The sequence below is a fragment of the Erwinia aeris genome (assembly GCF_041224955.1).
Classification (GTDB): Bacteria; Pseudomonadota; Gammaproteobacteria; order Enterobacterales; family Enterobacteriaceae; genus Erwinia; species Erwinia aeris.
Genome location: NZ_JBGFFX010000003.1, coordinates 397,319 through 506,123, shown reverse-complemented (window position 1 = coordinate 506,123; position 108,805 = coordinate 397,319). Strand labels below are relative to the sequence as shown.

93 protein-coding genes and 1 other annotated feature (1 of these 94 only partly in view) are annotated in these 108,805 nt (G+C 57.5%); of the genes, 35 read left to right on the top strand and 58 right to left on the bottom strand.

Annotated features, from left to right (window positions below):
• Positions 1-116: 116 nt before the first annotated feature.
• Positions 117-677 (bottom strand): D-glycero-beta-D-manno-heptose 1,7-bisphosphate 7-phosphatase, encoded by a 561-nt coding sequence (gmhB, locus tag AB6T85_RS08600; protein ID WP_253455360.1) that lies wholly within the window; start codon positions 675-677, stop codon positions 117-119.
• A gap of 180 nt (positions 678-857) precedes the next feature.
• Between gmhB and metN the strand changes: the two genes are divergently transcribed.
• The 6 genes from metN to proS all read left to right on the top strand — a co-directional run bounded on the left by metN (position 858) and on the right by proS (position 6,460).
• A complete protein-coding gene (metN, locus tag AB6T85_RS08595) occupies positions 858-1,889 on the top strand; it encodes a methionine ABC transporter ATP-binding protein MetN (protein ID WP_253455361.1) in 1,032 nt (343 codons plus the stop codon).
• Complete coding sequence (locus AB6T85_RS08590; protein WP_125290540.1) at positions 1,882-2,535, top strand: methionine ABC transporter permease MetI; 654 nt, start codon at positions 1,882-1,884, stop codon at positions 2,533-2,535. Before metN ends, AB6T85_RS08590 begins: the two co-directional genes overlap by 8 nt.
• A 30-nt stretch (positions 2,536-2,565) precedes the next feature.
• Entirely contained in the window at positions 2,566-3,378 is an 813-nt protein-coding gene (locus AB6T85_RS08585) for a MetQ/NlpA family lipoprotein (protein WP_253455363.1), read from the top strand.
• Between the two features lie 151 nt (positions 3,379-3,529).
• Positions 3,530-3,934: an envelope stress sensor lipoprotein RcsF gene (rcsF, locus tag AB6T85_RS08580; RefSeq protein WP_253455364.1), complete on the top strand. Its 405-nt coding sequence runs from the start codon at positions 3,530-3,532 to the stop codon at positions 3,932-3,934.
• A complete protein-coding gene (tsaA, locus tag AB6T85_RS08575) occupies positions 3,931-4,635 on the top strand; it encodes a tRNA (N6-threonylcarbamoyladenosine(37)-N6)-methyltransferase TrmO (RefSeq protein ID WP_301252449.1) in 705 nt (234 codons plus the stop codon). Before rcsF ends, tsaA begins: the two co-directional genes overlap by 4 nt.
• Before the next feature lie 106 nt (positions 4,636-4,741).
• Entirely contained in the window at positions 4,742-6,460 is a 1,719-nt protein-coding gene (gene proS / locus AB6T85_RS08570; RefSeq protein ID WP_369895285.1) for a proline--tRNA ligase, read from the top strand.
• A gap of 31 nt (positions 6,461-6,491) precedes the next feature.
• Here proS and AB6T85_RS08565 read toward each other — a convergent pair whose 3' ends face one another.
• The 3 genes from AB6T85_RS08565 to AB6T85_RS08555 are packed head-to-tail and all read right to left on the bottom strand — an operon-like array spanning position 6,492 to position 7,888.
• Positions 6,492-6,896, bottom strand: coding sequence for a copper resistance protein NlpE N-terminal domain-containing protein (locus AB6T85_RS08565; RefSeq protein ID WP_369895284.1), 405 nt, complete (start codon positions 6,894-6,896; stop codon positions 6,492-6,494).
• Positions 6,897-6,917: 21 nt separating this feature from the next.
• Positions 6,918-7,340 (bottom strand): alternative ribosome rescue aminoacyl-tRNA hydrolase ArfB, encoded by a 423-nt coding sequence (gene arfB, locus AB6T85_RS08560; protein WP_253455368.1) that lies wholly within the window; start codon positions 7,338-7,340, stop codon positions 6,918-6,920.
• Positions 7,337-7,888, bottom strand: a complete 552-nt coding sequence (locus AB6T85_RS08555; protein ID WP_253455369.1) for a YaeQ family protein — start codon at positions 7,886-7,888, stop codon at positions 7,337-7,339. Before AB6T85_RS08555 ends, arfB begins: the two co-directional genes overlap by 4 nt.
• Positions 7,889-8,017: 129 nt before the next feature.
• On the opposite strand from AB6T85_RS08555, the gene AB6T85_RS08550 reads away from it, so the two are divergent.
• Together AB6T85_RS08550 and rof are read left to right on the top strand one after the other, a co-directional pair.
• Positions 8,018-8,218, top strand: a complete 201-nt coding sequence (locus tag AB6T85_RS08550) for a YaeP family protein (protein ID WP_125290532.1) — start codon at positions 8,018-8,020, stop codon at positions 8,216-8,218.
• Complete coding sequence (gene rof / locus AB6T85_RS08545) at positions 8,205-8,465, top strand: Rho-binding antiterminator (RefSeq protein WP_301289610.1); 261 nt, start codon at positions 8,205-8,207, stop codon at positions 8,463-8,465. Before AB6T85_RS08550 ends, rof begins: the two co-directional genes overlap by 14 nt.
• Before the next feature lie 36 nt (positions 8,466-8,501).
• Here rof and AB6T85_RS08540 read toward each other — a convergent pair whose 3' ends face one another.
• From AB6T85_RS08540 to ribF, 10 genes are all read right to left on the bottom strand, one after another.
• Positions 8,502-8,810, bottom strand: coding sequence for a c-type cytochrome (locus AB6T85_RS08540; protein ID WP_253455370.1), 309 nt, complete (start codon positions 8,808-8,810; stop codon positions 8,502-8,504).
• Complete coding sequence (gene tilS, locus AB6T85_RS08535) at positions 8,807-10,108, bottom strand: tRNA lysidine(34) synthetase TilS (protein ID WP_253455371.1); 1,302 nt, start codon at positions 10,106-10,108, stop codon at positions 8,807-8,809. Before tilS ends, AB6T85_RS08540 begins: the two co-directional genes overlap by 4 nt.
• 49 nt (positions 10,109-10,157) lie before the next feature.
• Positions 10,158-10,544: a VOC family protein gene (locus AB6T85_RS08530; protein ID WP_125290528.1), complete on the bottom strand. Its 387-nt coding sequence runs from the start codon at positions 10,542-10,544 to the stop codon at positions 10,158-10,160.
• A gap of 74 nt (positions 10,545-10,618) precedes the next feature.
• Positions 10,619-12,757: a lysine decarboxylase LdcC gene (locus tag AB6T85_RS08525; RefSeq protein ID WP_253455372.1), complete on the bottom strand. Its 2,139-nt coding sequence runs from the start codon at positions 12,755-12,757 to the stop codon at positions 10,619-10,621.
• Between the two features lie 80 nt (positions 12,758-12,837).
• The gene (locus AB6T85_RS08520; protein WP_125290526.1) at positions 12,838-13,023 is read right to left on the bottom strand and encodes a YegP family protein; all 186 of its coding nucleotides are present in this window, start codon (positions 13,021-13,023) and stop codon (positions 12,838-12,840) included.
• A 214-nt stretch (positions 13,024-13,237) separates the two neighbouring features.
• On the bottom strand, positions 13,238-14,191 hold the full coding sequence (gene ispH / locus AB6T85_RS08515; RefSeq protein WP_253455373.1) for a 4-hydroxy-3-methylbut-2-enyl diphosphate reductase: 954 nt from the start codon (positions 14,189-14,191) through the stop codon (positions 13,238-13,240).
• Positions 14,172-14,642 (bottom strand): FKBP-type peptidyl-prolyl cis-trans isomerase, encoded by a 471-nt coding sequence (gene fkpB, locus AB6T85_RS08510; RefSeq protein WP_253455374.1) that lies wholly within the window; start codon positions 14,640-14,642, stop codon positions 14,172-14,174. Before fkpB ends, ispH begins: the two co-directional genes overlap by 20 nt.
• Positions 14,635-15,144 (bottom strand): signal peptidase II, encoded by a 510-nt coding sequence (gene lspA, locus AB6T85_RS08505; protein WP_253455375.1) that lies wholly within the window; start codon positions 15,142-15,144, stop codon positions 14,635-14,637. Before lspA ends, fkpB begins: the two co-directional genes overlap by 8 nt.
• Complete coding sequence (ileS, locus tag AB6T85_RS08500; RefSeq protein WP_301252443.1) at positions 15,144-17,951, bottom strand: isoleucine--tRNA ligase; 2,808 nt, start codon at positions 17,949-17,951, stop codon at positions 15,144-15,146. The genes lspA and ileS overlap by 1 nt, the downstream gene beginning before the upstream one ends.
• A 30-nt stretch (positions 17,952-17,981) precedes the next feature.
• Entirely contained in the window at positions 17,982-18,920 is a 939-nt protein-coding gene (gene ribF, locus AB6T85_RS08495) for a bifunctional riboflavin kinase/FAD synthetase (protein ID WP_253455377.1), read from the bottom strand.
• Positions 18,921-19,226: 306 nt separating this feature from the next.
• Here ribF and rpsT point away from each other — a divergent pair, with 306 nt between their 5' ends.
• Complete coding sequence (gene rpsT, locus AB6T85_RS08490; protein ID WP_125290520.1) at positions 19,227-19,490, top strand: 30S ribosomal protein S20; 264 nt, start codon at positions 19,227-19,229, stop codon at positions 19,488-19,490.
• 182 nt (positions 19,491-19,672) lie between these two features.
• On the opposite strand, the gene nhaA is transcribed toward rpsT, so the two are convergent.
• The gene (nhaA, locus tag AB6T85_RS08485) at positions 19,673-20,833 is read right to left on the bottom strand and encodes a Na+/H+ antiporter NhaA (protein WP_253455378.1); all 1,161 of its coding nucleotides are present in this window, start codon (positions 20,831-20,833) and stop codon (positions 19,673-19,675) included.
• 204 nt (positions 20,834-21,037) lie between these two features.
• Between nhaA and AB6T85_RS08480 the strand changes: the two genes are divergently transcribed.
• Positions 21,038-21,967, top strand: a complete 930-nt coding sequence (locus AB6T85_RS08480; protein ID WP_301252440.1) for an Rpn family recombination-promoting nuclease/putative transposase — start codon at positions 21,038-21,040, stop codon at positions 21,965-21,967.
• 79 nt (positions 21,968-22,046) lie between these two features.
• Here AB6T85_RS08480 and dnaJ read toward each other — a convergent pair whose 3' ends face one another.
• Together dnaJ and dnaK are read right to left on the bottom strand one after the other, a co-directional pair.
• On the bottom strand, positions 22,047-23,186 hold the full coding sequence (gene dnaJ, locus AB6T85_RS08475; RefSeq protein ID WP_125290517.1) for a molecular chaperone DnaJ: 1,140 nt from the start codon (positions 23,184-23,186) through the stop codon (positions 22,047-22,049).
• Positions 23,187-23,291: 105 nt separating this feature from the next.
• The gene (gene dnaK, locus AB6T85_RS08470) at positions 23,292-25,205 is read right to left on the bottom strand and encodes a molecular chaperone DnaK (protein ID WP_253455380.1); all 1,914 of its coding nucleotides are present in this window, start codon (positions 25,203-25,205) and stop codon (positions 23,292-23,294) included.
• A gap of 301 nt (positions 25,206-25,506) precedes the next feature.
• On the opposite strand from dnaK, the gene satP reads away from it, so the two are divergent.
• The gene (gene satP / locus AB6T85_RS08465; RefSeq protein ID WP_369895278.1) at positions 25,507-26,079 is read left to right on the top strand and encodes an acetate uptake transporter; all 573 of its coding nucleotides are present in this window, start codon (positions 25,507-25,509) and stop codon (positions 26,077-26,079) included.
• A gap of 36 nt (positions 26,080-26,115) precedes the next feature.
• Here satP and AB6T85_RS08460 read toward each other — a convergent pair whose 3' ends face one another.
• From AB6T85_RS08460 to tal, 3 genes are all read right to left on the bottom strand, one after another.
• Positions 26,116-27,417, bottom strand: a complete 1,302-nt coding sequence (locus tag AB6T85_RS08460) for an MFS transporter (RefSeq protein ID WP_369895277.1) — start codon at positions 27,415-27,417, stop codon at positions 26,116-26,118.
• Positions 27,418-27,531: 114 nt separating this feature from the next.
• Positions 27,532-28,119, bottom strand: a complete 588-nt coding sequence (mog, locus tag AB6T85_RS08455; protein WP_125290515.1) for a molybdopterin adenylyltransferase — start codon at positions 28,117-28,119, stop codon at positions 27,532-27,534.
• Between the two features lie 121 nt (positions 28,120-28,240).
• A complete protein-coding gene (tal, locus tag AB6T85_RS08450) occupies positions 28,241-29,194 on the bottom strand; it encodes a transaldolase (protein WP_253455383.1) in 954 nt (317 codons plus the stop codon).
• 239 nt (positions 29,195-29,433) lie between these two features.
• Between tal and yaaA the strand changes: the two genes are divergently transcribed.
• From yaaA to AB6T85_RS08435, 3 genes are all read left to right on the top strand, one after another.
• Complete coding sequence (yaaA, locus tag AB6T85_RS08445; protein WP_301730176.1) at positions 29,434-30,210, top strand: peroxide stress protein YaaA; 777 nt, start codon at positions 29,434-29,436, stop codon at positions 30,208-30,210.
• A gap of 117 nt (positions 30,211-30,327) precedes the next feature.
• Positions 30,328-31,326: a type III secretion system chaperone gene (locus AB6T85_RS08440; protein WP_369895275.1), complete on the top strand. Its 999-nt coding sequence runs from the start codon at positions 30,328-30,330 to the stop codon at positions 31,324-31,326.
• Positions 31,323-32,996 (top strand): hypothetical protein, encoded by a 1,674-nt coding sequence (locus AB6T85_RS08435; protein WP_369895273.1) that lies wholly within the window; start codon positions 31,323-31,325, stop codon positions 32,994-32,996. Before AB6T85_RS08440 ends, AB6T85_RS08435 begins: the two co-directional genes overlap by 4 nt.
• 295 nt (positions 32,997-33,291) lie before the next feature.
• Here the strand turns inward: AB6T85_RS08435 and thrC are convergent, their stop codons facing one another.
• From thrC to AB6T85_RS08410, 5 genes are all read right to left on the bottom strand, one after another.
• On the bottom strand, positions 33,292-34,578 hold the full coding sequence (gene thrC, locus AB6T85_RS08430) for a threonine synthase (RefSeq protein ID WP_301252432.1): 1,287 nt from the start codon (positions 34,576-34,578) through the stop codon (positions 33,292-33,294).
• 3 nt (positions 34,579-34,581) lie between these two features.
• A complete protein-coding gene (gene thrB, locus AB6T85_RS08425) occupies positions 34,582-35,511 on the bottom strand; it encodes a homoserine kinase (RefSeq protein WP_253455389.1) in 930 nt (309 codons plus the stop codon).
• Between the two features lie 2 nt (positions 35,512-35,513).
• Positions 35,514-37,973: a bifunctional aspartate kinase/homoserine dehydrogenase I gene (thrA, locus tag AB6T85_RS08420; RefSeq protein WP_253455391.1), complete on the bottom strand. Its 2,460-nt coding sequence runs from the start codon at positions 37,971-37,973 to the stop codon at positions 35,514-35,516.
• A gap of 22 nt (positions 37,974-37,995) precedes the next feature.
• Positions 37,996-38,117, bottom strand: a sequence feature (Thr leader region).
• A complete protein-coding gene (thrL, locus tag AB6T85_RS08415) occupies positions 38,053-38,124 on the bottom strand; it encodes a thr operon leader peptide (RefSeq protein ID WP_124232041.1) in 72 nt (23 codons plus the stop codon). Its footprint overlaps the feature before it by 65 nt.
• A gap of 188 nt (positions 38,125-38,312) precedes the next feature.
• Positions 38,313-39,011: a tRNA/rRNA methyltransferase gene (locus tag AB6T85_RS08410; RefSeq protein ID WP_253455393.1), complete on the bottom strand. Its 699-nt coding sequence runs from the start codon at positions 39,009-39,011 to the stop codon at positions 38,313-38,315.
• A gap of 605 nt (positions 39,012-39,616) precedes the next feature.
• Between AB6T85_RS08410 and arcA the strand changes: the two genes are divergently transcribed.
• Positions 39,617-40,333: a two-component system response regulator ArcA gene (gene arcA / locus AB6T85_RS08405; protein ID WP_125290506.1), complete on the top strand. Its 717-nt coding sequence runs from the start codon at positions 39,617-39,619 to the stop codon at positions 40,331-40,333.
• 49 nt (positions 40,334-40,382) lie between these two features.
• Here arcA and creA read toward each other — a convergent pair whose 3' ends face one another.
• Positions 40,383-40,856 (bottom strand): protein CreA, encoded by a 474-nt coding sequence (gene creA, locus AB6T85_RS08400; RefSeq protein ID WP_253455395.1) that lies wholly within the window; start codon positions 40,854-40,856, stop codon positions 40,383-40,385.
• 174 nt (positions 40,857-41,030) lie between these two features.
• Between creA and robA the strand changes: the two genes are divergently transcribed.
• A complete protein-coding gene (robA, locus tag AB6T85_RS08395) occupies positions 41,031-41,912 on the top strand; it encodes an MDR efflux pump AcrAB transcriptional activator RobA (RefSeq protein ID WP_253455397.1) in 882 nt (293 codons plus the stop codon).
• Between the two features lie 28 nt (positions 41,913-41,940).
• On the opposite strand, the gene gpmB is transcribed toward robA, so the two are convergent.
• Entirely contained in the window at positions 41,941-42,588 is a 648-nt protein-coding gene (gene gpmB, locus AB6T85_RS08390) for a 2,3-diphosphoglycerate-dependent phosphoglycerate mutase GpmB (RefSeq protein WP_253455399.1), read from the bottom strand.
• A gap of 51 nt (positions 42,589-42,639) precedes the next feature.
• Here gpmB and yjjX point away from each other — a divergent pair, with 51 nt between their 5' ends.
• Positions 42,640-43,182, top strand: coding sequence for an inosine/xanthosine triphosphatase (yjjX, locus tag AB6T85_RS08385; protein WP_253455401.1), 543 nt, complete (start codon positions 42,640-42,642; stop codon positions 43,180-43,182).
• Here the strand turns inward: yjjX and trpR are convergent.
• Together trpR and sltY are read right to left on the bottom strand one after the other, a co-directional pair.
• Entirely contained in the window at positions 43,168-43,497 is a 330-nt protein-coding gene (gene trpR, locus AB6T85_RS08380) for a trp operon repressor (RefSeq protein ID WP_125290501.1), read from the bottom strand. The two genes, yjjX and trpR, sit on opposite strands and share 15 nt — an antisense overlap.
• A 53-nt stretch (positions 43,498-43,550) precedes the next feature.
• Positions 43,551-45,473: a murein transglycosylase gene (sltY, locus tag AB6T85_RS08375; RefSeq protein WP_369895297.1), complete on the bottom strand. Its 1,923-nt coding sequence runs from the start codon at positions 45,471-45,473 to the stop codon at positions 43,551-43,553.
• A gap of 340 nt (positions 45,474-45,813) precedes the next feature.
• Here sltY and AB6T85_RS08370 point away from each other — a divergent pair, with 340 nt between their 5' ends.
• The 12 genes from AB6T85_RS08370 to ettA all read left to right on the top strand — a co-directional run bounded on the left by AB6T85_RS08370 (position 45,814) and on the right by ettA (position 67,390).
• On the top strand, positions 45,814-48,510 hold the full coding sequence (locus AB6T85_RS08370) for a P-type ATPase actuator domain-containing protein (protein ID WP_369895269.1): 2,697 nt from the start codon (positions 45,814-45,816) through the stop codon (positions 48,508-48,510).
• Between the two features lie 217 nt (positions 48,511-48,727).
• Positions 48,728-50,524 (top strand): allophanate hydrolase, encoded by a 1,797-nt coding sequence (gene atzF / locus AB6T85_RS08365; RefSeq protein WP_253455405.1) that lies wholly within the window; start codon positions 48,728-48,730, stop codon positions 50,522-50,524.
• The gene (gene uca, locus AB6T85_RS08360) at positions 50,517-54,131 is read left to right on the top strand and encodes an urea carboxylase (RefSeq protein WP_369895268.1); all 3,615 of its coding nucleotides are present in this window, start codon (positions 50,517-50,519) and stop codon (positions 54,129-54,131) included. The genes atzF and uca overlap by 8 nt, the downstream gene beginning before the upstream one ends.
• Positions 54,132-54,142: 11 nt before the next feature.
• The gene (locus tag AB6T85_RS08355) at positions 54,143-54,841 is read left to right on the top strand and encodes a GntR family transcriptional regulator (RefSeq protein ID WP_253455409.1); all 699 of its coding nucleotides are present in this window, start codon (positions 54,143-54,145) and stop codon (positions 54,839-54,841) included.
• A 10-nt stretch (positions 54,842-54,851) separates the two neighbouring features.
• Positions 54,852-56,120 (top strand): urea ABC transporter substrate-binding protein, encoded by a 1,269-nt coding sequence (gene urtA, locus AB6T85_RS08350; RefSeq protein ID WP_253455411.1) that lies wholly within the window; start codon positions 54,852-54,854, stop codon positions 56,118-56,120.
• A 61-nt stretch (positions 56,121-56,181) separates the two neighbouring features.
• Positions 56,182-57,744, top strand: a complete 1,563-nt coding sequence (urtB, locus tag AB6T85_RS08345; protein ID WP_369895266.1) for an urea ABC transporter permease subunit UrtB — start codon at positions 56,182-56,184, stop codon at positions 57,742-57,744.
• Positions 57,744-58,820, top strand: coding sequence for an urea ABC transporter permease subunit UrtC (gene urtC / locus AB6T85_RS08340; protein ID WP_253455415.1), 1,077 nt, complete (start codon positions 57,744-57,746; stop codon positions 58,818-58,820). The genes urtB and urtC overlap by 1 nt, the downstream gene beginning before the upstream one ends.
• Positions 58,813-59,604: an urea ABC transporter ATP-binding protein UrtD gene (urtD, locus tag AB6T85_RS08335; protein ID WP_253455417.1), complete on the top strand. Its 792-nt coding sequence runs from the start codon at positions 58,813-58,815 to the stop codon at positions 59,602-59,604. The genes urtC and urtD overlap by 8 nt, the downstream gene beginning before the upstream one ends.
• Position 59,605: 1 nt before the next feature.
• Complete coding sequence (gene urtE, locus AB6T85_RS08330; RefSeq protein WP_253461124.1) at positions 59,606-60,304, top strand: urea ABC transporter ATP-binding subunit UrtE; 699 nt, start codon at positions 59,606-59,608, stop codon at positions 60,302-60,304.
• 453 nt (positions 60,305-60,757) lie between these two features.
• Positions 60,758-64,696 carry a non-ribosomal peptide synthetase gene (locus AB6T85_RS08325; protein WP_369895263.1) on the top strand — a complete coding sequence of 1,313 codons (3,939 nt, stop codon included), beginning with the start codon at positions 60,758-60,760 and terminating at the stop codon, positions 64,694-64,696.
• 154 nt (positions 64,697-64,850) lie between these two features.
• Positions 64,851-65,615 carry a DNA-binding transcriptional repressor DeoR gene (gene deoR, locus AB6T85_RS08320; RefSeq protein WP_301252421.1) on the top strand — a complete coding sequence of 255 codons (765 nt, stop codon included), beginning with the start codon at positions 64,851-64,853 and terminating at the stop codon, positions 65,613-65,615.
• Positions 65,616-65,722: 107 nt separating this feature from the next.
• Positions 65,723-67,390, top strand: coding sequence for an energy-dependent translational throttle protein EttA (gene ettA / locus AB6T85_RS08315; RefSeq protein WP_125290490.1), 1,668 nt, complete (start codon positions 65,723-65,725; stop codon positions 67,388-67,390).
• A gap of 33 nt (positions 67,391-67,423) precedes the next feature.
• Here ettA and AB6T85_RS08310 read toward each other — a convergent pair whose 3' ends face one another.
• Positions 67,424-67,819 carry a type II restriction endonuclease gene (locus tag AB6T85_RS08310; protein ID WP_369895261.1) on the bottom strand — a complete coding sequence of 132 codons (396 nt, stop codon included), beginning with the start codon at positions 67,817-67,819 and terminating at the stop codon, positions 67,424-67,426.
• 235 nt (positions 67,820-68,054) lie between these two features.
• Positions 68,055-68,951, bottom strand: coding sequence for a LysR family transcriptional regulator (locus tag AB6T85_RS08305; protein WP_253461126.1), 897 nt, complete (start codon positions 68,949-68,951; stop codon positions 68,055-68,057).
• A gap of 97 nt (positions 68,952-69,048) precedes the next feature.
• Between AB6T85_RS08305 and AB6T85_RS08300 the strand changes: the two genes are divergently transcribed.
• The 4 genes from AB6T85_RS08300 (at position 69,049) to AB6T85_RS08285 (ending at position 73,165) form a co-directional block, all read left to right on the top strand.
• The gene (locus tag AB6T85_RS08300; protein ID WP_253455423.1) at positions 69,049-70,050 is read left to right on the top strand and encodes a zinc-binding alcohol dehydrogenase family protein; all 1,002 of its coding nucleotides are present in this window, start codon (positions 69,049-69,051) and stop codon (positions 70,048-70,050) included.
• A gap of 224 nt (positions 70,051-70,274) precedes the next feature.
• Positions 70,275-70,433, top strand: coding sequence for a type I toxin-antitoxin system Hok/Gef family toxin (locus AB6T85_RS08295; RefSeq protein WP_253461128.1), 159 nt, complete (start codon positions 70,275-70,277; stop codon positions 70,431-70,433).
• A 310-nt stretch (positions 70,434-70,743) separates the two neighbouring features.
• Complete coding sequence (locus AB6T85_RS08290; protein ID WP_369895259.1) at positions 70,744-71,895, top strand: mandelate racemase/muconate lactonizing enzyme family protein; 1,152 nt, start codon at positions 70,744-70,746, stop codon at positions 71,893-71,895.
• Entirely contained in the window at positions 71,888-73,165 is a 1,278-nt protein-coding gene (locus AB6T85_RS08285; RefSeq protein WP_253455427.1) for an MFS transporter, read from the top strand. Before AB6T85_RS08290 ends, AB6T85_RS08285 begins: the two co-directional genes overlap by 8 nt.
• Before the next feature lie 43 nt (positions 73,166-73,208).
• On the opposite strand, the gene nadR is transcribed toward AB6T85_RS08285, so the two are convergent.
• The 3 genes from nadR to serB form a co-directional block, all read right to left on the bottom strand.
• Positions 73,209-74,450: a multifunctional transcriptional regulator/nicotinamide-nucleotide adenylyltransferase/ribosylnicotinamide kinase NadR gene (gene nadR / locus AB6T85_RS08280; protein WP_125290485.1), complete on the bottom strand. Its 1,242-nt coding sequence runs from the start codon at positions 74,448-74,450 to the stop codon at positions 73,209-73,211.
• 75 nt (positions 74,451-74,525) lie between these two features.
• Positions 74,526-75,908, bottom strand: coding sequence for a DNA repair protein RadA (radA, locus tag AB6T85_RS08275; protein WP_369895258.1), 1,383 nt, complete (start codon positions 75,906-75,908; stop codon positions 74,526-74,528).
• A gap of 9 nt (positions 75,909-75,917) precedes the next feature.
• Positions 75,918-76,895, bottom strand: coding sequence for a phosphoserine phosphatase (gene serB, locus AB6T85_RS08270; RefSeq protein ID WP_369895256.1), 978 nt, complete (start codon positions 76,893-76,895; stop codon positions 75,918-75,920).
• A gap of 108 nt (positions 76,896-77,003) precedes the next feature.
• On the opposite strand from serB, the gene AB6T85_RS08265 reads away from it, so the two are divergent.
• Positions 77,004-77,657, top strand: coding sequence for a YtjB family periplasmic protein (locus tag AB6T85_RS08265; protein ID WP_253455437.1), 654 nt, complete (start codon positions 77,004-77,006; stop codon positions 77,655-77,657).
• Between the two features lie 31 nt (positions 77,658-77,688).
• Here the strand turns inward: AB6T85_RS08265 and yjjJ are convergent, their stop codons facing one another.
• The 12 genes from yjjJ to AB6T85_RS08205 form a co-directional block, all read right to left on the bottom strand.
• Positions 77,689-79,020 carry a type II toxin-antitoxin system HipA family toxin YjjJ gene (gene yjjJ, locus AB6T85_RS08260; protein ID WP_369895255.1) on the bottom strand — a complete coding sequence of 444 codons (1,332 nt, stop codon included), beginning with the start codon at positions 79,018-79,020 and terminating at the stop codon, positions 77,689-77,691.
• A 172-nt stretch (positions 79,021-79,192) separates the two neighbouring features.
• Complete coding sequence (gene deoD, locus AB6T85_RS08255; RefSeq protein ID WP_125290481.1) at positions 79,193-79,912, bottom strand: purine-nucleoside phosphorylase; 720 nt, start codon at positions 79,910-79,912, stop codon at positions 79,193-79,195.
• A gap of 55 nt (positions 79,913-79,967) precedes the next feature.
• Complete coding sequence (gene deoB, locus AB6T85_RS08250; protein WP_369895253.1) at positions 79,968-81,191, bottom strand: phosphopentomutase; 1,224 nt, start codon at positions 81,189-81,191, stop codon at positions 79,968-79,970.
• Between the two features lie 61 nt (positions 81,192-81,252).
• Complete coding sequence (gene deoA / locus AB6T85_RS08245; RefSeq protein WP_253455443.1) at positions 81,253-82,575, bottom strand: thymidine phosphorylase; 1,323 nt, start codon at positions 82,573-82,575, stop codon at positions 81,253-81,255.
• Positions 82,576-82,678: 103 nt separating this feature from the next.
• Positions 82,679-83,458 (bottom strand): deoxyribose-phosphate aldolase, encoded by a 780-nt coding sequence (gene deoC / locus AB6T85_RS08240; RefSeq protein WP_369895252.1) that lies wholly within the window; start codon positions 83,456-83,458, stop codon positions 82,679-82,681.
• A gap of 901 nt (positions 83,459-84,359) precedes the next feature.
• Positions 84,360-84,491 (bottom strand): hypothetical protein, encoded by a 132-nt coding sequence (locus tag AB6T85_RS08235; RefSeq protein ID WP_369895250.1) that lies wholly within the window; start codon positions 84,489-84,491, stop codon positions 84,360-84,362.
• Between the two features lie 356 nt (positions 84,492-84,847).
• Positions 84,848-85,618 carry a TatD family hydrolase gene (locus AB6T85_RS08230; protein ID WP_369895248.1) on the bottom strand — a complete coding sequence of 257 codons (771 nt, stop codon included), beginning with the start codon at positions 85,616-85,618 and terminating at the stop codon, positions 84,848-84,850.
• Entirely contained in the window at positions 85,615-86,646 is a 1,032-nt protein-coding gene (locus AB6T85_RS08225) for a patatin-like phospholipase family protein (RefSeq protein WP_253455449.1), read from the bottom strand. The genes AB6T85_RS08230 and AB6T85_RS08225 overlap by 4 nt, the downstream gene beginning before the upstream one ends.
• 340 nt (positions 86,647-86,986) lie before the next feature.
• Positions 86,987-87,148, bottom strand: coding sequence for a DUF1328 domain-containing protein (locus AB6T85_RS08220; RefSeq protein ID WP_071995405.1), 162 nt, complete (start codon positions 87,146-87,148; stop codon positions 86,987-86,989).
• 105 nt (positions 87,149-87,253) lie between these two features.
• A complete protein-coding gene (gene osmY / locus AB6T85_RS08215) occupies positions 87,254-87,868 on the bottom strand; it encodes a molecular chaperone OsmY (protein ID WP_369895246.1) in 615 nt (204 codons plus the stop codon).
• Positions 87,869-88,159: 291 nt separating this feature from the next.
• Entirely contained in the window at positions 88,160-89,749 is a 1,590-nt protein-coding gene (gene prfC, locus AB6T85_RS08210; protein WP_253455451.1) for a peptide chain release factor 3, read from the bottom strand.
• A 280-nt stretch (positions 89,750-90,029) separates the two neighbouring features.
• The gene (locus AB6T85_RS08205) at positions 90,030-90,713 is read right to left on the bottom strand and encodes a DNA-3-methyladenine glycosylase I (protein WP_369895245.1); all 684 of its coding nucleotides are present in this window, start codon (positions 90,711-90,713) and stop codon (positions 90,030-90,032) included.
• Positions 90,714-90,912: 199 nt separating this feature from the next.
• On the opposite strand from AB6T85_RS08205, the gene yghU reads away from it, so the two are divergent.
• Positions 90,913-91,779 (top strand): glutathione-dependent disulfide-bond oxidoreductase, encoded by an 867-nt coding sequence (yghU, locus tag AB6T85_RS08200; RefSeq protein WP_253455456.1) that lies wholly within the window; start codon positions 90,913-90,915, stop codon positions 91,777-91,779.
• A 410-nt stretch (positions 91,780-92,189) separates the two neighbouring features.
• On the opposite strand, the gene AB6T85_RS08195 is transcribed toward yghU, so the two are convergent.
• From AB6T85_RS08195 to tssH, 12 genes are all read right to left on the bottom strand, one after another.
• Complete coding sequence (locus tag AB6T85_RS08195) at positions 92,190-92,477, bottom strand: HigA family addiction module antitoxin (protein ID WP_253455458.1); 288 nt, start codon at positions 92,475-92,477, stop codon at positions 92,190-92,192.
• A gap of 193 nt (positions 92,478-92,670) precedes the next feature.
• Positions 92,671-93,057 carry an RHS repeat-associated core domain-containing protein gene (locus tag AB6T85_RS08190; RefSeq protein WP_253455460.1) on the bottom strand — a complete coding sequence of 129 codons (387 nt, stop codon included), beginning with the start codon at positions 93,055-93,057 and terminating at the stop codon, positions 92,671-92,673.
• Positions 93,058-93,344: 287 nt separating this feature from the next.
• Positions 93,345-93,890, bottom strand: a complete 546-nt coding sequence (locus AB6T85_RS08185) for a hypothetical protein (protein ID WP_369895242.1) — start codon at positions 93,888-93,890, stop codon at positions 93,345-93,347.
• Between the two features lie 4 nt (positions 93,891-93,894).
• Positions 93,895-98,520: an RHS repeat-associated core domain-containing protein gene (locus AB6T85_RS08180; protein WP_369895240.1), complete on the bottom strand. Its 4,626-nt coding sequence runs from the start codon at positions 98,518-98,520 to the stop codon at positions 93,895-93,897.
• A 3-nt stretch (positions 98,521-98,523) separates the two neighbouring features.
• A complete protein-coding gene (locus AB6T85_RS08175; protein ID WP_301253541.1) occupies positions 98,524-98,946 on the bottom strand; it encodes a DcrB-related protein in 423 nt (140 codons plus the stop codon).
• Positions 98,943-100,865, bottom strand: a complete 1,923-nt coding sequence (locus tag AB6T85_RS08170) for a type VI secretion system Vgr family protein (protein WP_369895238.1) — start codon at positions 100,863-100,865, stop codon at positions 98,943-98,945. Before AB6T85_RS08170 ends, AB6T85_RS08175 begins: the two co-directional genes overlap by 4 nt.
• A 121-nt stretch (positions 100,866-100,986) precedes the next feature.
• Positions 100,987-102,054 (bottom strand): hypothetical protein, encoded by a 1,068-nt coding sequence (locus AB6T85_RS08165; protein WP_369895236.1) that lies wholly within the window; start codon positions 102,052-102,054, stop codon positions 100,987-100,989.
• Positions 102,055-102,067: 13 nt separating this feature from the next.
• A complete protein-coding gene (locus AB6T85_RS08160) occupies positions 102,068-102,505 on the bottom strand; it encodes a hypothetical protein (protein ID WP_301253562.1) in 438 nt (145 codons plus the stop codon).
• Between the two features lie 22 nt (positions 102,506-102,527).
• Entirely contained in the window at positions 102,528-103,580 is a 1,053-nt protein-coding gene (locus AB6T85_RS08155; protein ID WP_301253563.1) for a PAAR domain-containing protein, read from the bottom strand.
• A gap of 19 nt (positions 103,581-103,599) precedes the next feature.
• Positions 103,600-105,534, bottom strand: coding sequence for a type VI secretion system Vgr family protein (locus AB6T85_RS08150; protein ID WP_369895235.1), 1,935 nt, complete (start codon positions 105,532-105,534; stop codon positions 103,600-103,602).
• 79 nt (positions 105,535-105,613) lie between these two features.
• The gene (locus AB6T85_RS08145) at positions 105,614-107,050 is read right to left on the bottom strand and encodes a serine/threonine protein kinase (protein WP_369895234.1); all 1,437 of its coding nucleotides are present in this window, start codon (positions 107,048-107,050) and stop codon (positions 105,614-105,616) included.
• A 25-nt stretch (positions 107,051-107,075) separates the two neighbouring features.
• Positions 107,076-108,805: the 3' portion of a type VI secretion system ATPase TssH gene (gene tssH / locus AB6T85_RS08140; protein ID WP_369895233.1), read on the bottom strand. It continues 880 nt past the right edge of the window; 1,730 of the gene's 2,610 nt are visible here — the last part of the coding sequence; its start codon lies beyond the right edge, outside the window; its stop codon occupies positions 107,076-107,078.

Below are 108,805 nucleotides of genomic sequence, written 5' to 3'. Positions count from 1 at the left end.
CTGTAAGCCGTTGTGCCGTCTCAGTGGTTGCGCATTATAGGGAGGCGCCGCGGAAAGGCAAGCGTAAAAATGAACTTTTTTATCGTTCGCTCTATTTTTGCTCGCAACGCTGCTTTTTAGCGCTTTTTGATGCGCGAAGGCAGGTCAGCAAGGCTATCTATCACCCAATCTGCTGCATTTTCGCCCTCTTCCGTTACCGGCTTGCCGCTGCGCACTAATACCTTTGTGCCTACACCTGCCGCTTTACCTGCCAGCAGGTCATCAATTTTGTCGCCTACTATATAAGAAGCCGCCATATCGATATTCAGCTCTTTTTGGGCAGAGAGCAGCATGCCCGGCTGCGGCTTACGGCAGTCGCATTCCTGACGATACTCTTCCACTACGCCTTCCGGATGGTGAGGACAATAATAGATGCCGTCCAGGTCGACTTCGCGATCGGCCAGCGACCAGTCCATCCACTCCGTTAACTGCATAAAGGTATCTTCCGTAAAGAGGCCGCGAGCGATACCAGATTGGTTGGTGACCACCACCAGCGCGAAACCCATTTTTTTCAGTTCCTGCATCGCTTCGATAACACCGTCGATAAACTGAAAGTTGTCGATCTCATGGACATAGCCGCGATCGATATTCATGGTACCGTCACGGTCGAGAAATATTGCGGGGACTTTGTTCGTCACGTGGAAACTCCTGCTACTAATGTTAAGACAGAGTATCGCACGTTTGTATCCGCAGAGAGAATGCCCCTTAAGCGCGCATTGATTGATTCAGACGTCTGGATGCCTTACCATCCACTCGCAGCTCTCTGCAGGAAAGTGCAGACGAATATTTGCCACGGCCCACTCTATTACGATAATAAAATGATAAAACTTCAAAATATCAGCAAAGTGTTCCGACAGGGCACCCGCACTATTACCGCGCTGACGGATGTCAGCCTGGAAGTGCCCGCCGGACAAATTTATGGCGTAATCGGCTCGTCCGGCGCCGGGAAAAGCACGCTTATCCGCTGCGTGAATCTGCTTGAGCGTCCTACCTCAGGCACCGTGTTAGTGGATAGCCAGGATTTAACCGCCTTTTCAGAAAGCCAGCTGACCCAGGCGCGCCGCCAAATCGGTATGATCTTCCAGCACTTTAACCTGCTGAACTCCCGTACCGTTGCGGGCAATGTCGCGCTGCCGCTGGAGCTGGGCAAGCTTTCCCGCAGCGAGATCGACTCGCGGGTTAACGAGCTGCTGGAACTGGTTGGTCTGGCGGATAAAAAGGACGCCTGGCCTGCCAATCTTTCCGGCGGACAAAAGCAGCGCGTCGCTATCGCCCGCGCGCTGGCCACCAATCCTAAAGTGCTGCTGTGCGACGAAGCCACCAGCGCCCTCGATCCGGCGACGACCAGAGCGATTCTGGAGCTGCTGAAAGATATCAACCGTCGCCTGGGGATCACTATCCTGCTAATCACCCATGAAATGGACGTGGTGAAACGCATCTGCGATCGCGTCGCCGTGATCAGCAACGGCAAGCTGATTGAACAGGACACGGTCAGCGAAGTCTTTTCTCATCCCAAGACGCCGCTGGCACAGCAGTTTATTCAGTCCACGCTGCATCTGGATATTCCGGAGGATTATGCCGCGCGGCTGTCGGCAACGGCGAAACCGGAAAGCGTCCCTTTATTACGTCTGGAATTTACCGGCAAGTCCGTAGATGCTCCGCTGCTGTCGGAAGCAGCCCGCCGTTTTAACGTTAACAACAATATTATCAGCGCGCAGATGGATTACGCGGGCGGCGTTAAGTTCGGCATTATGCTGACGGAAATGCACGGCGCAGCGGCTGATACGCAGACAGCAATCGCTTTTCTGCAGGAACACCATGTAAAGGTAGAGGTATTAGGTTATGTCTGAGGCAATGATTCTGCTGCTCTGCCGTGGCGTATGGGAAACGCTGGTCATGACTTTTGTTTCCGGTTTCTTTGGCTTCGTGCTCGGCCTGCCGCTTGGCGTGCTGCTGTACGTAACGCGTCCGGGCCAGATTATCGAAAACCGCGGGCTGTATCGCTTTTTATCCGCGCTGGTGAATATTTTCCGCGCCATTCCTTTTATTATCCTGCTGGTCTGGATGATCCCGTTTACCCGCATGATCGTCGGCACCTCGATTGGCTTACAGGCGGCTATCGTACCGTTAACCATCGGCGCCGCGCCTTTTATCGCGCGCATGGTAGAGAACACGCTGCTGGAGCTGCCGCATGGCCTGATTGAGGCCTCGCGGGCGATGGGCGCGACGCCGTTGCAGATCGTGAAAAAAGTGCTGCTGCCGGAAGCCCTTCCCGGCCTGATTAATGCGGCGACCATTACGCTTATTACCCTGGTCGGCTATTCGGCCATGGGCGGCGCCGTCGGCGCGGGCGGTCTGGGACAAATCGGTATTCAGTATGGTTATATCGGCTACAACGCCACCGTGATGAATACCGTATTGGTGCTGTTAGTGGTTCTGGTTTATTTGATTCAGTTCTGTGGCGACCGCATTGTTCGTGCTGTCACCCACAAGTAAATAACGCTTCTTACAGATTAAGGAAAGGATATGTTTAATTTTAAAACGATTGCCGCTGTGGGTGCGCTGATTGGTTCGCTGGCGCTGGTCGGGTGCGATCAGAAAGAGAAGGATCCTAACCATATTAAGGTCGGCGTGATTGTAGGTTCCGAGCAGCAGGTTGCCGAAGTCGCCAAAAAGGTCGCCAAAGATAAATATGGTCTGGATGTAGAGCTGGTCACCTTTAATGATTATGTCCTGCCGAACGAAGCGTTGAGCAAGGGCGATATCGACGTTAATGCTTTCCAGCACAAGCCTTATCTGGATCAGCAGATCAAAGATCGCAACTATAAGCTGGTGCCTGTTGGCAGCACCTTCGTTTATCCAATTGCGGGCTACTCGAAAAAGATCAAGTCGCTGGACGAGCTGCAGAATGGCGCGCAGGTTGCCATTCCGAACGATCCCACTAATCTTGGCCGCTCACTGCTGCTGCTGCAGAAAGTAGGTCTGATTAAGCTGAAAGACGGCATCGGCCTGCTGCCGACCGTGCTGGACGTGGTAGAAAACCCGAAAAACATTAAGCTGGTTGAGCTGGAAGCGCCGCAGCTGCCACGTTCACTGGACGATCAGCAAATTGCGCTGGCGGTGATCAACACTACCTATGCCAGCCAGATCAACCTGACGCCGGCCAAAGACGGCATCTTCGTTGAGGATAAAGATTCTCCTTACGTGAACCTGATCGTGGCGCGTGAAGATAACAAAGATGCTGAAAACGTGAAGAAATTCGTTGAAGCCTATCAGTCCGACGAAGTCAGCGAAGCGGCTAATAAGATTTTCAACGGCGGCGCGGTGAAAGGCTGGTAATTTCCTTTCAGTACCACACTATTCTGGCGGTCACCTGGCCGTCACCTCAGCAAAGCGGGCAATAGCCCGCTTTGTTCATTTATGCGCGCTTGTTATTTGCCGCCGGGCTTGCTTCAATAACGCCTCTTTTACCGACAATGAGGATGTTCCCATGCGTGTTGTACCGCTCTGTTTGTTAGCCCTTTCGCTGACAGGGTGTTCATTGCTGCATAAGCCTTATAAGCCCGTAGAGCCTTTTAAGCAGCCTGCACAAACTGAGCCAGTCAGGAGCAAACCCGCGCCGCGTCCCGCACCGGTAAAACTTTACAGCGACGCCAGCGATCTGGTCAGCAAGCCTTTCCGCGATCTGGGCGAAGTCTATGGCGAAGATTGCCAGAGCAGCAGACAAAGTTCGCCGCCGGCTATCGCCACCGCCCGTAAAAGAATGCAGATCCGCGCCTCCGCGATGAAAGCCAATGCGGTGCTGCTGCACAAGTGTGAAATCGTCACCAATTCCCAGGGCTGCTACCGCCAGGCGGTGTGCCAGGGTTCGGCCCTGAAAGTCAGCGGCCAATGAGTTTTACCTTCCAGCCAATTGGCACTATCCATTCGCCGTGGAAAGAGAAGTTCGCGGTTCCGCGTCAGCCAGGCCTGATCCAGGACGGCGGCGGCGAGCTGCGGCTGCTGTCGCCCTATAATCAGCCGGAAGCGGTGCGCGGGCTGGAAGCGTTCAGCCATCTGTGGCTGCTGTTTGTGTTTCACCAGACGATGGCAGGCGGCTGGCGACCCACCGTTCGCCCTCCCCGGCTGGGCGGCAATGCGCGCATGGGCGTCTTCGCCACCCGATCCACCTTTCGTCCCAACCCGATCGGCATGTCGCTGGTAGAGCTGAAGGGCATCCGGACGGGAAAAGGCGAAGTGGTGCTGGAACTGGGCAGTCTGGATCTGGTTGACGGCACGCCGATAGTGGATATCAAGCCCTACCTGCCTTTCGCCGAGTCGATCCCTGCCGCGCGCGCGGGTTTCGCGCAGGAGGCGCCGGAAGCCTCTATGCCGGTAGCGTTTTCGCCGCAGGCCGTCCAGCAGATTGCGCAGCACGGCGCGCGCTATCCGCATCTGCAACGTTTTATCGCCGAAGTGCTGGCCCAGGATCCGCGTCCGGCCTACCGCAAAGGCGAAGAGCCGGAACGGGAATACGCCGCCTGGCTGCTGGATTTCAACGTGCGCTGGCGCGTCGACGCCTCCGGCACGCTGGTGACCGCCGTAGAGCGTCGTTAATTTATCTTCTGTCTCTTTTGAGTCTCTGACCACGCTGGTACACTAGCCGCCAGCAATTATTTAGCCTGGCTTAATGTAGCTTTCTGCTTAACTGGAATCGTAACTCATGCGTACTACTCAATATCTGCTCTCCACCCAGAAGGAGACGCCTGCCGACGCTGAAGTGATCAGCCACCAGCTGATGCTGCGCGCCGGAATGATCCGCAAACTGGCTTCCGGGCTGTATACCTGGCTGCCAACCGGCCTGCGCGTTCTGAAAAAAGTCGAAAACATCGTGCGTGAAGAGATGAACAACGCCGGTGCTATCGAAATCTCTATGCCGGTCGTGCAGCCCGCCGATCTGTGGCAGGAAAGCGGACGCTGGGAGCAGTACGGACCGGAGCTGCTGCGCCTGGTCGATCGCGGCGACCGCCCTTTTGTACTTGGCCCGACGCACGAGGAAGTGATCACCGATCTGATCCGCAACGAGCTGAGCTCTTATAAGCAGCTACCGCTGAATCTTTTCCAGATCCAGACCAAGTTCCGCGATGAGGTACGCCCTCGCTTTGGCGTAATGCGCTCGCGCGAGTTCATCATGAAAGATGCCTATTCGTTCCATACTTCGCAGGAATCGCTGCAGGCGACCTACGATGATATGTATCGCGCTTACAGCCAGAGCTTTGCGCGCATGGGCCTGGATTTCCGCGCCGTGCAGGCCGATACCGGCTCCATCGGCGGCAGCGCCTCGCATGAGTTCCAGGTGCTGGCCGAGAGCGGCGAAGACGATATCGTGTTCTCTACCGGCTCCGACTACGCGGCGAATATCGAACTGGCCGAGGCCGTTGCGCCAGCCGGCAGCCGTGCAGACGCCACCCAGCCAATGGTGGAAATCGACACGCCGAACGCGAAAACCATCGCGGCGCTGGTTGAACAGCATAAGCTGCCGATTGAGAAGACCGTGAAGACGCTGCTGGTACAGGCAACCAAAGAGAGCGGCCATTCGCTGGTTGCGCTGATTGTGCGCGGCGACCATGAGCTTAACGAAATCAAAGCCGAAAAAATTGATATCGTCGCCGCGCCGCTGACCTTTGCAAGCGAAGAGGAGATTCGCGCGGCAACGGGCGCAGGCCCTGGCTCCCTTGGCCCGGTCGGCCTGACGCTGCCAATCGTGGTTGACCGCACCGTCGCGATGATGAGCGATTTCTGCGCCGGTGCGAACCAGGACGGCAAGCACCTGACCGGCATCAACTGGCAGCGCGATCTGCCGCTGCCGCGCGTGGCCGATCTGCGCAACGTGGTGGAAGGCGACGCCAGCCCGGATGGAAAAGGCACGCTGCTGATCAAGCGCGGCATCGAAGTTGGTCATATCTTCCAGCTCGGCACCAAGTATTCCGAAGCGATGAAAGCCTCCGTGCAGGGCGAAGACGGCCGCAATCAGGTGCTGACCATGGGCTGTTACGGCATCGGCATCACGCGTATCGTGGCTGCCGCTATCGAGCAGAACCATGACGAGCGCGGCATTATCTGGCCTGCGGCGCTGGCGCCGTTCCAGGTGGCTATTCTGCCGATGAATATGCACAAATCCTTCCGCGTGAAGGAGCTGGCGGAAGAGCTGTACGCTCAGCTGCGCACTAAAGGCATCGACGTGATCCTTGACGATCGCAAAGAGCGTCCTGGCGTGATGTTTGCCGATATGGAGCTGATTGGCGTGCCGCATACCGTCGTCATCGGCGACCGTAATCTCGACAGCGAGGAAGTGGAGTACAAATCCCGCCGCGCGGGCGAGAAGCAGATGATTAAAACAGGCGAAATCCTGGATTTCCTGCTGGCCGAAATCAACAAGTAGTCGTCAGGCGGCGGGCGTTCTGTCCGCCGCTTCAGCTGCCCGTTTCTACCGGCGCCAGCCGATAGTTCAGCGTGGTCGATAGCGCTTCGCCGCTCGCGTCCGTCATCTCCAGCCCGCTGTCGCGCGGCCGAAAATAGCGCTTCTCTCCCCGATCCGATACCAGCACCAGTTTTTCCGCCGTGCGCGACCAGTGGCCCTGCTGCTGATTTTCAACGTGTTCGTCGGTCAGATAGCGCTCCTGCAAACGGTAGCGCCCGCCCTGCTCTAAAGAGAGCGTGACCTGGATGCCTCCACAGTCGGCGCAGGGAATAACGCCGCGATAGTTCTGCACCTGTGCCTCGCGCGGCTGCACCGTTGCCGCCGCATCGTAGTTCTGACAGCCCATCAGCGGGCCAAAGAACAGCGATATCACCAGAACAATCAGAACCTTTTTCACTTTCCCTCCTCTGTCATACGATCAGTCAGGCACGCGTCGCATTTTGCCGCGCAGCGATTTGGTGGTGGCTTTGCGCGCCTTGCCCTCCAGCCGCCGCTTTTTAGACGCCAGCGTGGGCCGCGTGGCCCGCCTTGTTTTTTCGACTACCGTCAGCTCCTGGATCAGGTTTTCCAGCCTTTTCAGCGCCGCTTCACGATTCATCTCCTGGCTGCGATACTCCTGCGCCTTGATAATCACTATCCCTTCCGGCGTAATCAGATGGTGACTGGCCGACAGCAGCCGCTCTTTATAAAACTCCGGCAGGCTGGAGGCGCGAATATCAAACCGTAAATGGATCGCCGTAGAGCTTTTATTCACGTTCTGACCGCCGTTCCCCTGCGCTCGGATAGCGGTTAATTCCAGCTCGCTATCGGGAATGGTCGCGTGGCGTGACAGGACGATCATGCCGGTTTACCGTCGAGCAGCCAGTCGGTAAAGCGCAGTTCCAGATGCTGCTGCTCGTCGGAAAGCCAGATGGTGCCGTCCTGAATGGTCGCCTGGAGCGTCATGGAGCGTGAGGCAAGCTGCGTCAGCGCCTTCAGCTGCTCATCATCCAGGAAACGCACGGTCAGGTTCGCCTGCTGAAGCTTATTCTGGTTTTGCAGCCACCAAATCTGCGCGGCGCGGGCGTTATAAGTATACAAGTATACGCGGGCTGCGCGATTGCACGCTTTTTTTAACCGCCGCTCGTCCGGCAGCCCCAGCTCTATCCAGACCTCAATGCCGTTGTGATCGTTCATCAGCCAGATTTCCGGCTCGTCTTCCGCGCTCAGGCCGCGCGTAAAGGTCAGCCTTTCATGCGCGTTAACCAGCCATGCCAGCAGACGCAGCATCAGCCTTTCTTCCGTTTCGGAAGGATGTCGGGCCAGCGTCAGCACGCTGTCCAGAAACACGTTTTTGTCCATATCGGCCACGTTGACGGTGGCTTTATAAATTGTCGCTTTAAGTGCCATGGTATTCCTTATAGTCGTTGTCGGGCATTGTAACCCGTGCGGGCAGCAAATCACGCTCCGCCTGGCTGATTTCCCGTGAAATCCTGTGTTATAGTCGTCAGGTCGCCAAAGAAAATTCTTGAGGTGCATGTGCAAAAGTATTGTGAATTAGTTCGTCGTAAATATGCTGAAATCGGCAGCGGCGATCTGGGATACGTGCCGGACGCGATAGCTTGCGTTTTAAAAGCACTGAATGAGGTAGCCGCAAATCCTGAGCTACACTCTTCAATCAGGGAACAGGCAGCTTTTGCTGCTGCTAACTTATTGGTGAGCGATTATGTTGACGAATGAATACCAACCGATCAACTGCGATGATTACGACAATCTGGAACTTGCCTGCCAGAAACAGCTGACGCTGGCGCTGGCGCTGAAGGACGGCGAGCAGTTGAAGGCAAAGGCCATAGATATGCTGTTGCGCAAGAAGGTGGAATACCTGGTCGTCGATCTCTCAGGCGAGATCCGCGAGCTGCGTCTGGATCATATCGCCAGTTTCAGCCACCCTGAACTGGGTACCGTTGTGGTCAGCGAGTCTGACTAACCCCCAATCGGGCGGAAGCTATTCCGCCCTCCGTCGTCAGGGCTTCAGGCCCGCATAGTAAGCCGCCAGATCCGCCATATCCTCATCGCTCAGTCCCGCTACGAAAGCTTTCATCACCTCTGCCTGGCCGCCGCTGCGCTCGCCTTTTTGATAGGCGTGGAGCGAGTGATCGAGATAGTCTGCATTCTGGCCCGCCAGATTGGGATACAGCGACACGGCGGCTTTGCCTGCGGCGCCGTGACAGCCCTGACAGCTGGCGGCTTTTTGCTGGCCGCTCTGCGCGTTGCCCGCCAGCGCGGGGAAACTGATCGCCAGCAGCAGCGCCGACGCGATTACTTTTTTCATTGCTCATCCTGTTGCCAGCTGATTTGCCAGCCGGGTTGCTCTTTCGGATCGCCTTCACGGGTAACAAAGACGCCCACGGCGGCAATCAGCTGATTGCCATAAAACAGCAGCGGCGTGCGCTCGCGCAGCCACGGGGCCACACCAAGCTCCTGCCAGATTTTTTTTATCGGCCGACTGCCCGCGCGTCCGACAATATGTATTTTCCCCTGCGCCTGGAAGCGCACGCTGACCGCCTCGTCAGCCTGCGGCACCCGCACTTTTGTGCCTGTGTCACCGCGTACCAGCCTGCCCATTTTAGCCGGCAGCGCCAGCGATAAAGACGTCAAAGGCCAGGCAAGCACCTCATCACGGACAGATACGGCGACCGGCAGCCAGTACAGGCGGCCGCGAAAGCGCCGGATTTCAACATTGCCCAACAGCAGGCGCGGCTCCGCATCTTCACGGCTACAGGCCACTTCCTGCCAGATACGCGCCAGCGCATCCCGCGAAGGCATCAGCCCCTGATGCTGCGCTATCCAGCGTCGCAGCAGCGCGGCGCGTCGGCTGTCGCTCATCGCGGCCAGCGGCGCTATCGCCAGCGCGCCCTTTTCATCCATTAGCGAACGGAGCGATTCAGCCAGCAGCTCATCCAGCAGCTGTTCCTGCTCGCCGCACAGGGCCGCGCTGCGCGCCGCCGCGCGGGCAAAATGAGGCCAGCGCGCGCTCAGTTCGGGCAGAATAACCTGACGCAGGAAATTACGGTCGTAGCGCGTATCCTGATTGCTGTCGTCCTCAACCCAGCTCAGCTGATGTTCTGCCGCCCACTGCTCCAGCTGCGCTCGCGTCTGCGTCAACAGCGGCCGCAGGTGCAGATGCGAATCAAGTCTGACGCTGACGGGCATAGCGGCCAGCCCGGCCGGCCCGCTGCCTCTTTTCAGCGCCAGCAGCAGCGTTTCGCACTGATCGTCCAGATGCTGCGCGGTCAACAGACATTCGCCGGGCTGAAGGTGCTGACGAAACGCCTGATAGCGCGCCTCGCGGGCAGCCGCCTCTATGCCTTTTTCCCGCCCGTCGACCTGCACATACACCACTTCCAGCGCCACCTGCCAGCGCGCGCACTGCTGCCGACAGTGCGTCGCCCAGCTTTCCGCAAGCGGATTAAGGCCGTGATGAATATGAATGGCGCGTAAAGTGAGGGCGTGCTGCTGACGCAGGCAGACCAGCTGGTGCAGCAGCACGCTGGAATCCAGGCCGCCGCTGAAGGCCACCAGCAGCTGCCGTTGTCCGGCAAGATGGTGTTGAAGATCGGACAGTGACATGCAAATCCCTGAAGCAAAAAGGCCCGGCCGACAGCGGCCAGGCGCTATTTTACGCCTGATACAGCTCCAGCGGCAAACCGTCCGGATCTTTAAAGAAGGTATAGCGCTTGTCGGTCAGCGGATCGACGCGGATCGCCTCGCAGCTGACGCCCTTCTCTTCAAGATGCTGCTTTGCCGCCTCGATATCCTCCACGCTGAACGCCAGATGGCGCAGGCCGCAGGCTTCCGGGCCGTCCGGCCGCGCAGGCGGAAAAGGAAACGAAAACAGTTCAATAGCGTACTCGCCGTTCAGCGCCAGATCGCCTTTCCAGGAATCCCGCGCTTCCCGATACACTTCACCCATCAGCGTAAAACCCAGCACGTCGCAATAGAAAGCCTTACTGGTTTCATAATGGCTGGCGATAATAGCGATATGGTGTACTTTCCTGATAAACATGTCTTTCTCCTGAATAAAAGCTTCCGGCTACCTTACGCAGACCGGAAGCACAGGACAATGGCACAATTCCGGAACTACGCTTTCAGCACGCGAACCAGATACTGCCCTTCGTCGGTCAGGGTGGCGCCATGAATATCGGTTTCGAAACCGGGATAGTGACGACCGATGGTGCAGAGCATCAGCAGGAAGTCGAGCACCGCGCGGCTCTCTTCGGTGATCATCTCGCCCGGCATCACCACCGGCACGCCCGGCGGATAAGGCAGGATCATATTGGCCGATACTCGCCCGACTAATTTGCTGAGGTCTACCGTTTCCACATTGCCTTTCACCTGCTGCTGGAACATCTGGTGCGGCGTCAGCTTCATTTCCGGCAGCTTATCGAAGGCCTGAAGCATCAGCCTTGGCAAATCGTGATCGCGGATCAGATTATGAATGCCCTGGGCCAGCGTCTGAATGCGCATATTGCGATAAAACTCCGGCGCCTGCGCATAAAGATCCGGCAGCATGTTTCTGACCCGCAGATTAAGGTCGTAAGCGCGCTTGAACTCGGTCAGGCCGCGCAGCACGCTCATCGCCTTGGTTTTATCAATGCCGATGCTGAACAGGAACAGCAGATTGTAAGGCCCGGTTTTTTCCACCACCACGCCGCGCTCGTCGAGGTATTTCGCCACCAGCGCCGCCGGGATCCCTTCATCCGCCATCACGCCCTGCTCGCTCATGCCCGGCGTCAGGATCGTTACCTTAATAGGATCGAGGTACATATGATCGGCATCGGCATCGTTAAAGCCGTGCCAGTCTTCCTCGCCCGGCTGGATAGGCCAGCACTGCGGCTCGTCGACGCCTTCCGGCTGCCAGATATCGAAGAACCAGCCTTCGGATTCTTCTCGCAGCCGCTGAACTTCGCGCCGGAAATGCAGCGCGCGCTCTACGGAGCGATTAATCAGCCGCTTGCCCGGATTGCCGCGCAGCATCGCCGCCGCCGTTTCTATCGACGCCACGATGGGATAGTTCGGCGAGGTGGTGGTGTGCATCATATAGGCTTCATTAAAGGTTTGTTCGTCGTACTCCCCTTTAATATGGATCAGCGAGGCCTGCGAAAAAGCGGCCAGCAGCTTATGGGTGGACTGGGTTTCGTAGATGATCTTACCCGGCGTGCGGTCGCCGCTCATGCCGCTCAGCCCGTTATAGATAGGATGGAAATTGGTGTACGGCACCCAGGCGGAATCAAAGTGGATCGACGGCACGTCCAGCGTCTCTTTGATGTAGCGGGTGCTGTAGAGCAGCCCGTCATAGGTGGAATTAGTGATAACCGCGTGCACCGGCCAGCTGGCGCGTTCGGTCTGCTCCACCTTTTGCGCTATGCTCTCGCGGGTAAACTCCCGCTTAGGGATGCCGCCAAGAATGCCCAGCGCGTTGCGCGTTGGCTTCAGCCAGATGGGTACGATATCGCTCATCATCAGCAGGTGCGTTAAGGATTTATGGCAGTTGCGATCGATCAACACCGTGCTGCCCGACGGTGCGGCGTACATGCCGACGATTTTGTTGGAGGTCGAGGTGCCGTTGGTCACCATATAGCTTTGCTCGGCGCCGAAGGTGCGGGCGACATACTCTTCCGCCTCCAGATGCGGGCCGGTGTGGTCAAGCAGCGAGCCCAGCTCCGTGACCGAAATCGACACGTCCGCTTTTAACGCATTGCCGCCGAAGAAATCGTAAAACAAACTGCCGACCGGGCTTTTCTGAAACGCGGTGCCCGCCATATGGCCCGGCGTGCAGAAGGTATATTTCCCTTCTTTCACATAGGTGAACAGGGCCTTCGTCAGCGGTGGCGTAATGGTATCGATATATTCATTGGTGTACTGGCGGATACGCTGCCCGATATCTTCCGCCGCGCCCAGACCATATTCAAAAAACCAGATGGCCATGCGCATCTGATTAACGCTGACGTCCATCGTCGAGTGCGTATTAATAAACGCGTACAGCGGCAGATATTCATTCAGCTGATTTATTTCGCTGCACAGATCGAAGCCGTGCTCGTCCCAGTCGAAAATTACGCCGCAGATACGCGGATTGTGTTCAATCAGCTTGAGCAGATCGCCAGCGTCTTTAGGATAAATAGTTTGAAAACCCTGGGCGGCCAGCGCGCCATCCAGTTCGCGGATGGGTTCATCCTTATAGAACGCGTGGTGCGGTCCCATAATCGCGATAATATTCAATGCGGACTCCTTACAATAACGGCAAGGGGTAAGCATAGCGAAGTTGAACAGCGGAGGCAGAAAAATCGCCTCCGCCGGGGTTAGCTCCTGTCGCGCACCTCTTCGGAAGGCGCATTGGCCCGTACGGACTTAATGCCGTTCAGCGCGCCCTGCTTGCTGGCGTACATCTCGCTGGTGGCGATAATTTCATGATTGTTGGCGACCAGCACAAAATACCAGGGCTGATCCGTCTGCTTGTCTGATTTTCTTACTTCGTAGTGACCCATATTTCCCTCCTGTTTTTACTGTTCCTGACGCTATAACAAACAGCTTCGCTCACGGAATCAAGCCAAAACATTAGAAAAGTTGATCTGTTTAACTTTTTATTACGCAGAGAAAGTCGGAGAAACTGAATAAGAGGCGTGATGAGGCAAAATAAAAAAAGCCCGAAGCGAAAACGGTATTAATGTTTCCCTTCGGGCTGTAGCGAACGGTCAGGCGTTAGTCGACCTGCTTAACGTCCACGCGCAGTTCTTTCGGCACTTCAAACACGATATTCTCTTCACGGCCGATCAGCTCGATGGCCGCTTCGCCGCCCAGCTCGCGCAGACGCTGGATAACCTGCTGCACCAGAATATCCGGTGCGGAAGCGCCCGCCGTGACGCCCACGCAGCCGACGTCCTTGATCCAGGCTTCCTGAATATCGTCCGCCGAATCGATCAGCCGCGCCAGTTTGCCCGCGCGCTGGGCCAGCTCGGCCAGACGGTTGGAGTTGGAAGAGTTGCGTGAACCGACCACCAGCACCACGTCCGCATCCTTCGCCAACGTGCGTACCGCTTCCTGACGGTTAGTGGTGGCGTAGCAGATATCATCTTTACGCGGCCCGACGATCTTCGGGAAGCGATCGCGCAGCGCATCGATCACTTCGGAAGTGTCATCCACGGAAAGCGTGGTCTGGGTCATAAAGCAAAGGTTATCTTCGTTTTTGACCTGGAGCTTGTATACGTCCGCAGGCGACTCCACCAGATACATGCCGCCAGCCGGATTGCTGTACTGACCCATGGTGCCTTCCACTTCCGGGTGCCCGGCATGACCAATCAGGATCGCTTCCGTGCCCTTACGGCTGGCGCGCGCCACTTCCATATGCACCTTGGTCACCAGCGGACAGGTGGCGTCAAACAGCATGGTCAGGTTGCGCGCTTTGGCTTCCGCCCGCACCGCTTGAGAAACGCCGTGCGCGGAGAAGATCAGGATCGAGTCGTCCGGCACTTCGCTGATTTCTTCAATGAAGATAGCGCCGCGCTCGCGCAGGCTGTTAACCACGTAACGGTTGTGCACCACTTCATGCCGCACGTAGATAGGCGCGCCGTACATCTCCAGCGCGCGCTCTACGATGCTGATGGCGCGATCGACGCCGGCACAAAAGCCACGTGGATTAGCCAGCAGGATTTGCATGGTTCGCCTCCAGTACCGGATCGATTTCCAGCACTTCTACATCAAAGTGAATCGTTTGTCCGGCCAGCGGATGGTTGAAGTCCACGGTAATCGAATCCCCGGAGATTTCGCGGATTACGCCCGGCATTTCGTTGCCGTCCATGCCGCTGAACAGCATGATGGCGCCGACTTCCGGTTCGCCCGCTTCCGTAAAGTCACGGCGCGAAAAATACTGGATCAGATCCGGGCTGGCCTGGCCGAAAGCGGCATCCGGGCCGAGCGAAAACGCTTTTTTGTCGCCGGGCTTCAGGCCCAGCAACTGCTCTTCCAGCTCGCCGGAAAGGCTGCCGTCGCCCAGGCTGAACAGCGCGGGCTTGCCGTTATCCCGCGTTGATTCCGCCGTGGAGCCGTCGGCGAGTTTTAAGGTGAAATGCACCAGCACCGCGCTGTTACGCTGTACAGAATCAGTCATGCCCTGCCCTTTTCGCTTTGCCGGCGGGCGTTAAAAAGCCCTCCAGCACGATCAGCGCGGCACCGATACAGATGCCGCAGTCTGCAATATTAAACGTGGCAAAATGCCAGTCGCCCACGTAGAAGTCGATAAAATCGACCACAAAGCCGTGGTAAGCGCGATCGAACAGATTGCCCAACGCGCCGCCAATAATCAGCGCGTAAGCGATATTGTTCAGCTTCTTGCTGGCTTCGGTGCGGTACATCATCACCAGCAGCGCGACGGCAATCGCCACCGCAATCGCGGCGAAGAACCAACGCTGCCAGCCGCCTTTATCCGCCAGGAAGCTGAACGCCGCACCGTAGTTGTGCGCGTAGAAAAAGTTAAAGAACGGCATCACCGACATCGACTCGTGCAGCATCAGCGTATTCATAATCCACTGCTTGCTGCCGAAGTCGACGGCGATCACCACCAGCACCAGCCACAGCCAGCGCAGTCCGGTCGAAAAAATCGGCCTGTTCATCAGGCGAACTTACGCTGTTCGCCAGCGCCGCTGACGTTGGTGACGCAGCGGCCACAGATTTGCGCTTCCCGATCGATATCGGTCGCGTAGTGCCAGCAGCGCGGGCACTTCTCGCCTTCCGCTTTATGCAGCGCGATCTTCAGGCCTTTTACCAGCTCGCTTTGCTGAGCTTCGGACGTGGCCAGCGCATAATCCGCGACCTGGGTGCCGGAAGTCAGCAGTACGAAGCGCAGCTCGTCGCCCAGGCTGGTCAGCTTCTGCGCCAGGTCGGCGTCGGCATACAGCGTGACGGTCGCTTCCAGCGAGCCGCCCACGCGCTTGTCGGCGCGCGCCTGCTCAATGACCTTGTTGACTTCGCCGCGCACTTTCAGCAGCTCCGCCCAGAAACCATCGTTCATCGACTCGCTTTCCGCCAGACCAAACAGCCCGTCGAACCACTCTTCGGTAAAGACATACTTCTCACGTTTGCCCGGCAGCTCGTTCCAGATTTCATCCGCGGTAAACGACATGATCGGCGCCATCCAGCGCACCAGCGCTTCCGCGATGTAGTAGAGCGCGGTCTGGCAGCTGCGACGCGCCAGGCCGTCGGCTTTGGCGGTGTACTGACGGTCTTTGATGATATCCAGGTAGAAGGAGCCCATCTCAACCGAGCAGAACTGCATCAGACGCTGCACCACTTCGTGGAAGTCGTAGCTGTCGTAAGAGGCGACAATCGCATCCTGCGCGGCTTTCGCGCGGCCTACGGCCCAGCGATCCAGCACCACCATCTCTTCCGGGCTGACCATATCCGTTTCCGGGTTGAAGCCGTTCAGGTTAGCCAGCAGGAAGCGCGCGGTGTTACGGATACGACGATAGGCATCCGCAGAGCGCTTCAGGATTTCGTCCGATACTGCCATTTCGCCGGAGTAGTCGGTAGAAGCCACCCACAGGCGCAGAATATCGCCGCCCAGCTTGTTCATTACGTCCTGCGGCGACACGGTGTTGCCGATCGACTTGGACATCTTGCGGCCCTGACCGTCCACGGTAAAACCGTGCGTCAGCACCTGGCGATAAGGCGCCTTGCCTTTCATCGCCGTGGAAATCATCAGCGAGGACATAAACCAGCCGCGATGCTGATCCGAGCCTTCCAGATACATATCCGGCGTGTGGCCTTCAAATTCCGGACGCGCATCCACCACCGAATAGCTGGTGGAGCCGGAATCGAACCATACGTCCAGCGTATCCGGCACCTTGACGTAGTTTTCCGCGTCGTCGCCCATCAGCTCCTTCGCGTCCAGATCCCACCAGGCCTGGATGCCGTCCTGCTCGACGCGCTGCGCCACTTTTTCCATCAGCGCCAGCGTATCCGGATGCAGCTGCTCGGTCTCTTTATGCACGAACAGCGCCATCGGCACGCCCCAGGTGCGCTGGCGTGAAATACACCAGTCGGGACGGTTGGCAACCATAGATTCGATCCGCGCCTGGCCCCAGTCCGGGATCCACTGCACGCCTTTGATCTCTTTCAGCGACTGCTCGCGCAGGCCTTTCTGATCCATGCTGATAAACCACTGCGGCGTGGCGCGGAAAATGATGGGCGTTTTGTGACGCCAGCAGTGCGGATAGCTGTGCAGCAGTTTTTCCACGTGCAGCAGCGCGCCTTTTTCACGCAGCAGCTCAACGATCATATCGTTGGCTTTAAAGACGTTTACGCCATCCAGCGTCGGGTAAGTGCCCGGCAGGTAGCGTCCATCCGGGCCGACCGGGTTGGCCGCTTCGATACCGTATTTCTGTCCGATAACGTAGTCGTCCGGGCCGTGGCCTGGTGCCGTATGCACCGCACCGGTACCCGCTTCCAGCGTTACGTGCTCGCCCAGCACCACCGGAGAAGTGATGTCGAGGAAAGGATGACGGAAAGGCTGCAGCTCCAGCGCCGCGCCTTTGGCTTCGCCCAGCACCTGCCAGTCGCTGACGCCGGCACGTTTCATCACGCTTGCCACCAGATCTTTCGCCAGGATCAGCGCGCGCCCTTCGATCTGCACCAGCTGGTAGTCAAATTCAGGGTGCAGAGAGATAGCGCGGTTAGCCGGCATGGTCCACGGCGTGGTGGTCCAGATAACCAGCGAGATCGGGCCTTCTACGCTGTCAGCGCCGAATTTAGCACGCACGGCGTCGGCATCTACCGCGTTGAACATCACGTCGATAGAAGGCGAGGTTTTGTCGTAGTACTCCACTTCTGCTTCCGCCAGCGCGGAGCGGCAGTCCAGGCACCAGTGCACCGGCTTGGCGCCTTTATGCAGGTGGCCGTTGCCGATGATTTTGCCCAGCGCGCGAATGATATTGGCTTCGGTCTGGAAATTCATCGTCAGGTAAGGACGATCCCAGTCGCCCAGCACGCCAAGACGGATAAAGTCTTTTTTCTGGCCTTCAACCTGCTCTGCCGCATAGTTACGGCACGCCTCGCGGAATTCAGCCGCCGTGACCTTCTCGCCCGGCTTGCCGATCATCTGCTCGACCTTGTGTTCGATAGGCAGACCGTGGCAGTCCCAGCCCGGCACATAAGGCGAATCGAAGCCCGCCAGGCCTTTGGACTTAACGATAATGTCTTTCAGAATCTTGTTGACGGAGTGACCAATATGAATGCTGCCGTTCGCGTAGGGAGGGCCGTCATGCAGGATAAAGGTTTTTTTCCCTTTTTTGGCTTCGCGGATGATGCCGTACAGATTGTCAGCATACCAACGTTGCAGCATTCCCGGTTCGCGTTTGGCCAGATCGCCACGCATCGGGAACCCCGTTTCCGGCAAATTCAGGGTAGATTTATAGTCACTCATCAGATTCTCGATTCCGTATTCCGCTTCTGTTTAAACCGGTGCGCTCAGCCCAAAAAAAGTTCGGGCCGCCACCACGTCTTTAGCAATTTGCTCTTTGAGCGCGTCAAGCGAGGAAAAACGCTGCTCGTTTCGTATTTTTTCGCACAGCACCACTTCTATATGGCGCCCGTACAGGTCAATTGCAACGTCCAGCAGATGCACTTCCAGCTGCTGACGTATGCCCGCTACCGTGGGGCGCGTGCCGATATTGGCGACGCCGGGCAGCGGCTTGTCGCCCAGGCCGCGGACCTCGACGGCATACACGCCTTTTACCGGCGAAACATAGCGTCTTAACGGCAGGTTAGCGGTGGGAAAGCCGATGGTGCGGCCCAGCGCGTCGCCGTGCACTACGCGGCCGGAGATGCTGAAAGGGTGCCCCAGAAGCGTGGCCGCCAGCGGCAGATTGTCTTCCGCCAGCGCCTGGCGCACCGCCGTGCTGCTGATGCGCTTGCCGTCGTCGCAAAAAGTCTGGGTGCTGATAACGTCAAAACCGTAGTCGGCGCCCGCTTTCTGTAATAACAGGAAATCCCCTTCGCGACCAGCGCCAAAGCGGAAATCGTCGCCGACCGCCAGCAACCGTACGCCCAGCTTATCGACCAGCAGATCGGCGACAAAACTGTGTGCCGACAGCGCGGCAAAGCGTCGGTCGAAACGCAGGCAAAGCACCGCGTCCACGCCCGCCTCGTCCAGGTAGCGAAGTTTTTCGCGCAGTCGCGTCAGCCGCGCAGGCGCTTTATCGGCCGCAAACAGTTCCAGCGGCTGCGGCTCGAACAGCATCACCACCACCGGTAAATTACGTTTACGCCCTTCCTCGCGCAGCCGGGACAGTAGCGCCTGATGGCCGCGATGTACGCCATCGAAATTGCCAATGGTGAGAACGCAGCCGCGATGCTGCTCCCGGAGGTTATGTATGCCGCGGATAAACTTCATGGCTGGCTCAGGTTCGTGGAAATCGGCGGATTATACCAACTACCACCAGGAAGGTTAACCCGCGAATGCGCCTTTACCGCGTTAATGCGGGCTTTTTCTGTCGCGGCTGACGGGCGATACCATTTTTCTTGTGAATAAGCTGTATTCATCGCCATGAAGCTGGTAGAATCTTGCGCCATCGAAACGTAACCAGGTGTCGTTGTTTCAGCGGCGCTTATTTGCACAAATCCATTGACAACCACGGGCTAAAGAGGCATATTCCTCGGCCTTTGAATTGTCCTCATAGAACTATTTGGGAGTTGGACCTTGGCTAATATCAAATCAGCTAAGAAACGCGCCGTAACGTCTGAGAAGCGTCGTAAGCACAACGCTAGCCGTCGTTCAATGTTGCGTACTTTTATCAAGAAGGTATACGCGGCTATCGCTACTGGCGATAAAGCAGCTGCGCAGACTGCATTTAATGAAATGCAGCCTATTGTGGACCGTCAGGCAGCTAAAGGCCTGATCCACAAAAACAAAGCGGCACGTCATAAAGCAAACCTGACTGCTCAGATCAACAAACTGGCTTAATCGCCCGTCTGTTAATCAGCTTTGATAAAGAAACCTGCTCAGGCAGGTTTTTTTATGCCCGGCGTTTGGCTCCGGGCTTTTTTATGTCCGCCATTCGGCCCCGGCCTGAGTTTGCCGCCTCCTGAACGCCGGCCTTAGCCGCAAGAGACAACGGCAAGCGGTGAGCCTGCCGTCGTCCTTAATCAGCGCAGCTTGATACGCAGCAGCGTATAGCCTACCAGCGCAGAAACAATCGAGCCGGTAAGAATACCCAGCTTCGCCAGCGTCACCATCTCCTCATGCTGCGCATCGAAAGCCAGCGAGGCGATAAATATCGACATGGTAAAGCCAATCCCGCACAGCACGCCGATGGCGCAAATATCCTGCATACGCGTGTTTTCCGGCAGCGCCGCGATGCGCAGCCTGACGGCCAGCCAGCAGATTAGCGTGATACCTAACGGTTTGCCGATAAACAACCCTAAAATAATGCCCAGCGGCACGGCGGAGAACAAACCGTCCAGCGAGACGCCGCTCAGCGAAACGCCGGCATTGGCGAAGGCAAACAGCGGCAGGATCAGCCAGCTGACCCAGGGCGCAAGCCCGTGAGCCAGGTGGATAGCCGGAGAATGGCCGTTCTGTTTCTCCAGCGGCACAAAGAAGCCGACAATCACGCCGGCCAGCGTGGCGTGCACGCCCGACTTCAGCACCGCTACCCACAGCACCATGCCAACCAGCATATAAATAGCGATATTACGCACGCCCAGCCGGTTCAGTAACGCCAGCACCACGATAGCCCCGGCGGCCACGCCAAGCGAAGCCAGCGACAGATCCTGCGTATAAAAGAAGGCGATGATCAGGATAGCGCCCAGGTCATCAATCACCGCCAGCGCCATAAGAAACATTTTCAACGCTGGCGGCACGCGGCTGCCCAGCAGCGCCAGAATACCCAAAGCAAAAGCGATATCCGTGGCGGTAGGAATAGCCCAGCCGTGAACGGCCAGCGGATCGTTATGATTGAGCAGGGCAAAAATCGCGCCGGGCGCGATCATGCCGCCAATAGCCGCAATCAGCGGGAACATGGCCCGTTCACGCGTGGCCAGCGAGCCGGAAACCAGCTCGTGTTTGACTTCCAGCCCAATCATCAAAAAGAACAGCGCCATCAACGCATCGTTGATCCACAGCAGCAGATTTTTGCTGATATCCAGCGAGCCAAAACGGAATTCCACCGGCATGGCAAGAAGAGACTGGTAGGCTTGTTGGGTGCCGGCCGAATTGGCCAGATACATAGCGATAGCGGCAGCGATAATCAATACCACGCCGCCGGTTGCTTCATTATTGAGTAATCGCTTAATCGCGGATTTCATTGCAATCTTTCCTGATAAACAAATCGTGCGGCCTGACAGCATACGCGTTTCTGACGGCAGGAAAAACGGTTTGCGGTGGTTTATCGGGCAAAAAGGCTGCCGGAGAAATTATTTACGAGGCGCGCCGCATCGCGCTGTTAACGCCCTTAACCGGATAAAACGGGCATGACATGATGTCGGCATTATTTTTCTGATTCAGGATCGATGATGAAAACCCTTTCGCCTGTACCGCATGATGGACTATTTAAAACTTTTCTGACTAATACCGACACTGCGCGGGATTTTCTGTCGTTCTATCTGCCGCCGGAGCTGCTTGAAATCTGCGATATCACCACCTTGCAGCTGGAGTCGGGCAGCTTTATTGAAGAGAATTTGCGGACTTATTTCGCCGACGTGCTCTATTCATTGCGGACCAGTAACGGCACGGGCTATATCTATACGCTAATAGAGCACCAGAGCAGTTCGGATAAGCATATGGCCTTCCGCCTGATGCGCTACGCGATAGCGGCTATGCAGCGACATATAGAGGCGGGACACACGGCGCTGCCTTTGGTCGTCCCGCTGCTGTTTTGTCATGGTCGCGCCACGCCCTGGCCCTATACCACAGACTGGACGGCGCTGTTCGCTGAGCCGGAGCTGGCCCGACGGCTCTATACGCGAAGCTTTCCGCTGATTGACGTCGGCGCGATGGATGATGCGGATATCATGAAACACCGCCGGATGGCGATGCTGGAGCTGCTGCTGAAGCACGCCAGAACGCGCGACCTGGCGGAGCTGACGGAACAGTTGGTGACCCTGTTGCTTGCAGGTTATACTACGAACGAGCAGTTAGTAACCTCAATGAACTGGATGATGCAAACCGGCACGGCGGGTAATCCGGAAAAGCTGCTGCAGGAGCTGACCAGCCATTTATCGTCACAGGAGGACGTGTTGATGACTATTGCAGAATACCTTGAACAAAAAGGATTAACTAAAGGGCTTCAAAAAGGGCGAACCGAAGGCGAGCGCGAGGCCACGCTAAAAATTGCCCGCGCCTTGCTACAGAATGGCATTGCCCCCGACACGGTATCGAAAACAACCGGCCTGTCGGAGCAGGAACTCACCAGCCTCAGCCAGGCTAACCCAACGGCGTAGCCCCGGCGCTGACCCCTTTGCGCTTGCCATAAAAAACGGGCGGTTTAAGCCGCCCGTCTGGTTCTGCACGCTATAAAGGCTAGCGGGTCAGATCGTCAAAGAATTTCTTCACGCCGTCGAAAAAGCTTTTCGAACGCGGACTGTTCTTCTCGCCGCCCACGCCGCCAAAGCTCTCTTCCAGCTCGCGCAGCAGGCTTTTCTGCTTCTCGCTCAGGCTGACCGGCGTTTCCACGACCACACGACACAGCAGGTCGCCCTGCGCGCCGCCGCGTACGGATTTAACGCCTTTGCCGCGCATACGGAACAGTTTACCGGTCTGCGTTTCCGCAGGCACTTTCAGCTTAACGCGCCCGTCCAGCGTCGGCACTTCGATTTCGCCGCCCAGCGCCGCCATTGCAAAGTTGATCGGCACTTCGCAGTACAGGTTATTCTCTTCACGTTCAAAGATAGGATGCTTGCGCACCTGCACCTGAACGTAAAGATCGCCCGCTGGTGCGCCGTGCTCGCCCGCTTCGCCTTCGCCTGAAAGACGGATGCGGTCACCGGTATCCACGCCTGCCGGGATTTTTACCGACAGCGTTTTAGAACGCTCTACGCGGCCATGTCCATGACAGGCGTTGCAGGGATCTTTGATAACGGAACCGCGACCGTGACAGGTCGGACACGCCTGCTGCACGGTGAAAAAGCCCTGACGCATCTGGACCTGACCCTGACCGTGACAGGTCGGACAGGTTTGCGGCTGCGTGCCCGCTTTGGCGCCGCTGCCGTGGCAGACGTCGCACTCTTCCAGCGTAGGGATGCGGATCTCTTTGGACACGCCGCGGACGGCTTCTTCAAGCGTCAGCTCCATGTTGTAGCGCAAATCGGCGCCGCGCGCAGCACGCTGCTGACGGCGTCCTCCGCCGAAGATATCGCCGAACACGTCGCCAAAGATATCGCTGAAGTCTGCGCCGCCGCCGCCAAAACCGCCGCCGCCGCCACCCATGCCGCCCTGTTCAAAGGCTGCATGACCGTACTGGTCATAAGCCGCACGCTTCTGCGCATCGGTCAGAATTTCGTAGGCTTCTTTGACTTCTTTAAATTTTGCTTCTGATTCTTTGTCGCCCGGATTGCGATCGGGGTGATGCTTCATCGCCAGGCGTTTATAGGCCTTTTTGATTTCGCGCTCGTCCGCCGATCGCGAAACGCCCAAAATCTCGTAGTAGTCTTGCTTCGCCATTATGGTGATCCTGCCCTAAATATGCGTGAACGGGCGTGGAGAACACTCCGACGCCCGTAGGTTTCACTGGGGGCCTTGCGGCCCGCCGTGCCCGCTCAAGGGCGATTATTTTTTGTCTTTAACTTCTTCGAACTCGGCGTCGACCACGTCGTCGTCTTTCTTCGCGGAAGCGTCGGCTGCATCAGCTGCGCCGCCGGCGGCCTGCTGCTGCTGAGCGAACTCCATCAGCTTGCTGGAGACTTCCATCAGCGCCTGCATTTTCGCTTCGATTTCCGCTTTGTCTTCGCCTTTCAGCGCGGTGTTCAGATCGGTCAGCGCGGCTTCGATTGGCGCTTTGTCGTCCGCAGGCAGTTTGTCGCCCGCTTCGTCCAGCTGCTTACGGGTGCTGTGCGACAGATGATCGGCCTGGTTGCGAACCTGTACCAGCTCTTCAAACTTACGGTCTGCTTCGGCGTTAGCCTCGGCGTCGCGCACCATTTTTTCGATTTCATCGTCGTTCAGACCAGAAGAAGCCTTGATGGTGATCTTCTGCTCTTTACCGCTGTTTTTGTCTTTCGCAGAGACATGCAGAATACCGTCGGCGTCGATATCGAAGGTCACTTCGATCTGCGGCATACCGCGTGGCGCTGCCTGAATGCCGTCCAGGTTAAACTGGCCCAGCGATTTGTTGTCCGCCGCGCGCTTACGCTCGCCCTGCACCACGTGAATGGTTACCGCAGACTGGTTGTCTTCCGCCGTTGAGAACACCTGGCTGTGCTTGGTCGGGATAGTGGTGTTCTTGGCAATCAGCGCGGTCATCACGCCGCCCATGGTTTCGATACCCAGGGACAGAGGAGTAACATCCAGCAGCAGCACGTCTTTCACGTCGCCTGCCAGTACGCCGCCCTGCACCGCTGCGCCTACCGCTACCGCTTCGTCCGGGTTCACGTCTTTACGCGGCTCTTTGCCGAAGAACTCGGCCACTTTCGCCTGCACCATTGGCATACGAGTCTGACCGCCGACCAGGATAACGTCGTTGATGTCGGAAACAGACAGGCCAGCATCCTGCAGAGCCACTTTCAGCGGCTCGATAGAACGGCTCACCAGATCTTCTACCAGCGATTCCAGCTTCGCACGGGTCACTTTGATGTTCAGGTGTTTAGGACCTGTTGCATCAGCAGTGATGTACGGCAGGTTAACGTCGGTCTGCTGTGCGGAAGAAAGCTCGATTTTCGCTTTTTCTGCCGCTTCTTTCAGACGCTGCATCGCCAGCGGATCGTTGTGCAGATCGATGCCCTGATCTTTCTTAAATTCTGCTACCAGATAGTTGATCATACGGCTGTCGAAGTCTTCGCCGCCCAGGTGGGTGTCACCGTTGGTCGCCAGCACTTCGAAAGTTTTTTCGCCGTCAACTTCATCGATTTCGATAATAGAGATATCGAACGTACCGCCGCCCAGGTCATATACCGCGATAGTACGGTTGCCCTGGCCTTTGTCCATACCGTAAGCCAGCGCGGCTGCGGTTGGTTCGTTGATGATACGTTTTACGTCCAGACCTGCGATACGGCCGGCATCTTTGGTCGCCTGACGCTGCGCATCGTTAAAGTAGGCTGGTACGGTGATAACCGCTTCGGTTACCGGCTCGCCCAGGTAATCTTCCGCCGTTTTCTTCATTTTTTTCAGCACTTCAGCAGAAACCTGCGGCGGTGCCATTTTCTGGCCTTTTACGTCCAGCCATGCGTCGCCGTTGTCGGCGCCAACGATCTGGTAAGGCATGATTTTAATATCACGCTGCACTTCTTCGTCCTGGAAGCGACGGCCAATCAGGCGCTTGATCGCAAACAGGGTGTTCTGTGGGTTAGTCACGGCCTGGCGTTTAGCAGGCTGACCAACCAGCGTTTCACCATCCTGGGTGTAAGCGATGATGGATGGCGTAGTGCGATCGCCTTCCGCATTCTCCAGTACACGCGCTTTGCCGCCATCCATGATCGCGACACAAGAGTTTGTTGTACCTAAGTCAATACCAATAATCTTGCCCATCTAAACGTCTCCCACTTAAATTCATTTCAAATCAGGTTATGCACACTTAATGCGGGCGGTTTTGGCCGTTTCAACTCCCGGCTTCACGCTTTTTTTCGCTACATAACCCTGGATGCCAAATAAGATGGGGCCTGCGCGCCCGGCATCAAGGGGCGAGTTAAAAAAAATTTCGTTTTTATCCTTATGGCAGATCAATGTCGCCCCGCCGATGGCTCTTTATGATGCCGCGCGCTTTGCAGGAAAGCGGCGGTCAGCCGCCCTGCCCGCGCCTCTTCTTAATTTCTGTTATAGCTGAGGACTTATGCATAACAACAAACTGGCCAATCCTGGGCCGCTGGGCCTGATGGGGTTTGGGATGACCACCATACTGCTGAACCTGCACAACGCAGGATTTTTCCCGTTAACGTCCGTGGTGCTCAGCATGGGCATTTTTTTTGGCGGCCTCGCGCAGATCCTGGCTGGCCTGCTGGAATATAAAAAAGGCAACACTTTCGGCCTGACGGCGTTTACCGCCTATGGCTGCTTCTGGCTTAGTCTGGTCGGCATGCTGCTGCTGCCGTCGCTGGGGCTGGCTGCGCCGACGGATGCGGTTTTTCTTGGCGTCTGGCTGGCGCTGTGGGGCATTTTCACCCTGTTTATGTTCTTCGGCACGTTGCAGGCCAACCGCGCCTTGCAGTTTGTCTTTGCCAGCCTGACGCTGCTGTTCGCGCTGCTGGCGACTGGCAATATCAGCGGCAGCGAGCGCATTCTGACGCTGGCCGGTTTCGAAGGCATTATTTGCGGCGCGAGCGCGATCTATCTGGCGGTGGCGGAAGTGATTAACGAACAGCTGGCGCGCAAGGCGCTGCCAATTGGCGAGGTAACGCGAGCATAAAAAAAGCCCCGTGTGGATAATCACGGGGCCTGTCTTTTAGCGAATGCTGACCTGATTTAATAACGGTTGCCTGTCGCTACGCAGCAGCCAGCCGCCCAGCACAAAGCCCATCGCCGCCAGGCTCAGCACGTACCAGAGCGGCGCCATGGGTGTCAGCTTCATGATAAAAGTGACGCAAATGGGCGTCAGCCCACCAAAAATGGCGTAGGCGACGTTATAGGAGAACGAAATGCCGGTGAAACGCACGTCCGCCGGAAACGCTTTCACCATAATAAAAGGCGTGATGCCCACTACCCCTACGCACAGGCCAGCCAGCGCATAGGCGGCATAAAGATACTGTGGCGCAGCCGCGGCCACGTAAAAAAAGCAGGCGCTGCCGCCCGCCAGCAGCAGGCTGCCGACCATCAACGTCTTACCCGCGCCGAAACGATCTGCCGCCGCGCCCGCCACCACGCAGCCGATAAGCAGCATAACGGTCGCCAGGCTGTTGGCCTGTAAAGTTTGCGCCGCCGGTAGCCCATAGGTTTTTTGCAGCAGCGCGGGTGCCATCAAAATGACCACCACAATGCAGGCGGAAAGCAGCCAGGTCAGCAGCATGGAAACGATCACGCTCCGACGATGCGCCCTGACGATGGTTTTCAGCGGCAGCTCCTGCGCCAGCGCCTTGCGTGCCTGCATTTCCGTAAAGACCGGCGTTTCATGCAGCCAGCGGCGCAGATAAAGCGCGATCAGGCCAAAAATCCCGCCAAGAAAAAAAGGAATGCGCCAGCCGAATGTCGCGATGCTTTGGGCCGACAGCGTGGTGGCGATCAGCGTGGCAACCAGCGCTCCCAATAAAATACCCGCCGTCAGTCCGGCGGTCAGCGTGCCGCAGGCGAAACCGATCCGTTTTTCCGGCACGTGCTCCGCCACAAAAACCCAGGCACCGGGCACTTCGCCGCCGATGGCCGCGCCCTGTAACAGGCGCAGCAGCAGCAGCAGTACGGGTGCCGCCACGCCCAGCGACGCATAGTCAGGCAGCAGCCCCATCGCCAGCGTCGGCAGGGCCATCAGCAGGATGCTCAGGCTGAACATTTTCTTCCTTCCCCTGCTGTCACCAAAATGCGCCATGATAATGCCGCCAAGCGGCCGCGCCAGATAGCCTGCGGCAAAGATGCCGAAGGTCTGCATCTGTCGTAGCCAGTCGGGGATATCAGCCGGAAAGAAGCGTTCGCCTATGACCGCCGCGAAAAAAACGAAGATGATAAAATCATAGAACTCCAGCGCGCCGCCCAGGGCGGCCAGAGAGAGGGTTTTGTAATCCTGCCGGTTCAATCGGCGAGTGCTGTTATTGTGCATAATCGTCGCGCAGCCAGAAGTGAGGGAATAAGAGCGTGTAAAGCCAGCATGACTATACCGTTCATTTTCCGCTACACCAGCAGCGCTGAACTTTATGCCTGAATCCGGAAATTTTTAGCTGTTTGTTTCGCGTCTGGCGCTTTTAGGACGAAATGCTGCTACTACCGCCTCATGCGTTTCCACATAAGGGCCATCCAGCAGCTGGATGCAGTAGGGCACGCTGGCGAAAATACCGTGCACTTTCGCTTTGCCGTCCGCGTCCTTTAAGCCTTCCAGCGTCTCTTTGATCGATTTTGGCTGCCCCGGCAGATTAATCACCAGTGACTGCTTGCGGATCACGCCAACCTGGCGCGAAAGGATAGCGGTCGGCACAAAATTCAGGCTGATCTGACGCATCTGTTCGCCAAAGCCCGGCATTTCGCGATCCGCGATAGCCAGCGTGGCGTCCGGCGTCACGTCGCGTCTGGCCGGCCCGGTTCCGCCGGTAGTCAACACCAGATGGCAAAACAGCTCGTCCACCAGCTCGCAAATGGCGTGCTCAATCATCGGCTGCTCGTCGGGCACCAGCCGTTTCTCAACGGTAAAAGGCGTCGCCAGCGCCGTAGAAAGCCAGGCTTCCAGCGCCGGTAAGCCTTCGTCCTGATAGATGCCGTTAGCCGCGCGATCGGAAACGGAGATCAATCCTATGCGTAAAGTATTCATTGTGTCGTCACTGTGAGGCCGGCCGCGGGAGGGCGCGGTTTTATAAGGGGAACAGGGGAAGGATAAACATTGCCACGCTTGATGTACAGGACGCGGCCGGCGAGCCGACCGCGTGAGGGAATTACAGCAGTTCGGCGAGCATCTTATCCAGCTTGGCCTGGTCAAGCGCGAAGTTGCGAATGCCCTGCGCCAGCTTATCAACCGCCATTGGATCCTGGTTGTGCTCCCACAGGAATTCCGCTTCGGTCATTTTAGCGGGACGCGCTTTGACTTCGCCGGTGTAGGAGAGCTTACGCTCCAGCGTGCCTTCGCTTTCCGCCAGCTCTTTCAGCAGCGCCGGGGAGATGGTCAGACGGTCGCAGCCGGCCAGCTCAACGATCTCGCCTACGTTACGGAAGCTTGCGCCCATGACCACGGTTTCGTAACCGTGCTGCTTGTAGTACTGGTAGATTTCAGACACGGAAACCACGCCCGGATCTTCATGCGGCGCGTACTCTTTCTTGTCGGTATTGGCTTTGTACCAGTCCAGAATACGGCCAACGAAAGGAGAGATCAGGTAGACGCCCGCTTCGGCGCAGGCGCGGGCCTGAGCGAAGGAGAACAGCAGCGTCAGGTTACAGTTGATCCCTTCTTTTTCCAGCTGCTCGGCGGCACGAATGCCCTGCCAGGTGGAGGCCAGCTTGATCAGGATGCGGTCGTTGCTGATACCGGCATCGTTATAGAGCTTGATCAGCGCGCGCGCTTTATTGATGCTGCCTTCGGTGTCGTAAGAGAGACGCGCATCGACTTCCGTAGAGATACGACCCGGCACCAGCTTCAGGATCTCCAGACCAATTTTGACGTTCAGCATATCTGCCGCGTACTGGATCTGCTCTTCTTTGTTGCTGGTCTGCTCGCGCGCCCACGTTACGGCTTCATCGATCAGCTTACGGTATTCCGGGATCTGTGAGGCATTCAGGATCAGTGAAGGGTTAGTGGTAGCGTCTTGCGGTTGATACAGCTTCATCGCTGCGATGTCGCCGGTATCGGCAACAACGGTGGTGAGCTGGCGCAGGGAAGTCAGTTTGTCCGTCATGGTTGTCATTCTCTCAGAAGAGTTATCGGGTTCTTGAAACTGTCTGCCACGGATAATATCACGCGAGACCGACCATGCAAGGTAAGCTTGCGGCCAGGCCACTGAGTGCTAAATCGCGCCCTTTATTTAGCTAATTTGTCCGGGCCGATAGCAGTGATTTGTCGTGCCACGGCGCTTTTTTGCTACACTGCCTGCGCTTTTTTTTGCCCTCCGATGGCGTATTACATAAGGATTCTGTCATGTTGATGGTGATCTCCCCGGCCAAGACGCTGGATTTCGCAAGCCCGCTGGCGACCGCCCGCTTTACGCAGCCCGCGCTGCTGAATGATGCCAAAAAGCTGATTGACGTGGCGCGCGACTTGACGCCCGCGCAGATCGGCTCACTGATGAGCATCAGCGACAAGCTGGCCGATTTAAACGCCGGTCGTTTTCAGGCATGGCAAACGCCTTTTACGCCGGATAACGCGCGCCAGGCCATTCTGGCTTTTAAGGGCGACGTTTACGCCGGACTTCAGGCGGAGACCTTCAGCGAAGACGACTTCACCTTTGCCCAGCAGCATCTGCGCATGCTTTCCGGGCTTTACGGCCTGCTGCGGCCGCTGGATCTGATGCAGCCTTACCGTCTGGAGATGGGCACTAAGCTGACCAACCCTGCCGGCAAAGATCTTTATGCCTTTTGGGGCGACAGGCTGACCGAAGCGCTGAACGCGGCGCTGGCGGAACAGGGCGACGACGTGCTGATCAACCTGGCTTCCGATGAGTATTTTAAAACGGTGAAGCCAGCGAAGCTGCAAGGCCGCATCGTCAAGCCGGTGTTCCTGGACGAGAAGAACGGCAAGTTTAAGGTTATCAGCTTCTACGCCAAAAAGGCCCGTGGCCTGATGAGCCGTTATATTATCGAGCGCCGCCTGACGCAGCCGGAACAGCTGAAAGCGTTCGACGTTGACGGCTACTTTTTCGTGGCTGACGAAAGCAGCGAGCGCGAGCTGGTGTTTAAACGTCACGAAATCGCCTGATACCGCTTTCGCGGGCGAGCCGCCTTTTCAGATCCAGCCATAGCGTTTTGTTATGGTGCCGAACCGCGCCGCCGATCGCTCTACTCAAGGTTTATCTGCATCAGCCTTGAGGTAATTATGGATCGGCAAGCGCTTCTTAAAACCGTCACTGACAGGGCCTGGCACGCCACGCATCCTCCCACCGTAAACGCCGCCGCGCCCACGCTGCAAAATCCGCTGCCCGTTGGCTCGCATGCCTGGCTGCAAGCGGCAGCGGCGCAGTTTGGCGTAGACGAAAAGGCGCAGCAGCAATTTGCCACAACCGGCCTGCTCCGCCTGGACGCGCTGCATGTAGTTATGATTTGCCAAAGCGAAGATCCCGTCCCGCTGTGGCTCGTCGTTGGCTATTTGCGCACGCCCCAGGCAATCCATTCTGAAACCTGGCAGCAGCTGTTGCTGCGCGCTAATGGCGTGGCGATGGCGATGAACGGCATCAGCCTCTCGCTGGATGAACAGGGTACGACGCTGCTGACCAGACGCCTGGCTTTTGACGCCGTTGATGATGCGCTGGCGCTGGCGGCCATCCTTAACGATATCGACGCCCTTGCCGCCAGCCTGATCGATTTACTGCTGTCTCTCGGCCAGCCCGAGGCAACGCAGCAAGCAGACAAAACGCCAGCACTGCCCGGCTGGGTCATGGGCTGGCAGCAGCAGACGGCTTTAAAAATCGATGAGCTGGCGGAACAGGCGCTGGCCGCCCGGTGGCACTACCCGCTGGTGCAGCAGGCTGTCGCCGCGTCAGAACTGCCCGCAACGCAATACCAGCTCAACGGCTGCCTCTGTTCGCTACGCTTTCCCGAGCGTGAGATAGCCATTACCGCCGACGGTGACGGCCGCCACCTTTTCCTTTCCACGCCGCTTGAGCTGAAGAAGGATGACGCCCGTCGGCTGCTGGTCGCCAACGGGGATTTACAGCCGCTGACGCACTGCTCGCTGGGGCTTTATCAGGAAGAGGTCAGCCTGCTCTGCCGCTGGGATTCCCTGGGGCTGGACGGCCTTGATTTAGCCGAATGGCTGGCAAATCTGATGACCCTGACCATGGCTTTCAGTAGCGATACACAGAGAGGCGACTTATGACTGATTCAATCCAGCGCGCGCCCGCCCTACAGCAGATGACCGTGCAGAACAGCCGGGGCGATATTGAAAGCGGCCCGCTGCCCACGGGGCCAGCGCGCGCGGCCAGGGCGAGCCACGCGGCAGGCCAGTTTTTTTCCGGCCTGGCGGAGGGCGCCAGAAAAGGGTTACAGACGACCTCGGGCGGCCTGCAAACCGTTGGCAACGCGGCATGGGGCGGCTTAAAAACCGGCGGCAGCTACGCCGCCGACAAAATGACGGTAGCGGGCAAAGCGGGCTGGCAGGGCACGAAGTATGTCGGTAATCAAAGCTGGAAAGGCGCAAAAATTGCCGGAAAAGCGAGCTGGAACGAAACCAAACACTCCGCCGTCACCCTGGGGAAATTCGCCTCTGCGCCGCTGCAAAACAAAGCCTGGGGCGCGCTGGGCGGCCATGCGCTACAGCAGATGGTGACCTGCGGGCTGCCGACGCTGATGCGCGAAGAGGCATTTATCGAGGCCTATAACATGATGCTGCCGCATCTGGCCGAGAAGCATCCGGCCGCCGCCGTGGGGCTTCAGGTCGCGGTGTCGCTGGCAAACATCGCCGCGCATCACCATATCAGGGAGCCGCGTCTGGCACGCGATCCGCAAAACAATGCCGTTGCCGTGCGCGGTCAGTTTGGCCTGAGTCCGGGCCAGGCAGACGTAATCCAGCGCGATAAGCCGCAGGAATGGCAAAATATGACGGACAAACACCAGCAGGACTCACAGCGCGTAACCGGGCAGCAGGTCGCCGCCGAACTGATGAATATAGGCATGTCGGCGGCTGGCGTGCTGACCGGCAACCCTGGCTTAACCACCCGCGTGCTCAGCACCCAGCTGCGCAACGTGCTTTACGCGGCCTCGCGCGAATCTTTGCAGGCGACCGGCAGCATGGTGGCCTCGCGCGACGGCAAACCAAGCCACGGCGTCAGCGATGGCGATATGCGCACCAACGGTGCCTGGTACACGCTGAATACGCTGGCGATGGGCATGTTGCAGGACGGTCTGATCCAGAAAGCGCTGCCGCAGGGCTATACCGTTTCCGGCCCTGAAATTCGCGATGCGGCCGGGCAGCGGCTCAGCGGGAAAGAGCTGCACGCGATGGCGGCGCTGGTTTCCGGCATCCGGGCAGCCTGCAACACCGTGATTGAGACGGGCGACGCCTTTCTGGGCAAGCATTATGACGCCAAACGCGCGGGCGACTCGCAGAAGTTCTCCCCTTCCCTGCCGATGAAAGATTATGGCCGCCTGCTGGATCACTCCATTGCCCGCCTGAGCTGGAATAACTTCGCCAATGCCAGCACCCTGGCCGCGCAGCAGGTGCTGAATGCGGCGACCAAAGGCTCGCTGTCGCCGCAGCTCTCCAGCCTGCTGAACAACGGCGGCACCGCAGCCGCGTTTGGCCTGACCTACAAGATGGTGAACCAGATCTATCAGGCGCACAGTAAAGTGCGCGCCGCCGTAGCAGCTGCCACCAGCGGGCCGGTGAATATCACCGCCGCCGGACAGCCGAATCCGGCAGCGGATAGCCGTAGCCAGCAGGCGATAGCCGCGCCGCCTTCCGGGCAGCAAACGGCCGCTATTCAGCCTTCAGGGTCACCACAATCAACCGGAAACTCAGGAGAGCCCTCCACCAGCGGGACGGCATAACAGGCAGGAAAAGACCCTTACGGGTAAGGGCCAATGTTTGATGACAGACTTAAAAGCCTGCGACTCTACACTGTCGTTTTTGATAGCGACACAACCGCTTCACAGCGGCAGAGGCTGAGCGGATAAGCGGACCGTTTTCGCGCATGGACGCGCGAAACGAGCCTACATGGACGTATTCACGGCGTGTCCGTGTTCCGATCTGCCTCCGCTGCTTTCCACCGGCCCCAATGCGACTTGATGACAGAGGATGAGTGTGTCAACAATCTCAGGCCCTTATGAATAAGGGCCGCAGGCGTTATTTGTAAAGCAGGAAGTCGCGCAGCTCGGCGAAATCGGCGGCCATCTTGTGCGACAGCAGCGGCAGATCGGCGCGATCCGCCAGCTCCTGCGGCAGCGGCAGCGTCTGGCCCAGGATTTCTTCCACGCTCTCCTTGAACTTGGCCGGATGCGCCGTCCCCAGGAACAGCCCGAACTCGCCTTCCTGTAGCTGATCGCGCAGCAGTCGGTAAGCGATAGCGGCGTGCGGCTCGGAGATATAGCCCAGATCCGCCAGCTCGCGCATAGTAGCGCGGGTGGTTTCATCATCTACCGCGCCAAAGCCCAGGTCGGTCAGGCGCCAGGTTTTGCGGCGGAACAACTCCTCAACGCGCGGCCAGTTGTTCGGCTGGCTGACGTCCATGGCGTTCGACAACGTGGAAACGGTAGCGGCAGGCAGCCACTCGCCGCCTTTCAGGAAGCGCGGCACGGTGTCGTTGGCATTGGTGGCGGCAATAAAACGCTTCACCGGCAGGCCCAGTGATTTCGCCAGCAGGCCCGCCGTCAGATCGCCGAAGTTACCGCTCGGCACCGACACCACCAGCTGATTGCGTTTTTCCTGCGGCAGCTGCGCCACCGCTTCAAAGTAGTAGCAAATCTGCGCCAGCAGGCGGCTGATATTGATCGAGTTCGCCGAGTTCAGGCCGATGGCCTTCTTCAGCAGCTCGTCGTCGAAGGCCTGCTTGACTAGCGACTGACAGGTATCGAAATCGCCGTCGATAGCGATCGTCTGGATATTGCCTCCCAGCGTACAGAACAGCTTCTCCTGCAACGGGCTAATTTTGCCCTGCGGATAGAGGATCACCACGCGCACGTTGTCCATGCCGTAAAACGCATGGGCTACGGCCGCACCGGTATCGCCAGAAGTGGCGGTCAGGATGGTGATCTTCTCGTCCGCGCCGCTGACGTAAGAGAGCATCTGCGCCATAAAGCGGCCGCCGAAGTCTTTAAAAGCCAGCGTCGGGCCGTGAAACAGCTCCAGCGCAGAAATATCGTCGGTGACTCTCGCTACCGGCGCGGGGAACGCAAACGCGTTTTTCACGCGCTCGTGCAGATGATGCGCGTCGATTTCGTCGCCGATAAAAGCAGAGAGAATTTTGCTGCTGCGGCTGACGAAATCCATCTCCAGCATGGCGTCGATATCGGTCAGCTCAAACTCCGGCAGCTCCAGCGGGAAAAACAGCCCCTGCTGGCTGCCCAGACCCTGTTTAACCGCCTGTGAAAAGCTGACCTGCTCGTTGTGATCTTTCAGATTATAAAGTTTCATGCGTTATCCCAGTTTACGTGCGCCAGCCGTGTCTAAGCGGCAAATATGGACGAAGCCTTCCTCGTTTTGCAGGTAGTGCTGGCGAAGCCAGTCTGCCATGCGCTGCGCCGTGTCGGCCTGATTACAGACGGCGAACAGCGTCGGCCCGGAGCCGGAAATGCCGCAGGCCAGCGCGCCGATATCCTGGGCGGCCTGGCGGGCATTGGCGAAGCCCGGTAACAGTTTAGTGCGGTAGGGTTCGGCGATCACGTCGCGCATCAGCTTCGCCGCCAGTTCCGGCTGCTGAGTGTGGCAGGCGTGAATAAAGCCGCCCAGATAGCGGCCGTGTTTGATGATATCTTCTTTGCGATATTGCGCAGGCAGGATCGCCCGCGCCTCGGCGGTGGAAACCTTGATGCCGGGATAGGCCATCACCCACAGCCAGTCATCAAAGCATGGCACCGGCTGGCTGATCGCGCCGTTCTCTTCCAGCATCAGCTGCAGGCCGCCCAGGAAACAGGGTGCCACGTTATCAAAGTGGACGCTGCCGGAAACCCGGCCTTCCAGCTCGCCCATCAGCGTCAGCAGCTGGTTGTCGTCAAGCGGCCTGCCGCAATGTTCGTTCATCGCCATCAGTCCGGCCACCACCGAACAGGCGCTAGATCCCAGACCGGAGCCGATCGGCATATTTTTTTCCAGCGTCATCGCTACCGGTACGCGTTTGCCTGTCGCCTCGCAAAAGCGATCCCAGCACTGCCAGACGATATTTTCCTGCGGATCGGCAGGCAGCTTGCTGACGAAGCGACCCTCGTTGCGCAGGCTGAACTCGCTGGCCGCCTCCACCGTTACGCAGTCGCCCAGCAGCGTTCCGTCGACGGGCGAAACCGCCGCGCCCAGCACGTCGAAGCCGACGCTGACGTTGCCAATTGAGGCTGGCGCATAGATCTTAACCATGTTTAAACTCCCAACTTCCATGACAAGGTGCGTAACAGATCGGCAAACACGCCCGCGGCGGTCACGTCGTTACCGGCACCGTAACCGCGCAGCACCAGCGGTATAGGCTGATAATAGCGGCTGTAAAAAGCTAAAGCATTTTCGCCGTTTTTGACTTTATACAGCGGATCGTTGCCGTCAACGGCGTCGATCTTCACGTGGCAGCGGCCGCCCTCTTCAATCACGCCGACAAAGCGCAACACTTTGTCCTCATCGGCCGCGCGGCGTACGCGGGCGGTAAAAGCGTCGTCCAGCTCCGGCAGCCGCTGCATAAAGGTTTCCACGTCCAGCGCGTTAAACGCCTCCGGCAGCACGGCTTCGATTTCGATATCGCTCAGCTCCAGCTGATAGCCCGCTTCACGCGCCAGAATCAGTAACTTGCGCGCCACGTCCATCCCGGAGAGATCGTCGCGCGGATCCGGCTCGGTAAAGCCCATTTCGCGCGCTGTACGGGTCGCTTCCGACAGCGACACGCCCTCGTCCAGCTTGCCGAAGATATAAGAGAGCGATCCGGACAGAATGCCGGAGAAACGCAGCAGCTCATCACCGGCGTTAAGCAGGTTTTGCAGATTTTCAATCACCGGCAGGCCCGCACCCACATTGGTATCGTACAGGAACTTGCGGCGCGATTTAGCCGCCGCCGCGCGCATCTGCTGATAGTACTGCCAGGATGAGGTATTGGCCTTTTTGTTAGGCGTGACCACGTGAAAACCATCGGCCAGAAAATCCGCATACTGGTCGGCTACGGCCTGGCTGGAGGTACAGTCGACAATCACCGGGTTAAGCAAATGATACTCTTTCACCAGACGGTTCAGGCGCGCCAGGTTAAAAGGCTCTTTGGCTTCCTGGAGCGCGGCCTGCCAGTTGTCCAGCGGAATGCCGTGCACGTTGGTCAGCAGCGCTTTGGAGTTGGCGATGCCGCAGACGCGCAGATCGATATGCTTGTTCTTCAGCCACGCCTGCTGGCGGGAAAGCTGTTCGATCAGCGCGGCGCCCACGCCGCCGATGCCGATCACAAACACTTCGATCACCTGGTCGGTGGCGAACAGCATCTGATGCACCACGCGCACGCCGGTCGTGGCGTCGTCGTTATGCACCACCACGGAAATAGAGCGCTCTGAAGAGCCCTGCGCAATGGCCACGATATTGATATTGGCCCGCGCCAGCGCCGAGAAGAACTTCGCGGAGATACCGCGCAGCGTACGCATTCCGTCGCCCACCACCGAAATCACGGCCAGATTTTCCATTACGTCCAGCGGCTCCAGCAGCCCGTCTTTCAGCTCCAGGAAGAACTCGTCTTCCAGCACGCGACGGGCGCGCAGCTGATCGCTTTGCGGCACGCAGAAGCTGATGCTGTATTCGGAAGAAGACTGGGTGATCAGCACCACGGAAATGCCGCTGCGGGACATGGCGGCGAACACGCGCGCGGCCATGCCGATCATCCCTTTCATGCCGGGCCCGGAGACGTTAAACATCGCCATGTTATTCAGGTTGGTGATGCCTTTTACCGGGTTATCGTCGCTGGCGCTGTCGCCGCCGATCAGCGTGCCGGGCGCCTGCGGGTTGGCGGTATTTTTAATCAGGCAGGGAATTTGAAACTGGGCGATCGGCGTGATGGTGCGCGGATGCAGCACTTTAGCGCCGAAGTAGGAAAGCTCCATCGCCTCCTGATAGGACATGGTTTTCAGCAGGCGGGCGTCCGGCACCTGACGCGGATCGCAGGTGTAAACGCCATCGACATCGGTCCAGATTTCACAGCAGTCGGCGCGCAGACAGGCAGCCAGCACGGCGGCGGAGTAGTCGGAGCCGTTACGGCCCAGCACCACCAGCTCGCCCTTTTCGTTTCCGGCAGTAAAGCCCGCCATCAGGATCATATTTTCGGCAGGGATCTGCGCGGCGGCGATACGGCGAGTGGATTCAGGAATATCCACGGTGGACTCAAGATAGTGGCCAACCGCCAGCAGCTTTTCAACAGGATCGATCACGCTGACGCCGTAGCCGCGCGCCTGGAGCAGCCCTTCCATAATGGCGATCGACAGCTTCTCGCCGCGACAGATAATGGCGGCATTGACGCTGTCCGGGCACTGGCCGAGCAGGCCGATACCGTGCAGCACCTGCTTCAGCTGAGCGAACTCCGCATCCACCACGGCTTTCAGACGGGCGTAGGGAAATTTCGGCTCCGCTTCCGCCAGCCCTTGCAGCAAAACGTCAAAAATCTTTTCGGCATCGAGCAGGTTTACCTGCGCATCCTGCCCGCTGATGGTTTTTTCAATCATCGCCACCAGATGGTTGGTGATTTTGGCCGGCGCGGACAATACGGTAGCGACCTGTCCCTGCTTAGCATTGCTCTCCAGAATATCCGCCACGCGCAAAAATCTTTCCGCGTTGGCGACTGAGGTTCCACCGAATTTCAGCACTCGCATAATCATCTCCTGAATTTTTGCCGAAAAAAAAGCCCGCACTGTTTAAGGTGCGGGCTTTTTTTATTTTTTCCTGTATGCGTCAGCCCGCACCGTTACCTGTGGTAATGGTGGTGGTAATAATGATTGTTGTCATCAGGCTGTAAGTACGCATTTTAGATTTTACTGTCTGTCTTGAATTTGTCCGCTTTCAGAAGTAAAGCAAAGCCCTGGCTAAGTCAATTTTTTTATCCGCAGGCGCAAATCGGCTGACAAAACGCCCGCCAGGGATTTGGCCTGAAAACAGATCTTAACCAAGGCGAAAGCCGCTTACCCTTAGCATGTCTTGCTATGTATAAAGCGTTAACCAGTTTTTTTATCTATAAGATTTTTTTCTATGTCGTGCAGCAGCCGGTGCAGCATAGCGGTGTCGCGCTGTTGCAGCGTGCCCAGACGCTGATCCAGCCAGTCGACCAGTTTGCGATCGTCGCTGACCTCAAGCCGCTCAACCAGCTGGCTGAGCCGCTGGCGCAGCGCCTTCAGCTGCTGACCGTCAGCCGTGACGGCCGGCACGGCGGCGACCTGACGCAGCGCCGACAGCTGATAGCAGTACACCATCACCGCCTGCCCAAGATTCAGCGAAGGATAGTCCGCCGCCATCGGAATGCCGGTCAGCAAATCCACCTGGTCTAACTCCTCATTCGTCAGGCCGGTATCCTCACGCCCAAACACCAGCGCCGCGCTGCCGATCCACTGCTGCTTTTCCGCCAGCTGGCTTTCTACCTGCTGCGGCGTGGCGTAATAGCGGAATTTTGCCCGGCTTCGCGCGGTGGTAGCGATGCTGAAGTCGATATCCGCCAGCGCGGCAGCCAGCGAAGGCCAGTGCGTAGCCTGTTCCAGGATCTCGCCTGCGCCATGCGCGACCCGTCGTGCGCCCGCTTCCAGATGCGCCTGACTGTTTACGATCCGTAATTCATCAAATCCCATGGTTTTCATGGCGCGGGCCGCCGCCCCCACATTTTCAGGTCGGGCAGGTGAAACAAGTATCAGGGGAAAACGCATAAGGGCCTTCTTAAGTTCAGTGTGGACATATCCTGAGGGTCCCGTGGCATAAGATGGGCGGGAAACCTCTGCTATCATTTTAACAAATCAACAACATACTAACGACCTGTCTGACCAGCTATAATTATAAACTACGGCTTTTTTCCGCTGATTTTAGCGATAAAAACATTTATCTGACGATAATCTCATGTAGTTCAGGCAATTAAGAATTGTTAAATTTTATCTATACTCTTTGCAAAGAAAGCCGTTTATTTTTTCATCTTTGCGCGGCGCTTATCCAGCTAAATCGCCCTTTGGCGGGGCGTTTTTCAACGGCACCTCAACGTGCTACAATTGGATTGATATAAGTCAATTAAGCTTTATTTATTGGCTGTTGGTCGTGGCTTGTGCTGTTATGTTGCTGTTAATGAGGTTAGGATATACGCCATTTTTGACCTTGCCGAGACAGGGAATATACTTTTTTATCTGGTATTTTCCGGTCCATGAATGGCTTGTGAACATATTCCGTACAGCCCGCGTTACGCGTCAATCGGCGCCCGCGTATTACCCATACGGTAACTGCTGTATGCCCATATCGTTTTTTGGCAATTTTAGGTAGCGAACACATGCAGACCCCGCACATACTTATCGTTGAAGACGAATTAGTTACTCGCAATACTCTCAAAAGTATTTTTGAGGCCGAAGGCTACATGGTTTATGAAGCTACGGACGGTGCAGAAATGCATCAGGTTTTGACAGAGAACGACGTCAACCTGGTCATCATGGATATAAACCTTCCCGGCAAAAACGGCCTGCTGCTGGCGCGCGAACTGCGTGAACAGGCCAACGTGGCGCTGATGTTCCTGACCGGCAGGGACAACGAAGTCGATAAGATCCTCGGCCTTGAGATCGGGGCGGATGACTATATCACCAAGCCTTTCAACCCGCGTGAGCTAACTATCCGCGCCCGTAATCTGCTGTCGCGCACCATGAATCTGGCGCCGCACAGCGAGGAGCGCAAGCTGGTTGAAAGCTATCGCTTTAACGGCTGGGAGCTGGATATCAACAGCCGCTCGCTGATTGGCCCGCAGGGCGAACAGTACAAGCTGCCGCGTAGCGAATTCCGCGCGATGCTGCACTTCTGCGAGAATCCGGGCAAAATCCAGACCCGCGCCGATCTGCTGAAAAAAATGACCGGCCGCGAGCTGAAGCCGCACGATCGCACCGTGGACGTCACCATCCGCCGCATTCGTAAACATTTTGAGTCCACGCCGGACACGCCGGAAATTATCGCCACTATTCATGGTGAAGGTTACCGTTTCTGCGGCGACCTGCAGGAGTAAGCCGGTGCTGCGTTGAGGGGTCGTTTTTCGCGGCCCCCTCTCGCTTGCCTTAGCGGCTCCAGGGCATGATGGGAACGGCGCTTAACGCATTTTTAGGCGAGCCTTCCACCACCTTGTCGGAATAGCTAAGGTAAATAAGCGCGTTACGTTTGCGGTCGTAAAAGCGGACTACCTGTAGCTTTTTGAACACCAGCGAGGTGCGCTTACGAAACACCACTTCACCTTCTGCTTTCCCTTGGGCAATCTTGTCGCTGAGCGTTATCGGCCCAACCTGCTGGCAGGAAATAGCGGCATCCGACGTATCTTCCGCCAGACCTAACCCGCCTTTGATCCCGCCGGTTTTTGCCCGGCTGAGGTAGCAGGTCACGTTTTGTACATCGGGATCGTCAAAGGCTTCGACCATAATCTTATGATCGGGCCCAAACACTTTAAAGGTGGTATCGACCGAGCCGACCACTTCGGCGCGCACCGCAAGAGGGGTGAGCATTATTGCCGTGACCATTAACATTTTTTTCATTGTCATAACGTTACCATTGCATAGAAAATAGATGACATTGTAAGTTACCTCGCTTAGCGCTTTTACGCTGGCGGACCTGGCGTGCCCCGGTATAGCATACCGGACTAACAAAACGAAAGTTCACTCTCAGCAATCCCAGAACTGCTGCTGCACCAATATTAACCAGGATGAGGACGTTTTATGGATCAAGCCGGTATCATTCGCGACTTGCTAGTCTGGCTTGAAGGCCACCTTGACCAGCCGCTGTCTCTGGATCACGTCGCAGCCAGAGCAGGCTATTCAAAATGGCATTTGCAAAGGATGTTTAAAGAAGTTACCGGTCATGCTATCGGCGCCTATATTCGTGCACGTCGGCTGTCAAAAGCCGCGGTCGCGCTGCGCCTGACCAGCCGCCCTATTCTGGATATTGCCCTGCAGTATCGCTTCGACTCGCAGCAGACCTTTACGCGCGCGTTTAAAAAACAGTTTAACCAGACGCCGGCCTGGTATCGTCGCGCCTCCGACTGGCACTCCTTCGGCCTGCGTCCGCCGATCCGGCTGGATGACTTTCAGCTGCCCGAAGCCACTTACGTCACCCTGCCGGAAACGGTGCTGGTGGGACAAACGCAAAGCTATACCTGCACGCTGGAGCAGATTTCCAGCTATCGCGATGAGATGCGCCTGCATTTCTGGCGGCAGTTCCTGACGGAAACGGACACCATCCCGCCCGTGCTGTACGGCCTGCACCAGTCGCGGCCCAGCGTGGAAAAAGATGACGAGCAGGAAATTCTCTACACCACCGCCGTGCCGTCCGATAAGCTTTTCCATCCCGTCCCGGCAACGCAAACGGTGCTGCTGGAAGGCGGCGAGTACGTGCAGTTTACCTACGAAGGGCCGAGAACCAGCCTGCAGGAGTTTATCCTGCTGCTTTACGGTACCTGTATGCCGACGCTACAGCTGACGCGCCGCCACGGGCAGGATATTGAGCGTTTCCACACGCACGGCGGCAAAAGGCAGCCGGAACCGCCACAAGATATCCGCTGCGAATATCTGATCCCGATCCGCCGCCAGGCTGAGGAGTAAGCCGGTTCAGCCCGGCTTCGCGTCTTCGTTAGCGTTGCAACTCGTCCAGCGCGGGCGCATCCAGATGCGACACGTCTCCCGCCGTTTCCACTACCCAACCGGACGCCAGCCAGGCGCTCTTTTGGTAATCGACGCGGGAAATGGAGCAGTTGCGCAGCCGTAGCCGACGCTCGGCCCACGCAGGCAGCCCCAGCAGCGTACTCACCAGCACGCCCAGCGCCATACCGTGGCTGACCAGCAGCGGACGGCTGCCGGCGGGCAGGTTCAGACAGGCGTTCAGCGCCTCGTGCATTCGCGCGGCCAGCTCCGTCATCGACTCGCCGTTCGGGATACGACCGTTTTCGGTGCCGTTGATCAGCGTGGCGCGCCAGCTCTCTTCTTCCGGCGTCAGCGAATCCAGCGGGCGCTTTTCCAGCACGCCCATATTCAGCTCGCGCAGACGCGGCTCCAGCGTCACTTCACAGCCGCAGGCGTCCGCGATGATTTCAGCCGTGCGTTTGGTGCGGCCCAGGTCGCTGGCGATGACGTGAGTAATGCCCAGATGTTTCATCCGTTCACCCACCTGCTGCGCCTGCTGCTCTCCTTTAGCCGTCAGCGCGCTGTCCGACTGTCCCTGAATGCGTCTCGCTGCATTCCAAAGCGTTTCTCCGTGGCGAACAAGATAGACCTGTAACATTGCTGTTTTCCGTTATACTGCGGCAAATTTGCGTAAGGGGTTCAAACAATTATGTACCATGTTGTCGCTGCAACCATTAATCCGGCAAAAATTAAGGCAATTTCTCAGGCTTTCAGCGATATTTTCGGTGAGGGATCCTGCCATATGGAGGGCGTCGAGGTCGACAGCGGCGTGGCCCTGCAGCCCCTTACCGATGCAGAAACGAGAACTGGCGCACGCCAGCGCGTGCAAAATGCCCGTCAGCTGCGTCCGCAGGCGGATTTTTGGGTGGCGATTGAAGCCGGTATTGAAGGCGAAAGCGCGTTTGCCTGGATGGTGATTGAAAACCGTCAGCAGCGCGGCGAGTCACGCTCCGCCAGCTTTACGCTGCCGCCGGTGGTGCTGAAAGGCATTGCGGCCGGACGCGAACTGGGCGAAGTGATGGCGAGCCTGACCGGCATTGAAAACATCAAGCATAAGGGCGGCGCGATCGGCGCCTTTACCGCCGGGCAGCTCAGCCGCACCAGCGTCTATCATCAGGCGCTGATCCTGGCGCTCTGCCCTTTCCATAACGCGGTATACCAGCAAAGCGCCGACGGATCAGATCTTATCTGAACCGTTCAGCAGCTGCGCCTCCAGCCAGGTTTTCAGGGCAGGCGGCGCGCTTTTCAGGCTGTTCGAGCCACGGGTGATAGTAGCGATGCCGACGCCCAGATCGTTTTTCAGCTCGCGCTGGCTCATCTCGCCGCGCATCAGCTCTTCGATAATACGCAGGCGCGTGCCCAGCGCCTCGCGTTCGTCCGGCGTCATCATCAGCTGAAGTAGCGGCAGGTGCAGTCCGTTGTCAAAAGCGTGCTGGAGCAGCACAACAAAGCGCTGCCACTCTTCGTTGTGCGGTTCCATCGTTACGGGAATGGAAGGTTCAGTCATAGGTGGCCCATACTCTTTAACTAGTACAGCAGTCTAGCACAGGCCGGGCGGGATCAATAGCGTCGCTGCCACTCGCCGTCAGAGAGAATATTGTCCGACTGCCGCATAAAGTGACGATAGTAGGCATCGTAAGCCAGCACGTTTTTTACATAGTTACGCGTTTCCGAAAAAGGAATGGTTTCGATAAAAGCGACCGCATCCAGACGGCCAGCGCTGTTCCCCAGCCACGTTCTGACTCGCGACGGCCCGGCGTTATAGGCCGCCGAAGAAAAAATGCGGTTCTGGCCGAACTGTTGATAGACCGATTCCAGATACTGGGTGCCGATCTGGATATTGGTTTCCGCATCCAGCAGCTGGCTGCTGTTGCTGTAGCCCGGCAGGCTATAGACCTTCACCGTATGCTGCGCGGTCGCGGGCATGACCTGCATCAGCCCGGATGCGCCAACCGGCGAGCGGGCTTTCGGATTCCAGGCGCTCTCCTGGCGGGCAATCGCCATCGCGTAGCTGACAGGGATCGCTTTGCCTTCCGTATAGCGCTTAAACTGTTCCTGATAGGCCAGCGGGAAGCGCTCCTTCAGGCTGTTCCACAGTTTGCCGGAAATGGTCGCCTGCACGCTGAGCACCCACCAGTTCTGCTCGTAGGCGTAGCGCGCCAGCTGCTGCTGCTGGCTGCGGCTTTTGCTGCCGACCAGGTAGCTCCATTCGGTTCGCGCCAGGTTATCCATATTCCAGTACATCAGTTCACGCACGCGGGCGATTTCCGGCCCCTGAGTCAGGCTGCGCTCTACCGACGGCGCTTCGTCCACCTGTAAAGGGTAGGCGACGCCAAGGCGCTGGGCGGCGACCATCGGATAGAAGCCGCGCTCCTGCATCAGGCCGCGCAGAATTTTATCGGCTTCCTCTTTGCGGCCCTGCTCCAGCAGCAGATCGGCCTGCCAGTACTGCCATTCATCTTTCTGCTTGGTTTCTACCGGCAGTCGGGCGATCCAGGTGTTCAGCCCGCGACGATCGTTGTTGCCCAGCGACATCCTGACGCGGCGCTCGATTAGCGCATCGGAATCGCTGCGCATCACCACGTCATCACGCCAGCGCGCCTGTTCCGTCGTCACGTCGCTGCCCATTAATCGCCACGCGACCGCCTCTTTCAGGCTCTGCTCTTCCTGCTCGCTCATCTTTTGCAGCCGCACCAGCGTCGGGATCATCGCGCGGGCGTTTTCGGCATCTTCACGCGCCACGCGCGCGAAAGCGATGGCGGTGGCCTGGCGGGTAAAATCGGTCGGGCCGGCGATACGGGCGAAGGCCTCCACGTTTTGCGGATTGTTTTGCAAATCTTTCACCGCGCTGGCGATGGTCTGATAATCCTCAGGAAGCTGATCCGCCAGGAAATTCACCAGGTTACTGTTGCCGGCCACCATAGCCAGACGAATACGCTCCAGCGTGGTAATCGGCGTCTGTTCACCTGCCGCCTGCCAGGCGCTGAACAGCCTGTCGCAGCCCGGCGGCAGCGAGGTGCCGCGTAGCCAGATCGTTTTAGCGCCTTTCCAGGCCACCTGCTGCTCGCCAGTGGCCCATTTGGCGTAGTACCAGTTGCAGCGTGCGGCAACAGGTTTAGGTTCGGTCGGGCTGAACACCAGCAGGCCGCGCCAGTCTTCGCGTCGCGCCAGCTCGTTGATAAAGCTTGAGGAAAGCGCGCGAACCGGCGGCAGCGTCGGGTTTTTTTTAATAAAATCGTTGATAACGAAGCTGCTCTGCTGATCGAGGCTTTGCGCCAGCTCGCGATATTCAAGATAGGGATAAAGCGGGTAATCGCGCAGCGTGGGCATCAGCTGCGCAACCTGATCCATCTGTTTATTGTCCCAGGCCTGCTTGATTTGCAGGTAGCGCGTGCGCTGCGCATCCAGCGAATCCGCGTGCGCCGTGCCTGCTACTATCGCCAGGCAAACGCCTGCCGCCCAAAACCGCCACTTGTCCGCCATGACTTTTCCCACGTTAACGCCTCTCTTTGTCCTGTGCTTACCATTAAAGCTCTTAACATGCTAACCAGGCCTGGCGACTCCCGCTATGCCGCATCGGCAAATTTACTTAACCTGACTTCTTTAAACGCCGGGTCAACAGGGCTTCGTCAGGCTATTTTGGCTGGCTAAAGGTTAATTGCGATCAACAATCCTTGCCCTGCTTTCCTTCAGCATAGCCTTCCTTGCTCGCCTCAACGCTACCCGCCTTTAGCCTGACTGGCGGAGAACAGCCATCTGACTCACTGATGTTATGACGTTGGTAGCGGGTTCTGTTATCCACTCCCCGCAAGGATTACCTGTGATGCAAAAATTAAAATCGCCGCCTGCCTGGTATCGTTATGATGCGGCTGGCGTAATAAAAAGAATGCAGAGTCATGAATCGGGGCTTTCCGCAGAAGAGGCGCAGAAACGTCTGGTCGGCCTCGGCCCCAATACGCTGCCGCCGCGCAGGCGTCGGTGCCCGCTGATGCGCCTGCTGACCGCGCCAATCTGCGTTCTGCTGTTGGCTTCGGTGTTAACCGCCGTTACCGAACATTGGCTGGATACCGGCGTCATCCTTGTCGTTATTCTGCTTAACCTGCTGGCTAACTGGCTACAGCAAAACGCCACGCAAAGCTCGCCAGATCTTGCAGACGGCTTTCCCGATCGCGCAAGCGTCAGGCGCGAGGGTAATATTCTGCAGGTGGATACCCGCAGCCTGGTGCCGGGCGACATCATTATGCTGGGCGCGGGCGATAAAGTCCCTGCCGATCTTCGCCTAATCGAGGCGCAAAATCTGCGGGTGGATGAAAGCATGTTAACGGGAGAAGCAACCGCCGTTGCCAAACAAACGGCCGCGACCGAAGGCGAACGGCCTGCGGAAGTCCGCAGCAATATGCTTTTTTGCGGCTCCACGCTGGTTTCAGGCTGCGCCACCGGTATTGCGGTAGCCACCGGAGCAAAAACGCAGCTGGGTCGCATCGAGGCGGCCCTGTGCTCTGTCAGACCGCGCCGGACGCCGCAGCTAAGATCGTTCGACAGGCTCGGCAACGGCTTCTGGCTGCTGATGGTCACGCTGATCGCTTTTCTGTTCTTCTATGCGCTGCTGCGGCACAGCCTGCCGATGCAGGGACTGATGCAGACGCTGGCCGGTCTGGCGGTTGCCGCCGTGCCGGCAGGGCTGCCGATGATTATCGTGCTGGCGCTGGCGTTGAGCATATGGCGCCTGAGGAAAATGAATATTGCCGTCCGCCATCTCTCCACGGCGGAAACGCTGGGCGCGCTGAGCGTCGTCTGCTGCGATAAAACCCACTCGCTGACGATGAACGAAATGACGGTCAGGGCGCTGATCCTGCACGAAGAAACGATCCGCGTAGAGGGCAACGGCTACCAGCCGACAGGCCGCTTTTTACAGGACAAAGACTGTAGCGTCATAGCGCCAGCCGTACACGCCCGGCTCCGCGACCTGCTAAGAAATATGGATCTGTGCAGCGACAGCACGCTGCTAAAAGATGAGGGAAAAAACTGGCGCATCACCGGCGAGCCGACGCAGGCCGCGCTTAAGGTGGCGGCTGCCAAAGCGCACCTGCCTGAACGGGCGGCGCTGCTGCTGGATAAGCTGCCGTTTGATGAGCTCAGAAAGTATCAGGCAACGCGCTATCTGGTTGACGGCGAAAGCTATATTCTGGCGCTCGGCGAGCCGGAAGCGCTGCTGCGGATATGCGACTTCCAGCAGACCGGACAGGGTCTGGAAGCGCTGGATGTTGCCTGGTGGCAGCAGCAAATAGCGCACCACGCTGCAGAAGGCCTGCACCTTATTGCCAGCGCCTGCCGTCCGGCCGATAAAAACCAGGCCGCGCTTTGCCACGACGATTTGCAAAACGGCCTGATTTTCTGCGGCATAGCGGCCATGATAGATCCGCCGCGTCCTGAAGCAGCCAGAGCGATTGTCGACTGCCAGCGTGCCGGGATCCGGGTAAAAATGCTGGCCGACGACCCTGTGGCAACGGCGCTGGCCATTGGTCGAATGACAGGCATTGGCGGCAGCCATAGCGAGTTGACCGGCCGCCAGCTGGAGCGAATGAGCGATATTGAGCTGGCCCGGGTGGTGGATCGCTATGACATCTTTGTGGGCATGACGCCCGCGCACAGGCAACGGCTGGTCGCCGCGCTGCAAAGCCAGGGCGAAGTGGTCGGCATCACCGGCAACGGCGCTCAGGATATCCCCGCGCTCAAACAGGCCGATGTCGGAATAGCGACACAGGCTGCAAACGGCGGCGTGACAAAAGCGATCGCCGATCTCGTGCTGCCCGATAATCATTTCGCCGCGCTTATCAGCGCCGTGCAGGAAGGCCAGCGCCTTCGTGACGGCCTGAAAAAAGCGGGACGCTTTATGCTGCCAATCTGCCTGTCGCAGACGCTGCTGTTTATCGCCGCCCTGCTGGCAGGAAAATTTATTCCGATCGCGCCTCTTCAGGTTTTATGGATAAATGTCGCGGCGTCGGTCACGCTTGCCGTTAGCCTTATCAGCGGAAAAACAGCGTCCACGCCTGTCTGTTCCCGGCCGCGGAAAGCGAGCCATTCGGCGCAAGGCTGCCGGTTCTGGCACCTCGGCTTTACAGGCGTAACCATTATGCTGAGCGCTTTCGTAACCGAGCTGTGGCTGCAATCACGCGGCTACGAACCAAAATTTATTCACGCCGTGCTGCTGCAAACGCTGATCGTGGCGCAGTGGGTCTGGCTGCTGAACTGCCGCGAACCGGCGCGATCTTCGCTCAATACCGGCCTGCTGAAAGATTATGGTTTCTGGCTGGCGAGCGCTCTGCTCGCGCTGTTGCAGCTGGCTCTGTTCGGCCTGCCGGTGATGCAAAGCCTGTTTGCCACCGTGCCGCTGCCGCAGGAAATCTGGCTGCTTACGTTGGCCGTCGGCGCGCTGCTGTTTGCCGTATTCGAGCTGGAAAAAATGCTGACGCGGCGCCGACAGCAGTCCGCCATCGAACAGTGGCATCCGGCAGAATAATAGCGCACGGCCTGGGCGCCGCTCGCTGCGGCCCCTGGTGCTGTACGTTCCCGCACGGCCAGCTTCCTTATCGCCCCTTTTTTGTTCATTCACTGCCCAAATAACGTGCACCCTCGCCTGCCTTATTTATTTAAATATTTAATAATCAGTAAATTATCCGTATGGCACGGCTTTTGCTCTGTTTATTCCATCTTGTATACCAGATGGAATTCAACCTATGGCTTTCACCGGTTTTACCCTGAATGACTGGCGGCGTTACCATCAGCAGCAGCCGCAGGAGCTGTTCGCTACCCTTTCCTCTTTGCTGGCGGAGCTGAGCCTGGAAGATAACGCCTGGCTTTATCTTGCCACCCCTTCTCAGCTGCGGGCGCAGACGGAACCGCTGCTGGCGGCCTGGCAGAAGGATCCGCAGTCGCTGCCGCTGTTCGGCGTGCCCTTTGCGGTGAAAGACAATATCGACGTGGCGGGCTGGCCGACCACCGCCGCCTGCCCTGCTTTCGCTCACGAAGCCGCAACCGATGCCGTTGCGGTCGCCAGGCTGAAGGCGGCGGGCGCCGTGGTCATCGGCAAAACCAATCTCGATCAGTTCGCTACCGGCCTGGTCGGCACGCGGTCGCCCTATGGCGCGGTGAAAAACAGCTTTAATGCGGATTACGTCAGCGGCGGCTCCAGCTCCGGTTCGGCTTCCGTGACGGCTCGTGGCCTGGTCTGCTTCGCGCTGGGCACCGATACCGCTGGCTCAGGGCGCGTCCCGGCCGGCTTTAACAATATCGTCGGCCTGAAGCCGACCAAAGGCTGGCTGTCGGCCACCGGCGTGCTGCCAGCCTGCCGCCTGAACGATACGCTTTCCGTGTTTGCGCTGACGGTGGAAGATGCTTTCCAGGTCGCGACCTGTGCGGGCGGCTATGACGCCAGCGACGCCTATTCACGCGACAATCCGGCGCTGGCGCCCGCCGCCCTGCCTGCCGCGCCGCGCCTGGCTGTTCCTTCTCATCCCACCTTTTTTGACGATGCACAGGCCGAAGCCGCCTGGGAAAAAGCGCTGGCCGCGCTGCAGGCGTGCGGCGCCACGCTGCATCCTGTCGATTTTGCGCCGTTTCACCAGCTGGCCGAACAGCTTTACTCGGGGCCCTGGGTAGCCGAACGTACCGCGGCCGTCGGCGAGATACTGCACCATCCGGAACAGATGGATGCGACCGTGTACGGCATTATCGCCAGCGGCCAGCACTACAGCGCGGTTGACGCTTATCAGGCGGAATACCTGCGCGCGGAGCTGAGCCGTCAGATCCAGCAGACGCTTGCCCAGTTTGACGCGCTGGTGGTGCCAACGTCGCCGACCATCCACACGCTGGAAGAGATGCGGCAGGAGCCGGTGCGCTATAACTCGCAGTTTGGCACCTATACCAACTTTACTAACCTGGCCGATCTCTCGGCGCTCGCCCTGCCAGGGCCATTCCGTGAGGACGGGCTGCCCGCCGGGATCACGCTGATTGCGCCCGCGTGGCACGATCGCGCGCTGGCGACCTTTGGACAGCGCTGGCAGCAGAGCCTGGCGCTCGACCTGGGCGCGACCGGAAAAGCCTGCGCCGCGCCGTCCGCTTTGCCCGCTTCGCCACACCACGTTCGTGTCGCGGTCGTTGGCGCGCACCTGACTGGAATGCCGTTGAATCATCAGTTAACCCGCCGCAATGCGGTGCTGGTGGAAGAAACCCGCACCGCCGACGCCTATCGCCTTTATGCGTTGGCCAACACCCAGCCGCCCAAGCCGGGGCTGGCGAAAGCGACCGGCGGCAAAGCCATTACCGTCGAGCTGTGGGACATTCCGTTGGCGCGCTTTGGCGAATTCGTAGCGGAAATCCCTGCGCCGCTCGGCATCGGCACGCTGACGCTGGAGGATGGTCGTCAGGTAAAAGGCTTTATTTGCGAACCGGCGGCGCTGGCCGACGCCCGGGACATCACCGAGTTTGGCGGCTGGCGCAACTGGCTGGCGCGCAAGGAGGCTTCCCATGTTTAATACCGTTCTTGTCGCCAACCGGGGCGAAATCGCCTGCCGCGCCCTGCGCACGCTGAAAAAGCTGGGCATTACCGGCGTGGCGGTCTATTCCGACGCGGATAAAAACGCGCAGCATGTCAAAGAGGCGGATATCGCCATCGCGCTGGGCGGCGAAAAAGCCGCCGACAGCTATCTGCGTATCGACAGGATCCTGGCAGCGGCGCAGCAGAGCGGCGCCCAGGCGATCTGGCCCGGCTACGGTTTTCTTTCCGAAAGCCTGCCGTTTGCGGCGGCCTGTGAAGCTGCGAACATCGTTTTCGTCGGCCCCACGGCGCAGCAAATCGGCGAATTCGGCCTCAAGCACCGCGCCCGCGAGCTGGCCGCCGAGGCTGGCGTGCCGATGACGCCGGGCACGCCGCTGCTGAACTCGCTGGCGGAAGCCTTAACCGCCGCGGACGCCATCGGCTATCCGGTGATGCTGAAAAGTACTGCGGGCGGCGGCGGCATCGGCTTAACCCGCTGCGGCGACGCACAGGCGCTACGCGACGCCTGGGAAAGCGTCCGCCGCCTGGGCGAGCAGTTCTTCAGCGATGCGGGCGTCTTTCTGGAACGCTGCATCGATCGTGCGCGCCACGTGGAAGTACAGATTTTTGGCGACGGCAAAGGCAAAGTCGTCGCCCTGGGCGAACGCGACTGCTCGCTACAGCGCCGTAATCAGAAAGTGGTGGAAGAGACGCCCGCGCCCAATCTGCCGGAAGCAACGCGTCGCGCCCTGTTGGAATCAGCTGTCCGGCTGGGCGAGCGCGTCAACTATCGCAGCGCGGGCACGGTGGAATATATCTACGACGCGCAGCGCGACGAATTCTTCTTTCTGGAAGTGAATACCCGTTTACAGGTCGAACATCCGGTCACTGAATGCGTAACCGGGCTGGATCTGGTCGAGTGCATGTTGCAGGTGGCGGCGGGCGTGGAGCCGGACTGGGCGCGTATGGCGCAGGCGCCGCAGGGCGCGGCGATTGAAGTGCGGCTCTATGCCGAAGATCCGGTGAAAAACTTTCAGCCCAGTCCGGGCGTGCTGACGGACGTCTGCTTTCCGGAAGGGGTGCGCGTGGACAGCGGCGTGACGACGGGTTCAGAAGTTTCCGCCTTTTACGATCCGATGATTGCCAAGCTGATCGTTCACGCGGAAAACCGCGAGGCGGCGCTGGCAAAAATGCGCGAGGCGCTGAATGAAACGCGGCTGCACGGCATCGCCACCAATCTCGACTATCTGCGTCAGGTTATCGCCACCGACGAGTTCCGCAGCGGCCAGGTGTGGACGCGCCAGCTGGACAGCTTTACGCCTGTGGCCCACGTCATTGAAGTGATCCAACCCGGCACCTGGAGCAGCATTCAGGATTACCCTGGCCGTCCCGGCTACTGGGACATCGGCGTGCCGCCGTCCGGCCCGATGGACGACTTCGCTTTTCGGCTGGCGAACCGCATCGTTGGCAACGCAGAAGAAGCGGCGGGCCTGGAGTTTACCCTGCAAGGCCCGACGCTGCGCTTCCACACCGACGCCGTGATCGCCTTAACCGGCGCGGATTGCCCGGCGACGCTGGACGACGCGCCGGTTGGCTACTGGCAGCCGGTGACGGTCAAAGCCGGACAGACGCTGACGCTGGGCCGCGCGCAGACGGGCTGCCGCACCTACCTGGCGGTACGCAACGGTTTTGACGTGCCGGACTATCTCGGCAGCCGTTCGACCTTTGCCCTTGGCCAGTTTGGCGGCCATGCCGGACGCACGCTGCGCGTGGCTGATATGCTGCCCGTTTCGCAGCCGCAGCTTGCCGCCTGTACCACGCCAGCGCCGGTCGGCGAGCCGCAGGCCGTTGACGCCGCGCTGATCCCCACCTACGGCGACGAATGGCGCATCGGCGTGCTCTATGGCCCGCACGGCGCGCCGGACTTTTTTACCCAGCGATCCATTGATGAGTTCTTCGCGCAGTCGTGGCAGGTTCACTACAACTCCAACCGGCTTGGCGTGCGGCTGGCCGGGCCAAAACCGGACTGGGCGCGCCCCAACGGCGGCGAAGCGGGCCTGCATCCCTCTAACGTACACGACTGCGAATACGCTATCGGCGCGGTGAATTTTACCGGCGACTTTCCGGTGATCCTGACGCGCGACGGGCCAAGCCTCGGCGGCTTCGTCTGTCCTGTGACCATCGCCAAAGCGGAGTTGTGGAAAGTCGGCCAGGTCAAGCCGGGCGACCGCATCCGTTTTCATCCGATTGGTTTTGACGAGGCGCTGGCGCTGGAGAAAGCGCAGGAAGCGCGGATTAACACGCTGCATAACATAACCACGCCCGCCTTTGCCGTGCCGTCGCTGGCGGAAACCGCGCACGGTTCGGGCACTATCCTGGCCGCGCTTGAAGCCACAACCAGCACGCCAGCCGCCGTTTATCGGCAGGCGGGCGATAACTATATTCTGCTGGAATATGGCGACAACGTGCTGGATCTGGCGCTGCGGCTGCGAGTTCATCTGCTGATGATTGCCCTGCGCGAAACCGGCCAGCCGGGCATGGAGGAGCTGTCGCCGGGCGTGCGCTCGCTGCAAATCCGCTACGACAGCCGCATCCTCAGCCAGAAACAGCTGCTGGCGCTGCTGCTGCGCGTGGAGAAAGAGCTGGGCGACGTCAGCCAGCTGCGGGTGCCTTCCCGCATCGTGCATCTGCCGATGGCCTTTGAGGACAGCGCCACGCTGGGCGCCGTCGAACGCTACAAAGAAACGGTGCGCGCCAGCGCGCCGTGGCTGCCGAACAACGTTGATTTTATTCAACGCATCAACGGGCTACCGACGCGCGAGGCGGTGCGCCAGACGCTGTTCGACGCCAGCTACCTGATCCTGGGGCTGGGCGATGTCTATCTGGGCGCGCCCTGCGCCGTGCCGGTGGATCCGCGTCATCGCCTGCTCAGCTCCAAATATAACCCGGCCCGCACTTTTACCGCCGAAGGCACCGTCGGCATCGGCGGCATGTATATGTGCATCTACGGCATGGATTCCCCCGGCGGCTATCAGCTGGTGGGCCGTACGCTGCCGATCTGGAACAAATTCCTGAAAAACGACCAGTTTGCGGCGAATGAACCCTGGCTGCTGCGCTTCTTCGACCAGGTGCGTTTCTATCCGGTCAGCGAGACGGAGCTGGACAGGCTGCGGGAAGACTTCCGCGAAGGCCGGGGCCGCATCGCCATCGAAGAAACCTTCTTTGATTTTGCCGAACATACGCGCTTTTTACAGGAAAACGCCGCCGATATCGCCGATTTCCGCCAGCGCCAGGCCAGCGCCTTCGAAACCGAGGTCGCGCTGTGGGCGCAGGAAGAGGAAGGCGCGCCGCTGACCAGCGAGGAGACGCTGCTGCCGCAGGAAGAGGAGGATGGCCTGCTGGTCAGTGCCGATCTCAACGGCAATATCTGGAAAGTGCTGGTGCAGCCGGGCGACGAAGTGGTGGTCGGCCAGCCGCTGATCGTGGTGGAGGCGATGAAGATGGAGCTGACCGTCAACGCGCCGCAGGCGGGCCGCGTCAGGCGTATCGGCTGCCAGCCGGGTCGGCCGGTCAGGCCGGGTGACGCGCTGCTGTGGCTGGAATAAGGCGCGGCGCGATGCAGACACCAAAGCCTCGTCCCCTGCCGCTGGCGGACAAAATCTATCAGACGCTGAAAAACGATATTTTCGATTTCCGCCTGATGCCCGGCGATCGCTTCAGCGAAAACGAGATCGCCGGACGGATGGCGGTGAGCCGCACGCCGGTGCGCCAGGCGCTGTTTCGGCTGGCGCGCGAAGGCTATGTCGAGGTCGAATTCCGCAGCGGCTGGCAGGTATGCGAGTTCGACTTCACCCGTTTTGAGGAGCTGTACGATCTGCGCATCGTGCTGGAGTGCGAAGCCGTTAAGCGCCTGTGCGCGATGCCGCTGGCGCAGACCGGCGAGCGGCTGGCCGCGCTGCGGCGCTTCTGGCTGGAGGCGCCGCAGCTGGCCGACGGTAAAGCGGTGTCGCTGCATGACGAAGCGTTTCATATGGCGATAGTGGCGGCGGCGGGCAACGGCGAAATGGCCGCTATCCATGCCGAGCTGACCGAGAAAATCCGCATTATCCGCCGCCTCGATTTTACCCGTGAGGACAGGATTGCCGCGACTTATCAGGAACACGCACAGATTTTGCTGGCGGTACTTCAGCAGCAAAGCGAAGCGGCCCGGCGCATCCTGACGGCGCATATTGCCGTCAGCAAGGCCGAGGTCAGAAAAATAACGCTGCATCGGTTGCAGCAGGCCAGAACTTTACCCGATCCACTTAACTCTTGAGGTTCACCGGATGAAAAGACGTTCGTTATTAAAAGCTTTTGTGCTTTCGGCTTCGGTCATCGCGATGGGCGCGGCATGGAGCGCGCAGGCGGCGGAGACGATCAAAGTCGGCATCCTCTCGTCGCTGTCCGGCACCATGGCGATTTCCGAAACGCCGCTGAAGGACGTGGCGCTGATGACCATCGACGAAATCAATGCCAAAGGCGGCGTGCTGGGTAAAAAGCTCCAGCCGGTGGTGGTCGATCCGGCGTCCAACTGGCCGCTGTTTGCCGAAAAAGCACGCCAGCTGCTGTCGCAGGACAAAGCCGCCGTGGTCTTCGGCTGCTGGACCTCCGTTTCCCGCAAGTCGGTGCTGCCGGTATTTGAAGAGCTGAACGGCCTGCTGTTTTATCCGGTGCAGTACGAGGGCGAAGAGATGTCGCCGAACGTCTTCTACACCGGCGCGGCGCCGAACCAGCAGGCGATCCCGGCGGTGGAGTATCTGATGAGCGAAGACGGCGGCGGCACGAAACGCTTTTTCCTGCTCGGCACCGACTATGTCTATCCCCGCACCACCAATAAAATCCTGCGCGCTTTCCTGCACGTCAAGGGCGTGAAGGACAGCGATATAGAGGAGGTCTATACGCCGTTTGGCTACAGCGATTACCAGACCATCGTCGCCAACATTAAAAAGTTCTCTGCGGGCGGAAAAACGGCGGTGATCTCCACCATCAACGGCGACTCTAACGTGCCTTTCTATAAAGAGCTGGCGAATCAGGGCATTAAAGCCACCGACGTGCCGGTAGTGGCGTTCTCGGTTGGCGAAGAGGAGCTGCGCGGCATTGATACCAAACCGCTGGTCGGCAACCTGGCCGCCTGGAACTACTTCCAGTCGGTGGACAATCCGGTCAATAAAAAGTTTGTCGCGGACTATCGCGCTTACGCCAAAGCGCACAATCTGCCGAACGCCGCGACCGCCGTCACCAACGATCCGATGGAGGCCACCTACGTAGGTATTCATATGTGGGCGCAGGCGGTCGAGAAAGCGGGAACCACCGATGTGGACAAGGTGCGGGAAGCGATGGCGAATCAAACCTTTAACGCGCCGGACGGCTTTACGCTGACCATGGATGCCACCAACCACCATCTGCACAAGCCGGTGATGATTGGCGAGATTGAAGAGAACGGCCAGTTCAACGTGGTGTGGCAGACCGACAAGCCGGTGCGCGCGCAGCCGTGGAGCCCTTATCTTCCCGGCAACGATAAAAAGTCCGATCGGCCGGTAAAAACAGCGCAGTAACCTCGTGGCCGGGATGGCAGCCGCCGCCCGGTCATCTTTTTTTCACTGAATGGGCATCGCGATGATTCTACGTCAACTGCTAACGCTCTTTATTACGCTGTGCCTGCTGCCCGCCGCCTTTGCCGGGCCGGCCGCGGATTTCGCCGCCGCCAGCCGTCCGGGCCAGGTCGCGCTGCTTCAGCAGTGGGCAGCCCAGCCGGACGCCTCGCGTCTTGCGCTGCTGACCGCGCTGCATCAGGAAAACGTGGTGCTGGACGCCAGCAAACGGCCGTTCAGCCTCGTTGACGGCAGGCTGACGCCGCTTGATGGCGATGCGCCGCCCGAGGGCAGCACCAAAAAACTCTTTATGAACAACCGGCTGCGCGTGCTGGTCGCCACCACGCTGGCCGCCCATCAGCTGGTCAGCGACAGCGCCGCCACGCGCCTGGCCGCCGCGCGCGAGCTTCAAAACGAAGCGCAGGCCGATCAGCTGCCGCTGCTGACCGGGCGCCTGGCCGCAGAACAGGACAACGACGTACGCGCCGTGCTGGCTCAGGCCGTGGCCGGATTACAGCTTGCCGACGCCGATCCTCAGATACGCCTGAAGGCCGTAAAGCTGCTGGGCGAAACCAGCGACCCGCAAACCCAGGCCGCGCTGACGCGCCTGGCGCAAAACGAGCCGAATGCGCAGGTGCGCGCCGCCGCTGCCGACAGCCTGAAGCAGATCCAACAACGTCTGCGGCTGGGCGAGCTGCTCGGCCAGGCATTCTCCGGCCTGTCGCTGGGATCGGTGCTGCTGCTGGCGGCGCTGGGCCTGGCGATCACCTATGGCCTGCTGGGCGTTATCAATATGGCCCACGGCGAAATGCTGATGCTGGGCGCCTACGCCACCTGGCTGGTGCAGACGCTGTTTCAGCGCTACGCCCCGGAGTGGCTCGCTTTCTATCCGCTGCTGGCGCTGCCAGTGGCCTTTTTCGTCACCGCCGCCATCGGCATGGCGCTGGAGCGCACCATCGTGCGCCATCTTTATGGCCGTCCGCTGGAGACGCTGCTGGCGACCTGGGGCATCAGCCTGATGCTGATCCAGCTGGTGCGCGTGCTGTTCGGCACGCAAAACCTGGAGGTCGCTAACCCGCCGTGGCTGTCCGGCGGCTGGCAGGCTTTGCCGGGGCTGGTGCTGCCTTACAACCGTATCGCGGTGATTTTGTTTGTGATGTTTGTGCTGATCCTGACCTGGCTGTTGCTGAACAAAACCCGTCTTGGGCTGAACGTGCGGGCGGTGACGCAGAACCGCGCCATGGCCGACTGCTGCGGCGTACCGACCGGACGCGTGGATATGCTGGCGTTCGGGCTGGGTTCCGGCATTGCGGGGCTGGGCGGCGTGGCGCTGTCGCAGCTGGGCAACGTCGGGCCGGAGCTGGGCCAGAGCTACATTATCGACTCTTTCCTGGTGGTGGTGACCGGTGGCGTCGGCCAGCTGGCGGGCACGGTGCTGGCCGCGTTCGGTTTAGGCATCCTCAACAAAATCCTGGAGCCGCAAATTGGCGCGGTGCTGGGGAAAATCCTGCTGCTGGCGCTGATCGTGCTGTTTATCCAGAAGCGGCCGCAGGGCCTGTTCGCCATCAAAGGAAGGGTGACTGACTGATGACGCAACCTATTACGCTGACTCTGACGCGAAAAGCGCCGCGCCTGAGCGTCGTCGCCGGTCTGCTGGTGACGGCGGCGCTGCTGATCCTGCCTTTTCTCGCGCTGCTGCCGGCGGACAATCCGCTGGCAATCTCTACCTGGACGCTGACGCTGATCGGCAAAATTCTTTGCTATGCGATCGTCGCCGTGGCGCTGGATCTGGTCTGGGGCTATGCCGGACTGCTGTCGCTCGGCCACGGGCTGTTCTTTGCGCTCGGCGGCTATGCGATGGGCATGTACCTGATGCGCCAGGCCTCGGGCGACAGCCTGCCCGCCTTTATGACCTTTCTCTCCTGGCAGAAAATGCCGTGGTTCTGGGCGGGCACGCAGCACTTTGCCTGGGCGCTCTGCCTGATCGTGCTGGTGCCGGGCCTGCTGGCGCTGATCTTCGGCTGGTTTACCTTTCGCTCGAAAATCAAAGGCGTCTACTTTTCGATTATGACCCAGGCGCTGACCTGGGCCGGGATGCTGCTGTTTTTCCGCAACGAAACCGGCTTTGGCGGCAACAACGGCTTTACCGGCTTCACTACCCTGCTCGGCTTTCCGGTCACGGCGACCGGTACCCGCATCGCCCTGTTTATCGTTACGGTGCTGCTGCTGCTGGCCACGCTCGCTATCGGCTTTGCGCTGGCGCGCAGCAAATTTGGCCGCGTGCTGACGGCGGTGCGCGATGCGGAAAACCGCCTGATATTTTGCGGCTACCATCCGCAGGGCTTTAAGCTGTTTGTCTGGACGCTTTCCGCCGTGCTGTGCGGGCTGGCAGGCGCGCTCTACGTGCCGCAGGTCGGCATTATCAATCCGGGTGAAATGTCGCCGACCAACTCTATCGAGGCGGCTATCTGGGTGGCGCTCGGCGGCCGGGGCACGCTGATCGGCCCGCTGCTCGGCGCGGGCATCGTCAACGGCGCTAAGAGCTGGTTTACCGTCGCCTTTCCCGAATACTGGCTCTTTTTTCTGGGGCTGATGTTTATCCTGGTCACGCTGTTTCTGCCGCACGGCGTGATTGGCCTGCTTCGCCGGAGGAAGCATGACTGAACCGCTTTTTACCCAGCCGCACCCTGCGGATCGCTATCGCGGACAAACCGACCCGGTCTTACAGCTGGAAAATATTACGGTGGCTTTCGACGGCTTTAAGGCGCTGACCGACCTGTCGCTACAGATTGGCGTGGGCGAGCTGCGCTGCATTATTGGCCCGAACGGCGCCGGAAAAACCACCCTGATGGACGTGATCACCGGCAAAACGCGCCCTACCAGCGGGCGAGTATTTTACGATCAGACCACCGACCTGACGACGCTGTCGCCGGTAGAGATTGCGCGGCAGGGCATTGGCCGTAAATTCCAGAAGCCCACGGTGTTTGCGGCGCTTTCCGTATTTGAAAATCTGGAAATCGCGCTCAAAGGCGACAAATCGGTGTGGGCCTGCCTGCGCGGCAAACTCAACGGCGAGCAGCAGGATCGTATTGACGATGTCCTGAAGCTGCTGCGGCTGGGCGCGGAGCGCGGGCGTCCGGCGGGCCTGCTCTCGCATGGGCAAAAGCAGTTTCTGGAGATTGGCATGCTGCTGGTGCAGGATCCGCATCTGCTGCTGCTGGACGAGCCCGCGGCGGGCATGACCGATGCGGAAACGGAGTACACCGCCGGGCTGTTTAAGGATCTGGCTGGCCGCCATTCGCTGATGGTGGTGGAGCACGATATGGGCTTTGTGGAAGCAATAGCCGACCGCGTAACGGTGCTGCATCAGGGTCAGGTGCTGGCGGAAGGCTCGCTGCGCGAGGTGCAGGCGAATGAGCAGGTTATCGACGTTTATCTGGGGCGCTGAGATGCTGAAAGTCACCGATCTGAATCAATATTATGGCGGCAGCCATATTTTACGCGGCCTCTCTTTTGAGGTCCGTCCGGGCGAAATCACCTGCCTGCTGGGGCGCAACGGCGTGGGGAAAACCACGCTGCTGAAGTGCCTGATGGGCCTGCTGCCAGCTAAGTCAGGCGTCATCAGCTGGCAAGAACAGCGCATCAACGGCCGCAGGCCGCATCAGCGCGTGCAGGCCGGGATGGCCTATGTGCCGCAGGGACGGGAAATTTTCCCGCGCCTGACGGTGGAAGAGAACCTGCTGATGGGGCTGTCGCGCTTTTCCGGCTCGCGGGCAAAACAGGTGCCGGAAGAGATTTATCAGCTTTTCCCGGTGCTGCGGGAAATGCGGCTGCGGCGCGGCGGCGATCTTTCCGGCGGGCAGCAGCAGCAGCTGGCCATTGGCCGCGCGCTGGCCGCCAGTCCGCAACTGCTAATCCTTGACGAGCCGACGGAAGGCATCCAGCCTTCGGTCATTAAGGAGATTGGCGCGGTGATCCGCCAGCTGGCGCAGCGCGGCGATATGGCTATCCTGCTGGTGGAGCAGTTTTACGATTTTGCCGCCGAGCTTGCCGACAGCTATCTGGTGATGTCGCGCGGCGAAATCGTGCGGCGCGGCCGGGGTGAAACCATGGAAGCGGACGGCGTACGCGGGCTGGTGGCTATTTAATGGCGACGCCTGCGCTGAAAAAGGCCGCAGGCGTTGTTTATTTCCCGACAGGACTTAATATTTATCGATTAATATATTGCCATCTCAATTATATTTCTCGGAGTTTTCGCACAATTAACTTTAAACATTATTCGCAGCGATAAATATACACCCATCCCTAAAATACATTGCCATCCCAATAACCACATGCCTGTTCAATCCTGTAAAACCTTTTTTAAATAGCGCTGTACCACCGTCTCTAAAAAAGACCAATATCTCTATTTTTCCTTATTTAACTGTTTATCAAACACTAATTATTTTTACCCCATAAAAAATTAACGGCATATTAATTAAGGTTAATTTACTCATAACGTTTCCTCCAATTTTTCATATCTTCTTTTCGTAAACTTTATATACTTAACCACCTTGTTACTGATTTATTTTTTCCAATTATCCCTCATCGGAGGTATTTGCGTGGCTACTTTTCCTTTGACTACCGTACAGCAAGCCGTCTGGCTCGATCAGCTTCTTACCCCAGAAGCACCCTGCTATAACGTGGGCGCGCTGTGGCACATCGATACAACATTTACCGCAGATCTATTGCATGACGCTATCAGGAAAGTTATGGCGCAGCATGAGGCGTTAAATATCATTCTTGAAGAAGATGAACACGGCATTAATCAGACGACCGTCCATAAAAAAGAACCCGTCCTTGAATACCACGATGTCAGTCAGGCGTCTCTGTCGTTAAATGAAGCCAAAGCTTTTATTCGCCGCCAGTTTATTAAACCTTTTAAATTACATGGCGAACTGCTCTGGCGCAGCATGACGGTTAAAGTTAATGATGTCACTACGCTCTGGCTGTTCAGCACGCATCATATCATTGCCGACGGCACCTCAGTTTCGCTGTTAAGTAAAATGATTATGGCCGGTTATAAATCATTACAGGCGCAGGCGCCCTGTGCGCCCGTTCTCTCTGCGGGCTATAGCGATTTTATTATCCGCGACCAGCAATATCTCTGCTCCGAGCGCTATCAGCACGATCGGGCATATTGGATTAACCATTTTGCCGAAGCGCCCGCTTCATTGCTGGAGCGCCGTCAGGGCTTTCAGGAAAATAAAGCCTGGCCCAGCGCGCACGCGGTGCGGCGTATTACGGCGGCACGCTATCAACAGCTGAAAAACTTTGCAGAGCAGCACGGCGGCTCTGCTATGCATTTTTTTAGCGCGCTCCTCGCCTGCTGGTTCGCTCGTCAGTGGCAGACCGATTCGCTTACCCTGGGCATGCCGGTGCATAACCGCAGCGGCGCACGCTATAAGCAAACGCCCGGCATGTTTTCATCGATGATCCCGGCCAGGCTGGCTATCGACGTTAGCCAGCCTTTTGCCCCCTTGATTAAACAGGTCGCTGACGAACTGCGCCGAAGCTACCGTCACCAGCGTTTTCCCATCGCCGAGCTGAATCGCCATCTGCGTCTCAGCCAGCAGGGCCGCCGCCAGCTGTTTGACCTGAGCTTTTCGCTGGAAACGTTTCCGACCGACATCGAGCTGAACGGCCTGCCGCTCAAGGTCGAGGCGATGCGCCATCACCATGAACAAATGCCGCTGGCCGTGTATTTACGGCACTACCATCCCGGCGACGACCCGCTGCTTGAGTGCAACGTCAATCTGGCCTGGTTTAGTGAAGAAGAAGCGCAGCGTATCGCCGATCGCCTGCTGCAAATGATGACGGCAATCCTGGACGGCCCTCAGGATCTGCCCGTGGCGCAGCTGCCTTTGCTGCTGCCCGACGAGCAGAAAAATATTTTTCATCGCTGGAACGCTACGGAGCAAGCCTGGTCTTTTCCCGAAGGTATCCACCGCTATTTTGAACAGCAGGCCGCCGACCGTCCCGACGCCATCGCGCTCTGTGGCTACAGCCAGCAAACCAGCTATCAATCGCTCAACCGCCAGGCTAATCAGCTGGCCTGGCATTTACGCAGGCAGGGCGTTAAGGCGGACGACCGCGTGGCGCTTTGCGTTGAGCGCAGTCGCGAGATGGTGGTAGCGCTGCTGGCGATACTGAAAGCCGGCGGTGCCTATGTGCCGCTTGACCCCGATTACCCGCAGGAGCGCCTGGAACATATGCTTGAAGACTGCGGCGCCGTCGCGCTGCTGGTTGACGATGCCGGGGAGAAAGCCCTGCGGGGGTTGGGATCGGTTCCCCGCCTGCATCTGCTGAACGATAAAATGCACTGGCGGGAAGCGCCAACCGGCAACCTTTCCGCTGCCTGCGACCATCCACAGCGCTCGCTGGCCTATGTTATTTATACTTCAGGCTCGACCGGTAAGCCGAAAGGCGTAATGAATGAACACCTGGCCGTTATGAACAGGCTGAAATGGATGCAGCAGGCTTATCAGCTTCGGCCGGAAGAGACGGTGTTACAAAAAACACCGTTCAGTTTTGACGTCTCGGTCTGGGAGTTTTTCTGGCCGCTGATGACAGGCGCGCGGCTGGCGCTGGCGAAACCTGGCGGTCATCGCGAGCCGGATTACCTCAGCGAGGTTATTCAGCAGTACCAGGTTACCACGCTGCATTTTGTTCCTTCCATGCTGCAACTTTTTTTACGCCACGGCGACATGGTCCAGTGCGGCAGCCTTAAACGCATCGTTTGCAGCGGTGAGGCGTTGCCGCTGGCTACCGTGCAACGCTGCCACCAGCAGCTGCCCCAGGCGGCTTTGCACAATCTTTACGGCCCGACGGAAGCCGCCGTGGATGTTTCTGCCTGGCACTGCTCGCCTGCGGATCCGCGTCCGCTAATCCCTATCGGCAAACCCATTGCCAATACTCGCCTCTATATTCTTGACGCGCAGCTGCAACCCGTTCCGCCTGGCGTCAGCGGCGAGCTGCATATTGGCGGCATTCAGGTCGCAAGAGGCTATCTCAACCGTCCTGAACTGAGCAGGGAACGGTTTATCGCCGATCCTTTCAGCGCCTGCGGTGAAGGCCGGCTGTACAAAACCGGCGACCTGGCCCGCTGGCTGGACGACGGCAGCATCGACTATCTGGGGCGCAATGATTTTCAGGTAAAAATTCACGGTTTGCGTATCGAACTGGGCGAAATTGAGCAGCAGCTTGGCCACTGCGCTGGCGTAGAAGGTGCGCTGGTGCAGGCCTGCGATGACGATCGGGGCGATAAGCGGCTGGTCGCCTGGGTAGTGGCTAAACCGGAAGCCCGGCTTGAGCAGCGGCTTCGCGAACAGCTGAAGGAAACGCTGCCCGATTATATGATCCCGCTCGCTATTGTGCGGCTGGATGCCTTCCCGCTCTCGCCCAACGGCAAGCTGGATCGTAAAACGCTGCCGCAGCCCGTTTTACAGGCACGGGAAGAGAAAACCTTTCTGCCGCCGATCGATAACGAGGAGCGTCTGCTGGCCGCGTGCTGGAGCGATCTTCTGGGCGTTTCCCGGATCGGCCGCGACGATGATTTTTTCGAGCTTGGCGGTCATTCAATTCATGCCATCCAGCTGATGATGAAGTTGAAAAACCAGGGGATCGCAATAGAGATGAAGACGCTGCTCTCGCACGCTACGCTGCGTCAACAGGCCAACGCTATTCGCAGCGGTTACCATGCCGAAACCCCGGCCGCCTCGCCGCCGCCGCTGCAAAAACTGCTTCAGCATATGAACAGGTCGCAGACAGAGTTTCGTCTGCTTCAGCCTTTGAATGTTCATACGGCCAGCCGAGAAATGTGGATGGTGCATCCCGCCATTGTCGGCTGCGAGATCTATCAGGATCTGGCGCTAAGCCTGGAAGGCAAAATGAACGTCATCGGGATTAATAACTATAACCTTTTTAATCAGCCTGCCGTGTCTGCCCTGCCCGCGCTGGCTGCTTACTATTTGCAGCATATGCTACAGCGCGGCCTGCCGCAGGATCGGCCGGTTTATCTGCTCGGCTGGTCGTTGGGCGGCATTATTGCGCTGGAAATCGCCGCGCAGCTGGAACGCGCCGGTTATCGGCATATCCACGTTTTTGTGCTGGACAGCCTTTACCAGACGGCCGTTCAGCAGCGCGTTACCCCAGGCATGCTGGGATCGCTGCTGGCGGCTATTGGCTTAGAAGGCGAAGCGGCCCGGCGCGTTATTCGCATTGAAGACACGGAGTTAAAGCTAAACGATCAGCCGCTGAGTTCAGCGCTTCGCCATACCAGGGCGACGCTGTTCAAGGCCACAAAATTTGTGAACCTGATTAATATCGATCGAAACGATGGGCGCGAAATACTGGCGATGACCGATAATGGATTAGGTCAAATTTGTCAGCATCTTAAAATCGTGCCGCTGGCAGCGGATCATCACTCTATTATCTCTTGCCATCAGGACATTATCGCCGCGCTAACCGACAACCACGCGACGAAAAGCTCTACCGCATAACCGCTGCTTTCAGGGCCGTAACCACTGGCGTTTGCGGCGCTTTACCGATGCGGGTAAGATAATCCCTCTGCCTGCATCTTTCCCTGCAACTTATTAAAATCAGAGCGATTTATACGGAAAAGCAGCGCCCGTCCCCGAACAGGAACAACCGTTTATGGAAAGCCGTAGCAGCGAGCGAGTAAAAAAACTGGCCCACGCGCTGAAGCGTACCGACAAGATCCATCTGAAAGAAGCGGCGCTGCTGCTGGGCGTTTCCGAAATGACCATTCGACGCGATCTTGGCGAGCAGCCCTCTTCCGTGGTGCTGCTTGGCGGCTATATCGTCAGCGATCCTAAAGCTACCCAGCGCCACTACTTCGTTTCCGATCAGCAGGCGCACAACGTGGAAAAGAAGCGGCGGCTGGGCCAGCTGGCGGCCACGCTAATTCAGCCCGGCGAAACGGTGTTTTTTGACTGCGGCACTACCATGCCGTGGATTATCGACGCCATTGATAACGAGCTGGAGTTTATCGCCATCTGCTGCGCGGTAAACACCTTCCTGGCGCTGAAAGAAAAACCCCGCTGTAAGGTGATCCTCAACGGCGGCGAGTTTCACGCCGACAACGCCATTTTCACGCCGCTGGGCCAGGGCTCGGTTATCGATAATCTTTGTCCCGGCAAAGCCTTTATCTCTGCGGCGGGCATTGATGCGCATCAGGGCGTGACCTGCTTCAACCTCAACGAACTGCCGATGAAGCATCAGGCCCTACAGCGCGCCAGCCAGAATATCCTGGTGGCGGACAGCAGCAAATTCGGCAAGGTGCTGCCCGCGCGCATCGGCGAGCTCTCGCTGTTCGATACCCTAATCAGCGATAAAGCGGCGCCGGAAGCGCTGGCCCGGCGGCTGGAACAGGCGGGCGTGACGCAGTACTCAGGATAATCTGCCGCCTGCGTCTGTGATTGCCGGGTGAAACCAGCTAAACTTCGCTATCTGAGTGGGCAGCGACTGCCCCGATTATTACACAGACACCAAGAGGCTCATCCTACGTGGCTCAATTCGTCTATAGCATGCATCGCGTCGGCAAAGTGGTTCCGCCGAAGCGTCATATCCTGAAAAATATTTCCCTGAGCTTTTTCCCCGGCGCAAAAATCGGCGTCCTGGGCTTAAACGGCGCGGGTAAATCTACGCTGCTGCGCATTATGGCCGGCATTGATAAAGATATCGAAGGGGAAGCTCGCCCGCAGCCCGGCATCAAGATCGGCTATCTGCCGCAGGAGCCGCAGCTCAACCTGGAGCATACCGTTCGTGAATCGGTAGAAGAGGCGCTGGCCGACGTCGTGGGCGCGCTGAAGCGTCTGGACGAAGTTTACGCGCTGTACGCGGAAGAAGACGCGGACTTCGATAAGCTGGCCGCCGAGCAGGGTCGTCTGGAAGAGATTATCCAGGCGCACGACGGCCACAATCTGAATACCCAGCTGGAACGCGCCGCCGACGCGCTGCGCCTGCCGGACTGGGATGCGAAAGTCGCTAATCTTTCCGGTGGTGAGCGTCGCCGCGTCGCGCTGTGCCGTCTACTGCTGGAAAAGCCGGACATGCTGCTGCTGGACGAACCGACCAACCACCTGGATGCCGAATCCGTGGCCTGGCTGGAGCGCTTCCTGCATGACTTCGAAGGCACCGTAGTGGCGATTACCCACGACCGTTACTTCCTGGACAACGTCGCGGGCTGGATCCTGGAGCTGGACCGTGGCGAAGGTATTCCGTGGGAAGGCAACTACTCCTCCTGGCTGGAGCAGAAAGATGCCCGCCTGGCGCAGGAAGCCTCCAGCGAAGCGGCCCGCCGTAAATCGATCGAGAAAGAGCTGGAGTGGGTGCGTGCCGGTACCAAAGGCCGTCAGTCTAAAGGCAAAGCGCGTCTGGCCCGCTTTGAAGAGCTGAACAGCACCGACTACCAGAAGCGTAACGAAACCAACGAACTCTTTATTCCACCTGGCGCGCGCCTGGGCGATAAAGTGCTGGAAGTCAGCAACCTGCGCAAATCCTATGGCGACCGCCTGCTGATTGACGACCTGTCGTTCTCCGTGCCGAAAGGCGCCATTGTCGGCATCATCGGCCCGAACGGCGCGGGTAAATCAACGCTGTTCCGCATGATGTCCGGTCAGGAACAGCCGGATTCCGGCAGCATCGTGCTGGGCGATACCGTCAAGCTGGCCTCGGTCGATCAGTTCCGCGACAGCATGGATAACTCGAAAACCGTCTGGGAAGAAGTATCCGGCGGCCAGGACATCATGCGCATCGGCAATACCGAAATGCCAAGCCGCGCCTATGTCGGCCGCTTTAACTTTAAGGGCGTCGATCAGGGCAAACGCGTAGGCGAACTGTCCGGCGGCGAGCGCGGTCGTCTTCACTTGGCCAAGCTGTTGCAGGTCGGCGGCAATATGCTGCTGCTCGATGAGCCAACCAACGACCTGGACATCGAAACCCTGCGCGCGCTGGAAAACGCCCTGCTGGAGTTCCCTGGCTGCGCAATGGTTATCTCGCATGACCGCTGGTTCCTGGACCGTATTGCCACGCACATCCTGGACTATCAGGATGAAGGCAAGATCGAGTTCTTTGAGGGTAACTTTACCGAATACGAAGAGTACAAGAAGCGTACGCTGGGTGCGGAAGCACTGGAGCCGAAACGCATCAAGTACAAGCGTATGGCGAAGTAACAAAAAAAGCGGCGGTATTACCGCCGCTTTTACTTACAGCGGCGTCCAATTTTGAACTAGTCCATTATAACCAGGCCCATCTTTCTTTATTAGGATAAAGTTCAGCTGCTGGCTATCGTCAAATCCAATGATTATATTGTCTCCTACTGAGGCGTTCTCCATTACAATATTTTCTTTAAAATACAACCTGTATTCAGAGCGTACTGGATGATTTTCTCTCGCTTCATACCAAGTGACGTCAGTTTTTTCAAAAACATCCTGTCCACGTATGGAAAATTTTGCGAGAAAGGTTCTTTTTTCAGGACCAAAAATCCCTCTAAGTTCAAAAACACCGTTAAATTCATGTTGATGTGAAGATTTTTTATCTACTTCAACTTTAGTTAAAGTTTTAATACAAGCTGGAGCAAGACGTATTGTTTTACTGTTCATTAGAAAAATACCTTCTTCAGAAGAATGAGGGTTAATAAATCTAATCAATAGTATTTTTTTAAAAAAAACTTATCAATAGATCGTTTTGTGAGCACATCACAAAATAATCTTGAACTGTTAAAAACGAACCATATGGTCATATAGTTCGCCTTTAATAAAATATTCAGATAGAAGCACTAAACCATGTGACTTGATATTTAACGCCCCTCAAACCCCCCTTATTAATACATTATTCCTAACGATAAAATTCCCGGAAAATCTCCGACTCCAGCGCGAAATCGACAAAGCGCACCAGCGCGGGCGAGTTCAGCTTACGGCTGGGATAAACCAGCCACAGCTCGCTGCCCAACGCTTTCCAGTCCTGGAGCACCTCTACCAGCTTTCCTTCGGCCAGCATGTCCTTAGCCAGCATTTCCGGCAGCAGCGTAATACCCGCATCGGCCAGGGCGCATTCCCGCGCGTACAGCAGATTATTGGCGGTATGCACCGGCGGCAGCTGCCAGCGATAATACTCATCCTCTTTTCTTAACGGCCACTCGTTCCATACCTGATGGGCAATGCAGCGGTGATCCGCCAGCTGCTGAGGATGGGTAAGCGCTTCATAGCGCGCCAGATAGGCAGGTGAAGCGACCAGTAAGCGCCTGGTGTAGCCAACCCGCCTGCCGATGAGCGAAGAATCCTGCGGCTGGCCGGTACGTAGCGCAATGTCATAGCCTTCCTGCACGATATCGTGCATCCGATCCGATACTGACACCTCCAGCATGACATCCGGCCAGGCCTGCTGAAAAGCGGCGTTAAACCGCGCCAGCAGCGTGGCCCCGATCCCGGCCGGCGACGTGATACGTAAGCGTCCGCTTGGATTGTCCCGCAGGCGATCGATGGTCATGCTGGCCCTTTCGCTGGCCTGTAGCATCTCGCGGCAGTGCACCAGATAACGCTCGCCGGCAAAAGTCAGATTAAGCTGGCGGGTCGTACGGTTAATCAGGCGCAATCCCAGCGCCTGTTCAAGTTGACTGATACGTTGGCTGACGCTGGATTTCGGCAACCCTGCGCGCTTTGCTGCCCCGGTAAAACTGCCGCACTCGGCTACCATTGCAAAGAGAGCCATATCCTGCAGCTGTTTAAACATTATTGTTCACCTGAAACGAACGCTGAGTTAGTGATTGTGCGACTTATCATTAGTCTGCTTAGCTTCTACACTCAATAGCATAAATCAAAGGAGAGGTGTTATGACAATCAGAGCTATTGCCGTTAATCCAGAAAAACCGGATCAATTTATTGAAATACAAACAGATAAGCGTGGCCCTGAGGGTTACGACCTGCTGGTCGAAGTGAAAGCCGCCTCGGTGAATCCGGTGGATACCAAAGTCCATAAGGGCGCGCAGAAAAACGGCCTTAAGGAACCGCGCATTCTGGGCTGGGACGCCAGCGGCGTGGTGCTGGAAGTCGGCAGCAAGGTCAGCAATTTTAAAGTCGGCGACGAAGTCTACTATGCGGGCGATCTCACCCGTCCGGGCAGCAACGCCACGCAGCAGCTGATCGATTCCCGCATCGTCGGCCACAAGCCCACCTCGCTAAACTGGGCCGAAGCCGCCGCGATCCCGCTGACCGCCCTGACCGCCTGGGAAGGTCTCTTTGACCGCCTGCTGATTGATAAGGCTGAAGAAGGCAAAACGCTGCTGATTGTTGGCGGCGCAGGCGGCGTAGGCTCGCTGGCTATTCCTTTCGCTAAGCTGCACAGCAAGGTCACCATCATCGCCACCGCCTCCCGTCCTGACTCGGCGCAGTGGTGTAAAGATCGCGGCGCGGATCTGGTTATCGATTATAAAGATATGCCTGCGGAACTGGAAAAACATGGCCTGAAGCAGGTCGACTATATTTTCTGCCTGAACGATACCGACGGCCACTGGGAGACGCTGGCACAGCTGATCGCGCCGCAGGGGCAAATCTGCACCATCGTGGAAAACGAAAAGCCGCTCAATATGGATCAGCTCAAGCTGAAAAGCGCCGCGCTGCACTGGGAGTTTATGTATACCCGCAGCATGTATAACACGCCGGATATCGCTCGCCAGGGTGAAATTCTGGACGCCACGGCGAAACTGCTGGACGACGGAAAAGTCACCACGTCGCTGAGCAAAACGCTGCAGGGACTGAGCGTGGAAACGCTGACGGAAGCGCACCGTCTGGTGCTGGAAGGCCATATGCGCGGTAAAGTGGTGATGGTTTATTAATCGAACTCCCGAGACGGCTCGCAATCCTTCGAGGGTAGAAACGATATAATGGCGTCGGCGCTTGAGGCTTTTTGCCTCATGTCGTTGGCAGCGATGCTGATGGAGAGTGTGGCAGAAAGAAGAAAGCCCCGAAGGTCATTTTTCAATTAACCAACGAGGCGTTCTGCATGACCAACAGCATCAGAATAGCCTCTTGCCCGCCGCAAGGCAAGGAGAAGGCAGCCATGAAAATACCGCATAACACGCTTATCCTGTGCATATTAATAGTGTGTCTCACGCTGTTACTATTCACCGGCCTGGTAAGGAAATCGCTCTGCGAGATCCGCTACAGGGACGGTAACAGGGAGGTGGCGGCGCTCATGGCTTACGAATCCGGCAAGTAGCTACCTGAAGGCGGGGGAAACCCTGCCTTTTTGGAGATGATGAAAGCTGGCGTGCCGCAAGCGCCTTTTACAGGGCCGTCGGGTAACGCTGACGGCCCTTTCCGATCTTTTTATCCGCCGCTTCTGTGAGCTGTCCCGCAGCCGCTTAGCCAGATGCCAAAATTTCCCTCGCCTTGCCCCGCCATCCTTGTGCGGCTGTACGATGCCGCCGCCTGGACGCTTTTTTATACTGAAACGGCAACAGGCAGCCGGCGCTCATAAATCTGATTACAAGCCGCTGTCTCCCTCCCTACCCGATGAGGTTTATGGCATGAAAATCAGTCACATTGAGGCGATCCGCCTCGCTATTCCTTTTGAAAGCGATCGCAGTACGCCAGAGGAGCAGACAACGGCCTGGAACGCCGCTTCGCCTGCGTTAAAGAAAATGGAAACGCTGCTGGTGCGCATTACCACGGACGATGGCCGCCAGGGCTGGGGTGAAGGCTTCGGCCATTTATGCAATCCGGTGACGCTTCAGGCGCTGGAATCGCTGGTCATCCCGCTTTTTCTGGGAAAAACGGCGCCCGAAAGCCGCGAGGCGCTGACGGCGCTGGTTAGCGAGGCGGAGCAGGCGCTGCACGCTTTTGGCCGCAGCGGGCCGGTACGCTATGCGCTGTCGGCTATCGATATCGCGTTATGGGATCTGCTGGGTCAGCATCTTGGCCAGCCTTTATGGCAGCTGCTGGGCGCGACGCGCAGCGAGATCGGCCTCTACGCCAGCCTGGTCAGCTACAACAACCAGCCGGAAGAGGTCGCTCGTCAGGTACGGCGCGCCTGGCAGGCGGGCTTTCGCACGATGAAGCTGCATGAAACCGATTACGCCGCCATTGCCGCCGCCAGAGCCGCGCTGCCGCAGGAAGCGACCCTGATGGTGGACGTAAACTGCCCGTGGACGGTAGCAGAAGCCACCGCCCGCGCTCGCCAGCTGGCGGAATTAAAGCTGGGCTGGCTGGAAGAGCCGATCTGGCCGCCGGATGATATTGCAGGCCTGGCGGCGGTACGCCGCGCGGGCACGCCGATAGCCGCCGGGGAAAATGTTTGCGGTGACTGGGGATTCGAGCCGTTTTACTCTGCGGCGGCGGTGGACGTGCTGCAGCCCAGCGTGGCAAAAGTAGGCGGCATCACGGCCATGCTGCGCGTGATGGCCCAGGCGGCCGGGCACGGCATTAAAGTGGTGCCGCACTGTTTCTACTACGGCGCAGGTTTGCTGGCGACGGCGCACCTGGTAGCCGCCTTGCCGCAGGATATTCTGCTGGAAGTGCCCTGGATCCGCTTCACGCCGCAGCTCTATCCGCAGCTCGATTTTTCCCCGACGCTTACCCTCTCCACTACGCCAGGCCTGGGTTTCTCGCCCGATTTGGCCGTGCTGAAAGCTCATACCGTCAGCCATATCACCTTAAGCGCGGAGGCCAGTCATGTTTAAAAACTATCGCAGCGTTGTGGCGCTGCTGCTGTTTTTCGCGGGCGTGCTCAACTATCTGGATCGCGCCGCGCTGTCGGTGATGGCGCCGCTGGTGAAAAAGGATTTGCAGATTGACGACGCGCAGATGGGCATCCTGTTCAGCTGCTTTTTTATCGGCTACTGCCTGTTCTGCTTTTTGGGCGGCTGGGGCGCCGATCGCTACGGCCCGCGCAAGGTATTTGGCTGGGCGGCGGCCGTCTGGTCGCTGTTCTGCGGCGCGACGGCGCTGGCGGGCAGCTTTACGCACCTGCTGATCGTCCGCGTGCTGTTTGGCATCGGCGAAGGGCCGATGGGCACCACCACCAATAAATCGATCTCCAACTGGTTCCCGCGCAAGGAAGTCGGCCGCGCCGTCGGCTTCACCAATGCCGGTCAGCCGCTGGGCGCCGCTATCGCCGCGCCCGTGGTAGGATTGGTCGGGCTGCACTTCGGCTGGCGCGTTTCTTTTATCGTGATTGCCGCGCTGGGCTTTGTCTGGCTGGCTTTCTGGCTGTGGCTGTTTCGCGACAGGCCGGAACACCATCCGCGCGTCAGCGAGCCGGAAAGACAGATGATCGCCGCTCAGCGCCCCGCCACTCGCGTTACCCCGACGGGCCAGGCTAAGACGCCGCTCTGGCACTACGTGCTGTCGCTGCCGGTACTGGGCGTCGCGGCAGCCTTCTTTTGCTTTAACTACATCCAGTTTTTCTTTCTGTCATGGCTGCCCAGCTACCTGACCGACTTTCAGCATCTGGATATTAAAAGCATGAGCCTGATCGGCATTCTGCCGTGGCTGGGCGCGACCATCGGCTTTATCGGCGGCGGCATGATTTCCGATGCGCTGTTCCGCCGTACCGGCAATTTTTTGCTGTCGCGCAAGCTGGTGATCTTCTCTGGGCTGGCGGTAGCCGCCGTCTGCGTGATGCTAACGGCCTGGGCCAGCAGCGTCACGCTGGCGGTTTCGCTGATTACGCTGGCCAGCGTGTTCGCCTATATGACGCCACAGGCGTGCTGGTCGCTGCTGCAGGATATCGTGCCCGCCGAGCGCATCGGCACCGCCGGCGGATTTGTGCATCTGCTGGCGAACCTGGCGGGTATCCTGTCGCCGGGCATCACCGGGTTTCTGATCCAGTATGGCGGCGGCTATTCGTCGGCCTTTTTACTGGCCAGCGTACTGGCGCTGACCGGAATGGCGCTGCTGGGTATCTTTGTGCGTGAGCGCAGCGTCAACGCGCTGCGGGCGCTGGCTTAACGAACAAAAAGGGAGCGTGCTTCGCTCCCTTTATTTTATTCGCTCAGCCGCCGGTTGAACGCGCGCCCAGCATCTCCTGCACCAGCTCCACGCAGCGCAGAAAGCGCTCGTCGTAGCTATCCTGCTCGACGTGCACAAAATCGATATTGTTCGCCTCCAGCATGGAAACCAGCAGCGCCTGGAACTCTTTGCGATCCACCGAGCTGCCGAGGCTACGCAGCCCGTCCGCTACCCAGGGGACGTTGTTCTCGACCAGGATCACCAAATCAAAGCGGTACTCATCAATCAGCGCCTGCACAAAAGGATGCTCGCGCCCCTCATACTTCTTACAGAAGGCCTGGGTCGTCACAAAGTCGGTATCGATAAAGGCGACCTTGTTCGCATATTTCACCGCAAAATCGATGTACTGTGCCTGGCCCAGCGCGATCTTATCGTAGTCAGAATATTGCAGCGCCATCTCGTCGCCGCCCAGGTGCGAGAACACGTAGTCGCGGCCAAATTCCCAGGCGCTGGTAGTGTTAAAAATATTTGCCAGCTTGTTAACCAGCGTCGATTTACCGCTCGACTCGCCGCCCAGGATAGCCACCGTGCGCACAAAGAACGGTTTTACTTCCGTCGGAATATATTCCCAGTAGCGAAAAGGATCCTGGCGGATCTGCGCGCCGCTGATGTTCATAAAGGATCGTTTAGGATCGATCAGCACCGCCTCAATGCCCAAATGCTGCTGATACTGCGGCGCATCCGGCTCTTCGCTGGTATAAACCCGATTGGGGACAATACCGTGGTTTTCCATAAAGTCATTGATGCCCCGGCTCCAGACGTCCCAGCCGTGCGGATAAGGCTCCATACCCTCTTCGTTAAACGAATGGATACGGATATTTTTCTGGTACTTAAAAGTTTGCAGCAGCCAGCGCAGGCGATCGCTGACGGTCGGCTGCTGCGACATGGCGCTGGCCTCGAACAGCTCGCGGTCGCGCGACTCGTCGTAGCCCATAATGATATGCAGCTCGTCAACCTGGCTACAGGCGCGCTGGATCAGATAGATGTGGCCGGTATGCAGCGGATAGAATTTGCCGAACACCACGCCGATGGTTTTTTCACGGCGCGGAAACTCCAGGCCAAGATAGCGGTGCAGCGCCTCCAGCTTTTGCGCGCTGGGGCTTTTGATCTTGGCGTTGAGCAGCTGGCTGAGGTAGCCCTTGGTCATGCCGCTGGCTTCCGCCACCTGCTGCAACGTACAGCCCTGCTGGCGAATAGCCGTTTTCAGATAATCAAATGACGACACCGGGTGCCTCCTGCATAACGGGCGTACGTTCCGCCGCTTTGAAATGCGGAGCGCGCAACACGCTCCGCTTTTAAGTTAAAGCTCGTCGAGGATCGCCAGCGCGTCGGCCAGCTTTTTCACGCCGTACACCTTCATGTTCTCCGGCGTTTTCTTCGGCACGTTGGCAATGGGCACAATGGCGCGACGGAAGCCGTGCTTGGCCGCTTCGGAAATACGCTCCTGGCCGCTCGGCACCGGACGGATTTCTCCGGCCAGCCCGACCTCGCCAAACACCACCAGATCCTGCGGCAAAGGGCGATCGCGCAGGCTGGAGACCATCGACAGCATTAACGCTAAGTCGGCGCTGGTTTCCGTGACCTTCACGCCGCCGACCACGTTGACGAAAACGTCCTGATCGGCCATTTGCAGACCGCCGTGACGATGCAGCACCGCCAGCAGGATCGCCAGACGGTTCTGCTCCAGGCCGACCGCCACGCGGCGTGGATTCCCCAGCATCGAGTGATCCACCAGCGCCTGGATCTCAACCAGCAGCGGCCGCGTGCCTTCCCACAGCACCATTACCGAACTGCCGGAGGTGACCTCGTCGCCGCGGCTGAGGAAGATGGCGGAAGGATTGCTGACTTCCCGCAGCCCCTGTTCGGTCATGGCGAACACGCCCAGCTCGTTCACCGCGCCGAAGCGGTTTTTATGGCTGCGCAGGGTGCGAAAACGCGAATCCGCATCGCCATCCAGCAGCACCGAGCAGTCGATGCAGTGTTCCAGAACCTTTGGCCCCGCCAGCGAGCCGTCTTTCGTAACGTGGCCGACCATCACGATCGCCACGCCGCGTGTTTTCGCAAAGCGGGTCAGGTAAGCGGCGGTTTCCCTGACCTGCGCCACGCTGCCGGGCGAGGACTGGATATCCGCCATATGCATCACCTGAATGGAGTCGATCACCATCAGCTTCGGCTCTTCCTGCTCGGCGATCTGGCAGATCTGCTCAATGCTGGTTTCCGAAAGCATATTCAGATTGGCGGTCGGCAAACCCAGCCGGTGCGCGCGCATCGCCACCTGCTGCAGCGACTCCTCGCCGGTGACGTAGAGCGTTTTCATGTTCTCGGAAAGCTTGCAGAGCGTTTGCAGCAGCAGCGTACTTTTCCCCGCGCCGGGGCTGCCGCCGATCAGGATGGCGCTGCCCGGCACCACGCCGCCGCCCAGCACGCGGTCGAACTCCTTAAAGCCGGTGCTGAAGCGCGGCAGCGCCTCCAGGCTGATGTCCGACAGTTTTTGCACGCGGCTTGGGCCGGCGCTGCCCGCATAGCCGGTCAGACGTTCGTTACGCGCCACCGTTGGCGACGCCGCCAGGCGCACCTCGGTGATGGTGTTCCAGGCCTGGCAGGCGCTGCATTGCCCCTGCCAGCGTGGATAATCTGCGCCGCATTCATTACAAACAAAGGCGCGCTTTACCGCTTTGGCCAAATCTACCCCTTAGCGTTCTTCATGGATCAGGCTGCCGGTCAGGATGCAGAGCACGCCTAACAGGTCAGCATGACGGATGGTAACTTCTGTTTTTTCGTTAACTTTCGGCTTGGCGTGATAGGCAATGCCCAGCGCGGACGCCTGGATCATCAGCAGATCGTTGGCGCCGTCGCCAATTGCCACGGTTTGTTCCGGCGCGATCTCAAAGCGCTTCGCCAGCTTTCGCAGCGTCTCGGCTTTGTATTTCGCATCGACGATATCGCCCAGCACTTCGCCGGTCAGCTTGCCGTCGCGGATTTCCAGCTGGTTCGCCACAATCGCGGAAAGGCGCAGCTTATCGCGCAGGTATTCCGCAAAATAGGTAAAGCCGCCGGAAGCGATCGCCACCTGCCAGCCCAGCGCCTGGAGCTTGTGCACCAGCGAACTGAGACCCGGCATCAGCGGCATTTCCGCCCTGACCTGTGCCAGAATATTGGCGTCGGCGCCTTTAAGTGTAGCCACGCGCTGGCGCAGGCTGGCGGTAAAATCGAGTTCGCCGCGCATCGCGCGTTCGGTCACTTCCGCCACCAGCTCGCCGCTGCCCGCCAGTTTGGCGATCTCGTCGATACATTCAATCTGGATAGCGGTGGAATCCATATCCATTACCAGCAGACCCGGCGTTTTCAGGTGGGGAATTCGGCCCAGCGGCGCCACGTCCAGCCCGGCTTCGTGCGCCAGTTTGGCCGCGCGCGGCGTCAGCGAGCCCGCCAGCCGGATAACCTGATAGTCCTCCACCACCCAGGCGCTGACGATAACCATCGCCGCCCCCAGCCTGTGCTGTAGCGCCGTCAGGCGATCTTTATTCAGGCCGCGCCCATACAGAAGCCAGCCGGTGCGGCCAGCGCGATAATCCAGCGGCATCACTTCATCGCCGCTGAGGGAAAGAGGTAAACCCGGCCAGAGAGAGACATCCGAAGGCAGGTCGCACCAGGTCAGACTATTTGGCATTACAGCTCCTGTAGGGGACAGTTTAATCACGCAAGAGGCTACCCTGTCTCGCCCGCTTCTGGCAACATAAATGCGGTTCCGTTTCCGGACAATAGGTGAAGGGCAAAAATGGCAAAAGCCAAACTAACATTTCGGCTGCACCGCACGGTAATCGTCCTGATCTGCCTGGCGCTGCTGGTCGTGCTGATGCAGGGCGCATCATGGTTCAGCATGGGCCATCAGATGGCCCGCTCGGAGCAGGTGGAGGAGCTGGCGCGCACGCTGACTCGCCAGGTCGCCTTTAGCCTGTCGCCGCTGATGGAAAACAGCGATGACAACCATCAGAAGATTATCGATGTTCTCGCACAGCTGACCAAAGAGAGCCGCATTCTGGACGCATCGGTCTATGACGACAGCGGCACGCTACTGGCGCGCAGCGGCGAAACCATTAACGTGCGCGACCGGCTGGCGCTGGACGGGCAACGGGCCGGCAGCTACTTCAACCATCAGCTGGTGGAGCCGCTGGCCAGCGCTGACGGGCCGCGCGGCTTTCTGCGCGTTACGCTGGATACCCACGTGCTGGTGACGGATTCGCGGCAGGTCGATAACACCACCAATATCCTGCGCCTGATGATGCTGCTGGCGCTGGCTATCGGCATTATCCTTACCCGTACGCTGCTGCGGGATCGCCGCACGCGCTGGCAGCAGTCGCCCTTTCTGCTTACCGCTAACCGTCCGGTAAAAGAAGATAACGGCGACGACGCGCCTGCGGATAAAAGCTAGCGGTCGCATTTTTCCGGGCGGCCTTCACCTCTTACGCCATTCGCTCAATCTGCGGCGGCAGCGCGTTCAGCGTCTGCTGCATAGCCGCCGCAATCCGGCAAAACTCATTACTCCATTCAGCGCCTGCGGCAATCATCTGCCAGTAGCGCTGCGCCATTGCTAATGCCCGAAACCACACCTCGCGCGGCACGGCGGGATCGAGGGCAATCTGCGGCGGCTTATCACGCATGTGCCCGCTGCTGTTCGGCGCAAAACTCATGGGAAGCATGTCGTAAGCGGGCGTCAGGCTCAGCCCGGCGGCCTGCCGGAAAAACGACAGGTTGCCGCTGTGCATGTCACCGTTAGCGATCAGGCGGCCAAACGCCCACTGTAGCGTACCGCGCGTTGCATCCTCCAGGGATATCAACCGTTGCTCTGCCAGCATGGCTAACGCCTGCGGCCAGCGGGTTTGGCTGCCGAGATATTCAGCCTGTACCGCCTCCAGCGAAACAAGACTTTTTCTGCCTCGATCGGCAATACGATCGAAGCGCACGACTTCCAGAAAGGTCTGGCCGTCCGGCGCACTAAAAATGCTGCCCTGCGCCGCCGCCAGGCCATTTTCAGCCAGCAGCTGCAATGCCAGCGCTTCTGCTCTGAGCAGATCGCACCAGCGCTGGCTGTTCTGGTTACGCTGAGGCGGCGTGAATTTTACCAGCAGATGCACGCCGCTACCGTCGGCCCGTTCAACGCAGCAGGCGAATTTCGGCTGTTCGCCGCCCGCAGAGGATCCGATATCTTCGCCGGTCAGCACTTTCTCCGCCAGCTGCGGATAGCGATAGCGTTTTTCCTGCGGGCTGATGGGCTGCGGCACGGGCTGCTGTAACCATTGCTGATAGCTTTGGGTGCCGATCAGCCAGTTGCCGGAAATATCGCTGCCGCGTCTCGTTAACGCAAGCAGGCAATGGTCTTCATTCCACTGTCGGCTGTCTTCCGGCAATCCGAGCTGTAACGCACACTCTTTGCCCCACGCGCGTCCCAGAAAACCCTGTGGCCGCATATCGCTCAGATACCAGGGCAGGCCGTCGAACTGCTGCCAGTCTCCCTGCATATCTTCTATCAGGCAGCTTCCTGCGGGCCAGATACTGTAAAGCCGACCGGCTTCCTGCGCACGGCCCTGCTCATCAATCTGCCAGAGCGGAAAAACGCACTCTTCCCGCACCGGTCGCAGCAACGCATAGCGCGTGGCGCGCGCACGGCCAAACTTCAGCACCTGCGGCTGAGCGGAAAGCGTGCGTGACAGCGTGGCCTGGCTGACGCCTGAGCGCTGGATCAGCGTGGCGGCATCAAGCGGGCCGTGCAGCAAAAGTGACGTTATTGCAGACATAATGACTGACCGTGAATAGATTTATGAATAGATACTTATCACTTAATTGCCTGAGGATAAAGGACAATGACAAAAAACGAGCGGGAAAGATGAATAGATACTTTTACGGGAAAACCGGTCGGTTCTCCGACCGGTTTTAGCCAACGGCCGCTGAGGGCAGCGGCCGCTTAAATCAGGCTTTATCGCCCAGCAGAACGGATTCCAGCGCGATCTCAACCATGTCGTTAAACGTGGTCTGACGCTCGGCCGCCGAGGTCTGCTCATGGGTGCGGATATGGTCGGAAACGGTACAGATAGCCAGCGCTTTCGCGCCGAACTCCGCCGCCACGCCATAGATGCCCGCTGCTTCCATTTCCACGCCCAGGATGCCGTACTTTTCCATCACGTCGAACATCTGCGGATCCGGCGTATAGAACAGATCGGCGGAGAAGATGTTGCCGACGCGTGCTTCCACGCCCAGGTTTTTCGCCGCGTCTACCGCGTCGCGCACCATATCGAAATCGGCGATGGCCGCGAAATCGTGATCCTTGAAGCGCATGCGGTTCACTTTGGAATCGGTGCTGGCACCCATACCGATCACGATATCGCGCAGCTTCACGTCTTCACGAACCGCGCCGCAGGAGCCTACGCGAATAATCTTCTTCACGCCGAATTCGGTGATCAGCTCTTTGGCGTAGATTGAGCAGGAAGGAATGCCCATGCCGTGGCCCATCACGGAGATTTTGCGGCCCTTGTAAGTGCCGGTATAGCCCAGCATCCCACGCACGTTATTGACTTCCACGGCATCCTGCAAAAAGGTTTCCGCAATGTGCTTTGCGCGCAGCGGATCGCCCGGCATCAGCACCACGTCAGCGAAATCACCCATTTCTGCGTTAATATGAGGGGTAGCCATCTTTTATCCTTATTTACTTTTTGCCGGCTTGCACCGGCGTGTTACGTTGCGCTGATTACAGCATGCTTTTGCCATATTCCATTGCGGACAGGCCAAAATACGTTGCGACAGTCTGACCGATATCCGCAAAAGTGTCACGGTATCCCAGCGAGCCGGGCTTAACGTTCGGGCCGTAAATCAAAATTGGGATGTGCTCGCGGGTATGTTCCGTGCCCTGCCAGGTTGGATCGCAGCCGTGGTCGGCGGTGAGGATCAGAATATCGCCCTCTTGTACCAGCGCCATCAGCTCCGGCAGACGACGGTCAAACAGCTCCAGGCCGCCCGCGTAGCCAGCCACGTCGCGACGGTGGCCCCAGGTGGAGTCGAAATCCACAAAGTTGGTAAAGACGATGCTGTTGTCCGGCGCCGTTTTCATCTCCTGCACGGTCGCGTCAAACAGCGCGTCCAGCCCGGTCGCCTTCACTTTTTTGGTGATGCCGACGTGCGCATAGATATCGGCGATTTTGCCCACGGAGACTACTTCGCCGCCTTTTTCCTCCACCAGCTTTTTCAGGATGGTGGGCGAAGGCGGTTCAACAGCCAGATCGTGACGGTTGCCGGTACGTTCGAAGTGCCCCGCTTTGTCGCCCACAAACGGACGGGCGATCACGCGGCCAATGTTATAGCCGCCTTCGGTCAGCGCTTCGCGGGCGATTTCACAGAGATCGTACAGGCGCTGTAAGCCAAAGGTTTCTTCATGACAGGCGATCTGGAACACCGAGTCGGCAGAGGTATAGAAAATCGGCTTGCCGGTTTTCATATGCTCTTCGCCCAGCTGGTCAAGGATCACCGTGCCGGAAGAGTGGCAGTTGCCCAGATAACCAGGCAGGCCCGCTTTTTCTACCAGCTCGTCCAGCAGCGCCTGCGGGAAGCTGTTCTCTTTTTCCGTGAAGTAGCCCCAGTCAAACAGCACCGGCACGCCGGCGATTTCCCAGTGGCCGGAAGGCGTATCTTTGCCCGACGACAGCTCGCTGGCATAGGCGTAGGCGCCGATAATTTCAGCGTCTTTATCCAGCCCCAATGGGAACTTACCGGTAGAGGCCTCCGCCGCTTTGCCTAAGCCCAGCGCGGTAAGATTGGGCAGATGCAGCGGCCCTTTGCGGCCGATATCCGCTTCGCCTTTAAAGCAGGCTTCGGCAATATGCCCCAGCGTATCGGAACCTTCATCGCCAAACTTATGAGCGTCTTTGCTTGACCCAATGCCGAAAGAGTCGAGCACCATAATAAATGCACGTTTCATCGTGGTCTCCTGCGTTGTTAACGCGATGAGCTAAATTTTATCGATCGGAACAGTATGCCGTTTATTGCGTCACTCTGCGATAAATAACTGGCGTCGGCTGCGGTGATTTTTCTGCCAGGGTTATCGCCTGTTTCACTGCGGCGGCGGCCTCCTGCCAGCTCGCTTCGCTGGCGGCGTGGATCACCGCCAGCGGCCGCTGGCCGTCCACGCTGTCGCCCAGCTGCGCCATCTCGCTCAGCCCTACGCTGTAGTCGATACTGTCGCTGGCGCGACGACGACCGCCGCCCATCGCCACTACGGCCAGCCCCAGCGCGCGGGTATCCATTGCGCTGACGATGCCGGGCCGGTCGGCATACACCGCTTTGCTGAGCATCGGCGCGGGCAGGTAGCTGTCCAGCCTGTCGATAAAGTCGGTTGGGCCTTTTTGCGCGGCCACCATGCGCGCAAACACTTCCGCCGCGCGGCCGTTATCCAGCACCGCCTGAAGCTTACGCATGGCTTCATCGCGATCGGCCGCCAGCCCGCCTGACAGCAGCATTTCGGCGCTGAGCGCCATCGTCACTTCCAGCAGGCGCGGATTGCGGTATTCGCCGGTCAGGAAGCGCACCGCCTCGCGCACTTCCAGCGCGTTGCCCGCGCTGGAGGCCAGTACCTGATTCATATCGGTCAGCAGCGCGGTAGTTTTGCAGCCTGCACCGTTGGCCACGCCGACAATCGCCTGTGCCAGGCTTTCAGACTGCTCAAAAGTCGGCATAAAAGCGCCTGAACCGACTTTAACGTCCATCACCAGCGCATCCAGCCCTTCGGCGAGCTTTTTCGCCAGGATCGAGGCGGTGATCAGCGGAATGGAATCAACGGTCGCCGTGATATCGCGCGTGGCGTAGAAGCGCTTGTCGGCCGGCGCCAGCGAGTTGGTCTGGCCGATAATCGCCACGCCAACCTCTTTGATAATATTACGGAAGGTGTGATCTTCCGGGAAGATATCGAAGCCGGGGATCGCTTCCAGCTTATCCAGCGTGCCGCCGGTGTGACCAAGGCCGCGCCCGGAGATCATCGGCACATAGCCGCCGCAGGCCGCCACCATCGGGCCAAGCATCAGCGAGGTGACATCGCCCACGCCGCCGGTAGAGTGCTTATCCACTACCGGCCCGTTCAGCCCCAGACTCTGCCAGTTCAGCACCGAGCCGGAATCGCGCATTGCCATCGTCAGCGCCACGCGCTCCGGCAGCGTCATATCATGGAACCAGATGGTCATCGCCAGCGCGGCAATTTGTCCTTCCGATACCGCATTATCGCGTACACCGTTAATAAAGAAGCGAATTTCTTCCTCGCTCAGCGCCTGACCATCTCTTTTTTTACGAATAATTTCCTGTGGCAGAAACACGTTACCCCCTGGTGAGGTTTGATGGCCCGGCCGTCGCGTCCGGGCTGGGTTGACGGGCGCCCGCTTATTTCGGCAGGCGGGCTGACCCGTTTATGAAGGTGGATTAGTAAGCGGAATCGCTTTTTGCGCCAGCATGACCGGCCGCGTTCAGCAGGCTGGCCAGCAGGCTGGAGGCGCCGAAGCGGAAATGCCGCGCGTCGGCCCACTCTTCGCCCAGGATATCGTCCGCCAGCTTCAGGTAGATAGCCGCGTCTTCAGCAGTTTTCACGCCGCCCGCCGGCTTAAAGCCAACCTGGTGCTTTACGCCTTTTTCGGCGATAACCCGCAGCATGATTTCCGCCACTTCCGGCGTGGCGTTAACCGCGACTTTACCGGTAGAGGTTTTAATAAAGTCTGCACCGGCATCGATAGCGATTTCAGACGCTTTACGGATCAGCTCTTCTGTTTTCAGCTCGCCGGTTTCGATAATGACCTTCAGCAGCACGCCCGCGTCGGCGCAGGCTTCTTTGCAGGCGTAAACCATGTCGTAGCCGACTTCTTCGTTACCGGCAATCAGCGCGCGGTAAGGGAAAACTACGTCCACTTCATCAGCGCCGTAGGCGATAGCGGCATGCGTTTCCGCCAGTGCGATTTCGATGTCGTCGTTGCCGTGCGGGAAGTTAGTCACGGTAGCGATACGAATATCCGGCGTGCCCTGCTCGCGCAGCGTTTTACGCGCAACCGGAATAAAACGGGGATAGATGCAGATGGCCGCCGTCTCGCCAACAGGCGTTTTGGCCTGATGACACAGCGCAACCACTTTGGCGTCCGTATCGTCGTCGTTCAGGGTGGTCAAATCCATCAGCTTCAGCGCGCGAACGGCGGCGGTGGTTAAATCAGTCATGGTTTTCTCCGAAAAGGCGGTTGGCGTGGGCGCAGCACAGGGACAATGTTAGGATAGTAACATTCGTTCCGGGCTTCGTCTGTGATAGCTTTCACATTGAGGCCGCTGCTGTTGCCGTAATTGTAGCGCAAGTCGGACAGAAATCACACCAGACTGCCGGAATACAGGGTACAGGCCCGCCGATCGGACATCACAAAATGTTATGATAGTAACATTGAGAAACGACGTTATTCACTGGCGGAGAATAACATCAGGCATATTTCTTCAGACGATAATTATGGATGCCCTGCCTGATAAACCTCTCTGCCAGCAGCACGGGATCCACGAATTATGAAATAACTACGTCACAGGTTATGACACTGCGCGCCGCCCGCATCAATGTTAGCATTAATGGTGCTGCTATTTATGGCCCTTTCAATAAATAAGGCCGCTAATCAAAGCGACCTTGAGCGATATGGGCTGATTCATTCAGGCATTTCAATAATTACTGTCCCTACCGGATTTATTTAATCTGTTAAGAAGAAAAACAAAGATATCATCTAAAAGCCGAATGCTGCCCAAAGAAGTTATTATTATCACTGCCCAGCGAGAAAAGCTTTGCGGTAGCGGGCACCAGGCGGACACAATGCCCATCCCACTTAATATGGCTGATGCAAATTGAAACCCCACGATAATAACAATTATATGCCCAATTTTTATTAAGGATTGTTTCTTTACCAGGTACATTGCCCCGGGGAAATGCTCCCCCCTCCGTTTGAGTTTCGGTTAGGTTCCCTTACACATGATTTATAGCTGTTAGCAACCATGCCGCTTATCATTCCCGCCGGGCCTTTTTTAAGCCCCCCAATTATACCCATTCCTCTGTCTACCAGGCAGTCAACATTAACATCTTTGTAAATATCTACGCCAGCTCCCCGCTGTATAGTTGATTGCCGTGAATTTTTTTACCTGCACCACCAGCCTCATAATTGCTATATCCATTACCCCCTGAAATAGCCCCCCAAAGTTCAGCACTAATTTCTCGAATAGCCATAATAAAATCCTTTTAACTTCAACCTGAAATATAATTAGTTTCCTTTCACGTCTTAACAAGGCAAAGAAAGTTTTACACCTGATTCAGGAAACCGTCAAGCAGCGAAATTTTCGTCAAAAATAAAGACTAAAGACATTATCAAACAAAGGATTGGGAATTAATTTTGCGCGATATCAGGTGGGATATGGAATACACGATCGGCAATAACTGAATTAATATGATGGCAATCACAATTATTGTGCCGTGAAAGGGTGGCCTGACGTATCACAGCGATAGCAGCCCGGTCTGCCGGGAAAGGTTTCGAAACCGTACATTAGCCAGGATGGACGGTTAATGACCTACTGTATATACCAGCTTCAGATCCGAAACAGTCGGCGGGTATTTTCGCGAAGCGTGTCGGCAATCTCCTGCGGCGATTCATCGCGGATCTCGCACAGGCTCTGCCAGACGTGCTTGATTCTTTCGGGACGGTTTGGCTGGCCCTGAAAACCCTGCACCGGCATATCGGGCGAATCGGTTTCTAACAGCAGCGAGGTCAGCGGCAAACGTGCAATAGCGTTGCGGGTTTTGCTGGCCCGCTCGTAGGTGATAGTGCCGCCGACGCCAATGGCAAAGCCTTCGCGGATAAAGGCTAACGCCTGCTGCTCGCTACCGGCAAAGCCGTGCACCACGCCGCGCGCGGGCAAATCGAGCTTGCGCAGCTGCATCGCCAGCTTGTCGTGCGTGCGCCTTGAATGCAGGATCACCGGCAAATCATAGCGTCTTGCCAGCCGCAGCTGCGCCTCCAGCACCGCCTGCTGCTTGTCGAACTGCGGGTTTTCAATATAAAGATCCAGCCCGATCTCGCCGATCGCTATCAGCTTCGACGAACCCTGCCGTAGATGGTCTTCCAGCTGTTGCAGATGCGCTTCCTGATGGCCGGCAATCGCCATCGGATGCGTACCCAGCGCCGCGTATAAAGGCGCATACTTTTCCGCCAACGCCAGCACCCCGGCAAAACGATCCGCCGAAACGCCCACCGCAATGATCTTTTCCACCCCGGCTTCCGCCGCCAGCCGCAGGCTTTCCGCCTCGTTGCCGCAGAAGGGCGGAAAATCAAAGTGACAGTGCGTATCGACAAAAGTCATGCCAGCGATCCTTCAGGAAAATCATCATCATTGCTCGCCGGTGGTACGATCGCCGGTTCATTGGCGGGCGGCACGTCCGGCACCACTGGCGCAGTAGCCTGTGCTTCACCCTGCAACCACTGCCCTATTGTAGCCAAAAAATAACGGCCGCAGCGACGGCCCAGATGATAGTCCTGATTGAGCGAGGCGATGCGGCTGCCCAGCGCCATGCTTGCCAGCGCGCGCGGCGGGAAAATTTCAATGATATTCAGATCGCCAGGCGGCTCGTTAATGAACTGCTGGGTCTGGCGGTAGCTCTCTTCATGCAGGTGCATGATATTAACCAGCGGCTGTAGCGCGCCTTTGTCCAGCCAGCGCTCGACGCGCTTCAGCCACTGCGGCGTATAGGTCATCTGCGACGGCACGGTTCGGATGACGACTATGGTGTCGGCACCGCGCCGCGCCGCTTCGCGTACCGGCACCGCATCGCTGATTCCGCCGTCCAGGTAGCTGATGCCTTCCAGATCGACGCCGGGTCGGTACATGCCGGGAATGGCGCTGGAGGCTTTGATGATGTTCAGCCAGTTCGCTGCGGTGGGGGCAAAGTAGCCGGGCGAATAGTCGTCGCTGCGGCAGGCGCACATGTAAAACTCGCGCCCCCGGGAAAACGCCTCTTCGCCCGCCGTCATCGCCAGCGGAAACTCTTTGGCGGTAATATCCACCAGCCAGTCCAGATCGATCAGATGGCCGCCGCGCACAAAGCGCAGCGGATCGAAGAAAAGTTTGCTGGTGGTATAGCGCGTGATCACCCGCCGGGCATAGCCAGGCTGACCGCAGATAAATGCAGAGAGGTTCTGCGCGCCTGCGGAAGTACCAATCATCAGGTCAAAAGGATTAAAACCAACCCGCTGAAACTCGTCCAGTACGCCTGCGGTAAAAATCCCGCGCTGTCCGCCGCCTTCACAGACCAGAGCGAGCTTGCCCGGATGAAAAGGTGCCAGCGCCAGCGGCGTAATATTGCCGAGCGTAATCGGAATGCGTCTGCCCACCTTTCTCCCTCCCTCTGATAGCTAATGCGGTGAGGATACGCTCACGTAGTGGCGGCGGTTTGGCGCTTATTGCTATGAGTGTTAATGCGGGGAGTGAAAAGCGTGACGAAGTGTAGCGAGAAATGAACGCGGGGCAAAAAGGTAATGAAATGCAGCGTGAAATGAACGCAGGTAAAAAGTGACGAAATGCAGCGTGACATGAACGTGGAAAAAAATGCAGCGTGACATGAACGTGGGAAAAAAATGCAGCGAGAAGTAAACGGGGAAAAGAGAGGAAGTGCAGACGGGCGAGACGTTTCTTCCCACGGCAGCGCTGACGCTGCCGTGGAGAGCGTTAAAGCTATAACTTCTTGCGGCCGGTAAACAGGCTGATCAGGAAGATAATGATACCGACAACGAAGACAATTTTCGCTGCCCATGCTGCCGTACCTGCCAGACCACCGAAACCTAATGCAGCGGCGATCAGTGCGATAACCAGAAAGATAATACCCCAACGAAACATAAGCTTCTCCTTACCCTATATTAAAATCGAACATCATCTGTTATTGATTTCTGCCTGACGACGGCGCCGTCACGGGCTGGCCGTAATAGCCAGCCCGCGCCGGTATTACGATTTCACCGCCAGATCGTTTTTCACGCTCTTGACGCCTTCAATCGCTTTGGCAATGCCTTCAGCACGATCTGACTGTGCCTGGGTTTTTACCGAACCGGAAAGCTGAACCACACCGTTGGTGGTTTCAACTTTCACGTTGCGGGACGGTACGATGTCATCCGCTAACAGTTTAGCTTTAATTTCGCTGGTTGTTGCTGCATCACCGGCATAGCCGCTGACGCTGCTTTTTGCGCTGTCTTTAACGTGTAGTTTATCGCTGACGGATTTTACGCCCTCAATTTTTTTCGCTTCGGAAACGGCCAGTTCAGCCTGATCCTGAGAAGCGACAAAACCACTCAGCGTCACGACGCCTTCATGAGTTTTGACTGAGATATCCGTACTTTTAATAGCGTCGTTATCAACCAGGGCAGCTTTCACCTTGGCGGTCACGCCGCTGTCATCCATGTATCCACCGACTTTTTTCATAGAGCTATCGATTTTAGAACCCGCGCTGCCGGTCGTGGACTGTACTTTTGGCGTAGTGGTGTCTTCTGCCATCGCAGCGCCACTAACCAGTGCAGAACCTACCAGAGCAGCCATCAGAGTTTTAGCAATCTTAGTCTTGTTCATCGATCTCTTCCTTCTTAGGTTGATGCACCCACAACTGTGAGCTTTCAGTCACAAACGGCGTGACTGCAGTAGTCAGGCTTTGTAGCAACCGCGCCACATATTTTGCGTCCTGTTGAAATAAATATAGACGCTGATCTGAATTCTGCTGCCCTTTGTGGTTGATATGGCGGATAAATGGGCAAAAGCGGATTTTTTTAAGATGAGTCTGTAAGGTGGGATCTGAACAACAGCGGGCAAAAAAAAGCGCCGCCGAAGCGCCGCCTGTCAGGGTAACCGTATGTAGGCTGCCTGTTAGTGTTCGCGCGTTTTGCGGAACACCACGTCAGGATAGCGTTCCTGGGTAATATTCAGGTTGACCATGGTCGGCGCGATATAAGTCAGGTTATCGCCGCCGTCCAGCGCCAGGTTTACCTCGTTTTTACGCTGGAACTCGTCGAACTTCTTCGCATCGCTGCATTCCACCCAGCGGGCGGTAGAGACGTTGACCGACTCATAGATCGCTTCGACGTTGTATTCGCTTTTCAGTCGCGCCACCACCACGTCAAACTGCAGCACGCCGACCGCGCCTACAATCAGATCGTTATTGTGCACGGGACGGAACACCTGTACCGCGCCCTCTTCCGACAGCTGCACCAGCCCTTTCAGCAGCTGCTTTTGCTTGAGCGGGTCGCGCAGGCGAATACGACGGAACAGTTCCGGCGCGAAGTTCGGAATACCGGTGAACTTCATGTTCTCGCCCTGGGTAAAGGTATCGCCGATCTGAATGGTGCCGTGGTTATGCAGGCCGATGATATCGCCCGGATACGCCTCTTCAACATGCGAGCGATCGCCCGCCATAAAGGTGAGCGCGTCGGCAATCACCACGTCTTTGCCCAGACGAACCTGACGCAGCTTCATGCCCTTTTCATACTTGCCGGAAACCACGCGCAGGAAGGCCACGCGGTCACGGTGTTTCGGATCCATATTCGCCTGGATCTTAAACACGAAGCCGGTGAATTTCTCGTCTGCGGCGGTAACGGTACGGGTATCGGTGGCGCGCGGCATAGGCGACGGCGCCCACTCCACCAGGCCATCCAGCATATGATCCACGCCGAAATTGCCCAGCGCGGTACCAAAGAACACCGGCGTCAGCTGGCCGTTCAGGAACGCTTCTTTCTCAAACTCGTGCGACGCGCCCTGGACCAGCTCCAGCTCTTCGCGCAGCTGTGCCGCCAGCTCTTCGCCAATGGCGGCGTCCAGCTCCGGGTTATCCAGCCCTTTCACCACACGGACTTCCTGAATGGTGTGGCCTTTACCGGACTGATAAAGATAGGTTTCGTTTTTATAGAGGTGATAAACGCCCTTGAACAGCTTGCCGCAGCCGATTGGCCAGGTGATCGGTGCGCAGGCAATCTTCAGCTCGCTTTCCACCTCGTCCAGCACTTCCATCGGATCACGGATATCACGGTCCAGCTTGTTCATAAAGGTCAGGATCGGCGTATCGCGCAGGCGGGTGACTTCCATCAGCTTGCGGGTACGATCCTCAACGCCTTTAGCGGCATCGATAACCATCAGGCAGCAGTCGACCGCCGTCAGCGTGCGGTAGGTATCTTCCGAGAAGTCTTCGTGTCCCGGCGTATCCAGCAGGTTGACCAGGCTGTCGCGATAGGGAAACTGCATCACGGAGGTGGTGATCGAAATACCACGCTGCTTTTCCATCTCCATCCAGTCGGATTTCGCGTGCTGGCTGGAGCCGCGTCCCTTTACCGTGCCGGCGGTCTGAATCGCCTGTCCGAACAGCAGCACCTTTTCGGTGATGGTGGTTTTACCGGCATCCGGGTGCGAGATAATGGCAAAAGTGCGGCGGCGAGCCACCTCTTGCATAAAAGGTGCATTTGACATGAAAAAACTCTGTTTGGTGCTGTGCCGCCGCTGCGCGGTTTGCTCAGGAAGACACAGGCGATTAATCATCAATGGCCGGCATTTTCGCCGATTCGGACGCTATACACAATCCACAACGGTGAATGCGCGGCGTAAATGGAAGAAAGGCCGCAAAGCGCGGCGTAAAAGTGCGCCCGTCAGCGGAAGCCAGCGGCGCTAAAGGACGAAGTCTCTTTTTACGTCTAGCGGCGATGGCGGCTTACCAGACAATTTTCTCACTCTCCTGATCGGTCCGTACCTTTTATTCTTTTTCAGAGTACGATGTTAACTCGTGCTGGTTAGCACAAGGCAAGCAGGCCTTTTCCCTTGCCGCCTCTACCGCCCTACGGCATTCACAACCTGTCAGATGATCGTTCACCAGGCCCAGCGCCTGCATCAGCGAATAGGCGGTTACCGGCCCAACCCATGTCCAGCCGCGTTTTTTCAACGCTTTTGACATCTTTATCGCTTCCGGCGACGTTTTGGTTTGCTGCCAGTACGCCAGATCGATAATTTCCGGTCGGGCATCAGGCCCGGGCGCAAACTGCCAGAACCACTCCGCCAACGATCCCGCCTCGTTAAGCAGCTCAATAGCCCGCTGCGCGTTGTTAATAGTGGAAAGAATTTTCGCCCGATTGCGCACAATGCTTTTATCCGCCATCAGCCTGGCGACGTCGTCTTTCGTGAACGTCGCCACCTGATGAAAATCGAAGTCGGCAAAGGCCCGACGAAAATTTTCCCGTTTGTTATAGATGAGCTGCCACGACATCCCCGAGTGAAAGCCTTCAAGGCAGACTTTTTCAAAAAGACGACGATCGTCCACAACCGGCCTGCCCCATTCATTATCGTGATAGTCCGGCATTGACGGTTGCCAGTAACAGCACACGCGACCATCCTCGGACAGCGTCAGCCCCGCCTGTTTTAATGCGGCTTTGTCGTGCTTCATTCTCTCTCCTTACGGAAGTATCTGAATTACCGTAACGATCGCTCTTTCCAGATAAACGTCTGCGCGGTAGCGGTGCTATATCTGACATCAGCTGTAACAACCGCTTTTGGTGCAGTGCGGCAATCGACGCTATTTTTAGACCATTAACAGCGAGAAGTCAGTCCCGCTACGCCATCCAACCGTGAAAAGGGAAAATTTTATGAGCAGCAACGATTATCAGCCGGCTAAAGTCTGGTCGGAGAACAAAAACGCAGGCGGCACCTGGGGCAGCATTAACCGCCCGACCGCCGGTTCGCGCCACGAAGCTATTCTGCCAATCGGCAAACATCCTTTGCAGCTCTATTCTATGGGTACGCCTAACGGCCAGAAGGTTACTATCCTGCTGGAAGAGCTACTGGCGCTGAACGTTAACGATGCCGAATACGATGCGCATCTGATCCGCATTGGCGACAGCGATCAGTTCTCTTCCGGCTTTGTAGAAGTGAACCCGAACTCTAAAATCCCGGCGCTGCTGGATGTCTCTACCACGCCACCGACCCGCGTGTTTGAATCCGGCGCCATCCTGCTTTATCTGGCAGAGAAATATGGCCACTTTTTACCAAAAGATCCGGCAGGCCGTACCGAAACGCTGAACTGGCTGTTCTGGCTACAGGGCTCTGCACCTTACCTGGGCGGTGGCTTTGGTCATTTTTATAACTACGCGCCGGTAAAAATCGAATACGCCATCGACCGCTTTACCATGGAAGCCAAACGTCAGCTCGATCTGCTGGATCGCCAGCTGGCGGAGAACCGCTATATTGCGGGTGAAAATTACACCATCGCTGATATCGCCATCTGGCCATGGTATGGCGCGCTGGTTCGGGGCGATCTGTACAACGCAGCCGAGTTCCTGGATGTAGGATCGTATAAGAACCTGCAACGCTGGGCCGATGAAATTGCACAGCGCCCTGCCGTTCAGCGTGGCCGCATCGTCAACCGCACCTGGGGCGAGCCAGCCGAACAGCTGCACGAGCGCCACGATGCCTCTGATTTTGAATTGCGTACCGAAGACAAGCTGGCGAAGTAACAGGCCAGGCCCGTAGCGCGCAGATTATTACAGCGCTACGGGTCGCTTTGCAGCCAATGACCAGTCAGCGCGTTATTTTAATATGCAAGCATCTTTTCGTGGCTATAATTTAGCAGTTAGCAACCTGAAAAATATTTTTACTAATTGATCTTATCAGGAACGCTATAAGGTATACGGCGCAAATACACTTAAATATTAACCTGCTAAAAATAATAAAAAATACAATAAATAATAAAGATAAACCAGCTATAACGGAGCAGTCACTTAGCAATCAGCCCTGTAATTACCCCTTAACCACCCTTTAATTACCCTTTAATTACCCTTTAATTACCCTTTAATTACCCTTTAATTATACCTTTAATTACCCCTTAAACCCCCCGGCTTTATTCAATTATTAAAATTCGGCAATCCTAATGACACTGCACGGGTTTTATCAGGGGCTTAATATAGGGCCGGCGCTGCTGAGACGCTATCAGCAAATCATATCCAGCCTGCATCGCTAACCACATAACGGGGCTGGTTCCCAACGCGACCTCCAGCCGCAGCGCCATATCGGCGTTAATACCTGACCGCCCGCTTAGCAGGCTGGAAAGCGTCTCGCAGGTGATATCCAGCGCGGCGGCGGCTTCAGAAACCGTTATCTCGCCCAGATATTCCCGCAGGATAATCCCCGGATGAACGGCTGTGATTACTTTCATATTGTTCCCTCAATGCTTGCTATTCCTGAGGGCTATATTACTGCCGCTGCATTAAATAAAAATAGTTGATGCTCTTTCTTGCGAGACGGCTCGCAAATTAAATAAGCAGGCGCCGATAGATGGTGGCTGCGCCTGAACAGTAGAAGCGGGAGATTGCTCGGGTCAGGCGGCAGGCGCTGTTGGCTCAGATGAGCTAATTCGCAAGCCCATAATTGTTGGCAGCCGCCATTGTGCGTTGTATCGTAAATATATTTTTCTGCACACTTATAATGACATCTTTAATATGAACAAATGTCTGTTTATAATGCTTATGCATTAGTACAAGCTGAATGTCATGAGTTATACCGTCACCTTCACGAACACTACAACCCTTCCACCTAAACGGATCTACAAATGTTATAGGATCCGTCACATAGGCATAAGTATTAATCCCGCCAGCCAAACCTATTGGGTCGGGCTGGGTAAATCGTCCGCTGACCGGGTCATAATATCGGAAAAGACTGTAGTACAGCCCGCTTTCACGATCCAGGTACTGTCCCTGGAATCTGAGGTTCTGCTGTACCGCCTGGAAGCCGGTCAAGAGCGGCGCTGGAGAACATTATGGGTAATCGGCTGGCAGAGGAGGAATTTGCGCCAGATCGGAGGCAGTCTGAAAGTAGTGGGAGACCGTTTGATGTCGATCCTCCAACAGCCACGAGTTCTTGGTTAATAACACTCAAGTCATTAATTTTATCGACATTGATATAGAAAACCCTATGGCCATGCCTTAGTTCAGCTATTGAGCAGTTAATATAATATTCATTGTCTTTTGCGCTTTAGCGATATGCCACAATTAAAAATATGGCATATCTGAATTTTCCTTAATAATCACTTTATGTCAATTGGATTAAATATAACAAAAATATTTTTATCTTTATTTAAGTTACAAGGTAAACATCCGTGCCTTAAGATTTTGTAAATTTCCTCCAACATAGATCCTTCCTGCTCTCCATAAATATATCGCTGAGTAGCCACCATATTCAACATATAAATAGCCTCATCACTTACATCATTCAAAAAATTATCATAGGTTTCATTTCCAGCAAGCCCATTTTTTTTCCTGAGCAAATATGCTTTCCTTTTTCTTATATTTTCTTTGATTGTATCTTTTTTCAATAACTTTGATGCTTCTAATATATCTTTCTGTGCTGGTTTGTAATTTTTATCAAGAACAATATCCGATATTAAATCAGAAAAAAAGTCGCCCCAGTAGACATAAGAATCAGGCAACTCTTGCTCAAAGAGCATTTTCTTAGCCTCTTCAGGATCACTAATTAAATCAAATTGACTCAGCGGCTCTCTCGTTCCTGCTAAAAATTTTGCATCATTGATAAATAAAATTGGTTCCATATAAAAATCTTTCTGATTCATCATATTATCACCCTAATATATCTGTCCACAAACTATATACTCGCTGCCTGCCAATCTGCGTTATATCTCGGCCAAAGATGTCAGCATTATACATATCCTTGGATCTTATTGGAACACCACTCATCATTCCGCGACTGGCTTTGTTCTGGATTATGGTGACTTGCCTGGATACCTCATCAACTGATTGATTTAAATCAACCCTATCCAATGCATCCCTAACTGCATCAGTATAACCATGATGGTTACCTTGATGTCTTGACATTGCACTTGTTACATCATCAGCCTTCCGCAAGAATATTCCATTGGATGCACTATCAATATAATAATTAATTTTTTGGAGTGCCTGATGGTTGGCTAATTCCTTTGGTATAATATGATGTGCCTGATATCCTTTCCATTTTCTTGAACGCGATAGCCCCATAGATTCCATCATATTTTTGCCTAGGGTAGTGGAGCATCCGTTTAAACCCAGCGGATCAACCCAAACCAGCGGATCGCCCACATACCCATAAGTATTAATCCCACCCGCCAGTCCTATCGGGTCAACCTGGGTAAACCGCCCACCCACCGGATCGTAATAGCGGAATAAATTGTAATGAAGGCCCGTCTCCCTGTCCAGGTACTGCCCCTGAAACCGGAGGTTCTGCTGTACCGCCTGGAAGCCGGTGACGCTTTCGCGCTCCGTTTCGCCCCAGGTGGAGAAACGGCCGCGCCATACCACCTCGCCGTGTTCGTCGGTCATCCGTTCCGGCAGGCCGTTCAGTTCGGTGTGATACCAGAAAATGTCCGACTGTTCGCCGATGCTGTCTACGCGCGCCAGCGGTTCCCAGCTGTTTTCGCCGTAGATGTACTGCGTGTTGCGCGCAGGCTGAAGGCTGCTGCTTTCGCCCACCATCCGCATGCCGCTCCACAGAAACGAAATAACTTCCTTTTCCCTTCCGTGGCGATGCAGAATTTTTTGCGTACGGCGACCCAGCGCGTCGTAGCGATATTCCGCACGACTGAACTCCCTGTGCCCGTCGAAACGTACTTCGCTGACGCGGTGCTCGTCGTCATAGCTGAAGTGCTGCTCCACGGCATCGGCAGACGATTTCCGCCACGTCATGCGACCAAAGCCGTCGTAGCGCCAGCGCGCACCCTTCAGCCTGAGCAGCAGGTTGCGCCAGACGGTTTCGCCCGGGCTGTCGGTCTGGTTTCCGGCAGCGTCCCAGCTGAAATGCTCTTCCTTATAGGTGCGGACTTCACGCGTGACCTGCCCCGTTGCATCATAGCCAAAGCGCTGCTGCTGGTTTGCCCACTCGTTCTGCCGCGTTGCGCTGTCCGACACCAGCTGCTGCATCACCTGATCCAGACGATCCCAGCGATAGCGGCGCTCCAGCACCACGCCTGAACGATCGATAAAGCCGCTGCGGCGCATCACGATCCGCCCGACAGGATCGTAGCGCGTCTCCTGATGCAGCGCGCCCTGGGTGCGATCGATCTCACGATGCAGCTTATCGCGCTGATAGCCCGCGATTTCGCTCTGCTTACCGTGCATTTTCAGGTTCATCTGCAGCAGATGACCGGTGCCGTAGCGCAGGCAGTTCAGCTCGCGCCCGTCCGGCAGCGTGCTGCCGGTCAGGTTGCCCAGCGCGTCATACTGATGCGTGAACAGCCCGCCGCTGTTCTCTTCGCTGAGCAGGTTGCCCAGCGCGTCGCTGGTTAAGGTCAGTACTTCGGCTTCTGCCTCACGGCCTTCAGCTCGTGCCTTCTCCCATTCCGTCAGCGCTATCTTTCTGACTTCCACGCAGTCCGGGCCGTAGTGATATTCGGTACGGTGCTGCTGCGTAGTTTTCACCGTCAGGCGACTGACTTCATCATATTCAAACTGCGTGCGGTGAGGCGGCAGGTTTTCGCCTTCAACAGACAACGGATGCTGTACGACTTCCGTAACCTGGCCCAGCTCGTCATAACCATAGCTTTTGCGACGCCCCGCGTAGTCAATCTGCGCCAGCAGGCGCTGGCTGTTGTCATACTCGAACTGCCAGCGATCGCCGTTTGGATTGATTAACGCCGTCATCCGTCCAAAGCGATCGTACTGATAGCGGGTAATATGCCCTGCCGGATCGGTCTGGCTGACGATCTGCCCGCGCACGTTACGGGCCACGTGCCGCTCTGAAAAGCTGTCGACGTTCTCGCCAACCAGCATGCCGGCGCGATCGTATTCATATTCCGTTTCACGTCCGTCAGGACGCGTCAGGCACTGCAGACGACCCGCAGCGCTCCAGCGATAACGCGTAGTGTTGCCTTCCGCGTCCGTGCTGCTCAGCAACCTTCCCGCATCATCATACAGACGATAACTTTGGTTGCCGGAGCAGTCCTCGTCGCGCCGGAGCTGCCCGCGCTCGTTCCACCAGAAGCGATGCATGTTGTCCAGCGCGTCGGTGCGCGTGATTAAATCGCCCTGCTCGTTCCAGGTAAAACGGCTGGTACCGCCGAGCGGATCGGTTACCGCAATAACATCTCCGGCGTCGTTGTACTCGTATTGCCACACTGCACCGTCGGGCTGCACCTCTTTTAACGGAAACGCATAGGATGGATGCCAGAGGGTCGTAGTGGTCTGACCCAGCGGATCGCGCACCATCGACAGATTGGCGCGTTCATCGTAGTCATAGGTCCAGACCCGATCGCCCGGCGCAAGGGTAGCCATCAGCAGGTCGCCCTGCTCCGCCCAGCGGTATCGCCAGTGCGCGCCATAGCTGTCGATATAGTCGGTAATACGACAAAGCTCGTCCCAGCGATGCTGCGTGGTGCCGCCAGAAAAACAGGTCACGTTTGCGCTGCGATCTTCTTCGTCTGCATCGATCAGCCAGCGCTCCAGGCAATGCTGATGTTCGTCCAGCACCTGATACTCATATACGCGCCAGTAACGCGGATCGCGGGCTGGCTGCCACTGGTAGGCCACGGTCAGGCCGGTGGCGTAACTGTGCGAGGCCATCAGATCGCTGGCGCGATCCCAGCTGAAGCGGCGGGTTTCAACCCCATCAGCATCCTGCACCGCAATCAGCTGGCCCTGCGGGTTATAGCGATAATTCACCAGAGGACATAATTCCCCGGCGACCACCTGATGCAGCGCCGTCAGTCGGCCATATTGCGGTTCATAGCTCAGCCGCACGTCCAGCGCTTCGTTATCGCCAGCAATGGCGGTCAACTGTCCGGCTTCGTTCCAGGTAAAATGCTGGCAGTTTTCATGACGGTCATAAATGCGGCCGATTCGCCATTCACCCTCACGCTGCGGATCCGGCTCGTAAAGATGAAACTCGCCCTGCGCGGTCTGCATGACGATAACGCCCTGCAGCGAGCAGAACAGCGTAAAGCCCTCTTCATCAAAACGCACCACGTCGCCTGGCGCAATCTCGCCCAGTCCCAGCTCCTGACCCGTTATGTCGCGCCAGGCAAACTGGAAAGTCCCATCCGGATGACGAAAGCGGAGCAGACGCGTTTCAAACGGCAGCATCCAGCCCGTGCCCAGCAGACCGGTCGTCAGGTTGCGGCTGTGATAGATGCGTTGCCAGTAAAGCGGGATACGATCTTCCAGCACAAAATCCAGATCGTCCTGACCGGCCAGGATCTTGGCCCCGGTAGCATAGTTAACCGGGTGAAAACTCTGCATCGCCACGGAGGAGATGGCGCCTGCGGCAACCGTTCCTCCGGCTTCAGAAACGATCGTACAGGTGATTTGCCGCAGCGCGCGCCGGGCGGCGATGCGGGTAAAAAGCTGTTCCAGCAGTTTTGCCCCTTCTTTACCGATACCGCCGCTCAGCAGGCCGCCGATAAAATAGGCCAGCATGTTTTTGCCGCTGCGAATATCGCGCACCACCACGCTGTCCCCGCCGATACGCACGCGCGGGTTATCGCTGACCTGAACAGTAGCTTCACAGGTGCTGCGGTGACCGTTGCGCACTGCAGGATGGCCGTTGATCATCACCTTTTTCGAGCCTTCTGCCAGGAAATTGGCATTCTCGGCCAGATGCCCTTTGGTACAGGCGACGGTATCTTTATTGGCTGGCGTGGCATAAGGACTGGCACTGGCAACGGTCGGCTGAATCAAATCATCCCAAAGATTGCTAAACCAGTTGCCTACCGATTCAGCGTTAAGATGGCTGACCTTATCCAGCGCAGCGCTCACGGCATCGCCCGGATGACGGATAGTGGAAGCGATCCCGCCCGCCACGGCCATGGCAATATCTTTCAGCCCCGGCGCTTCTTCGCTGCCGACAGACGGCGAAGCCAGCCAGGCACGGCTTACGGTTCCTGCCGCGCGTGCAGCCGGTTTGCCCATGATCTTAACGTTATCAGAACCGCTGGTTATAACCGCATCCGGCGGCCCGCGCATGCCCAGCGTATCCAGCAGGCCGTCAACGGCGTCGCTGGCTTTGTTGCCCAATTTTTCAGGATAGCCGGATGCCATCGCACCCAGCATGGCTGCCGCGCCAACCGCGACGCCGGCTACCGGGTTGACGGCAAACAGCAGGCCAGCGCCGGCTAAAATGCCGGTATAGATAGCTCCTTCAACTAATCCGCTGACAAGATCCGCCAGTGCGGAGCTGTGCACTAAAGGATCGTCTAAACGGGCTGCGATCGAATCGGACATCACTCAAGCCTCCGATCCTGCGGCAGGAATAAACCCTTTTTTAATATCTTGCCAGACGGCCAGGGAAGCCGCATCGAAAGAGCCTGCCCGGCTAAAGGTCAACGTCATCAGATGCGTAGCGGTTCTGGCGACCAGCAGCTTTTGCACGACCGCCACGCCCTGGTTTTCAAAACGCATCGCCACTTCCTGCGCAGGCAGGCCGCCGAAAAGCGCCTCCTGCACTTTTTCAGCCGCGAATTTTTTCATATCGCGTTTCACTTTTTCCAACTGCTGTTGCAGATAGCGCGCTTCTTCGCCTTCCTGCACATCCCACGCTCGGGTCACGACCAGCGTGGCGCGTGCTTTGGGCAGTTTCAGTAAGGTGATGCTTTGTTCCTGGACCGCTTCAGGTAACGTCAGCGTGCCTTCGGATAAAATGTAATTCATGAATTGCTTCCTTTTTTATCGAAGGCCTGAAGAACCTCATAGCCGATAGTCATCGGTGTTGGATCGGGCGTGATGCCCGGCGTTGGCGTGCTGATATTCAGATCCAGCGTGCCGCCGGTATTGATTTGTCCGTTGCCGGTGGCGTTGATTTGGAACTGAATGCATTGCAACGAAATGGTGCCGTTGGGATCGAGCGTCAGCACGCTCTCGCCCGAAACAAAGCTGATGCCTTGTCCGGCGGCAATTTGCAAGCCATCCTGCGCCCAAAGCTCGTAATCTCCTCCCACCAGTTCATTACGTGATTTCTGTGTTTTCTGCACGTAAGCGCCGCTTACCGTGCTGGTAAAATCTTTATTAACGGATACCGTCTGATTACCGCCTACCGTGTGGGTTTCATCGTTTTTGATATTGGTATCCATATTCTTCTGCGCCTGGATCCACACCTGTTCCTCGCCCGCCTTATCTTCAAAGCGCAGCGCGTTGGCGTTGTCCGGCGTGCCGTCCTTCGAGCGGCTTAAAAAGCCCATCTGCGTTGCCGCGCCGGGCAGCGCCCACGGCGGCATGCTCGCCTCGTTGTACACGCGGCCCGTCACGATCGGCCTGTCCGGATCGCCGTTGATAAAGTCGATCACCACCTCGTCGTTGACGCGCGGGATCTGCACGCCGCCGAATCCCTGGCCCGCCCAGGCGCTCGACACGCGCACCCAGCACGAGCTGGTGTCGTCCCCCTTCGCCAGACGGTCCCAGTGGAACTTCACCTTGATGCGCCCGTATTTGTCCGTCCAGATGGATTCGCCCTTCGGCCCCACCACCTTCGCCGTCTGCGGCCCGTGCGTGCGCGGCCACGGCGTTTCCGGCGCCGCACGGAACGTCACCGCCGACGGGATAACCCCGATGGCGATATTGTGCTTCGTGCCGCCCTCGCCCCCGCTGGCGTAGCGGTTCTCCTCGAAGTCGTAGTACGCGCTTACCGTCAGGTACTCGCCGTTGTCGCTGAAGAACGGCGCGTTCAGCAGCGTGAAGGTGTTCCCCGGCGCCAGCCCCAGCGCCGTGCCCACCGCGCTTATCTGCTGGTGCTCCACCTGCCACACCTCCTGGCGGATTTTCGCGTAGTGCTCCCCGTGGTCGTGGTCCACGAAGTGCCCCGGCCAGTCGTACACGTCTATCTGCCCCGGCGCCGGCGACGCCGGGTTCTGCCGCGCCTGCAGCATCCACGCGTTCGGCTTGCGGAAGTCGTAGTCGTCGATGCTGTAGATGCCCGGCGTCACGCTGTCCTCCATCTCCCACACGCTGATGCCCTCCGCGGAGGTGCTGCCGCCCGACGGCGTCGCGTGGTACGGAATAACCCCGTAGCCCGGGAAAGGCTGGTGCTGCCGCGCGCTGTCCGCCAGCACCAGCGTGTGCCTGTCCGCCTCGTGGCGGAAGAAGTAGTAAATCCCCTCCAGCTCCATCAGCCGGCTGATAAAGTCAAAGCTGCTCTCCTGGTACTGCACGCAGTACTCCCACACCCGGTAGCTGCCCGTCAGCCGGTCCTCCACCGTCACGCCGTACTCGTCCAGCAGCGTTTTGATTATCTGCACCACCGTCTGCCCCTGGAAGATGCGCAGGTTGCGGTCGCGCTTCATCGGCCACAGGTCCGGCTCCATGCTCAGGCGGTACACCGCGTAGCGCGTGCCGTTCAGCTCCTGGCTGTAGACCCCGGCGCGGGTGATTTTGCCGTTCAGGTAGCGCGTGCCCATGCCCTGCGTGGGGATGCACACGGTAACCGGCTGGCCCAGCAGCGTTTTGCGGTCGAGGCGCGCGTCGGGGCTCAGCAGCTCTACGGTGAACTCAAAGGCGTCGGCGAGCTTCTCCCGGCCGCTGAGCTTCCAGAACAGCAGGCCCTCAACCGGCAGGATGACGGTGATACGATCAAACATAGTAATTTCCCGGACTGGCAGGCCCGGCGGGACGCCGGGCGGATAAGATTTAGTAGGGTCAGACGGAGTGTGTTTTTAAGTGCAGGGTTATCGTATTGGTGTCTAAAAGACAGACATCAACTTAATGAGCCGAGATCTGCATGGTAGAAAAAATAATTTCCAGGCATCGCTTATTTTCTTCAAAATGATAGTCTTTTACGTTACGATGCCTGCCAACTAATTCTATATATGCCCATACGTTATTTTTATTGAAAACGTATGCCTGATAAAAAGCGCGCATATGGTCATCTCTGCTGGTGATCTCGCCCGTGCACGTAAATAAATCAATATTCAGACTGCTGTTAAAATCATTTTGGATGGGCTCCAGCTCGTTTGCTACCAGTGTTATTCCATTATCCTGCTGATGAAAACGCTCGGCACATTTATCAAAGATTTCTTCTGCCGAGTGAACCACAGTGTCAGGATAAAAGTATAAATTTATCGCACCATAATTAACATTTTCGATAGTATGCTCTATGAGCATTCTGTTTTCTGAAATAACTTTAGCTTTCCAGGATAACGGTACTTTAAACGAACTCCCTGCACCCAGATTAACGGTAGTTAATAATTCAGCCAGCGCCAGATTGCTACGATTTAAGAGATCCCAGTTAACCACGACAAAAAAGATATCATCAGCCAGCGCAGCATAATCGCGTGAAGCGCAGGAAGCTTTCAAAAGGAAGTAATTCCCGCCGCCTTCCGCAGGATTGTAATCTTTTTGTATGGTATAGCGCGAGATGACTTCATCACCAGAGGCATGAACTTTGACTGTTAATACATCTGCAAACTTGCCGCTACCGTTGGGATTATTAATTATACGCTGGTGCAGGATCTTTTCACCCATAATGGACAGCTTTTTGAACAGCCAGTCAGATGCGTTCATTTCCCACTCGCATCGCTCATAAGCTGCCCAAACCTCAAGGTAGGGCGTATCATCGGATGTAATGTAACGACCAATATTCACCAGCCCTACTTCCGGGAAGTCCACCGGATTAATTTCAGCGGGTTTCAGGCTTTGCGGTAAGGCTACCCAATAGTGCAGCATCTTCTCACTGGAAGAGGTGTAAAGACACTTCCAGTAGCGCTGCTGCATTTCCTCTTTAGTAAAAGGAGAGGCAAGCGGAAAACTGTAGCTGATGTAATTGCTCATAACCCCCTCCTTTTTATCTACCTAACCAAATCCCATAAAGCATCAATGCAGATGCTGCGGAAACTAAACACTTTACGAAAAGAAGAAGTGACGGAGAAACACTTTTCGAAAAAGATGATAATTTTTCATAGTTCTGTGTATTATATTCCTTATGAAACCCCATGATATTTGAAAAGATGGAACAAAGTGCTACTATCAAGAATTTACTGCCAAGTACCGCGATACATGCTCCGCCTAAAGAGGCAGTGAGTTTTTTTGCGTCAGACATGGGCATAAAGTGCCATGAAGTTATCATGTTATACATTAGCCTGCCAAACAGAGCAGTTCCAATTAATACACCAATTACTTTAGCTGCAAACAAAAACCAATCTTTTTTAGAAAAACTGTCTTTTCCATTCCACACATACCATAGAGAAATAGCTAAAAATATAAGAAAACCTAACCAAGACATACTTAACCCACCGATTTAAAAGTCAATCACCTATTAGCACTGTATTACAACCAGTACTAATTACCCCATCGCCATTTTTCTCCGATATATTTTTCTCATCGCCTTCTTTAAAGCCCCAACTTATTATCTTTTTAAAAGAAAGTTTAAAATCCACGTCAACTTTCACGCCCACAGTTAAAGCTAATTCACCTGAAGCTTTAACATTCACCGAATAGTCTGTCTCATCCCAATATCCGGTTACTCCAGCAGAGGCACCAACGGCCCCTGCACTCCCACCAACTTTACCACCCGTTACCAAAATACCATATAAATCAACATTCCCTGTCAGCTCTCCTTTTACTGCTGCAGCCTCGGCGCCCACCTCACCAGAAAAACCATAACGTCCTTTATCACCCGTATAAAATTCGCTGATGGCCTTGGCCTCGGCAGTGCCTAATGTGACATCCCCCGTAGCACCTAAATATAGCGTTCCCTGATTTCCTAACGCGCCTGTTGCACCATACTGCGCGCCAGTCGCCGTCGCTACCGTATTAAACCCTGATAAATCAGTCGAATATCCGTAATCCGTGCTATTGACGTTTACCACGCCTATTTTATTTCTCAACTCTCCTTTCAGAACATCCGTGCTCTGCATATTGCCAAGCGTTAAATCTTCTAATGCCACGCCCATTGAAGCCGTGTCATAGTGTCCATCTTCCGTTTTATCTTCTTCGTTATTCCAGATGCTTAATATACGACCATCATAATGATCGCCATGTATTTTACCGTCTTCACCGGCCTTTTTAGCCAGCGAGCCGCCCCAGTATTGCGGAGCCGCAGGTTTAGGTTTTGCAGGAGCTGATGCGCCGCCAGCGTTACACTGGGTTTTATCGCCCTGCCGGGCGAGCGATACGCCGTTAACCAGCACGCTGCCGGAACCACCGACAATAATGCCGCTGCCGTGCTGCGTACAGGAAAACGAATCACCTTTACGGGCAGCAGGAAATCCTCCAATGATAACGTCAGGACTCCCGCACTGAATTGGGCCATCGTGAGCGGCTTTATCGATGGATGCTCTGGCCGCAGGCATACCCATACTTATTTTTCCTCAGCCATTAACTGTTAATTTTAACCATCGCGCCTTTGATATCAGCCACGTTCGTTCCGGTAATACTTACCGTGTCATTCGCTTTCATCTCGGTATTTTTACCGTCGCCTACCGTGGTCAGTTCGTTGCCTTTAAACAGCGCCTGTAATTCGCTTTCGGCGTGAAGATCCCCTGATTTTACCTGAATTTCAATGGCGTCGGGCGAAATCAATATATAGTTGTCTTTCACCTTTAATTTAATGCTGGTATTGGCCTCAAGCAGCGCATTACCCTCTTTGTCCATGGTCAGCACAGTTTCATCCTTGCCGACATTAACGACGTGTTTTTCACCCGTTTCCGTCAGATGATTGCGCTTTATCGTGACTTTTTCGTCACGGCCAATCGCTTTCAGACGATCGACGCCCACGTGGTGCGTTTCACAGCTCTCGACTTCCGTATCCATGTTTTTTTCCGCATGGATCCAAATCTGTTCGTGACCGGCTTTGTCCTCAAAGCGCAGCGCGTTGGCGGTATCTTTATGTCCATCCTTACTACGGCTATAAAATCCCATCTGGGTTGCGGCCGCCGGTAATCCCCATGGTGGCATGTTCCCTTCGTTATAGACGCGGCCCGTTACCATTGGTCGATCGGGATCGCCGTTGATGAAGTCGATCACCACTTCATCACCTACGCGAGGTATCTGGATACTTCCATACCCCTGGCCCGCCCAGGCGCTCGACACGCGCACCCAGCACGAGCTGGTGTCGTCCCCCTTCGCCAGACGGTCCCAGTGGAACTTCACCTTGATGCGCCCGTACTTGTCCGTCCAGATGGATTCGCCCTTCGGCCCCACCACCTTCGCCGTCTGCGGCCCGTGCGTGCGCGGCCACGGCGTTTCCGGCGCCGCACGGAACGTCACCGCCGACGGGATAACCCCGATGGCGATATTGTGCTTCGTGCCGCCCTCGCCCCCGCTGGCGTAGCGGTTCTCCTCGAAGTCGTAGTACGCGCTCACCGTCAGGTACTCGCCGTTGTCGCTGAAGAACGGCGCGTTCAGCAGCGTGAAGGTGTTCCCCGGCGCCAGCCCCAGCGCCGTGCCCACCGCGCTTATCTGCTGGTGCTCCACCTGCCACACCTCCTGGCGGATTTTCGCGTAGTGCTCCCCGTGGTCGTGGTCCACGAAGTGCCCCGGCCAGTCGTACACGTCTATCTGCCCCGGCGCCGGCGACGCCGGGTTCTGCCGCGCCTGCAGCATCCACGCGTTCGGCTTGCGGAAGTCGTAGTCGTCGATGCTGTAGATGCCCGGCGTCACGCTGTCCTCCATCTCCCACACGCTGATGCCCTCCGCGGAGGTGCTGCCGCCCGACGGCGTCGCGTGGTACGGAATAACCCCGTAGCCCGGGAAAGGCTGGTGCTGCCGCGCGCTGTCCGCCAGCACCAGCGTGTGCCTGTCCGCCTCGTGGCGGAAGAAGTAGTAAATCCCCTCCAGCTCCATCAGCCGGCTGATAAAGTCGAAGCTGCTCTCCTGGTACTGCACGCAGTACTCCCACACCCGGTAGCTGGCCGTCAGCCTGTCCTCCACCGTCACGCCGTACTCGTCCAGCAGCGTTTTGATTATCTGCACCACCGTCTGCCCCTGGAAGATGCGCAGGTTGCGGTCGCGCTTCATCGGCCACAGGTCCGGCTCCATGCTCAGGCGGTACACCGCGTAGCGCGTGCCGTTCAGCTCCTGGCTGTAGACCCCGGCGCGGGTGATTTTGCCGTTCAGGTAGCGCGTGCCCATGCCCTGCGTGGGGATGCACACGGTAACCGGCTGGCCCAGCAGCGTTTTGCGGTCGAGGCGCGCGTCGGGGCTCAGCAGCTCCACGGTGAACTCAAAGGCGTCGGCGAGCTTCTCCCGGCCGCTGAGCTTCCAGAACAGCAGGCCCTCAACCGGCAGGATGACGGTGATACGATCAAACATAGTAATTTCCCGGACTGGCAGGCCCGGCGGGACGCCGGGCGGATAAGGAATGGACAGGAACTGAGCGGCGCGCGCGGCCTCAGCTTTGCGGGTTCAGCAGCCACACGCCTTCGCGATCGACGGTAATGCGCTGATCGCGGGTCTGGCCGCTGTTGCTGATGCTGAAGCGGTAATCGCCCGGCGGCAGCTGCAGCATAGCGAAGCCGTTCGGCGACGGCACCAGCGCCTGCGGATTGCCGTTCATTGCTACTTTATCGCCCGGCAGCAGTTTGATATAGACCTGGGCGACAGGCTCCGGCGGTGGCGCAGGTTCGGCGGCCTTCGCCGTTTCCGCTGGCGGCTGAGAGGCCGTTGGCGTTACTGCTGGCGCAGAAGTCACCTCAGACGCAGAAGTTGCCGCTGGCGCATTCGTGGCGGCCGTCTGCGGCGCATCGTCGCTGCCGCCGCCCGCCATCAGCGCGCCCACGCCAATCCCCACCAGCACGCCTGCGGCAATCAGGCCAGGCACCATAAAGCGCTTCAGCCCGGCGGCTTTTGGCGCAGCCTGCTCTTCTTCTACCGGCACCAGCATGGTGCCAGGCCCGCTGACCTTCACCTCAACGATTTCACTGATATCGCTGGCGGAAAGCGCCATCAGCGCCGCCAGCTCGTCTATGGTCTGCGGCCGATCTTCCGGTTGCAGCGCCAGCGCGCGGTCAATCGCGTGCAGCAGCGGCAGCGAGTAGCCGGCGGGCTTCTGCTGCACCAGCGGCTTATAGTTATCCTCGATGCTGCGCACCACGCTGACCGGCGGCGGCGAGCCAACAATCAGCGTATGCAGCACCGCGCCCAGCGCATAGATATCGGTCCAGGTGCCCTGCTCGCTCTCGTTGTCGTCGCTGTACTGCTCAATCGGCGCAAAGCCCGGCTTGAGCATGGTTTCGGTTTCATCAGAAAGGTTGCCGATAGCCTTGCGGGCGGAACCGAAGTCCAGCAGCACCGGCACGCCGTTTTCCTGGATCTGGATATTATCCAGCGAGATATCGCGATGCAGATAGCCTTCGCGGTGGATAGTATTGATAGCGCCGAACAGCGGCGGCAGCAGGCAGCGGATCCAGGCTTCGCTAATCATCTCCGGGCGGCGGCTGTGCAGCTGCGACAGCGTGGTGCCGGTATAGAACGCCGTGCCCATATAGGCGGTATCGTTCTGCACCCAAAAGCGCAGCACGTGCAGCAAATTCGGATGATTAAAGCGGGCCAGCAGGCGCGCCTCCTGAATAAAGCTGTTCAGCCCGGCGTGAAACGTTTTGCTGAAGCGCTCGCTGCGCAGTACCAGCGTCAGATCGTCGCTGCGCACCGCCAGCGAGGCGGGCATAAACTCTTTGATGGCGATGGTGCGTTCAAGCTGATGATCCCTGGCGCGATAGACGATACCGAAGCCGCCGCCGCCGATGACCTCTTTAATTTCAAACTCGTTAAAGCGGTAGCCCACCGGCAGAGCGCCAGGAATGGCTCGCGGAATATCTTGTTCTGACATATTGGACAACTCTCTTAATTGCGGCTTACGCCTCAAACTGACACTGGAACTCGCCGTCGTGCAGGGTTACCCGCAGGCGCTGGTACTGCTCTTCACGCCGGTGTGCGTCCAGCAGCAGCTGGCTCATCTGCGGCAGCAGCGTGTTGGTAAGGATGGCATCGACCATACGGCCGCCGGATTCTACCTCGGTGCAGCGCTGAACGATGCGTGCAATCACGCTGTCATCCACCTCGGAGACGATGCCGTGGTTCTGCGCCAGACGCTGCTGGATGCGCTTTAGCTGTAGCCGCACAATGCTGGCGAGCATGTCGTCGCTCAGCGGATAATAAGGCACCACCAGCAGACGGCCCAGCAAAGCCGGCGGGAAGACCTCCAGCAGCGGCCCGCGCAGCGCGCCCGCCAGCGCGTCCGGTTCCGGCATCAGTTCCGGATCGGCGCACATGGCGCTGATAAGCTGCGTGCCGACGTTGGAAGTCAGAATAATCAGCGTGTTGCGGAAGTCGATATGACGCCCTTCGCCATCTTCCATCCAGCCTTTATCAAAGACCTGGAAGAAAATTTCATGCACGTCGGGATGCGCCTTCTCGATTTCGTCCAGCAGCACCACGCTGTAAGGACGACGGCGCACGGCCTCGGTCAGCACGCCGCCTTCGCCATAACCGACATAGCCCGGCGGCGCGCCTTTCAGCGTAGAAACGGTGTGCGCTTCCTGAAACTCGCTCATATTGATGGTGATAATGTTCTGCTCGCCGCCGTAGAGCGTTTCGGCCAGCGCCAGCGCGGTTTCGGTTTTGCCGACGCCGGACGGGCCGCAAAGCATAAAGACGCCGACCGGCTTATTCGGGTCGTCCAGCCGCGCGCGGGAGGTGCGCACGCGTTTGGCGATCAGATCCAGGCCATGGCGCTGACCAATCACGCGCTCGTTCAGCGTGTCGGCCAGCTTCAGCACCGCGTCGATTTCGTTTTTCATCATGCGGCCCAGCGGGATGCCGGTCCAGTCGGCAACTACAGCGGCGACCACGTTGGCATCGACGGCGGCAAACAACAGCGGCGCTTCGCCCTGTAGCGTTTTCAGCTGCTGCTGCTGCTCTGCGAGCTGCTGCTGAAGGGCGGTGACATCTTCCGCATCATCCTTATGCAGCCGCTCGCGCAGCGCGATAATGGCGTCCACCAGCCCGCGTTCGCTCTGCCAGCGTGCCGTCAGTTCATCGCGCTGGCGGCCTAGCGCAGCCAGCTGCTCGCTGATTTTTACCGCCCGGGACGCATCGCCAATCGCCATTTTCGCCTCGCGCTCCGCTATCTCTTTTTCAATCGAAAGCGCGTGGATGCGGTGCAGGCAATCTTCCAGCTGCGGCGGCTGCGCGCTCTGGCTGACGGCGACGCGGGCGCAGGCGGTATCCAGCAGCGCCACGGCTTTGTCGGGCAGCTGGCGTGCCGGAATATAGCGATGCGAAAGCTTAACCGCCGCCGCCACGGCCTCATCCAGCAGCAGGACGCGATGGTGCTTCTCCAGCGTGGTGACGGTGCTGCGCAGCATCAGCAGCGCTTTCTCTTCGTCCGGCTCCTGCACCTGCACGGTCTGGAAACGCCGGGTCAGCGCCGGATCTTTCTCAATATATTTTTTGTATTCCGCCCAGGTGGTCGCGCCGATAGTGCGCAGCTGGCCGCGAGCCAGCGCGGGTTTTAACAGGTTGGCGGCATCGCCCGTGCCCTGCTGGCCGCCCGCGCCGATCAGCGTGTGGATCTCGTCGATAA

Bases quoted from the DNA above. Each gene is read 5' to 3' on its own strand.
- metN (WP_253455361.1), top strand. From the start codon at position 858: ATGATAAAACTTCAAAATATCAGCAAAGTGTTCCGACAGGGCACCCGC.
- AB6T85_RS08590 (WP_125290540.1), top strand. From the start codon at position 1,882: ATGTCTGAGGCAATGATTCTGCTGCTCTGCCGTGGCGTATGGGAAACG.
- AB6T85_RS08585 (WP_253455363.1), top strand. From the start codon at position 2,566: ATGTTTAATTTTAAAACGATTGCCGCTGTGGGTGCGCTGATTGGTTCG.
- rcsF (WP_253455364.1), top strand. From the start codon at position 3,530: ATGCGTGTTGTACCGCTCTGTTTGTTAGCCCTTTCGCTGACAGGGTGT.
- tsaA (WP_301252449.1), top strand. From the start codon at position 3,931: ATGAGTTTTACCTTCCAGCCAATTGGCACTATCCATTCGCCGTGGAAA.
- proS (WP_369895285.1), top strand. From the start codon at position 4,742: ATGCGTACTACTCAATATCTGCTCTCCACCCAGAAGGAGACGCCTGCC.
- arfB (WP_253455368.1), bottom strand. From the start codon at position 7,340: ATGATCGTCCTGTCACGCCACGCGACCATTCCCGATAGCGAGCTGGAA.
- AB6T85_RS08555 (WP_253455369.1), bottom strand. From the start codon at position 7,888: ATGGCACTTAAAGCGACAATTTATAAAGCCACCGTCAACGTGGCCGAT.
- rof (WP_301289610.1), top strand. From the start codon at position 8,205: ATGTTGACGAATGAATACCAACCGATCAACTGCGATGATTACGACAAT.
- AB6T85_RS08540 (WP_253455370.1), bottom strand. From the start codon at position 8,810: ATGAAAAAAGTAATCGCGTCGGCGCTGCTGCTGGCGATCAGTTTCCCC.
- tilS (WP_253455371.1), bottom strand. From the start codon at position 10,108: ATGTCACTGTCCGATCTTCAACACCATCTTGCCGGACAACGGCAGCTG.
- AB6T85_RS08530 (WP_125290528.1), bottom strand. From the start codon at position 10,544: ATGTTTATCAGGAAAGTACACCATATCGCTATTATCGCCAGCCATTAT.
- AB6T85_RS08520 (WP_125290526.1), bottom strand. From the start codon at position 13,023: ATGGGTCACTACGAAGTAAGAAAATCAGACAAGCAGACGGATCAGCCC.
- ispH (WP_253455373.1), bottom strand. From the start codon at position 14,191: ATGCAAATCCTGCTGGCTAATCCACGTGGCTTTTGTGCCGGCGTCGAT.
- fkpB (WP_253455374.1), bottom strand. From the start codon at position 14,642: ATGACTGATTCTGTACAGCGTAACAGCGCGGTGCTGGTGCATTTCACC.
- lspA (WP_253455375.1), bottom strand. From the start codon at position 15,144: ATGAACAGGCCGATTTTTTCGACCGGACTGCGCTGGCTGTGGCTGGTG.
- ileS (WP_301252443.1), bottom strand. From the start codon at position 17,951: ATGAGTGACTATAAATCTACCCTGAATTTGCCGGAAACGGGGTTCCCG.
- ribF (WP_253455377.1), bottom strand. From the start codon at position 18,920: ATGAAGTTTATCCGCGGCATACATAACCTCCGGGAGCAGCATCGCGGC.
- nhaA (WP_253455378.1), bottom strand. From the start codon at position 20,833: ATGAAATCCGCGATTAAGCGATTACTCAATAATGAAGCAACCGGCGGC.
- AB6T85_RS08480 (WP_301252440.1), top strand. From the start codon at position 21,038: ATGATGAAAACCCTTTCGCCTGTACCGCATGATGGACTATTTAAAACT.
- dnaJ (WP_125290517.1), bottom strand. From the start codon at position 23,186: ATGGCGAAGCAAGACTACTACGAGATTTTGGGCGTTTCGCGATCGGCG.
- dnaK (WP_253455380.1), bottom strand. From the start codon at position 25,205: ATGGGCAAGATTATTGGTATTGACTTAGGTACAACAAACTCTTGTGTC.
- satP (WP_369895278.1), top strand. From the start codon at position 25,507: ATGCATAACAACAAACTGGCCAATCCTGGGCCGCTGGGCCTGATGGGG.
- AB6T85_RS08460 (WP_369895277.1), bottom strand. From the start codon at position 27,417: ATGCACAATAACAGCACTCGCCGATTGAACCGGCAGGATTACAAAACC.
- mog (WP_125290515.1), bottom strand. From the start codon at position 28,119: ATGAATACTTTACGCATAGGATTGATCTCCGTTTCCGATCGCGCGGCT.
- tal (WP_253455383.1), bottom strand. From the start codon at position 29,194: ATGACGGACAAACTGACTTCCCTGCGCCAGCTCACCACCGTTGTTGCC.
- yaaA (WP_301730176.1), top strand. From the start codon at position 29,434: ATGTTGATGGTGATCTCCCCGGCCAAGACGCTGGATTTCGCAAGCCCG.
- AB6T85_RS08440 (WP_369895275.1), top strand. From the start codon at position 30,328: ATGGATCGGCAAGCGCTTCTTAAAACCGTCACTGACAGGGCCTGGCAC.
- AB6T85_RS08435 (WP_369895273.1), top strand. From the start codon at position 31,323: ATGACTGATTCAATCCAGCGCGCGCCCGCCCTACAGCAGATGACCGTG.
- thrC (WP_301252432.1), bottom strand. From the start codon at position 34,578: ATGAAACTTTATAATCTGAAAGATCACAACGAGCAGGTCAGCTTTTCA.
- thrB (WP_253455389.1), bottom strand. From the start codon at position 35,511: ATGGTTAAGATCTATGCGCCAGCCTCAATTGGCAACGTCAGCGTCGGC.
- thrA (WP_253455391.1), bottom strand. From the start codon at position 37,973: ATGCGAGTGCTGAAATTCGGTGGAACCTCAGTCGCCAACGCGGAAAGA.
- AB6T85_RS08410 (WP_253455393.1), bottom strand. From the start codon at position 39,011: ATGCGTTTTCCCCTGATACTTGTTTCACCTGCCCGACCTGAAAATGTG.
- arcA (WP_125290506.1), top strand. From the start codon at position 39,617: ATGCAGACCCCGCACATACTTATCGTTGAAGACGAATTAGTTACTCGC.
- creA (WP_253455395.1), bottom strand. From the start codon at position 40,856: ATGACAATGAAAAAAATGTTAATGGTCACGGCAATAATGCTCACCCCT.
- robA (WP_253455397.1), top strand. From the start codon at position 41,031: ATGGATCAAGCCGGTATCATTCGCGACTTGCTAGTCTGGCTTGAAGGC.
- gpmB (WP_253455399.1), bottom strand. From the start codon at position 42,588: ATGTTACAGGTCTATCTTGTTCGCCACGGAGAAACGCTTTGGAATGCA.
- yjjX (WP_253455401.1), top strand. From the start codon at position 42,640: ATGTACCATGTTGTCGCTGCAACCATTAATCCGGCAAAAATTAAGGCA.
- trpR (WP_125290501.1), bottom strand. From the start codon at position 43,497: ATGACTGAACCTTCCATTCCCGTAACGATGGAACCGCACAACGAAGAG.
- sltY (WP_369895297.1), bottom strand. From the start codon at position 45,473: ATGGCGGACAAGTGGCGGTTTTGGGCGGCAGGCGTTTGCCTGGCGATA.
- AB6T85_RS08370 (WP_369895269.1), top strand. From the start codon at position 45,814: ATGCAAAAATTAAAATCGCCGCCTGCCTGGTATCGTTATGATGCGGCT.
- atzF (WP_253455405.1), top strand. From the start codon at position 48,728: ATGGCTTTCACCGGTTTTACCCTGAATGACTGGCGGCGTTACCATCAG.
- uca (WP_369895268.1), top strand. From the start codon at position 50,517: ATGTTTAATACCGTTCTTGTCGCCAACCGGGGCGAAATCGCCTGCCGC.
- AB6T85_RS08355 (WP_253455409.1), top strand. From the start codon at position 54,143: ATGCAGACACCAAAGCCTCGTCCCCTGCCGCTGGCGGACAAAATCTAT.
- urtA (WP_253455411.1), top strand. From the start codon at position 54,852: ATGAAAAGACGTTCGTTATTAAAAGCTTTTGTGCTTTCGGCTTCGGTC.
- urtB (WP_369895266.1), top strand. From the start codon at position 56,182: ATGATTCTACGTCAACTGCTAACGCTCTTTATTACGCTGTGCCTGCTG.
- urtC (WP_253455415.1), top strand. From the start codon at position 57,744: ATGACGCAACCTATTACGCTGACTCTGACGCGAAAAGCGCCGCGCCTG.
- urtD (WP_253455417.1), top strand. From the start codon at position 58,813: ATGACTGAACCGCTTTTTACCCAGCCGCACCCTGCGGATCGCTATCGC.
- urtE (WP_253461124.1), top strand. From the start codon at position 59,606: ATGCTGAAAGTCACCGATCTGAATCAATATTATGGCGGCAGCCATATT.
- deoR (WP_301252421.1), top strand. From the start codon at position 64,851: ATGGAAAGCCGTAGCAGCGAGCGAGTAAAAAAACTGGCCCACGCGCTG.
- AB6T85_RS08310 (WP_369895261.1), bottom strand. From the start codon at position 67,819: ATGAACAGTAAAACAATACGTCTTGCTCCAGCTTGTATTAAAACTTTA.
- AB6T85_RS08300 (WP_253455423.1), top strand. From the start codon at position 69,049: ATGACAATCAGAGCTATTGCCGTTAATCCAGAAAAACCGGATCAATTT.
- AB6T85_RS08295 (WP_253461128.1), top strand. From the start codon at position 70,275: ATGAAAATACCGCATAACACGCTTATCCTGTGCATATTAATAGTGTGT.
- AB6T85_RS08290 (WP_369895259.1), top strand. From the start codon at position 70,744: ATGAAAATCAGTCACATTGAGGCGATCCGCCTCGCTATTCCTTTTGAA.
- AB6T85_RS08285 (WP_253455427.1), top strand. From the start codon at position 71,888: ATGTTTAAAAACTATCGCAGCGTTGTGGCGCTGCTGCTGTTTTTCGCG.
- serB (WP_369895256.1), bottom strand. From the start codon at position 76,895: ATGCCAAATAGTCTGACCTGGTGCGACCTGCCTTCGGATGTCTCTCTC.
- AB6T85_RS08265 (WP_253455437.1), top strand. From the start codon at position 77,004: ATGGCAAAAGCCAAACTAACATTTCGGCTGCACCGCACGGTAATCGTC.
- yjjJ (WP_369895255.1), bottom strand. From the start codon at position 79,020: ATGTCTGCAATAACGTCACTTTTGCTGCACGGCCCGCTTGATGCCGCC.
- deoD (WP_125290481.1), bottom strand. From the start codon at position 79,912: ATGGCTACCCCTCATATTAACGCAGAAATGGGTGATTTCGCTGACGTG.
- deoB (WP_369895253.1), bottom strand. From the start codon at position 81,191: ATGAAACGTGCATTTATTATGGTGCTCGACTCTTTCGGCATTGGGTCA.
- deoC (WP_369895252.1), bottom strand. From the start codon at position 83,458: ATGACTGATTTAACCACCGCCGCCGTTCGCGCGCTGAAGCTGATGGAT.
- AB6T85_RS08235 (WP_369895250.1), bottom strand. From the start codon at position 84,491: ATGGCTATTCGAGAAATTAGTGCTGAACTTTGGGGGGCTATTTCAGGG.
- AB6T85_RS08230 (WP_369895248.1), bottom strand. From the start codon at position 85,618: ATGACTTTTGTCGATACGCACTGTCACTTTGATTTTCCGCCCTTCTGC.
- AB6T85_RS08220 (WP_071995405.1), bottom strand. From the start codon at position 87,148: ATGTTTCGTTGGGGTATTATCTTTCTGGTTATCGCACTGATCGCCGCT.
- osmY (WP_369895246.1), bottom strand. From the start codon at position 87,868: ATGAACAAGACTAAGATTGCTAAAACTCTGATGGCTGCTCTGGTAGGT.
- prfC (WP_253455451.1), bottom strand. From the start codon at position 89,749: ATGTCAAATGCACCTTTTATGCAAGAGGTGGCTCGCCGCCGCACTTTT.
- AB6T85_RS08205 (WP_369895245.1), bottom strand. From the start codon at position 90,713: ATGAAGCACGACAAAGCCGCATTAAAACAGGCGGGGCTGACGCTGTCC.
- yghU (WP_253455456.1), top strand. From the start codon at position 90,913: ATGAGCAGCAACGATTATCAGCCGGCTAAAGTCTGGTCGGAGAACAAA.
- AB6T85_RS08195 (WP_253455458.1), bottom strand. From the start codon at position 92,477: ATGAAAGTAATCACAGCCGTTCATCCGGGGATTATCCTGCGGGAATAT.
- AB6T85_RS08185 (WP_369895242.1), bottom strand. From the start codon at position 93,890: ATGATGAATCAGAAAGATTTTTATATGGAACCAATTTTATTTATCAAT.
- AB6T85_RS08180 (WP_369895240.1), bottom strand. From the start codon at position 98,520: ATGTCCGATTCGATCGCAGCCCGTTTAGACGATCCTTTAGTGCACAGC.
- AB6T85_RS08175 (WP_301253541.1), bottom strand. From the start codon at position 98,946: ATGAATTACATTTTATCCGAAGGCACGCTGACGTTACCTGAAGCGGTC.
- AB6T85_RS08170 (WP_369895238.1), bottom strand. From the start codon at position 100,865: ATGTTTGATCGTATCACCGTCATCCTGCCGGTTGAGGGCCTGCTGTTC.
- AB6T85_RS08165 (WP_369895236.1), bottom strand. From the start codon at position 102,054: ATGAGCAATTACATCAGCTACAGTTTTCCGCTTGCCTCTCCTTTTACT.
- AB6T85_RS08160 (WP_301253562.1), bottom strand. From the start codon at position 102,505: ATGTCTTGGTTAGGTTTTCTTATATTTTTAGCTATTTCTCTATGGTAT.
- AB6T85_RS08155 (WP_301253563.1), bottom strand. From the start codon at position 103,580: ATGGGTATGCCTGCGGCCAGAGCATCCATCGATAAAGCCGCTCACGAT.
- AB6T85_RS08150 (WP_369895235.1), bottom strand. From the start codon at position 105,534: ATGTTTGATCGTATCACCGTCATCCTGCCGGTTGAGGGCCTGCTGTTC.
- AB6T85_RS08145 (WP_369895234.1), bottom strand. From the start codon at position 107,050: ATGTCAGAACAAGATATTCCGCGAGCCATTCCTGGCGCTCTGCCGGTG.